Genomic DNA, 114,791 nt, shown 5'->3' with positions numbered 1-114,791 from the left:
AAGCGCATAACGCCCCCGTTGCAAATCGCTTGCAGATCGATCTGCGGACGACGCTCGCGCTCGTCGCGACGATCTGTTGGCTGGAAAGCGCACGACACTTTTGCCGTCCAATCCATGTGGTTGAAGACGCAAGCTCGTCCGCGCATTCCTGATCCGACCATACAACTCGCATCACCTCCCCTTTCCGGAGTTCACCATGAACATCAAACAACTGACGATGTCCCTCGTGCTGGTATCGATCACTGGTTTTGCCGGCGTAGCCATGGCCGCTGGTGGAGCACGCGGCGGAGCGTATCCGAACGCGTCTGTTGCCACACAAGGTACCGCTCAGGCGACAGGATCCGCTGCGAATGGCCAGATGAGCATGGCCGCCTGTCCGATGATGACCAACGGCACTTGCCCGATGATGAGCCCACATCCCGGCAGCAAAAGCTAACGCCTAACCTCGCTAATCCATGTTTCACTGATGCCACGGGATCGCTGTGATCCTGTGGCTGGAGCCTGCCATGAAATGCAACATGAAATTCCTGCTGAAGATCGCCGGCGCGCTAGCGGCAGTTGTCGCGCTCGCATACTGGGCGCTGCCTGGATATCACGCGGAGATCCTGGCTTTGATGCCGCTCTCCGTGGTGGTGTTGTGTCCGCTGTCGATGATGATGATGATGTGGGCCATGCAGCGCCACGATGAGTCGGCGAATCCTGCGCTGCCACCGCCCGCTGCCAGCCCGACGTTGGCCCAGGAGCCAGGCCGGACAAACCAGCGGTAAGCAACCGGAACGGCGTGGACCCTGTTATGAGTTCACCCAGGACCTCGTCCACGTCGTTTCATCCAGTGCAAATGCAGTCAAATCCGTTTCAAATAGCTACGCTATACTTCGTGCGATGAAATTCCTGCGGACACTTCTCGTTTTGCTGCTCTGCGCGGTGCTGCCCTTAAGCGGGCTGGCAGCGAGCGGCACGATTGGTGCGTGTCCAATGGAATCCACGATGTCTACCGACACCGCCGCCATGTCCAGCGACATGCCCGGTTGCGATTCGATGAGTCCCGCAACGAGCGAACACGACAAGTCGAAAGTATCGCTGTGCAAGGTCAGTGCGCAGTGTCAGATGGGCAGCCTCTATCACCCCGTTTCTTCTCCCACTGTGACGAGGCCCGCCGGGTCGTTTGTCCCTGTCAGCTTCCACTACACCCAGTCGCTCTCCATCCGCGAGCCGGATGGCCTCTGGCGTCCACCGCAGTCTCTCTAACTCCATCGTTCTGGTTTGCCGCTCTCGCGCGGTGATGTCGTCCTGTTTCGGGACATGAGTTCGTGTGTCCGCTCGCGCGGCCCACGCAGCTCGACCATTCGAGGTTAGAACATGCTTTTCAACATCGGCTCGCCGGCATCGCGGCGCGCCTGGGCTCGCTCATGTGTGCTCCTGGTTGCGCTTGGCCTGTTGTCCGGCCGCGCGGCCTACGCTCAGGACGTCGGCTTGACGCTCGACGAAGCACTGCAAATTGCCACCAGCCGCTCGTCTTCGATCCAGGCTGCACAGGCGTCGGTTCGCGGCAGTTCGGACGTAGTCGTCAAGGCTGGAGAACTACCCAATCCCACTCTGAACCTCAGCGTGCAGGACTTGCCGGTCAATGGGCCTAATGCCTTGACCATCGGGCAAGACAACTTCACGATGCGCGGCATCGGCATTCAGCAGGAATGGGTCTCGCCCGCCAAGCGCCGGCTACAGACATCGCTAGCCAATCGGGTTGTCGAGCGCGACCAGTCGACGTACCTCGAGAAAGTCGCCGAGGTGCGTCAGCAAGCCGCCATGGCCTGGCTCAACGCCATCTATGCGAAGCAGGCCGTCGCGCTCAATCAGGCGCTGGTCGACCATCTGGGCCAGGAGCTCGCGGCAAGGCAGGCGTCGTACCGCGGCGCGAAAGGGACGGCCGTCGACGTCGCCCAGGCCAACCTGACGCTCGGCAATGCGCGTGACGAACTGATCAATGCGCAGCAAGACGCGAAGACTGCATTGATCGTGCTGTCGCGCTGGACCGGCGCTGGCAACGTACTTCAAGTTTCCGGTACGCCACCGGAATTCGAGTCACAGGTACCCAGTTTCAGCGCCGATCACCTTGCTCAGGTTCAGCCTTCGTTGATCGCAGCGCGCGCCGCCATCTCGCTCGCCGATGCCGATACGGACGTGGCCCGCAGCAACCGGAATCCGAACTGGACCTGGGGGCTGACCTACTTCAAGAGTGGCGGGAAGTATCCGGACTACGTGTCGGTTGGCGTAACCATTCCTTTGCCGATCCATCGCAGCAATGTCGAAGACCGCGATGTCGCGCAGAAGTCCGAGATGGGTACGCAGGCGCGACTCACCTATGAAGACACCGAACGCCAGGTCGTTGCGGATATCCAGAGTCTGACGGCAAAGCTTGCCGGCGGTCGCGAACGTCTCGCCAACGCGAAGCAGACCGTTCTTCCCGCCGCCGAACAAAAAGTGCAGCTCGCCAATGCCGCCTATCGATCCGGTGCCGGCACGCTCGCGGACGCACTGGATGCACGGCACACGCAACTCGAAGCGGACCTTCAGGTGCTGAACCTCGAACGCGAAGTTTCCCTCGTCTGGGCACAGCTGGAATACCAGGTTTTGCCAACCGACCTGACCGCCAGCCAGTAAGGAAAAAACATGAACCAGAAACTGATCGTACGTGCCGTTGCCGCAGTGTTCACCGTGGCCGTGCTGCTTGGCGCCGGTTATGTGGCCGGCTCACGTCGGACTGCAACAGATACGCCCATCGCACTGGCCATGGCCGCGAGCCCATCTGCGGGCAGCGACAAGGTCGACACGAAGACAGGACGCAAAGTGCTTTACTGGCACGACCCGATGGTGCCGAACCAGCACTTCGATAAACCTGGCAAGTCGCCGTTCATGAACATGGAGTTGCAACCGGTCTTTGCGGACGAAGGCGGTTCAAGCGGTGTCAAGGTCGACTCCACGCTGCAACAGAATCTTGGCATCCGGTACGCGACAGTGGTCAGGCAGGACACCGCCGAAGGATTCAGCGCAATCGGTACCACGCAGTTCGATGAATCGATGGCAGACGTGGTGCAGTCGCGTGTGACCGGCTATATCGACCACCTGTATGCCAGCGCCCCGATGCAACGGGTCGCGCAGGGTGCGCCGATCGCATCGCTTTTCGTTCCCGACTGGCTCGCGCCTCAGGAAGAATATCTGGCGCTCAAGCGTAGCGGCATGGACGCGAGCCTGCTTGCCGCCGCGCGTGCGCGCATGCAGGCACTGTCGATTCCCGATGGGCTCATTGCGAGCCTCGATAGAACCGGCAAAGCGCAAACCCACGTCACGCTGTTCGCGCAGCGAGCCGGCGTGGTGACAGAACTCAATGTGCGCGATGGCGCCATGGTGTCGCCAGGACAGACGCTTGCCAAGATTGCCGGTCTATCGAAGCTGTGGTTGATCGTTGAGATACCCGAGTCGCTTGCGTTGCAGGTGCAGCCCGGCATGACCGTCGAAGCGACGTTTGCCGGCGACGCTTCGCAACGCTTTAGCGGTCATATCCGCGAAATCCTGCCGGGCATCAGTGGGGACAGCAGGACGCTGCAGGCTCGCCTCGAAATCGATAACGCCGGCCTCAAGCTGACACCGGGGATGCTGATGCGTGCCCGTGTCAGCGGAGCGAAAACGGTATCGCGGCTGCTGGTGCCGTCCGAAGCGGTCATCACGACCGGCAAGCGCTCGATCGTCATCGTGAGGAATAGCGACGGCCGGTTGCAACCTGTTCAGATCGCGGTTGGCAGCGATAGCGGGGACAACACCGAAGTGACGAGCGGGTTGACCGAAGGTCAGCAGGTCGTCGCATCGGGGCAGTTCCTGATCGACTCGGAAGCGAGCCTGACCTCCGTGCTGCCGAAGCTTGAAGGAAGCGTGGCACCTGAAGCCTCGCCAGTTGCGCCGTCAGCTGCTTCTGCTTCCGCTTCCGCGCCCGCCGCGCAGACCTACGAAACCACCGGCAAGGTTGAAAAAGTCACCTCCAGCGACATCACGTTCTCGCATCAACCCGTACCGGCACTGGGCTGGAGTGCGATGACCATGACCTTCGGCAAACCGTCTCCAACCTCATTCCCCGACGTCAAGGTAGGCGAGTCTGTGCATTTCGTCTTCAAGCCCTCCGACGACGGCTACGAACTGACGCAAGTCGAACCGGTGGGGAGCACGAAATGATTGCGCGCATCATTCGCTGGTCGATTTACAACCGCTTCCTCGTGCTGCTCGCGACGGTGCTCGTCACCGCATGGGGCGTCTATTCGCTGACCCAGACGCCGCTCGACGCGCTGCCGGATCTGTCCGACACACAGGTCATCATCAAGGCGTCGTATCCCGGCAAAGCGCCGCAAGTCGTCGAAGACCAGGTGACCTATCCGCTGACGACGACGCTGCTCGGCGTACCAGGTGCTACGACCATCCGCGCTTATTCGTCGTTTGGAGACGCGTTTGTCTACGTGCTATTCGACGACAAGACGGACCAGTACTGGGCCCGCTCGCGTGTGCTCGAATACCTGAACCAGGTGCAGAGCCGCCTGCCGCCCGGCGCGACTGTGTCGCTCGGTCCCGACGCTACGGGCGTGGGTTGGGTCTACGAATACGCTCTGGTCGATCGCACGGCCACGCACGATCTCGGCCAGCTGCGCGCATTGAACGACTGGTTCCTGAAGTTCGAGTTGAAGTCGGTACCGGACGTTTCGGAAGTGGCCAGCATCGGCGGTATGGTGCGGCAATATCAGGTCGTGCTCGATCCGGACAAGTTGCGCGCTTACGGCATCACGCAGGCGGCAGTCGCGGATGCCATCGGCAAGGCGAACCAGGAATCGGGCGGCTCGGTGGTTGAACTTGCCGAATCCGAGTACATGGTCAGATCGTCGGGCTATCTGCATTCGCTCGATGACTTCCGCCATATCGTGCTGCGCACGAACGACGCAGGCACTCCTGTCCTGCTTGGCGATGTCGCACGCATCCAGATCGGACCTGAAATGCGTCGCGGCATTGCCGAGCTGAATGGCGAAGGCGAAGTCGCGGGCGGTGTGATCGTCATGCGCTCGGGAAAGAACGCGCTGACCACCATCGAAGCCGTCAAGGCAAAGCTCGCCGACTTGAAGCGATCGCTGCCGCCGGGCGTCGAGGTCGTGACGACCTATGATCGCTCGCAGCTCATCGAGCGTGCCGTCGACAATCTGAAGGACAAGCTCGTCGAAGAGTTCATCATCGTGGGCCTGGTTTGCGCGGTGTTTCTCTTCCATCTGCGCAGCGCGTTCGTCGCAATCCTGTCGTTACCGCTTGGCGTGCTGGCCGCATTTATCGTGATGCGCTATCAGGGTGTCAACGCGAACCTGATGTCGCTGGGCGGGATTGCGATTGCGATCGGCGCAATGATCGATGCGGCCATCGTGATGATCGAGAACGCGCACAAGCATCTGGAAGCGTACGACCACGCGCATCCCGATACGCCGATCACGACTGCGCAGCGGTGGGAGTTGATCGCGCAGTCCGCCGCCGAAGTCGGCCCGGCGCTGTTCTTTTCGCTGCTGATCATCACGCTGTCGTTTATCCCGGTGTTCTCGCTCGAAGGCCAGGAAGGGAAACTGTTCGCCCCGCTGGCGTTTACCAAGACCTACACCATTGCGGCTGCGGCAGGTTTATCCGTAACGCTTGTGCCGGTGCTGATGGGCTATCTGATTCGCGGCCGGATTCCGCATGAGAATGCGAATCCGCTCAACCGTGTTCTGATCAGACTGTACCGGCCGTTGCTTGAAGCAACATTGCGCCGCCCGTGGGTTGCAATCGGGTTGGCCGTGGTCGCGCTTGCTGTCACGTTGATCCCGGTGTCGCGGCTTGGTGGCGAATTCATGCCGCCGCTCGACGAAGGCGATCTGCTTTACATGCCGACCGCGTTGCCCGGCATATCGGCAGATAAAGCCGCCGAACTGCTGCAGCAAACAGATCGCCTCATCAAGACGGTGCCCGAAGTGAAGACCGTGTTCGGCAAATCGGGCCGTGCCGATACTGCAACCGATCCCGCGCCGTTCGAGATGTTCGAGACCACCATCCAGTTCAAACCGCGCAGCGAATGGCGCCCAGGTATGACGCCGGAAAAGCTCATCGATGAACTCGATGCGCGCGTCAAGATTCCGGGGCTGTCGAACGTCTGGGTACCACCGATTCGCAATCGTCTCGACATGCTGTCGACGGGTATCAAGACGCCTGTCGGGGTGAAGATTTCGGGCGCGGATCTTGGTCAGATCGACAGGATTGCGACGCAGGTCGAATCTGTCCTGAAGAACGTTCCAGGCGTCACGTCGGCGCTCGCCGAACGACTGAACGGCGGTCACTACATCGACGTCGATATCGACCGGCTGGCGGCCGCGCGCTATGGACTGTCGGTGACGGACATCCAGTCCGTCGTGTCGACTGCGGTGGGGGGCGATAACGTCGGCGAAGTGATCGCAGGTCGCGAACGTTTTCCGATCAACATTCGCTATCCGCGCGAGATCAGGGACTCTGTCGACAATCTGCGTCAGTTGCCGGTCGTCACGGATCGCGGCGCACAGATCACGTTAGGCGACGTCGCCACGATCAGGATATCCGACGGCCCACCGATGATCCGCAGCGAGAACGCCCGCTTGTCAGGCTACGTCTACGTGGACATTCGCAACACCGACCTGCAGTCGGCCGTGAAAGCGATGCAGAGCGCGGTTGCACAGCATGTCGTGCTGCCGCCTGGTTATTCGATTGCCTGGTCGGGTCAGTTCGAGTATCTGGAGCGTGCCGCCGCGAAGTTGCGCACGGTGATCCCCGTGACGCTCGTCGTCATCTTCGTGCTGCTGTTCCTGACGTTCAACTCGGCGGCCGATGCGCTCTTGCTGATGTCGACGGTGCCGTTCGCGCTGGTCGGCGGATTCTGGTTGATCTGGATACTCGGGCACGCGGTGTCCGTCGCGACTGCGGTGGGATTCATCGCGTTGTCGGGCGTGGCGGCTGAGTTCGGTGTCGTGATGCTGCTGTATCTGAAGGGCGCACTCAATCGTCGGCTCGACGAGGGCGCGCCGCTTACCGAAGCAACGCTTGTCGATGCGATCCGCGAAGGCGCGGTTTTGCGCGTAAGACCCAAGGCCATGACGGTCGCAGTCGTGCTGGCCGGTTTGATCCCGATCATGCTGGGTCACGGCTCCGGTTCCGAAGTCATGCAGCGCATCGCCGCGCCGATGGTCGGCGGCATGGTGACCGCGCCGCTTCTGTCCATGCTCATCATTCCGGCCGCCTGGCTGTTGCTGCAACGTCGCCGCGTGGCGCGCGCGAATGCAAAGACGCAGGAAGCGCTGCAACCTCATGTAGCACCCCATGGCACGTTCGTGCCGCAAATCCACTCTGGAGAAAATCAATGAAGAAGTTGCTCACTCTGACGGCTGTGCTCTGCACGGGCCTCACACTTGCCGGCGCAGCCATGGCGGCAGACAACATGGCCGGCATGAAAATGAGCGGCGGCGCAATGGATGCCGGCGCGTCGAACAGCACCGCGCTCACCGACGCCGTCGTCAAGAAAGTCGATCCGTCGACGGGCATGGTGACGCTTCAGCACGGCGAGCTGAAGAACATCGGCATGGCCGCGATGACGATGGCCTACAAGGCTGGAGATGAAACGATGGTCAAGCAGGCTAAAGCGGGCGAGAAGGTCAAGGTTCGCGTTGAGGACGTGAACGGTACGTTGACCATCGTGAAGCTGATGAAACAGTAACGGTTTTCTGTGGTTGCACAGCGATGCGTTGGCACGTTGTTTCGTCGCTAACGCATCGCTGTATCGACGTCCGAAGCGCTATATCTTGCCCCACTGATAACCCGCTTCAAGGTAGTACCCCCACCCAGTCGATCGATTCTGAAAGAAGCCGTTGCCGAAGTTCAGCATCGAGCTATTCCACTGGCCGCCATTGTGGAAGTAGCGTGCCACGGCCACGAGGCGAAGATGCTTGTACGAGTAGACCAGCGCGTTGGTCGAGTCGAACTCCGTGTCGCTAAAGGTATTGCCGCCCGTTTCTTCGCGCAGCTTTGATCCGAAATCGTAGTTGAAGAAACCGGCGTAGCTGAAGTCGCCGCCCAGGTAATGACCTAGTGGATAGAAATAATTCATCTGGAAGCGGTAGCCGTCCCAGGAAAACTCGTTCGCGTTGCCATAGTTCTGCCATTCCCGGTTCAGATACAGATTCGCCGACAACGCTAGCGGCGTGTGCGTATCGATGTCGGTGCCGAGGCCCGCGTAGAGCGTGTTCTGTTCGGATGACCGGCTACCGCCCTGGTTGTAAATCCAGTCGGCGGCAAGATAGATGTGCTTGAACGGTCCTAGCTGGAAGTTTTTCCCGGCAAGCGTGTCGAGTGCGACGCGCGGTTCCTGTTCGCTGAATATCGGTGCGCCGTGATCCCAGACGCCCGATGTGTTCTGCGAGCCGGCACCGAGTATCTTGAGCGCATCGACATAGCCGTACAGATTGAATGGTCCGTTGGTTCCGTAGTATTCGTATTCCAGATAGGCGTTGCCGGTCCGGTACGGCCCGAAACGCGTCAGGCTGCTGTTGATCAGGCTTAATGTCTGGTGCAGCCAGGGTTGGTCTGTGGCAGCGGGGGTGACGGTTGTGGTGAGCGGCGGATTGGCCGGCGCTGGTGTAACGGTATCGACGTCGCCGGCACATGCGGTTACCGACCAGATCGCAAAGAGCGTAATTGAAAGCAGAGAAACTACGAGCCGCGGCGGATTATTCCTGGACACTACTTGCGCTCCAATCGTTATAAAAATAGCTGCGCCAACTTGATCAATAGTCTCTCAACATTATTGGAGTGCTCTCGGGGTTCTGGATATTAGCATTCGGGAATGCGTGACCAAATTAGTCGTTTCGCATAACCTTTCGTGCAATGGCTGACTGCTGCTAAAGGCGTGTTTTGCGGTTCAAACGCTGGAGGAGCTGATATCCCTCTGCCCAGTCGTCCAGGTGACTGGCGGCGTTCAGGTGCCCCCGTGCCCCGACATCGAGGAATTCGCTGCCCCAGGAGTTCGCACAAGACCGCGCATAACCGATTGCCGCGTAGGGATCGTTACCACTTGCGACCACGATGCTCGGGAATGGAAGCCTTGCCGACGGTACGGGAGAAAATCCGATGCTATCGGCGCGAGGAAAGGCCGGCGCCGACGGATCTGGAACGGCCACGAGAAGTGCCCCTCCTATGGCGACTGTGTTTCGCGCGGCCCAATGCACAACTGCGAGGCAGCCAAGACTATGAGCGACGACGATCGTATCCGGGCCGAGAGCCTCCACATCGCGAGCAATGGCTGCCACCCACTCGTCGCAGACGGCGTGATCCCAATCCTCGATCTTCACGCGGCACCAAAATCCAGGCTTCGAAGCTTCCCAGATACTTTGCCAGTGCGTTGCCCCCGAATTGCCATGACCAGGCACGATCAGCACACGTCGACTCATGTGTAGGTTCCTCCAGATATGAATGCTCAGTGTAGGAGCCAACGGCTTCTGCCAGAATAGCCAAACCGATGAAATCGTCGTGGTACGGATTGAAACTGGCGGAATTTAGAGGTGTATACGAATGAAACCTAAGCACGTGGAACTGGATCGGCTCGACTGGCGCATTATTGAGGCGCTGCAAGTTCATGCGCGTGTGACCAACACCGAGCTAGGCAAGCAGATTGGACTGTCGCAGCCAGCCGTCAGCGCCCGCATCAAGCGGCTGGAAGAGCACGGTGTGATCGAGGGTTACTCGGCAAGGGTCAATGCGGGACTCCTGGGCCGTGATATATCCGCGCTCATTCGAATACAGACGACTCACGCGCAGATCATAAAATGCCTGAAAACCTTCGCAACGATGCCGGAGATCGTCGAAGCGCATCGCATCACGGGCGATGACTGCTTCGTCGTCCGTGTGGTGGTTCAAAAAATGAGCCAACTAGAGAAAGCCATTGACGCGCTGGCCAGATTCGGACCGGTGACCACCTCGATCGTCCTTGCGAGCTATCCACCAAAGGCGATTGCTGAGATTAAGTAAGGCGTGGATAACGGACCGCTTACGTTCAAACGTTGCGCAGCGCTTGCAGGGACCGCTGCAGATTTACTCTCGCTTTGGCCTCGAATTGCTCGCGACCCCACGCGGACATATACAGGTGATCCCTGCTCAGGAAGCGCTCGAGTATCGCGGCTCGCCCCTCACGAAACGCAGCCTCATCGACGTGCCGATATTCATGTCTGATACCTGCTTCGTAGTCGTCGAACGCCTTTGCATTACTGCCCAGAATCGACAGATCCATATCGAGGAAGATGCGGCAGTCTTCGGCCTCTTCCTTTGACATGTTTTCCGCGACGAGATGACGCTCGGTTGCTTCGATTAATTGCACCGCTCGCCTTGCGGTATCGTCGGGCACTACACCGCTGATCAATTCCTTCGCAAGCGCGGCACTTCTCTTTTCGTTGTCGTTTCTCGTCGGTTCATAGATGACGTCGTGCAGCACGATTGCACATTCGACGGCAAGCGGATCGTTCAGTCGATCTCGAACCCCAGGGAGCAGCTTGAGCAACGCCTGGATATGACTCCAGTTGTGATATCTCCGCGCGGGATCGTCGTGCATCGATCGAAGCTGCTCTATGAGAGCGGGTGGCAGTGCGGTCATTTTTGCGTTCGTCATGGTGTCGTGATCAAGACAGAGATTCCTGGTCGCCTCTGACTGCCCGTGGCAACGCGTCGCTAAAGCGTATCCTGCTTCTTTGTCGAAAGATCGGCGATCGCTCGTCACGTGCCATGTTTTTTCCGAAAGCACCTGCACCACCGATGGTGGATTATAAGGATCCGGTCATCTCTTTCCGGGTTAAGGGAACGCTTCTCGCCCAGGCCGAGCTCAAGCAACTCCAGCGGGTGTTGTGTATGACCTGCTTCGACCCGGAGACGGCGCCCGCCGAACCCACCGAATTCACCCTGCTGGATTTCGGCGACCGGTTCTGGCTTGTTACCGACGGGAGCGCGGACCGGTGGATCTTTCGCGACTGGGCGCGCGACCTCGGCGAACGGGGTGCAGTCTTCGAGGGTCATGCAGGCGCATTGCCGTTCTCGTGGAGACGCCGCTTCCTGCTCTTCGCGCGCCATCTCTACTTTCCCAAGGCTTGTGTCGTCCCGGCTCAGCCGACGCCTTTTCTCGCACTCTCCGGGCCCTACGATCCTCGCGATAAGGGCGAGAGGAATCGGCGGGAAGATGAAGAGCGCTTCGGTAGAGGTTCGTGAGCCTCTTACCGTCTATCGGTTGCCATTTAAGTCGAGCGCGAAATGGGGGAAATTTCCAGGAAATACGAGCGAAATCGTGAAGGTGCCGCGACGGGCTGCGATTGGCCAACCGTAGCCTGGCAAGGTGTCTTGATCCAGGCATCTGGAAGCCCGCTTTCGGGAAATGTGATCATCCTGGAGGGTCGACTACGATAGTTCGTTGGGAGACCGGGTGCGGCCAGAAACGGCCGTTGGACGCCGTCGCGTGAATCGTCGACAATCGACACACTACTAAGCGAGCAATACTGCGCCATGGCAAAACTCGAAGAACAGATTTCCCGCACGTTGTCGCGGGGGATGTCGCTGCCTGATGCCTTCAGCCGACTTTTTGTCTGGATCGAAGAGAACCATCTTTACGTTGATACAAAGAATGGCCGTATCGGATTTCTTTACCCTGAACATGAGATAAAGTCCGGTTGGACGAAGTATGGGCGCCCAGGAGGCACAAACATTGAATTTGCCGCGGAAGGAAATGCGAACCTTAAGTATTGGTTTGGACACGAGCGCACGGAAGTTATGGAGCGCCTCTGTGTATTTGCCAAAACCGGAGCCGAGGGATCAATGGCCGCCTTCTGGCTAGACCCCAACGGACAACAGAAGATCGTACATCTGGGTTCAGGATCAGGCTCGACAACAGTGTGCGTTCTAGCACTAGACGCGGTTGATTTTCTCCGCCTGCTGGCAATTGGCTATGACGAAATATGCTGGGGTGATCAGTTTTCCGCACCGCCAAATGCAGGAAGCGAGCCGTTATTTTCTGTCGCACCGAATGAAAAATTTCAGGAATGGTTGAGGGCTACGTTCAATGTCACCGTGCCATCGATCGGACTGGACATCGTGCCTCACCCGGATGATATGCACAACGCATCCTCGAAAGATGCGTTCAACAGGTGGGTTGCTGCAAACGTCGCATAAATTAATCGAAGGTCCATTTTTGACCAACTAGAGTGCCCGCTTAAGGTCGCCCCGAGACAGCCGCCGCCGGGCTCCGTGCGGCCACAAGCAGACGTTCGACACCGAGGCTCAGTTCGTCGACAATCGAGCCACAGCCTGCGTTCGCAGACCACCGACGCGTACCTCGATGCCGATCACAGAAATGCTGCATCCGTCATACGGGACCATCGTCGTGCTCAACGGCCCGAGCAGCGCCGGCAAAAGTACGCTGTCCAGGTATTTGTGCGAGAACTTGATTGAGCATCATTTGCAGATCGAGCTGGATGCGTTCCGAAACATGGAACCTGCAAACTACTGGGATGTCGAGAAACAGGTGATACAGGTTCGCGTGGCCGCGCTATGCAGAGCAATAAACGCTACTGCCGTGACCTTTTCGAGGCATGGTCAGGCAGTGATCGTTGATCATGTCCTGTCACCCGACGCGTGGCACTACATGCTGGAAGATTTGGTCGGTCTCCCGGTCTTCATAGTCGGCGTCTTTTGTTCGCTCGAAATTTTGATCGAGCGTGAGCTTGCCCGTGGCGACCGTAAGATTGGATTGGCCAAGTCTCAATTCGACTCGATTCATGCTAACCGGCACTACGATTACGTTCTGGACACGTCGTCTTCGAGCCCACTCGATTGTGGCCAGTCTGTGCTGGAATGGTTACGAAGCGGACCAAACCCTACTGCATTCTCGAAGATGCATCGGCAATTCTTCGGTAGCGTAAATTAAGCAGATGTCAGCCACTCGACGCTGTCGCGTAGATCGCTAACAATGGCTGGTTTCTTCCACGGAAACTCCTAAGACGGGGGCTCTATGAAATTTGACTGGCACCGAGACCCGATTAACCGGGCCACGAAAATTGACGAGACTTATAAGAACACGCAGAGCGTTCGTCGGTTTCTGACGAGTGAGTGTGGTGAGACGTTCAGGTTCGATCGATCCTTCATGGCCTGGATTAAAAGCGGGATACCCAAGAACATGGGTGAGGTCGCAGACGAATGGATCAGGTTGCGCAAGGTCTTGCTAGTTGAGCGACCGTCACACACTACCTCTACCATGGATTCCAGCATCATGACCCCAACCCGCCGTGCCTATCTGATCGAACAACTGGCAGAGATGCCGCGCTTCCTCACTGAGGTCTTTCTGGCGATGCCTCGAGAGCAACTTGCCCGCGCGCCGGAAGAAGACAACCTGTCTCTGATCGAGCATCTCTGGCATATCAACGACTGCGAAAGTGATGTCTATTACCCGCGAATCGTACAGGCTCTCGATCATGACAAGCCGGCGCTGTTGCCAATGCCGGACATCGGCAGTTGGCCCCTAGCACGCGCTTATGCACAGCGCGACGGCGACGACGCGATTCGTGAGTTTGTGACGCTACGGCAGGAGTTGGTCGAGCGCCTGCAAGATCTGGAGCCGAACCAGTTTGAACGGGTCAGTATCCGGCAGAACGGCACGACCTTTGATGTGTACGACCTGCTTGAGCATCTAGCGGATCATGACCGTGACCACCGAAGGCGCATGGCTGTCCTACTGCGGCGTGGCGTGCTCGCCTGACGTCGTGTTACACCCTCGTCACGCCTCGATCCGTTTGGCCGGTTCTCCAGCCATGCCGATATCAGCGAATCTGTTCACTGGCACGCGAATATTTTCCCGAGGAAATGTAGCCCGGCGTAACCGTTACACAGCACATGTCCCGGATTAAGCGCTGCGCCAACTCTCGTCCTTGTTCGGAAAGCGGGCTTCCGGTGTCGACCATGAACGGTCGGTCGACATCGACTCTGAGATCATAGACAATCGTCCGACAAACCTGAGAATACCCAATGTGATCGTCCCAAAAGAAAAGCCTGATGAAATTCTCTATAACAATGTGATTGGGGGTAAGTGATGACATGGTTTGACAGAGTAGTTTCAAGAGAAACGGCGGGAACTGATCTGTTGCGTGTAGTCGTATGTGCAATCCTCTTCACCCACGGTGCCTACCGTATTTACCTGGGTGAAGTCTCCGGCTTTGGCGCCCTTTTGCAAGATTCAGGAGTGCCCGCAGGCTTGCTCGTCGCCTGGCTGGTATGTATTGCTGAAACCGTTGGTACGGTGCTACTAGCCTTGCGCATCCTGGTATTCCCAATTTCCCTCATTTTGTCGACCATTTATTTCGTCGGCGTCGCGATGTTTAACTGGCAACGCGGGTTTTTTGTCGTTGGCGGACATGCGAATGGGGGATGGGAATATAACGCATTGCTCATCACCTGTTTATTGGTGACGACTTGGGCTAACTGGGAGAGGAAGTGGTTCTAACTACTGTAAGTGCCGACCCATATTTGATTCCACCGGTAGAGCCCGAGGCCGCCGAAGTTATTGCAGGACGGCGCCGCGCAACTGCTTGACTTCGTGAAGCTTCGCTAGCGGACTGGTCACGGAAAAGTCTTGTAAGACGGCACGAATGGAATAGACTCCGTTGCTGGGAATTCGCAAAGCATAAGCCACGCCGCGGTGATAGCGCTGCGCCGGGAAAACAAGAAGAGTAGCCACACACGAGGTGAGTTGCGGTTGCCGCCGATCGGGCGCAGCCGGCTTTCGGGTATCCGCCGGAATCTATACGGCGGCATGCCCGTTCCTTTTGTGGGTGCCGATAAAAATGTCGAGATATCCGGTTCTTGCAGTCGTTGCGGCCTTCTGTCTGGGTGTTGCCGCGTGCCACGGCGGAGGCGATGTGACGAGCACGCCGACAAGTCCGCCACCGCCAGTGCAGACTTATCTCGTCGCGGGCAATATCACCGGCCTGAATGCAGGCGGCGCACCGATCACGCTAGTCAACAACGGGAAAGACACCCTCACGGTCAACGCGAACGGCGGCTTTCAGTTTCCAACTGCACTGGCCAGCGGAGCGACGTATTCCATTACCGTGGCTACCCAGCCGACGGGCGAGACGTGTACGGTCACCAACGGCAGCGGAACAGTTAGCGCCGCTAATGTCACGTCGATCTCGGTGAGTTGCAGCGCGGTGCCGGCAAAAACATATACGGTCGGCGGCAATGTCACCGGCCTGAGCGCCGGCGCATCGGTGACACTGAAGAACAACGGTTCGGACACGGTCAGCGTGTCGGCGAATGGCCCCTTCGTTTTTCCAGTTTCCCTCGTCGACGCCGCGGCTTACAACGTGACAGTTGGCACGCAGCCCGCGGGCGAAACCTGTACCGCGAGCAACGCGATTGGCACCGTGGACGGCGCCAACGTCGGGAACGTCAATGTGGTGTGTATCGCTAATGCACCGAAGACCTACACGGTCGGTGGGGCCGTGTCGGGCCTGAGCACCGGCGCGTCGGTCACACTGCTCGACAACGGCGCGGATGCGACGACTGTTTCGAGCAACGGCACCTTTACGTTCCCCACCGCGCTGCAAGGCGGTGCCTCCTGGGCCGTGACGGTAGGAACCCAGCCCGCCGGAGAGACATGTTCGGTGAGCAACGCGAATGGCACGAAAATCGGCGCGAACGTGACGGCCGTAACGGTGGCGTGCAGTCCGAATCCGACGTACTCGATTGGCGGGAGCGTATCGGGTCTGCGCCCTGGGACATCGGTGGCACTCGAAAATAATGGCTCGAACCCGCTGACGGTGGCGGCCAACGGGACGTTTGTTTTTGGCACCCAACTCGTGAGCGGTGCGACTTATAACGTAACCGTCGCTACCCAGCCGGCGGCCGGAAACTGCACGGTGACGAACGGCAGTGGCACCGTAAGTGCGGCCAACGTGACGTCGGTGAACGTGACCTGTGTGGCCGCCCAGTTCGTCTACTCGGTCGATGGGAACAACAGCATCTACGAGTTCGCAGTCAATGCGACGACGGGAGCCTTGACGCCCCTCGCGGGAAGCCCTGTTACAGCGGGTGGCGAATCCAACGGCATCGCGCTCAACCCAACGGGCACGGTTGCGTACGTGATCCTCGGCGACAAGTCCACAGTGGCTGCGTTTACCGTCAATGTCGTCACAGGCGCACTGACTCCAGTGGCTGGCGGCCCGGTTGCCACAGGTCAAGATCCATCCGGAATCGTAGTTGCTCCGTCGGGGAAATTTGCCTACGTGGCCAGTCTCGATGGCAACAATGTGTCTGCTTATTCAATCGACTCCGCAACCGGAGCGCTCACTCCCGTTGCCGGCAGTCCGTTCGCGGCAGGGAAAGGCTCCATCGCCATCACGATTGATCCTGCCGGCAGGTTCGCGTACGTCGCGAACTACAATGGCTCGAGTGTCTCGGCTTACACGATCGACGCGACCACGGGGGCGCTAACCCCTGTGGCGGGCAGCCCTTTCACATCGTTGGATCATCCTTATGCATTGGCGGTCAATCCCGCCGGCACATTTGTCTATGTCGCAAGCGCCGATAACGGTATCGAGGCCTTCTCGATTAACCAGACGACGGGGGTGCTTACCGCAGCCGGTTCGTTCGCAAACGGCCTCGGTTTGAACGCCATCGCGCTTAATGCTGCTGGAACCGTGATGTACGCCGCTGAGGCAAACTCGATCGATGCCTATACCGTCGATGCAATTACAGGTGCACTTACGGCCTTTCCAGGCAATCCAGTCGTTGCGGGGTCTAGCGCGGATAATCTGGTGATCTCTACATCGGGAACGTTAATGTACGGTTCGGAGGGTACCGCTGGCCTATTGGGCGAGACCATCAATAAGAGCACTGGCGCCTTCACGGCTGTGCCCGGGAGTCCTTTCACGGCGGGGGCGCAGGTCGTGGGCGTAGTGATTACGCCGTGAGGCGTAGCCGCATGATTGCTAGTTGGTCTTCGGCGAAATCTCTTGGTGTCTACCTGTGGAAATCGGCCGGCCACGTGGAGTGGTGACATCAATCATTGACTGCGCATTCGCAGTCAGTTGTATGTCTGTTGTCGAAAAGTCCGACCGCCCGTTCCGGGTTGGACTGAGCCGGTCGTCGTCGGGCGGTAGTCGGCCATGAACAGCCGTTCAAGAGTAAAGGATGGACCGTTGGCAATTGATTGCACCCAGCAAAGCTAACTGAGCTTAATCGCCCTTTAAAGGCGGATCGGGACTACGGTGCTGCGGCGAAGGTCGAGAGATCGCGCAATTCCTTGAAGGCTTGTTCGACATAGGCACCGAGATCCGTCGAGCCACTTTCGAACCACTCTCCGACAGCGTGACCGATCGCTGCCATCCCGACTTGTGCTGCAAGGCCGGCTGCCCGGTCGGGCACTCCCCGCTGACGGAAAGCCGACTCCAGGGCTGACATAACGGCTCGAGTCTTGGTCTGCGCCCGCTCTTGCAAGGCAGGGTGGCCGGCGATGATGCGTTGGCGCGGCGCGGTGAACGGGCGGTTCTTGACGAAGAGAGGTTCTACCGACGGGAACGCATGAAATAGCGCTTCCAGAGGCCCGAGACCCTGCGGAACGTTCATAACAGCGCTCTGGAGAGCTTCAATGAACTCATCCTCACCGCTGAAGAGCACTTCCCGCTTATCCGGGAAATGCCGGAAGAAGGTGCGTTGCGTGACACCGGCCTCCGCCGCAATGTCCGCGGCTGTAGTCTCGTCGTAACCACGAGTCTCAAAGAGCTTGAGCGCCGCCTCCTGAAGGCGACGCCGCACTTTTTCGGCATCTCTAGGCATTTTTCACCAATCGTATTGTCACAAACTGACTTTACGCGTATTGTCAGTATATGACGATACGCTATCGTTGTTTCCCTACTTCCGCAAGCGGTGGAGCAACCGTGCGTTTCGCATTCGACCACTAACCGCCGTGGAGAATCGTTATGCCGAATACCGATCCAGCGCATATGAAAGCCCTTAGGGTTCAGCGCTATGGTGATCCTGCCGATGTATTGCATCTGGACGACGTTCCCGTCCCAAGGCCGCGCGACGGACAAGTGCGCATTCGTGTTCATGCCTGCGCCTTCAATCCAGCCGATTGGGTCGTGTGCCAGGGGTTCATTCCGCTACCACCTCCGCGCGGTATCGGCTTCGACGTTTCCGGGACAGTTGATGCGCTTGGTGAAGGTGTTAGCGACGTGAGCATCGGCGACCTCGTCTTTGGTGTCCCGGATTACATTGGCTACCCCACGGCGGGCGCGGCGGAGTTCGCTGTGCTGAAGGTCTGGTGCGCCGTTCCGAACGGTCTGAGCCTTGAGCATGCAGCGTGTCTTCCCATGGCAGTCGAGACGGCCACCCGGAGCATCGATCTCCTTGGGCTGTCGAGAGGCCAGACCATTATGGTCAACGGCGGAGGGACGATGACCGGTTTCGCAGCCGTCCAGATTGCCCTGTTGCGAGGGGCACAGGTGATAGCAAGCGCAGGCGAAACGTTCGCAGATCGCTTGCGCGCACTAGGCGCGAGCGTGACGCCTTACGGCGACGGGATGGTGGAGCGGGTTCGCGAGATCGCGGGCGGAGCGCCCGATTTCGCCTTGCACACCGCGCGGGTCAAAGGCGCGCTGCCCGATCTCATCAAGATTGTGGACGGGGACCCCCACCGGGTAATGAGCTTCAGCGATTTCGACGAGGACGGTCTGGGCGTCCGAACGACGGGACGCGAAAAGGGTGTGGTTCATCGGTACGATGTCCTCGGAGACTATGCCCAGTTGGCCGCCGCAGGGAGCTTCACCATCCCGATTGCCCGCACGTTTACGTGGGACGACTGGAAAGACGCTGTCGAAATCAGCATAGCCGGACGAGCGCACGGCAAACTCGTGCTAATGGTGAATAACGACGCGCCAGCAAAGCTTTAACTGGCCTACTAAATGATACACCGGTCCCCATCTCGCCCACATCGTAGTTTCGGATGCCCGATCGATGATCCGGACCGCTTGCGATGACCGGTCGTTCGACAAACCCGCGGACGACCGCTTCGGGTCGCGAACTGCACTTGTATCATCGCGTCGAAGCCAGCCGCAGCACCCTCGTCATCTGCGTCACATAGCGACAGATAGCGCTGGAACTGACCAACTACAAGCTGCATATGCCAGTGGGCAACTATCCTGTCGCAATCAGCATGAATGAGTATTCAGTTACGACTACGGGTCAGGTAAGCCCAGTGTCACCTTGGACCAGCATTGCCGTGACGTTGAACAAGAGTGCGTTCACCGCGGCGCTTCAGAACACAACGTGGATATCTTTCGACCTGGACGGTCGTCTGCACACGCAGAACGTCGATGGAAGTAGCCTTCTCAAAGCGCTCGTGGCCTGTGAAACGACTCCAGACCCACACTTCTGATCCGGGCGCTACAGGCGGCCTAAATAGGCGAACATCTACCTGCACGTTGCCTGTGACTCGTTGAGGCATCAGCTAGATACATCCGATGACGAGACTCTAGGAAGAAAATGACCGAAGACGATTACCGCATTTCAGGGTGCCGGGCGCTTGCATGCCACTGCCATTGACCGCTCGCTCGTCTGCGCCCCGAACATGCCGCCACGGTTACCGGAGTAGCTGCCCCCGACAGTAGACGAAGGCTCATCGCTCCGATCCAGCACATCGAAGCCCGCTTCTTTACATATATCGCCCGCTGCCTGGAAGCATTTATCCCAGCCACGCGCGAGTCCACTGCAATTCAGGTTATACGAGACGCGTCCATCGGGCGCATAACTCTGGTGAACCGTCGCACAGCCACCGAACAAAGCGCTCGTGCAAATGATCAATGTTCTCAATTTCATAGATCCCCCCGATTCCGTTTCGACGGCTTTGATGGATTGTCGTCCCTTCCGCGCATGTATGGAAAGGACGATAATCCCTCATACGCGCGTAGCCCAAACGCCCGCTGCATCACAATCATACCGTTCGTAATTCGCCGTTCAGGTAAGGTATTCCCCGAGCCCGTAGCTTGCGCATGGGCTTGGGATTCGCCGGGCCGCAAGCCTGCGAGCAGGGAATGACCATTCAAATAGCCGCTTATACCTTTGTGATCATGTTGATTACCCTCGCGGTCTTCATGATCATCTATGTGGTCGGCAGCACCGTGTTCGTATTTCTGGCTCGCCTGACGTTCCTTGGCCTTGATGGTATAGATCACTATCGATGGTTATACCCGCTGTTCCCACAACTGCGCGCGAGGAGAGAGGTCCGTGAGATTGCGATTCGGACTTGCCAGAAACACTCCCCCGACGAACGGGTATTGGGTACATCGATTTGTGCCAATGAACCAGATCGGTATGTCGTGATGGTGCGCCTTGGTCCATCCTCTATCCCGCTCGAGTTTCGCGGCTTTAAGATCAATTGGCGGCCTGGCCTCCTGATTGTCGCAGTCCAGAAAGATACGTATGTCGATGAAGTAATCGTCGCGAACGAGAGACAGAAATACCTCCCGAGAGTCCGGTAGTACACGATAGTTTCGAGGTTCAATTGGGACTGGCAATGCCGATTGGCGACCGCTTCCTCAGGGTCAACCACGCCGGAGAGAACGGCGCTGTGCATATTTACACGGGCCAGATCCTTCTGGCCCGCTTGACTGCTCGCAAGTTGGTCCCTGAACTGATCGAGTTCAGGTTGCATGAGCGAAATCATCGAGCAATATTCGCTGAGGCACTGCGAGCCCGTGGAGCGCGACGCTGCCGAAGCTACTTGCTGTGTGGAGCTGGAGGCTTCGCACTAGGTGTCGTTACCGGTCTGCTGGGGCCACGAGCGATATCGGCGACGACAGCAGCGGTAGAGCGAGTCGTGCTAGACCATTTGATGGATCAGATCGCTGAATTAGCAGGGAAAGATGCGACCGCTATTGCTGCAATTTCCAGCATCGTTGACGACGAGAGTCGGCACCATGATGCATCCGCGGCTCGTGCCGTCACTGGTGGTCTATGGGAACGTTGGCTCACGCCAATCGTCGCAGCATCGACCTCGGCTGTCATCTGGATGGGAATGAGGCTGTAACTCTCTGACACAAGGATCATCCGATCTCAAATGAAAATCCGCTCGACTCCAATGGCAACCGGCACCATCGCAGCGGCAGCAGATTAACCTTGAACATCCCCCAAACACTGTATATATTAACTACTGTACATTTATACAGGTTTCGTGTCATGGAACATCTGCTTCGCGTCATCAATGAAAGCGATCGCCAGACCTTGGCCTGGCTGCGTACGCATGTGGGCGATGCGCGTGTGGCGGCCGCCGCGCGTCATCTCGCCAGCCGCGCGGACACCGGCAATACTGGTAATGCCGGTAATGCAAACTCCCCGCGCAAGCCTTATGTGTCGGCGGTTTGCCGTTATCTCGGCGTGTGGCCACCGGCGCCGGACACGCCCAGGCTGGCTGACGACGATCACGCCACCGGTGACCGTTATCTCGCGCAGATCCGCGAGTTGCTCAAACGCCGTGGCGGTACGGATATGCAGGCGGGCTGAGACCGATGTGGACGGTCGCCCTCACCTGCTTCGCCCGTAGTTAAGATCAAGACACCAACCGCGTCTTGAACGCCTCAACCAGATAATCCACAAACGAAGCAATTCTCGAAGAGATAGCCGTATTGCGGTAATAGACAGCGTGAATCGGCTGCCGGACATCCTGAGTCTGACGGTTCAGAATCTGCACGAGCCGTCCCGATTCGCGATCCTGTCCGGTCATGAAGTCCGACAGACACGCGATGCCGACGCCCTCCAGTGCCATTTGCCTGAGCGTCTCACCGCTCGACGACCAGACCGTCGGCTCGATGCGATACGGTTCGCCGTCCGTGCCAAGCACGGGCCAGGTGTTCAGCGATTCCGGCTGGTTGAACCCAAGCAGCGCATGCTTGCCGAGATCCTCGACCCTGCGCGGCAGGCCGTGTGTTTCGATAAAACCAGGACTCGCCAGTATGCGCAGCCGGCTATTGCCGACAAGCCGGCTGTGCAGCGTCGAATCCTTCAACCGGCCAATCCGGATCGCCACATCGGTGCGCCGTTCCAGCAGATCGATAATCCCTTCGTTGCTGTTCAACTCCAGCTCGACGTGCGGATAGCGCTCCCGGTAGCCGCGCACGAGCGGCACGATCGCGTGCAGCATGAACGGCGTCGCGGCGTCGATCCGCAACCGCCCGGACGGCTTGTCGCGTCGCGCCACCATCTGTTCTTCCGCACTCTCCACCTGTTCGATGATCGCCCGCGCGTTCTGCAGAAACGCCCGCCCTTCTTCGGTCAGCTCCAGCCGGCGCGTAGTCCGGCGCAGCAACGTCGTCTTCAGCTTCTCCTCGAGTCTGGCGAGCGTCCGGCTCGCCGCCGAAACCGTCTGGTCGAGCTGCTCAGCGGCGGCTGTGATCGAACCCATGTCGACCACGGTCGCGAAGGTTTGCAGTTCATCGAGTGTGGTTTTCATTGTTGACTTTAAATCAAAACAATTTCGTCTATATACCAGTTTTTCCGCAAAAGTAAAACGATCACACTTGCTCCCGTTGAACTTTCATCTATGCATTCAGGAGCATGAAGCATGATCCCGACTACTTCTTCCCAACCCGCCGCGCGCGGTAACTCGACGCTCCCGCTGCTGGCGCTCGCTGTCGGCGCGTTCGGTATCGGTACGACCGAGTTCTCGCCGATGGGGCTGCTGCCCGCCATCGCTGGCAGTCTTCACGTATCGATTCCGAGCGCCGGCATGCTGATCAGCGCCTACGCGATCGGCGTCATGGTCGGCGCGCCGCTCATGACACTCGCGCTTGCGCGCTGGCCGAAACGTTCCGCGCTGATCCTGCTGATGAGCATCTTCACGCTCGGCAATCTGCTCTCGGCGATGGCGCCCAATTACACGACGCTGCTGCTCGCACGGCTCGTCACCAGCCTGAATCACGGTGCGTTCTTCGGACTTGGCTCGGTTGTAGCGGCGAGTCTCGTGCCGCGCGAACGCCAGGCTAGCGCGATTGCGACCATGTTCATGGGGCTCACGATCGCGAATGTCGGCGGCGTGCCGGTCGCGACGTGGCTGGGCGACGTAATCGGTTGGCGCATGTCGTTTGCAGCGACAGCCGGGCTCGGTTTGATCGCGATGGCCGGGTTGCTGGCGGCATTACCGAAGGGCGAAGCGGGTCGCCTGCCAAATCTGCGCAACGAACTCGCCGTCCTCACGCGCCCTGCGGTGCTGGCCGCACTGGCCACGACCGTGCTCGGCGCAGGCGCGATGTTCACGCTGTACACCTACATCTCGCCGACGTTGATGCATATCACCGGCGCATCGCCGCTCTTCATCACCGCGATGCTTGCGCTGATCGGTGTCGGTTTCTCGATCGGTAACGTATTGGGCGGCCGGCTTGCCGATCGCTCGCTCGATGGCAGCCTGATCGGCTTCCTCGCGCTGCTGATCGTGGTCATGCTCGCCTTCCCGCTGATGGCGGCAAGCCACACCGGCGCTGCGATTGGTCTACTCGTGTGGGGCGTTGCAACCTTCGCGGTCGTGCCGCCGCTGCAGATGCGCGTCATGCGTGCCGCGGCCGAAGCGCCAGGGCTTGCGTCATCGGTCAACGTGGGCGCGTTCAATCTCGGCAATGCGTTGGGTGCGGCGGCAGGCGGTGCAGCGATTTCGGCAGGGTTCGGCTACCCGGCGGTGCCGATTGCCGGTGCGCTGATCGCTGCGGCAGGTCTCGCACTCGTGTTGATTCAGATCATGCGACAACGTCAACGCCGCACAGCACGCGGCCTGACTATCACGGCCAGCGAATGCTGATGCGAAGTCAAAAATCATCCCTGTTTCAAGCGGTTTTTAGCAGGTGTCGAAACCGGCAGAATTCGCTTCACTGGGCGCCGGTTTCGTCCGCTTCACTCCCTTCGAGGTTCAAAACATCATGAGCAATATCCCTTCCTTCGGTCTCGGTACGTTCCGTCTTCAAGGTCAGGTCGTCGTCGATTCGGTGCGCAACGGCCTGGAACTGGGCTACCGGTGCGTCGACACCGCGCAGATTTACGGCAACGAAGCTGAAGTCGGCCAGGGCATCGCCGAATCCGGCGTAGCGCGCGACGAGCTGTTTCTCACCACCAAGATCTGGGTCGACAATTACGCACGAGCAAAGCTGATTCCGAGTCTCAAGGACAGCCTCGCGAAGTTGCGCACCGACCATGTCGACCTGACCTTGATCCATTGGCCGGCGCCGGACAACGGCGTCGCGCTCGACGAATTCGTGACCGCACTGGCCGAAGCCAAAGCAGCGGGCCTGACGCGCCAGATCGGCATCTCCAACTTCAATATCGAACTGACGCAGCGGGCTATCTCGGCTGTCGGCAAGAGCGAGATCGCTACGAACCAGATCGAATTGAGTCCGTACCTGCAAAACCGCAAGCTGGTCGAGTTCCTGCAAGGCCAGGACATTCACGTCACGTCGTACATGACACTCGCGTACGGCAAGGTGCTCAAGGACCCGGTGATCGGCGCGATCGCGAACCGTCATCACGCGACACCCGCCCAGGTAGCGCTCGCCTGGGCGCTGCAACTGGGCTATTCGGTGATTCCGTCGTCGACGAAGCGTGAAAACCTTTGCAGCAACCTGCTCGCACAGTCGTTGCAACTGACGGACGAAGACATGACGCAGATCGCTGCCCTGGAACGTAATGGCCGCGAAGTCAGCCCTGCGGGCCTCGCGCCGGTCTGGGATTGAGTACGGGAGAAACAATCATGCGAATCACTATTCCATCGCGCCTCGGTTTCGGCACTGCGCCGCTCGGCAACATGTATCGCGACATCCCTGAAGCCGAGGCACTGGCAACAGTCGATGCAGCCTGGAACAGCGGCATCCGCTATTTCGACGCTGCGCCGCTGTATGGCGCTGGGCTTGCCGAACTGCGGCTCGGAAAAGCACTGGCCGGTCGCCCAAGAGACGAATACGTGCTGGGCACCAAGGTCGGTCGACTGATCCTCGACGAACACGAATCGACTACGAGCCGCGATCTCGGCGAGAAAGGCGGCTTGTTCGAACACGGACTGCCGAACAAGATCGTCTACGACTACACGGCAGACGGCACGTTGCGCTCTATCGAAGACAGCCTGAAGCGGCTGCAAACCGATCGACTGGACTATGTGTGGATCCACGACCCAGCTGTCGATTTCCACGGCGAAAACTGGCGCGCTGTCTTCGACGTGGCGATGTCCGGTGCGGCGAAAGCGCTATCCCGTCTGCGTGACGAAGGCGTCATCAAAGGCTGGGGGCTTGGTGTGAATCGTGTCGAGCCGTGCGAGCTCGCGCTCGAGCAAGCCGATCCGGATGGCTTTCTGATCGCCGGTCGCTATACGTTGCTCGATCACGAAGCCGCGCTGAACAAGCTGATGCCGGCGTGCGAAGCAAGAGGGCTTGGCATCGTCGTGGGCGGCCCGTACAACTCCGGGCTGCTCGCGGGAGGCACGCACTTCGAATATCAGCTGGCGTCGCAAACGATGATCGATCGTGTTGCGCGGATCAAGCAGGTTTGCGCTAAGTTTGGCGTCGATATCCGCGCGGTGGCTCTGCAATTTTCTCTCGCGCATCCGGCTGTTGCAGGTGTCATCCCCGGTGCAAGCCAGCCGTCGCGGATCGAAGAGAATCGTGCACTGATGGCAATGCCGATTCCGGATGCGCTGTGGGACGCGTTGAAATCGGAGCGCCTGATCGCAGCTCACGCGCCAACCCCTTCGCTTATTCGCTAGTAGCGTCGACCGGGGTTCGCCTCGGTCGACGAATCGCGCGCAACTTCCCGCTCTTTCCGCCACCGCAGAAGAACTGGTCACCACCGTCCGATTCAAGTCCCGACACATGGACCCCAGACGGCATCTCGAGACTTTCGATAATCTCTCCTGTGTGAGGATCGATTTGCCTTAGCTCGCTCGCGTCGTCCTCCCAGGTGGCATGCCACAACTGCCCATCAACCCAGGTCACCCCGGTGACAAAACGATTCGACTCGATAGTGCGAAGAATCGCGCCCGTTTGCGGATCGATTTGATGGATCTTCCGGTCGCGATACTGTCCGACCCACAGCGTTCCCTCGGCCCACGCGAGCCCCGAATGGTTGCCACCGGCTGGTGCGGGAATCGTAGCGAGTACATCGCCGGTCTGCGCATCGAGCTTCTGGATGGTGCCGCCGGCAAGCTGGAAGAGGTGCTGGCCATCGAACGCGGACCCCGCATGCGCGGCGACGTCGATCGAGCGCAGCATTTTTCCGCTCGCTGGGTCGAGCGCGTTCAGTTTGTCTCCGGATGCGAACCAGACATGCCGGCCGTCATACGTGACACCGTGCACGCTGTCGACACCCTCGAAGGGGCCATATTCGCGAAGGACTTCGGCGGTTGATCGGTTCATGCTGCCATCCTAATCGTTCGATAGTGACGCGGGGAGTAACAAGGGCGTCGTGAATCCGGGCATTGGCGGCATCAGCCAGCGACGCGATCGCCCGCGCCCCACCGGCTCTACCTTACCGTCTTCCGCAAGCGAATCGAGTGCACGCTGCAAGGTACGCTGACTGACTCCCAGCGCAAGCGCGAGCGCCGAGCTCGACCATGATTCGCCGTCAGCAAGCAAGGCGAGCACCGCCGCGTGTCGTTCGTCGTCGTGTCGTGCCAGAACGGCAACCTCGCGCGCGCGATACGGTGTCAGCACAAATCCATGCCTGGTTGCGGTCACATCAGCCAGCGTTTGCAGCAGGATACGCAGCCGGCCGATTTCAACGCGCAGACGCGCCCGATACGATTCGTCGGCGCGCGTTGCCCGAAATACCCGCGCCACCAGCGCATCTCTCGATACATCCGACGGCCACGCCTCGCCGAGCGCACGCACGAGCTCAAACAATACAGGCCGCCTTGCTAGCGCAATGACCGTATGCGCGTCGCGCACGACGTGACGGCACGCGTCCACGACAAAGGTCTGCGATGACAGCAGCACTTCGACCTCGTCGAGCGACAGGAGCCGCTCGTCACCACGGGCAATCAGGCGAGCAGCCGGTGTGTTCAGGACCCGGGACGCGCTTTCGACCTCAGCGGCTAGTGCGGGAATACCTGCGCGAGACGCGGCGCGACCGGCACGCACTAGTGCAGCTCGCGCTATCTTCGGTTGCAGACGGCGCAACGCGATGCCCGCGACAACCAGCTCATGCGCCACCCGCAGCGCAGGCGGAAACAACCCAGGATCGAGCGCGCCAAGCGCATGCTCGGCGGCGTCGAGGCGCCCCACCAGAAGCAGTCGCCGCACGTCGAGATACTGCGCATGCGCTGCGTTTACCCGGTCGCCGTGCGCTTCGAGCGTCGCTCGCGCGGCATCGAGCGTCTTTGCAGACCAACCCAGGTCGCGTGAGGCAAGCGCGATTTCAACCTCGGCGACCACACATCGCGCGCGGGCCACGGCCTCTTCGGGACCGAAGGCGCGCGCGGCACGGCGCATCAACGCCTTCGCTCGAACCAGATCGCCGAGCTGCGCCATCGCGATGCCTCGAAGCGCGAGCGCCGGCGCATCGTCGCGCAAAGCGACCCAGTTCAGGGCGCCGAGCGGATCACCCGCCGCGAGTGCACGCGCAGCCGCCGTAACGAGCGCATCAGTGTTCATGCCAATCCCGCCACACTTGTCACTCCCACCGTTCGATAGCGGGTCTTAATCTATCACGACCCCCAACCCGTCAGTCGTATCGGTCACGAGACGAACGACGCAGAACATCGAAGGAGATAACGATGACGACACACCACACCGGAACGCGCGAAGCGTGGCTGGCCGCGCGGCTCGACCTGCTCGCAGCGGAGAAGGCGCTGACCCGGCGCAGCGACGAGCTGGCGCAGCAACGCCAGGCGCTGCCGTGGGTTCGCGTCGACAAGGCGTACCGATTCGACACCGACGAAGGAAGTGCCTCGCTGGCGGATCTCTTCAAAGGGCGTTCGCAACTGCTCGTCTACCACTTCATGTTTGGCCCCGACTACAAGGCCGGATGTCCGTCGTGCTCGGCAATCGCGGACGGGTTTAACGGCTTCGCGCTCCATCTGGCGCATCACGATGTCACGCTTGCGGCCGTATCGCGTGCGCCGCTCGCAAAACTGCAGACATACAAACAGCGGATGGGGTGGACATTTCCCTGGGCATCCGCACCGGGAAACGCGGCGAGTCCGGATATCACTTCGAGCGTTGCGGCCGACTTCAACGCCGACTTCAGCGTATGGTTCACCGACGAGCAGCAACGCAGCGGCACCGTCGACTACAACTACCGGCGCGAGCCGCCCCTAAAGTCGAGCGCGAGTCAGGACGATGAGAACGCAGGGGCCGTGGCCACGTTCGCGGCCATGTGCGGCACCGATGTGCCCACCTACATCCGCGACCGCCCCGGTTTAAGTGCGTTCGTACTCGAGGATGGCATCGTCTACCACACCTACTCCACCTACTCGCGCGGACTGGATGGCCTCTGGGGCATGTTTCAATGGCTCGACCGCGCTCCGCGAGGGCGCAACGAGATCGGTGTCTGGTGGCATCGACACGACGAATACGACCGACGCTGAGGCAACGCGTGAGTCGAGTCGATGCAATCGGGACACGGAAAACCTGCCGATGCGGTGTTCCCGGTGCCACTTTCTTTAGCGTCGCGGCGCTCGTCTTCACGTTCAGCGCGGCGCTGACGATCACCCGTTGCGCGTCGATGTCGGCACTGAGCGATGTGCCGATGCCAGGCGGCTGGATGCTGTCGATGATGTGGATACGGATGTGCGGTCAGACATGGCGAGAGGTCGCAACGTCAACCCTCGGCATGTGGATCGCGATGAGCATCGCGATGATGCTGCCGTCCGTCACGCCGACGTTGTGGCGCTACCACCGCGAGCTTGCCTCCAGGACCTGCGTCACACGCCCCGGCACGCTGACCATGCTGGTGGGCGTGGGGTACTTCCTGGTATGGACGCTATACGGCATGGTCGTCTTGCCGCCAGGCATCGCACTGGCGGCACTCGAGATGCGCGTGCCGTTGCTGGCGCGCGCCGTTCCGTTCGTTTCCACTGTAGTTGTGCTGAGCGCCGGTGTGCTCCAGTTCACCGCATGGAAAGCCCGGCACCTTGCCTGCTGCCGACGAGCGCCGGCGGGTGAGCGCGCATTGTCACTCATCAATGCCACCACGGCCTGGCGACAGGGCGTGCGCCTAGGCGTTCACTGCAGCTATAGCTGCGCCGGTCTGACCGCGATCCTTCTGGTCTCAGGCACCATGGACCTGCGCGCGATGGTTGCAGTAACAACGGCCATCGCCGCCGAACGTCTGGCACCCGATGGCGAACGCGTCGCGCGTGCTATCGGAGTCGTTGTCATTGGAGCCGGGTTGTTTCTACTTGCGCGTGCCATTCGGACCGGGTGACCCCCACTCAATACACCCCAGCCACTCCCACCGGACGATGCTTGAACCTCCGGTGCACCCAGTAATACTGCTCTGGAAACCTGAGGATCTGCGTTTCCAGAAACTCGTTCATCCGACGTGCGTCGACGGTCTCGCTGCTGGACGGGTAATCGCTGAGCGGTTTGAAAATAGTTAGCTTGTAGCCGCGAAAATCCGGCAGCACTTCGGTCACGAACGGCACGACCCGCGCACGGCCGAGTTTCGCGAGACGCGAAATCGATGTCAGCGTGCACGCCTCTACACCGAAGAACGGCACGAAGACCGAGTTGTCGATACCCTGGTCCATATCGGCGGCGAGCATGACGGGCGTGCCTGAACGCAGCAAACCGACAACCTTCCGCGCACTCGTCGCGCGCTCGATCATCTCCGCGCCAAACCTGCCGCGTTGCCGCCGGGCCAGATCGCACATCGGCGCATTCGACATGCGCGTATAGAGCGATGCGACCGGCAGGTGTGTCGAATAACGCATGCACCCCACTTCGATACCGACGAAGTGAAAACCCATGAAGATGGTTGGCGGTGCGTTCTTGTCGTCGAGGTCGATTTCGCTTTCGATCTGCACGATCTTGTCGATCGACTTCGCACTACCGAACCACTGTATGCCGCGTTCGAGATAGCTGCGCACCACATGCTGGAAATGCGCCCGGCCCAGTTGTTCGTGCTCAAGCGCGCTCTTCGCCGGAAAGCACAGGCGCAGGTTCACCAGCACGATGTGTTTGCGGCGACTGGGAAGCCTGTACAACGTCGTACCCAGTGCGCTTCCAAAGCGTGCGACAAACGAATAAGGCAATACGGAGAGCACGCGCAACAGCGCGACGATGAGAAACAGACCGAATTTGTCCAAAGGGCATCCTGCTTGTAAAGGGCCGAACAACATCAGGGCGAAGCAGGCTACGCGATGCCCGATCGGCCGATACTCCCGCAGGAACATTGCCGCTCGAAAAATCAGGTGTGAAGACTATCGCATCGAGGTACGCGTCGGGTTACGGGTGTCTTGTTGACGTTACGGAATCCTACCCGGCGTAACGCGCGGTAAGAATCTACGTAATACGGCGTCGCGCGCGCGATCTGCAGTCTATCTGTGCAACACATCCTTACGATGTCCGCGAAGGATACTCCTGATGGACCGGGCAAAACCAGAAAGGTCGGGCCGGGGGATACCCGGACGGGCATCGGGGGGATGCTTTCGGCGCGCCGCATTTCCCTGCACACTGGGCGCAAACCGTTATACGGCGGCCTTCGACGCGAACCTCGCGAGGTCGGGGGACGCGTCGCGCTGTCAATGACAGATTCAGCAGAAATCCTGAATTTTTTCCGGTCTTGCCTCGAAAACGCGCCAATGCGAAGCTTTGAACGGTCCCCATCTCCGCTTTTTCACTTCTTTCTATGGAGCACAACATGATATCGAGCCGCGACGAAGTCACCCGGATGATCGTTTCCGCGAAAGTAGCCAGGGGGCTGAAATGGAGCGACGTCGCCGAGCGGATCGGCCAGAGCAAGGAGTGGACGACGGCCGCGTGTCTGGGCCAGATGACCTTTACCCGCAGCCAGGCCGAAACCGCCGGCGACATCTTCGGCCTGTCGGACGAAGCCGTCGCGTGGTTGCAGATCGTTCCGTACAAGGGTTCGTTGCGGGAGGCCGTGCCAACCGATCCGCTGATCTATCGCTGGTACGAGATCGTCAACGTCTACGGCACGACCATCAAGGAACTGATTCACGAGGAATTCGGCGACGGCATCATGAGCGCGATCGATTTCTCGATGGACATTCAACGCGAAGCCGATCCCAAAGGCGATCGCGTCAAGGTGGTGCTGTCCGGCAAATTCCTGCCGTACAAGACCTACTGATCAGCCGCCGTACACGTCGAAGTCGAAATACTTGTCCGCGATGCGCTTGTACGTGCCGTCCTTGATCATCGCGGCAATCGCTGCATCGAGTTTCTCCTTCAGGTCGGTATCTTCCTTGCGCAGACCGATACCGGTGCCCGGACCGAAAATCGCGCTGTCATCGAGCACCGGTCCAGCAAACGCATAAGGCGCGCCGCGCGGCGTATCGAGAAAACCGCGCTCGGCCTGTACCGCGTTCTGCAACGACGCATCGAGCCGCCCCGCCAGCAGGTCCACATACACCTGATCCTGATCCGCATACGACACAACGTTGACGCCATGCGCGCCCCAGTGTGTCTTCGCGTAAGTCTCCTGCATCGAGCCCTGCTCGACACCGACCGATTTACCCGCGAGCGACGCGGCAGTCGGCTCGATGGTCGAACCTTTCTTCGCGACGAGACGCGTGGGCACATGGAAGATCTTCGATGAGAACGCGATCTGCTTGACGCGTGCGGGTGTCATCGAGAGGGTAGACAGCACGCCGTCGAACTTGCGTGCCTTCAGGCCCGGAATCATGCCGTCGAAGGCATTCTCGACCCACACGCATTTCGCGTTCAGACGCCGGCACAGTTCGTTGCCGACATCGATGTCGAAACCGACCAGCTTGCCGTCGGCGGCCTTCGATTCGAACGGCGGATAACTGGCATCGACGCCGAAACGTATCGTCGACCAGTCTTTCGCATATGCGCCACTCGAAACGACCAGCAGCACACCCAGCAATACCATCCCTATTCTTTTCATCTAATGCTCGCAAATGTTCAGTGACAGACTATTGAAACACCGTGTGCGACCCCGCGCGCGACGATGCCGATGCATTATCGGCGATGCGCGCGCGGCGCCAATAAACCTTCTGCGTGAAGTTTCTGCTCCCCGCTGCGCAGCGTGAGCAACATGAGCAACGTAAGCAACGTGAGCGGCGCAACTCGCAGTTGACCATTTTTCGCCCCGGTGGTCTGATGGCAAGCGCCGAGCGTCTCTGTCGGCCTGGACAACACAACGACGCTAACAAAATGCCCACAACCCCAACCATTCCCATGCGCCATCGCGCGCATGCGCTGCTGCTGGCCGCTCTGTTGATCGTCGCACCGGCATGCTTCGCGGGCCCGGCCGAGCTCGATCCACCCGCCACCGATCTGCACGAAACCATCGTCCAGGTGCCGATGACAGAGCACGGCCTCCTCGGCGACACGCAGCGCGAACTGGTCGCCACGACCTACATGCCCGACGGCCCCGGCCCGTTTCCGCTGATCGTGCTGAGCCACGGCAATCCGCCCAACGCAATCGATCGCGTGAAGGTCGGTCGCTATCGTAAGCTCGCGCAGATTCGCGCTTTCGTCGGACTCGGCTTCGCCGTCATCGTGCCGATCCGGCGCGGCTACGGCGCGACGGGCGGATCGTTTGCCGAAGACACGGGGCACTCATGCGACCACGCCGATTTCGACACTGCCGCTAAGGAAGCCGCGCAAGACCTGCTGGCGACCATCGCTTACGCCGACACGCTGCCGCAGGTCGATCGCAATCACATCGTGCTGGTGGGACAGTCGGCGGGCGGATTCGCTTCGCTTGCCGCAGCGAGCGAAGCCCCGAAAGGTCTCGTCGCCGTGGTCAATTTTTCGGGTGGACGCGGCGGCCGGCCGTCCACGCATCCAGGCGCTCCGTGTGCGCCGGAGCGGATGGCCGAGACGATGGGACACTTCGGCTCCACCATTCAGATACCGGTGCTGTGGCACTACGTCGAGAACGATCAGTACTTCGCGCCCGACGTTGTGAAGACCTGGTTCAGCGCGTTCCAGGCGGCCGGCGGCAAAGGCGAACTCGTGTTCGAAGCGCCGTTCGGTCGCGACGGCCACGGTATGTTCGCAGTCGATCGCGCGTTACCGATCTGGTGGCCGCATTTCGAGCAGTTCATCGCGACGGTCGTGCCGTTGAGCCATACCGCGGCGTCCACCCCCTCTTCGTGATACGAGCGGTCCTGGATTGCCACCTCGCATCAGATCAGATTAGCTCCCCCGAACAGAAACAACTGCGCATGAACGACCTCGATTTCGACTGCACGATGTGCGGCAAATGCTGTCACGGGCTGCGGCTCGCGCTGACCGTCGACGAAGCCCGCGCCTGGCTACGACGCGGCGGCCGCGTCGAACTGATGTGCGAAGCGATACCGTGGCCCGTCGAACCCGTTGCGGAAAATCGCGAGGCGCAGTACCGGCACGCCCGCTCGTTTCCCGCCGCGAGCGGCACACTGCCGGTGCGGATCGCCGTGTTGCTGGTCGCTACGTTCGAAGGCGCCTGCCCGAACCTCGGCGCCGACATGCGCTGCGGCATCTATCACGAGCGGCCGCTCGTGTGCCGCATCTATCCCGCTGAAATCAATCCGTTCGTCGTACTCGCGCCCGCCAGCAAGGGATGCCCTCCCGACGCATGGCAAGGCACGCCGATGATCCGGCATGGACAGCTTATCGACAGCGAGGTCCAGGCATCGATCGATCAGGCCCGCACCGCCAGTGCCCGCGATGTGCCCGCCAAGGCACAACTGTGCGCGACGCTCGGCCTCGCGCATGCAGCGCTTGCGAACGAAGGCTTCGTCACGTACGCACCCGAATCTCATGCGCTGCTTGCCGCACTCGATGCCCTCTCCGACGTAACGCCCGGCAGTCGCGATGCACGCGCCACACCATGGAACTTCGTATCGAACCGCCACGAAACTGTCGAAACGCTGACATCGATCGGTGCGCTAGCGGCCGCGCCGGCCCCCACGCATGCATACGGATACCTCGGTTTCTTCGCGGCAACGCCCGCGGGTTAGTCCCGACCACGCCGCCCGCCCATCGGCACGCTCACGAATTGCACCCACCCGCACGCTTCGGCTAGGATCACAATCGGGGTAGCAGGGGGCAGCACCGCATGGATGACAACGGTCCAGGCGAGACGATCGAGGGGACATGTCCGTACTCAAACCGGTTTTCCCATTGAACCAGCGTCTGCGCAAGAGAACGCTCGCGTGGGAGGCCGCGCTTGCGCGGGCGGTCGGCAATCATCCGTTCGTCGCGGGCATCGCCGGTACGGCCGTCGCCGCGGCGATGGCCGGTCTGACCTTTGTGTCGCTGTACGCGGGACGTGCCGATGCGTTGACGCATGCGCATGAAACGTCGCAAAGTCTCGTTTCGATTATCGGCAGCGACCTCGAAAGAAACATCGAAATCTACAATCTCTCGCTGCGCGCGATGGTCGACGGTGCGCAGCGTCCGCTGACCTGGCAGCTCTCGCCGGGCTTGCGGCAATCGGTTCTGTTCGATCGCGCAACGGATGCCGAGTACCTCGGCGGTGCCTACATTCTCGGCACCGACGGCAAGGTCAGGGCCGAGCAAAGCGGTGAGATCAACCCTTTGATCGGACTCGGCGATCGCGATTACTTCCTGGCCCATCAGCGCAATCCATCGGTTGGCTTATTCATTTCGCATCCGTTTCGTTCGCGGCTGCGCGATCACAAGCTGTCGATCGGCCTGACGCGACGCATCGACACGCCCGACGGCCAGTTTTCCGGCGTCGCGCTGCTCGCTATCCGCATCGAGTACTTCCAGCATCTGCTCGACAAGATCAATACAGGCCCATCGGGTTCGGTGTTCATTTCGCTCGACGACGGCACGCTGCTCGCCCGCAAGCCGCTCACGACCAGCGAAATCGGGACCAGTGTGGTGCGCTCGCCGGTATTCGCGTACATCGCGGGGCACTCGTCGGGGTCGTTTGTGACGGTCTCCGCGCTCGACGGCGTGACGCGCATGTACACCTATGCACGCGTACCCGGCACCCCACTGCTCGCCGTCGTTGCGCCGGCCGTCGACGACGTACTCGCGAGCTGGCGCAAGCGCAGCGTGATCGCCGCAGTACTGACGTTCGCGCTGGGCGTGGTCGTCATCGCCGTGTCGTGGTTGCTCGCGTTCGCGGTGCGCGACAAGATACTTGCCGAAACCGAATTGCTACGGCTCGCCGCCACCGATCCACTCACGGGTCTCGCGAACCGTCGCACGCTCGACCAGCGGCTCGACGACGCATGGCTGCATTCGCGCCGCAACGGCGAGCCGCTGTCAGCGCTTTTCATCGATATCGATTACTTCAAGCGGTTCAACGATGCACACGGCCACGCGGCCGGCGACGAGGTCATCGCGGCCGTTGCGGATTGCGTCGCGTCCACCGTACGCCGTTCGATCGATGTAGTGGCACGCTATGGCGGCGAGGAATTCGCCGTGATACTGCCCGGCACGCCGGCCGCGGGAGCGACCAAACTGGCCGAGAAAATCCGCCGGAAAGTGGAGTCGTTGCGTTTCACGTATGCAGCCGACACACAGGAAGCGGTGACGGTTAGCATCGGCAGCGCGAGCTGTGTGCCGTCGAACGGCGGCACGGCACTCGAATTGCTCGCCGCTGCCGACGAACAGCTCTATGCAGCGAAGGCCGCGGGACGCAACCAGGTGATGTCGTTCATTCGTCCGGAAAACGAAACGACGCACGGGGCGTCGTCCTGAAACGCGGTTTGATGGCTGCTTTATCTGTTTTTCGAAGGCATATTACGTGCCTTGTCAGAACGGCCCACGGCTTTTCAGCTGTGCGTACTGCGCCTTCAGCACATTGATACGCGAGCGGTACATCGTCGCCAGACACGACCGCGACGCCCCGCAGCGGGACCGGTTTTGCAACCAGTCATGCTGCGCTTCCTGCATGTCGCCGCGGGTCCCCATCGCGACGAGCCCGGTAAGCATCTCGTAGCGAACCGCCATTTCTACATCCATTTCGCTCAACTGACGGGATGCGCATATCGCGCGCTCGTCGGGCTGCTGTGCCTGCGTGCAATCGAAGCTTGCGGCCTGCGCGATGCCGGCTGACGCCGCGAAACAGGCGAAACACGCGATATAGACGGCACGACGGTATCGACGAAATGAACGCATAAGACCTCGCTATTAGAAAACGGAGGAAAGCTGCCACACGGATTTAACCCGCACTCCGCACTTGGAACGCGCATTGCTACGGAATAGCCAGCCTTAGGACAATCATGACAACGATACTGCTGGTCGAAGACGATCTCAATCTGCTGCGCGCACTGGAAACACTGTTGAAAGGGCACGGATACCGTGTGCGGACGGCGGCGGACGGCCTACTCGCCATCCGCTCGGCGCGGGCCGAGCGTCCCGATATCGTTGTTTCGGACTGGATGATGCCGGGCATGGACGGCATTGCGCTCATCGACGCACTCAAATCCGTGCCGCAACTTGCCGATGTACCCGTCGTGCTGACGTCGGCGGTAGGACCGCCGCCGGCGATTCCGATCAGCGGGTTTCTGCGCAAACCGTTTCCCGCTGCGACGCTGCTCGACATGCTGCGCCGTATCGTCAAGTCGTAAACCCTGGCGCACAGCGGTACTTCATACCTGCGTGCCTGCCTTAGTCGCAAACACGCTCACGGCACAAGTGGCGCCACCGACGAACTATCCAGCATACGTGCCGCCAGCCAGACTTCCTGTCGCAGCCAGTCACGAAACAGCGTGAGTTGCGGTAAGTCGCCCTGCTCGGGGCGCGTGACGAACCAGTACGACTGATGGCCGTCCACGTGCACGTTCAACACGGGCACGAGCTGGCCGCTCGCCAGTTCGCGCGCGATCATGTGGCGGTCCGCGATCGTGATGCCCAAGCCGTCGATGGCCGCGCGAATCGCCAGATCGAGCAGATCGAATTCGTAGCCGCCCGTCGTATCGACGCCCGCGATTCCCGCGGCGTTCAGCCAGTGCTGCCAGGTCTGGTAGCGCTGGTCGTCGCTGGCGAGAACGTGCAGCAGCGTGAACTGGTTCAGATCGATCGGCTGTTGCGCGGGCTGCCGTGCCAGCAGCGCGGGCGCACACACGGCCACGTGCCGCTCGTTCATTAGCAACTGCTGGTCCAGCCCTTCCCATTCGCCGTTGCCGAAGCGGATCGCGCAATCGAGCACGGCCGATTCCGCGAGGTTGTCCTCCACGCGCGTCGACAGGCTCAGTTCCAGCTCGGGATGCTCGTCGCGCAGACGACCGAGCCGCGGCATCAGCCAGCGGCTCGCGAAAGTGGGCGGCGCATTGATACGCAGGCGGTTGAGGTGCGTCTTCTCCTGAATACTGCGCACCGTCAGCTCGATCTTGTCGAACGATTGCTGCAACGCCTGCAACAGCACGCGGCCCGCTGCCGTCAGTTCGAGCCGGTGATGATGCCGCTGCAGCAGCGCTTCGCCGAGCTGATCCTCCAGTTGCCGCACCTGCCGGCTGACTGCGCTCTGCGTGACATTGAGCTGTTCGGCGGCGCGCGTGAAGCTGCCGGTGTGTCCGGCCACCTCGAAGGCTTTGAGCGCGTTCAGCGCGGGCATCTTTCGTTTCAAGGGCGTCTCTGCAAGCAGGCAGCAAGGGGGATTGCGGGGTTGCGGGTTCCCGGGAGCGTCGGCCGGCCCCATTTTACGCGCGCCGGACTTCGGCTTGCGCGGCTCGCCCTGGGGCAAATCCGGAGGTGTGCGGGCAACCGCGCCCGCCAAGCGTCAGCAACCTTACGCCCATATAAGGGGCATACCCGACACCGATTTGTCATCTTCACGACACACGCCCCCACCAGGATCGTAGGTCTCCACGCCCCCATTCACCCCTCACGAGACACAGGCCATGCCGGAACTTTCGTATCCGCAGTCGAACGCCCCTGCCGGCCGTCGCAACATCGGCCTTTTTATCTTTCTGCTGGCCATCGCCGCCGGCGCCGCTTACTGCGCGACGCATCTGCTCGATGACCTCGCGCCGGTGCGCCAGTCGTCGCTGCTGCCGTACCTGCTGCTCGGCTTCGCACTCGTGATCGCGCTCGGCTTCGAGTTCGTCAACGGCTTTCATGACACCGCGAACGCTGTCGCCACGGTCATCTATACGCATTCATTGACGCCGAACCTCGCAGTCGTCTGGTCCGGTGCGTGGAATTTTCTCGGCGTGCTGACCTCGACCGGTGCGGTCGCGTTCGGCATCCTGCAGTTGCTGCCCGTCGAACTGATCCTGCAGGTCGGCAACGGCGCCGGCTTCTCGATGGTGTTCGCGCTGCTGATCGCCGCGATCATCTGGAATCTCGGCACCTGGTACTTCGGTTTGCCGTCGTCGAGCTCGCACACGTTGATCGGCTCGATCATCGGCGTCGGGCTGATGAACTCGATGCTGCACGGCGCATCGGGCACGAGCGGCGTCGACTGGAACCAGGCGCTTGGCGTCGGCAAGTCGCTGGTGTTCTCGCCGATCGTCGGCTTCCTGCTCGCTGCGTTGCTGCTGCTCATTCTCAAGGCGGTCGTGCGCGTACCAGCGCTGTATGCCGAGCCGACCGGCAACGAGCCGCCGCCGTTCTGGATTCGCGCGCTGCTGATCCTCACCTGCACGGGCGTGTCGTTCGCGCATGGTTCGAACGACGGTCAGAAGGGCATGGGTCTCATCATGCTGATCCTGATCGGCACCGTACCGACCGCGTATGCACTGAACAAGGCCGTCACCCCCGCCGAATCGCAGACCTTCGTCGCCGTCGCTGAACAGGCTTCGACATCGTTTTCCCGATACACGAACGGCGCGCCGCCTTCGACCAACCCGCGACGCGATGTCGAAGACTACGTGCGCACACGTCAACTGACGCCGGCCACGGTGCCCGCGCTGCAGCAACTGACCGCGCAGATCGGCAAGCAGGTCGGAGAGTCGGGTTCGATGGCGAACGTTCCGCAGGATATCGTCGATAACGTGCGCAACAATATGTACGTCGCGTCCGAAGCGATCCGCCTCATCGACAAGGCGAAACAGCCGGTGTTCGCGCCCAACGACGCGAAAGCCATCGACAACTTCAAGAAGCAAACCGATCACGCGACCAAGTTCATTCCGACATGGGTCAAGGTCGCGGTTGCGATCGCGCTGGGTCTAGGCACGATGGTCGGCTGGAAGCGCATCGTCGTGACGGTCGGCGAGAAGATTGGCAAGCAGCATCTGACCTACGGCCAGGGTGCATCGGCCGAACTCGTCGCGATGGTGACCATCGGTGCCGCGGACGTGTACGGCCTGCCGGTATCGACGACACACGTGCTGTCGTCCGGGGTAGCGGGCGCGATGGCGGCGAACGGCTCGGGGCTGCAATGGAACACCGTGCGTAGCCTCGTGCTCGCGTGGGTGCTGACGTTGCCGGCATCGATTGCGCTGTCGGCGATGCTCTACTGGTTGTTCCGCCAGGTGTTCTGAACGACGCATGGCGCGGTAGCCGGTGCACACGCTCCGGCTACCGCAGATGAAGGATGAAAGATTAAAGGTGCTTCAGCGATTGGGCAGCGCGGTTCTCCGCGCTGCTTTTTTTTGTGCGGTCCACCGGCGGGCGCCGGTGGACTGATACGCGTGACGCGTACTCAGTAGATCTCGGGCACGATGAGCTCCGCCGGCACCGGCTGGCGGATGTACTCGGCGTGGTGCACACGCTCGGGCAGCGAGACGCTCGGATGATCGATCTCGTGATACGGCACCTGGCTCAGCAGATGGTGGATGCAGTTGAGCCGTGCGCGCTTCTTGTCGACGGCCTGCACGACCCACCACGGCGCCTCGGGAATGTGCGAACGCTGCAACATCACTTCTTTCGCGTGCGTGTACGCTTCCCAACGGCGCCGGCTTTCCAGATCCATCGGGCTCAGCTTCCATTGCTTCAACGGGTCTTGAATACGCGCCTGGAAGCGGATTTCCTGCTCTTCGTCGGTGATCGAAAACCAGTACTTCAGGATCTGCACACCGCTGCGTACCAGCATCTTTTCGAACTCGGGCACCGAGCGGAAAAATTCTTCGTATTCGTCGTCGCTGCAAAAACCCATCACGCGTTCGACGCCCGCGCGGTTGTACCAGCTACGGTCGAACAGCACCATTTCGCCGCCGGCCGGCAGATGCGTCGCGTAACGCTGGAAATACCATTGCGTGCGCTCGCGATTGCTCGGCGCCGGCAGGGCGACGACGCGGCACACGCGCGGATTGAGCCGCTGCGTGATGCGCTTGATCGCACCGCCCTTGCCCGCCGCGTCGCGGCCTTCGAAGATCACGACCATCCGGTGACCGGTCTTGACGATCCAGTCCTGCAGCTTCACGAGTTCACCTTGCAGGCGGAACAGTTCGCGGAAGTACATCTTGCGCGCGTCGCGGGCTTCGGGCGTCATGCCCGCCGCGCCGTCGAGCAGGCGGTCGTCGACTTCCATTTCGAGTTCCTCGTCGTACGCGTCGACCAGGTCTTCCTCGAAGCGACGTTGCCGCTCCGCCAGCAGTGCTTCGGGTCTCTGATCCTGCTCGTTCATCGCGATTCTCCTTGCGGCGGAAATAAGAGGGTAAGCAGTACGCCCGTGCAACGCGGCGTCAACCGGCGATTATCGGCTGAAGCGATGTCAGCCGTATTACTTTGCTGGATGGATCGGTGAGCGATCGTTGAGAAGCGGAACGGCTCGTGACGCGGCGAATACCGCTATTTTGCGCTTTCCGTGGCCTTCTTTACACGCCGGATATACGCGTACTGACAGAATCGCTGGATCGATCAGCGAGGCTTCACCATGTCCAGCCTGAATATTCGCCGCGGTACAGGGGCACCACGCGTTGCCGGTATGACCGGCCGGCAGAGCCGCCGGCGTTATCGGTTTGCGCTTACCGGGGCAGCAACCGTTGCGGCGGCGATGGCGATCGCTGTGGGACAACCGGTGGTTGGAATCGCGATCTATGGGGCACTTACGCTCTCGTTCGTGTTTTTCTCTTGAGCAGCCGACGGATAGTGGCTAGTGAAGCATCGTCACCGGTGTAGTCGTGTGTCTCCACAGGTTGGCGAGCACGATCAGTCTGCGGAAAAAGCCGAAGTGGCTGGCATCGATCACCACGACGTCCGATTGAGTCGTGGCCGCGTAGGCGGCAATCGCCTTCGTGCCGCGCCCGAACACCCGCTTCCATTTATAGGGAACACCTGCATCTTCGAGAATCGAACGTGCCTCGATCAGCGGAGCGAGCATGGCGTGTTTCTCTTTTCGAAGCAGTGAGCTGCGCGAGTGAAACGCTGCCGTGCGTCCCTGATCGATCGGCTCCAGCACCTCGAGCAATTTGACTTCGGACACGCAGTGCTCAAGGAACATGAACGCCGCATAACGCGCAGCCTGTACCGCACCACCGTGATCCACCACCGGGATCAGCATCTTTAACATCGAGCGCTCCGATTCGCTTGAAGAAGCGGGGATGACCTTTTCATTGCAGCATGCGTTGCGTCAAGGTGCTGAAAAACGCGCGGGGAAAAGTATAAAGATTTCGTTAACGGTGCTTTTAAGCGCCAACCGCCGCAGGGTTCAGTTCGATATGCAGGATGACGAGCCAGCGCTTCGGACAATCCACTGCAATTTCCAGCGCATTGCCGGTGTCGCCTGGCGTTTTGATAAAGCCTTTCTCACGCGCGAAAGCAAACGCGCGGCGCGCATCGGCCTGGAGCCACATCGTCACGAGACCACAGGTGACGCAGCTAAACACCATGATTGTCTGATGCGTGAGGTTGGTGTCCACCTGTTGCGCAACATACGTAAACGCAGTGGTCAGGATCTGGTTGGCCACGAAGGCGACTACCATGACCTTGGCAAATCCTCTAAAGATCGAGGCGGTTCTGGAGTGGGCCATCGGTGTAGCAGGTCCTTCTGAAGCGTGGGAAATGGTTCTTTAGCGATGCACCGGATCACGCGACGCGAGCGAGCACGTGATGCGGAAGTTCGAGACGGTGCGACCACGCAGCAAGCGTGCGGGCAGCCACCGGCGGCTTGTGCAGGATCGCGCTGTCGTAGCGCTTGCCATCGAATCTCATGAAGTCGCCGATCCGGAAACCTTGCCGGCGATAGAACGCGATCAGATGCGCGGCGGGCTGCGGTGTATCGAGCGCCAGTTCCGCGTAGCCGCGTGTCGCGGCCCAATGTTCTGCAAAGGCCAGCATGAACGCGCCGATACCACGCGATTGCCACTCAGGTTCGACGCCGATCTGCCGCACGCTGGCTACATCGTTCTGACGATAAAACTCGCAAGGCGAATCGCGATCGGGCGCGTAGAGCGTCATCGTGCCGACGATACGTCCATCACATACGGCGACATGACAGTCGCCGCTCAGCGCACGCGCCTGTGTGACAGAAACCGGTTGATCGACACACGTGCAGTTGAGTCCCATCGCACCGAGTCGCGCGAACGCACGATGCAGCATCGCAGTCAGCTCGTCGAACGAATCTCGCGTCGGGTCGAAGCGCCGCAGCTCGATATTGCCCATGCCGCGATGGACATAGGTGATCGGTACAGGGTGCTTCATCGCTACACGTTGCTGCAACATGACAACCTCGTTTTCGCATCACGTTGCACGAAGTGTAGGTTTGGCCTGTTGCGGCGCGCAAGAAAAAATCCCGTAAAGAATTGAGTGGGCGACCAGGCGCGGTCGCCCTGCAATGACGAGCGTTTACGTGTTTTTTATGGCTTATCGTGCGAACTTGACACCGAGTAGATACGCAATGCCTAGGTCAGCATCGGCGTCATGTCTGGATCGCCTTTTTTCATCGCCCGTCGATACGCATCGCGGGCACCGATGCGCTGAAGATACGCGAGGATATTCGGGTAAGGCGAGAGATCGAAAGGCATAAAAATCCGCATCGTCGTGAACGAGAATACCGTCACGATATCCGCTGCGGTGAATGCATTTCCTGCCAGATAGTCGGTTTCGCCCAAGCGGGTTTCGACAAGATTCAATACGAGGTCGAGCCGCGCGCTCGACCACTTCAAGGTCGGATTGTCGGCAGGCAGCTCGACACGGCCCAGAAGCATGCTGCGCCCAAGATTGGGTTGAAGCGAACCGTTTGCGAAGTGAAACCAGAACAGATAGTCGGGGAACGTGGCGTCGGTGGCAGCCGGCACGAGGCCGCCGCTGCCGTGCTTCGCGATGATGTACTCCATGATCGCGGTGGATTCGGCCAGCACGATGTCGCCGTCCGAAATGATCGGTGCGGTGCCGAGCGGATGCAACGCCTTGTACTCGGGCGGCCCAAGCCGGGTAACGGGGTCGCGATTGTAGATCTTCAATTCGTAGGGAATCGCGAGTTCTTCGCACAACCACACGATGCGCTCGGACTGCGATTTGCCGAGGTGATGAACGGTCAGCATGCTGGTTTCCAGGTTGTCGATAAAGACTGCACGAATAGACGGACCACGTTACGTGGCCCGTCCGTCACTGCACTATTGCTTCGGTTGAAATCCCGCCTCACCCATCTGCCACAGCGCGAACGACCATTCGTCGGCGAGCTGGTTGGCACGCTGCGACACGCTCGAGCCAATACCGTGGCCCGCATCGTAGTCGATGCGCAACAGCACGGGCCGACCGCTGCTCGTCGCAGCCTGGGTTCGTGCAGCCATCTTCAGCATATGCCACGGCGCGACGCGCGGATCGTTCGCGCCGGTCGTGAACATGACAGCAGGATAAGGCGTGCCGTCATGAATATGCGCATAGGCACTCATCGCATAGAGGCCGTGAAAACCCGCCTCGTTCGAACTCGAACCCATCTCGGGCACATTGGGCGGCCCGTTCGGTTCGGTCTCGAAGCGCAAGGCATCGGACAGGCCAACGTCGTCGAGAATGACGCGGAACAGACCTGGGTTGATCTCCATGGCACCGCCCATGACGATACCGCCCGCGCTTGCCGAGTTTGCAGCGAGGTATTTCGACTGCGTGTAGCGCTCGTCGATCATGTGCTGCGCAGTCGCGATGAAATCCATCATCGTGTTGATCTTCGTGAGCTTCTGCCCCGCGCGATGCCACGCGTCGCCGTATTCGCCGCCGCCGCGCATGTGCGCCACCGCGATGATGCCGCCACGGTCGATCCAGCCCTGCCACGCCGGGCGATACGACGGGTCCATCGATATGCCGTAACTGCCGTAGCCATAGACGATCGTCGGATTCGTTCCGTCGCGCGTCACACCTTTCTTCGCGATGATCGATACGGGGATGCGGGTACCGTCGTAGCTGGTGGCAAACTCGTCGTGCGCTTCGATATCGTCGGATTCGGTCTTCGAGGGTGGCACCAGGCCGGTATCGGTTGCCGCGCTGGCACCAGGCGTATAGCTCAGTTCGCGCGGAGCCTTAACCCAGCCCTGCAGGCTGAACAGCAGGCCGGGCGAACGCGGATCGCTGACGAGATCGCCCACCGTGCCGGCAAACGGCAGGCCGATGGGCTGGTTGTCCTTGCCGTCGTACGACACGTGCCGCAACTCGAAGGTCGCGCCGGCGCGCTCGCCGAGATACATCCCGTCGCTGGCAACTTCGAAGGCATCGAGCACGTTCTCGCTTTCAGGCACGACCACGTTCGCATGCGCGATGTCGGGATGGGCCAGCGGCGTCGAGAGAATCTGGAAGCGCGGTGCGCCTTTGTCCGACAGGACATACAGACGATCGCCGCGCAGACGCACGTCGGTTACGCCGTCCTCGGGTGTGGCGATTTTCTTCCACGGCGTCTGTGCGCCGTGAATCTGATCGAGTCGCGCAACGTAGAAGGTGTTCGGATTGTTGTCCACGTTGTGATTCGCGACGGCTACCGCATACGGCGAATCGGGTGCCAGCAGGACATAGGTGGCCTGCCCTTCGGGCACATCGACCGAAGCGGACACGCCGCGTCCGAACACCGCTTCGTCGCCTTCGCCGTCGGTATGCTGACCCAGCACGTGCAGGAAAGTCACCGCGTTGTACTCGCTCAGCGAGGGTGGCGTATCCGGTCCGGCTTTCGGGTAGCGCAGGTAGAAGAACGATTTATTGTCGTTGCGCCAGGAAACGAAACAGTCGCTCGTGCGGTCGATGGTCTCCTGGAGCTGGCTACCGGTCTGCAAGTCGATGACGTGCAGCACGCTCTTTTCCGAACCGCCTTCGGAGACGCCATAGGCGACATAGCGCCCGTCCCACGACGGCGAGTACCAGTCGAGCGCGAAGTGATGCGCGCTGTCGGTAGAGAGCTTCGCCGGGTCTACGAGCACATGTTCTTCGCCTTTCACACCATCGCGATACGCGAGCTTGGGCAGATTGGTACCGGGCTCCAGCATATGGTAGAAGAGCCGATCGCCGCGGCGGGTGAAGTCATAGCGTTTCAGGTCGCCGGCCATCAACTCCTGAATGTGCGTCGCCAAAGAGGCGCGGTCGGGAATGCTGTCGATTACCTTGCGGGTATAGGCGGCCTGCGCCTTCATCCAGCTCTGCACCTCCGGATCGCTGAGGTTCTCCATGTAGCGATAGCGATCGACGACCGGTGTGCCGAAGTACGTGGTGGTCACCGGGCGCACGGGCGCCACCGGTTGACTCTCCGCCGACCAGGACAGGCCCGGCGTGGCGACGAACGTCAGCGCGAGCGTCGCGGCGAGTAGACTTTTTGTTGGCTTCATGTGGACTCTTTGAGTGACGAGGCGCCGCAAGATTAGCGCGACTAAGGTGTTCGCCACAATAGAGTGCAGCCTGATCTGGCGCAGATGTATGCCAAAACGTAGAGCGCGGGGGCGATGAAGGTTGTTACGCCGACGCTACGCCATCCACATGCTGGGAGATCGAGAGCACGTTGCCGTCCGGGTCGGCAAACCACGCAATCCGGGCTCCCGACGGCGAAGTCCAGATGCCGGCGTCGCTCTGCTCCAATGGCGGATAGCGCTTGAAGACGACACCTTTAGCACTTAGTGTGCGCACTTCCTGCTCGATGTCTTTCACACGCCAGCCAAGTATCGTGTACGGTGCCGGCGTAAATTCATGCAGCTTGGCTATCCGTATCTCCGTTCCCTGCGATGCCACTACCAGCGCAAACGGATCGTCGCTGACAAAGCGCAGCCCCAGAACATCTTCGTAGAATCGACGCGCTTTTGCGGAATCGACTGTTGGAATGAAGCCCATTACCTCGCCGTCAGCGACCATACCCGTCTCCCTCTAGTGGCTTGTTCAGGTCAATTTCTTTTCGAACCAGTGGTGTGCGTAAGGCTCCGCGCTAAACGCTTCGACTTCTACGTATCCGCAGCGCCGATAGAGATTGATCGCTTCGGACAAGGTTCGGTTTGTCTCCAGGCGGATCGCGCGCGCGCCGCTCTTGCGCGCCTGTTTTTCGGCTTCATCGAGTAAACCCCGCCCTACGCCGAGCGCCCGCACCGACGAGCTGACCCACATCCGCTTGAGTTCGGCCGCCGATTTCTTGTGAAACTTGAGCGCGACGCAGCCCACCGGATTGCCGCGCAACCGCGCGACGATCAGTACGCCATGCGGCGCCGTCAGTTCATGCGTGTCGGCCGGCAGGCTGGACGACGGATCGAATCCCGCTTCGAAGCGTGCGTTGAGTTCGGTGAAGTATTGCTCGAAACACCAGCGCGCATCGTCGCTAGCCGGATCTTCGATCTCGAAGCGTATCAACGACGGTTGCAGCAGACGCTCCACTTCGGCCATCGCGGTGAGCAGCGCCACGCGCTGGCTTTCGCTCAACGGATCGAGCACACGGACTGCTACCGTGTCCGACAACCGGTCGAGTTCAGCTCGTTCCTTGAGCCCCGATCGGGTAAGCAGAATGCGGCGTACCCGGCGATCATCGGGGTGCGCCTCGATCGCAACGAGCCCTTGCCGCTCAAGCGAACCAAGTATGCGACTCAGATAACCCGAGTCGAGATCGAGGCGTTCGCGAAGTGCGCGCAGATCGGCGCCATCGGGACCGATTTCCCAGAGCAGACGCGACTCGCCCATGGGGCGGCCGCGGCCGAGAAAGCTGTCGTCGATTGCACCGATGCCCTCGGCCACGATGCGGTTGAAGCTGCGAACCTGCTGGATGTCGAGCGTTTTCATGATATCTGACTCTAGTCAGATATCATGATGCCGTCAACCACGGGCCCCTTATTGCGGCACTTTCACCTTCATCTCGTCGAGCAGATTGTCCGCGTGGTCGAGGTGGTGCATCACCCACAGCATGTAACGCACATCGACTTGAATCGAGCGGGTTTCCGCGGGATTGAAGAGCCAGCCCGAACTCGTGCCTTCCCAGACACCGTCGAACGCAAGACCCACCAGTTGACCGTTGCGATCCATCGCCGGCGATCCGGAATTGCCGCCGGTAATGTCGAGGTCCGCGAGAAAAGCGACGGGCAGCGAGCTTCCCGCCGGTGCAAGACCGTCGAACGCTTTCGCGCGAATCGCTGCCAGTTCCGCAGGCGGCGTGTTGAACGGCTCTACGCCGGTGGTTTTCTGCACGATGCCGTCGACGGTCGTGAACGGCGTGTATTCGACCGCGTCGCGCGGCTTGTAGCCCTGGACGGTACCGAACGTGACGCGCAGCGAACCGTTTGCATCGTGATAGACCGGCAGTCCACGCGACGCGTTAAAGGCAATCAGCGCCGCCATATAGCCCGGACGGACCGTCGTTTCGTCGCCGGCAAACGTCTTGTTCTGGCGCTCCACGGCGAGCAGGTCGGGCATCAGCTCACGCATCAGCTTGATCCACGTATCGTTGCTGGCGTCGATCTGCGCAGGGGTTGCGGAAAGCAGCGCGACGCGCGTTTTGGTATCGGTCAGCGAGGTACCGGCATACAGCGCCGCGACCTTCTTCGCGATGCCGGCTTCGTCCGTCACACCGCCAAGCCACCGATCAAGCGCAGGCAGATGCTCCGCAGCCGGGAGCTTCACGTAGTGCTGCAACTGGTAGGCCAGCAGTTGCTGATCCATCGCCGGATCGAATTCCTGGTCCAGACCTTGCTCAGCACCGAGCAGGCGAATTTCGTCACGCTTCTGGAAGCCCTCTTCCCGCTCGAGATCGGGTTTCTGCTTTTCCTGCGCAAGGCGCACGATCTGATAGGACGCGTCGAACAGCCCGCCGCGCTGGATCATCGCCAGCACGAAATTGCGTTCGCGCAGTTTCAGGTGTGCGTCGACAAGCTTGCGCAGATTGACGACATCGGCCTGCAGCGCGGCGCCGTCAAGCGCACCGCCAGGCTTTTGCTGGGCAAGCCATTGATCGAGCGCAGCTTCCTGCGCGCGTTTGGTGGCCAACGCATTGCTACGCGCGAGCCCCTCGAGATTGCCTTGAAACAGCTTCATGGCGTTGTTGAGCTCCGCGACGAGGGTCGCGTACTTGACGCCGACTTCCGGGTTCTTTTTGCTCGCGGCATCGACGAGAGCAAGCATATCCCTAGACATGCCGATTTTTGTCGGATATTCCCAGTCGATCGCGCTTTGCAGTTCATCGGCTAGCCGATAGCGATCCGTGTTGTACGGATAGCCGGCCACCATGACGAAATCGCCGGCCTTGACGCCCTTCGGATTGAGCGTCAGCCAATGCGTGGGACGATAGGGAACGTTGTCCTTCGAATACGATGCCGAGCTACCGTCCTTACCGACATAGGCGCGCAGATAGCTGAAGTCGCCCGTGTGGCGCGGCCACATCCAGTTGTCGATATCGCCACCGAACTTGCCGATCGACAGCGGCGGCGCATAGACGAGCCGGATATCGCGCAGTTCTTTCTGGCGAATCAGCTGATAGTCGTAGCCGTTGCTGAACGTGTAGACGTCGCATCGATAGCCCGGTGTTTCGCAGCCTGCCACGATGCGTTTCTTCGCCTCGTCGATGGCAACAAAACGTGCATAGCCGTCCATGTCCGGCTTCAGTGCGGCGTTCACCTGACTCGTGACGTCGCTGATCTGCTCGGTCACGTAGACCCGCTGGGTCGGATCGGCAGGCAGTTCTTCCTGCTTCGTATGCGCGAGAAAACCATCGTTGATCAGGTTCTTCTGCGGCGTGGAGTTAACCTGCAACGCGCCAAATCCGCAGTGGTGATTGGTGACGATCAAGCCGTCGGGCGAAACGAATGACGCAGTGCAAAAACCCAGACTGACGACGGCGTCTAGCGGCCACGATGTCAGAGTTGAGAGTTGTTTAGGATCGAGCGCCAGGCCGCGTTGTTGTAACTGGCCTGCGAGAGCGGGAAGTTGCGACGGCTGCCACATCCCTTCGTCGGCGTATGCGTTGTGATGAATCACCAGTGCAGATGCGATAAGCGTCACACCTGTTGCGAGCCAATTCCTTGTGAGCATTGTGTCCTCAAGTGTTTTTCGTTTTGTCGTGACGTCGTTCGCCACCCTGGTTGGGGACTTGCAACGTACGCAGCGACCATGACGGGCCTGGTTGGCACAGCAAAGGATCTGCGCGGTCGCCGTAGGCGCAAAGGCTAACGCAGGCGTTTCGCCGTCGCAATCGTTGTTTGAGGGGGTGAATGCAAAAAGAAAGCTACCGCACCAGAATGGTTTCGCGAAACGACAAGGTCAACGCGGCCTGGTCAAACCGAGTGGACCAGGCCGATCAAGGTTGAGACGCTGCATCCGGCTTGACGATCACAGCAACCGGTTGCCCCGATCCAAATGCCTGCTGAAACTTCGGCCAGAACTCCTCGCCCCAGCTTTGTAGCTTCGCGAGATAAGCAACCTTCGCAGAAAATCTAGGAGCGTTCGTTGCATGCCAGTCCGATTCGCGGGCGGAAAGCGCCGTGTTGGAACTGATCCCTTCGACTTCGGGATCGAACATGTATGAAACCTCGAGCAGACCCCAGGTTTCCGCGCGCGTGAATCGGACATTGACCATGTCTTGCGGGTAGGTCACGCCCTTTGCCGCAAGATCGCCCGCTGCGGCGCGGTCAAGGGAAGAGATTTTGATCGCGCGATCCGCCCACTGCTGCAACGGCGGGGTGAAATAGTGATTGATTAGCCAGCATCCCTGATGGTCGAACGCCGTCACTGAGTCCAGATATAGATAATTCAAATCCGGGTTGCCAGTCGTGCAGGCATTCGCGGCAGGAAAACCCGCGCCTGGCTGATCGTTGCTGTGCAATGCAAACAATCTGATCGCACCGACAAGCCGCTTGTGCTCGATTCGCCCGAGAAAATAGGCCATTCCCGATGCACCGCGTGTGCGAGCCGTGCTGTTCGCAAGCACGGCCCACTGTCCCGGAGGTAGCGGGACATTGAACCCCTCGACCGGGATCACCTGCCGATAAGTCCGGCCAAGCAGCGCACCATCGAGACCGGAGATATCCGGCTTGGCTGCTGCACCCGGGACTGCCATTGAAATCGCGGCCGTTGCCGGTGATTTCGTTGCGAGATCGGCTACTGCAACCGCTTTTTGAGGGGCTACCGGCTTCGTCCTCGTAGTAGCGCTTGCGAGCGCTTCTGGCGTGGTGACTGCGGGTCTGGTCTGAGCAACGACCGGCGTCGGCGTCGAGACGGGTGCCCCCACCGCCGGCTCCGGCGAATGGTAGGTCACTGCCTCGGGCACGGGAGGAGCGGGCATCACATCGAGTGCGCGCCATTTTGGGGGAAAGCACACCACAACCACAGTCGACAACGCCGCTGCCGAAACGCATAAGCGCCACACGGGCGCGCGTGCCCACAACGATTTGCCTGGAGTGCCCGACAGGTTGGATACGTTTGGACTCGTCATTGCGGCTTGGCGATCACGCCTCCCTCCACCGACACGAGCGCGACCTTGGTATGGCCGTGCTCTTTTGCATCGATGAGTGTGTCCGCCAGCGACTCTTCGACCGCACGGACGAGATCGCGCGACGACGCACCCGTACCTAGCCGGCTCTGACGTCGCATCATGTTGATCAGAATATCCGGATCGATGCCTTCATCGGCCACATCGAGGCCGTAGCTCTTGATCATCGCTTCGATTTCAAGCGCTGCAACGCGGGCGATATCCAGACCAGTGAGCGATTTAAAAACGAAAATACGATCAATGCGATTGAGCACCTCGGGGGCAAAACCCGCCTCACCGAGCGCATTTGTAGAGGCGCGTCTCAGTTCATCCGCATCGTCTGCGAATCGCTCGCTCAACGCATGAAGCGCGTCGGTGGCGGCATTCGTGGTTAGCATGAAGATCGCGCGGGTCGTCGAAATCTGCTTTCCGTCCGATGCCTCGGTTACGAAACCATCGTTCCACGCCGTCAGGAAATTCTTGTGAACCTCAGGGTGAGCCTTTTCGATTTCATCGAGCAATACGACCGCATCGGGTGTGTCGCGCAAAGCAGCCGTAAGTTTGCCGTAGGAATTCGAACCAACGTATCCCTTCGATGCACCGAACAATTGCGTCGCACCGTGTGCGCCGCTCGAGAACTGCGTCATATCGAAGTGCAACAGCGCACGACCGAGTTCCGCCGCCAGACTTTTCGCCAGATAGGTTTTCCCGGTTCCTGGCGGCCCTGCCAGCATAAATACACCGATCGGCTTGTTGCGCTGCCGGAGTGCGAGACGGCGACGAATTTGCGCCGCGATATCGTCGCAGACAGCGTCCTGACCGATCACCTTGCTTTTTAGCGCGCTCGCGAGTTTCTCCGCATCGAGAATCTGCGGCTCGGGTTCCTGGGCAATCTTCTGCTCCAGGGCACGTCGATTCGTAAGCCTGTCCAGTGCGTCCATTAACCACCCGCCTTGTTTGACATCGCCGTATTGAGTTCGATGTCGATCGTGAAAATAGCCTGCAAAGACGATTAACCAGAACACTACTGCAACTGCAAATCCGATCCACGCGTGTTCATGCAAAAACCTCGCGGTTTCATGCGCATGCTGTTCGAGATCCGATCGCGCAGGCCCGTGTTGAGACAGGAACTGTCCCAACGCTACGCACGCCATCACAAGAAAAGCGAGGGGCGCGTAACGCGTTGCAAAGGAGTTGAGCCAACGCATCAGTTTGTCCTGACGTTCAAGGTAAGTACCTGCCCGACGCTCATGATCGGCAGGATTGCTTGTGCAGATCCAGAACCGAGGCCGACGGTAATGCCACCGCCATCGCCATCTCTGATTCCGGTAATACGAATCTGCCCACTCGCAGACACGGGAACCGCGAACGTGATGCCACGGTTGGTCAGCGAGACTGTTCGCGAATAGCCCGCACTATCGATTCGAACAACATCGCCGTCTTCGACATCGCTATCCCAGAGGCGCACCCACACGAGGACCGGTTGCGCAGCCTGAGTGGCTGGAGCGGCCAGAGGCTGCGCGGCCTGCGCCGGTGCAGTTGTAGCAGGAGCTGGCGCTGGAGCGACATCGGTATGCGCGGCGGCCGTACCTGCGTTGTCGCCTGAGCTCTTCGTCGACGACACATCAGCAGGAGTCGCGTGTGTCGACGAAGTCGTCGGACTCTGCGCAAGTTGCAGACGCAACCTTGATTGTTCGTCGGACGTTAAATGCATGGAATCGAAAGCAGTCGGGAATTCCGCAGCAGTAACGTTCGATACCGGAAGATATTTAATTGCCTCAAAAGCCTCGGTGCGTAATTTTTGATCCGACGCGCTAACGTCGTCACCTGATTCTCCACCGAACCATGAGGTTCCCGATGTATAGAAAACGCCAGACGCAATGACGCCAGCAACGACCACCGCTGCAAGCGCGGTCTTTGCCAGAATAGAAAGATTTTTGTAATGCCTGTCAGTCTGTGAAGCAGGTTGTAAGTTTTGTCGTTCCAAGCTCATTGGAAGCATCCCCTGGGATCTTCTTCTATACGAATGCAGTACCTTCGCTTCAGGATCTCTTACGAATTGGGCAGAGGATATCCTGAACGCGATGTATAGGGAATGCCAGCGGAGGAACCTTACATATGGGAAAGCAAACTCGAATCGTTCAAGCGCATTTCTCAGTAACGGAAACGCCCCTTGTATATCCGAAGGGGCGCCGCCTACGCACGATGCACCGCAAACCCAACCTGCCCCGGCGCAATATCGTCCTTCAGCGTGAGCTGCGGAATATCGTAGGCACCGGCATTCTGCGACCGGAATGCTAACGGTGGCGTTGTCCAGAGATTATCGAGTCGCTGCCCGAGCGCATCGCAGATCGTCGAGAATCTCGTCTCGTCGATCCGGCTGGTCCGATGGATCACGAACGGCGGCAGCACATCGAAGCCCGGGTAATACAGCACACCGTGCTGGATCGGAAACAGCACATCGTCAATCGGGCCATTGATCCCTCTCGCGCTGTAGTGTGACTCCCATCCGCCCGTGGAGACAATCAGCATCGCGCGCTTGCCTGCCATCGCCCCTTCCCCGTAGCGATCTCCCCAGTGCGTATCGGAGTGCTCCCCCACACCGTAGGCAAAGCCATACGCATAGACACGCTCCACCCAACCCTTCAGGATTGCCGGCATCGAAAACCACCACAACGGAAACTGCAGGATGACCGCATCCGCCCACTTCAGCTTCTGCTGTTCGAGCGCGATGTCTTCGCTCTGCAGGCCATTCTCGAACGCGTGCTTCGAGTCAAGCGCGGGATCGAAACGCGCATCGGGTTGTCTGTCGATGCTGTCATCTGCATCGAGCGAGGCCTTCCAGTGCATCGCGTACAGATCCGATACCTGAACGACGTGCCCGGCTTCTTCAAGACGCTTGACTGCAAAGCGCCGGAGCGAGCCGTTCAACGACCGCGGTTCGGGGTGAGCATAGACAAGCAGAACATTCACGATTGGACCTCCATGACGAGAAGAACGCAGAATAGGTTCTCGTCAGGTATATTGGAAATGAATATCCAATATTGCAGGTATAGCGATGAATAATCTCCGACGCCTGGACCTCAACCTGTTAGTCACGCTCGATGTCCTGCTCGCAGAACACAACGTGACGCGCGCAGCGGAGCGTCTGAGTTTCTCGCAACCATCGGTTAGCGTTCATCTTGCAAAGCTCAGAGACATTTTCGATGACCCGTTGTTACTGCCGGGACCGCGCGGCATGCGGCCGACCGCGCGAGCGGAGGCGTTACGCGAACCCTTGCGACAAGCGCTCGATGCACTCGAGCGCACCGTGGCACCCGCCGCCCCCTTCGATCCCGCCGAAGCCACCCATACATGGCGCGTAGCCGCAACCGACTACGGCGAGTCGACCGTCGTGCTGCCTGCTTTGAGCGGATTGCGTTCGGCCGCGCCGCATACCCGACTGGCGCTTGTCGAACTGGCTCCGCCGCGCATCGCGAAGCAGGCGGAACAGGGGGAAATCGATCTTGCTTTTCACATCAGCGAAGACGCGCCGCCAGGTATGCGGCAGCGCGTGCTCTTTGCGGAACGCTATGTGCTGGCCGGTCGCGCGGGGCATCCACGGTTGAAGAGAAAACCGACGCGCGCGCAATTTTGCGCACTCGAGCACGTCATCGTGTCGCCAGATGGAGGCGGGTTTAGCGGCGTCACCGATGAAGCGTTAGCGGAGTCGGGTCTGAAACGACGGGTGGTGCTGTCGGTTCCGCATTTTCTGTTCGTATTGTCCGTGGTGGCGAACACCGATCTGGTCGCGATGGTGCCCGCGCGGCTTGTTCGCGATACCCGTGCGCTGCAGGTTGTCGAATCGCCGGTTGAAGTCGCTGGCTACGAAATGACCATGCTGTGGGACGAGCGCTCTCATCGCGACCCGGCGCATCAATGGTTGCGGGAGCATATTGCCGGTTCGGTGTGAGCGGTTTAGAGGCTACGAGGTCAACACGACACGTACCGCATTCAGCAGAACCTCTTTCTCTTTCGCCGAATTCACGGGAAAGCGCTTGAACTCATCCGCGATACGCAAATCCGCGTAAAGCTCGGTTGAGTCTTCATGGAAATGCAGAAACGGCTTCGATTTTCTATAGAACACACCCGTCGATCGTTCCCGCAAATCCGGCAGCGCGCGCAGATCGCGAAGCAGCTTCTCGAGACGGTTAAAAGCATCGATACCCGCGTGTTTCATGGCAGTCCGTCGTGGTGAATATCAGTCGATATTGAATTCCGTCGGGCACGCGTTCAGACGCCCCGGCGCCCTACGAAACGACCGGTTGATAATTTACTCGATTGCTAGCTAGCATAGTAGCTTTCATGGGTGATGAAGACGACTGAAGGCTTCGTCTCTCTAGCGAAGATGAGCCAACCCGGATCCATCCGAAAGGAAACCGCACATCATGCAAGACGACAAGCAGACAACGGCCGCCGACACTACGGCGGTACGCGTTGCGCTATGGCGCGCTTTGCACGTCCAGGCCGATGCGCCGCCGCACGTGATCGAAGACGAACTCGGCCTGCAACTGGCGGCCCCTGGAGATGACTGGCGTCAGCGCCCCGACATGGACCCGGACGGCACGCGTGGCTTCCGCGCGGGAATCGTGGCGCGCGCACGCTTCGTCGAAGATCTGGTCGCCGAACAGGTCGATCGCGGCATCCCTCAGTACGTGATACTCGGCGCCGGCCTCGACACCTTCGCGCAACGCCGGCCGGAGATCGCATCGCGTCTGCAGATATTCGAGGTCGATAAGCCCAGCGCAGAGGCGTGGAAACGTGAGCGCCTGATCGAACTCGGTTTCGGCATCCCCGAGTGGCTGCACCTCGTACCGGTCGACTTCGAAGCAGGTGCATCGTGGTGGGAGCGGCTGGCCGCCGAAGGCTTCGATGCGAGCCGGCCTGCGTTGGTTGCGTCGACGGGCGTCACGATGTACCTCACGAAGGACGCGATCGCGGCCACCCTGCGGCAGGTCGCAATGCTCGCACCAGGCTCCACGCTTGCGATGACATTCCTGCAGCCCCCCGATCTCGCCGCCCCTGATGAGCGCACGACGTATAAAGCAGTCGAGAAATCCGCACGCGCGTCCGGCACACCGTTTCTCAGCTTTTTCAGTCCGCCCGAGATGCTGGCACTCGCCCGCGAAGCGGGTTTCCGCGAGGCACGCTGCGTATCGGCACCCGACCTCATCGAGCGCTACTTCGCTGGCAGAACCGATGGGTTCAGACCGCCTGCGAACGGAGAAGCGTTTCTGATTGCGACGACCTGAAGTACAAGCGATGAGCGAATCAACCGTGATCGCCGCAGCAGATGCCTTTACGAACTGGGCGCAACCTTGGGCATTCTACGAATCGACGATCGCCCAGCCGGACCTCACCGCGAGCGATCGCGCCACGATCCGCGATATCTGGTCGGAGGCGTGCAACTCGCGTTACTGGCAAGATGCCTCTTTGCAGGAATGCAGCGCGTGTGTCGAGCGCGCGCTGCATGTCGTATTCCCCTGGCTGCCCGCTCAGACACGTGCGCAGTTCGTGCGCGCGGCTTCATATCAATGGCGATGACAGAGATTCGTGCCGCCCGGTTTCCCGAGCATCTCGAAGCCGTTCGCGCGATTTTTCGCGAGTACGCGGCGAGCCTTCCCGTCGATCTCGACTTTCAGAATTTCGCCGCGGAACTGGCCGATCTTCCGGGCAAATATGCGGAGCCTGAAGGCCGCGTGTTGCTTGCGTGGAGCGGTCGTGAAGTGCTGGGTAGCGTGGCCATGCGGCCGCTGGAAAACGATATCTGCGAAATGAAACGCCTCTATGTGCGCCCGGCGGGCAGAGGACAGTCGCTTGGAAGGCAACTCGCGATGCGTATCGTTCAGGTGGCGAAAGAAACGGGCTACCGGAAAATCCGCCTCGATACGCTGCCGGACATGGCCGCGGCGCAGCAACTGTATGCATCGCTGGGATTTCAGGCTATTGCGGCCTATGTATACAACCCCGTGGCAGGAACGCAGTTTCTGGAACTGGATCTGGCTTGAGGCGCCGTAGCCTCACCCTTGAAAACCCACCAACCACCCTGCATCTGCGATCCCGTTTATCCGGAGCTTCGCCATGGGAAGCCGTCCCCGTTTTATCGACGATCTGTCGGGTGCCGCAGGCGCCGCACCGGATGCCGCGACGCCGCATCTGCTCGATGACACCGCCCTGCTCGATCACTATTCCCGCACGGTCATCGGCGCGCTCGAGCGCGTGCGCCAGGCCGTCGTCTACATCTCCGTCGAGCGGCACACGCCCGGCGATTCACACGGCCGCGGCACGCGCGGCGGCACCGGTTCGGGTTTCCTGTTCACGCCGGACGGTTATCTGCTCACCAATAGCCATGTCGTGCACGGCGCCACGCACATCCGCGTAACGCTCGCCGAAGGCGCCACCTACGACGCGGATCTAGTCGGCGACGACCCAAGCAGCGATCTCGCGGTGTTGCGCATCGGTTCCGCCGAACCATTGCCGCACGTCGATCTCGGCGAATCAAGCAAGCTGCAGGTCGGCCAGATCGCGATCGCGGTCGGCAATCCGCTCGGCCTCGCGCAGACGGTGACGACCGGTGTCATCTCCGCGCTCGGCCGCTCGCTGCGCTCGAATTCCGGCCGCATGATCTACGACGTGATCCAGACCGACGCAGCGTTAAATCCGGGCAACTCCGGCGGCCCGTTGATCAACTCGGCGGGCCAGGTGATCGGCGTGAATACGGCGATCATCCCCGGCGCGCAGGCCATCTGCTTCGCGACCGCGATCGACACTGCGAAGTGGGTGATCATGCAGATCTTCACGCACGGCCGCGTGCGGCGCGCGTACATCGGCGTGGCCGGCACGACGACACCAATCTCGCGCCGCGTGCAGCGCTACTTCAGTCTCGCATTGGTGAGCGGCGTGCATGTGATGGAAGTGGTCAAAGGCAGCCCCGCTGAGCTGGGCGGATTGCATACCGGCGACCGTATCGTGGCGATCGATGAGCAGCCGGTTGGCGACGTCGACAGTCTGCAGCGCACGCTCGACGCATCACGGATCGACCGGCCGGTGAAGGTCACTATCCTGCGCGGCGCGCAACGGCTCGATCTTACGGTGACGCCGAGCGAACAGGCAGGCTGATACGACGACGACAACGACAGCTGCGCACCAAACAAAAGCGGCGTCCCGCATCACTGCGGAACGCCGTTGTCTATTGAACGCTCAGACGCGCGTTATAGACGTTACGGAATCAACCGCGTCACGCCACGACCACGCGGGTCAGCCGCTGCATCCGGCGTATCGCCATTGATCTTGATCGCCTGAATATCGCCGCTGAAGTCCTGGCCTTTCAGGTTGTAGCCCTTCGCTTCAATCTGCTGCGCGAGCTCGCCGTCGATCGGCTTGTACGGCTCCCAGAAAATCGTGTTCGGCGGCAACAACTGGTGGTGGAAACGCATCGCAGCGACGGCTTCCTTCAGCGGCATGTTGAAGTCGTACACGTTGTTGATCACCTGGAAGATCGACGTGAAGATGCGTGAGCCGCCCGGCGTACCGATCACGAGCGACACCTTGCCGTCCTTCGTCATGATGGTCGGTGTCATCGACGACAGCGGACGCTTCTTCGGTTCGATCGAGTTCGCATCGCTGCCCACCACGCCGAACATGTTCGCCACACCCGGCTTCGCGGAGAAGTCGTCCATCTCGTCGTTCAGCACGATACCCGTGCCTTCAGCGACAACGCCCGAACCAAACCAGCCGTTGAGCGTGTACGTGTTCGACACCGCATTGCCCCACTTGTCGACCACCGAGAAGTGCGTGGTCTCCGCTTTCTCCGGCATCGACGTGCCGAGGCCAGGCTGGACGCTCTTCGTATCGGACGGCTGATTCGGATTCACTTCGGCCGCACGCTTCGCGATGTACGCAGGATCGGTGAGTTGCGCAACCGGCACCTTGTAGAAGTCCGGATCGCCGAGATACTGCGCGCGATCGGCAAACACGCGCTTCTCGATTTCCGCGATCAGGTGCACGTATTGTGGTGAATTCAGTGCGACGTCCTTGAAGTCCGGCGCGAGGTCGGCCTTCATCTGCAGCAGTTGCAGCAGACCGATACCGCCGGAGCTCGGAGGCGGCGCGGTGATCACGTCATAGCCGTTCCATGTGCCCAGCACCGGCTGACGCCACACGGCCTTGTACTGCTGCAAATCCTGCTTCGTGATGAGGCCATGACCGCGCATCGATGCGGCGATCAGGTCAGCCGTCTTGCCCTGGTAGAAATCTTTCGCACCCTGGTTCGCGATACGTGTCAGCACGGCGGCGAGATCGGGCTGCTTGAACGTCGTGCCCGCCTTCATCGCGCCGAAGTACGTGTCGAAGTTCGTCTTGCCTGCGAAGTCCTTCGCCGCTTCCTCGCGGCGACTTGCCAGCGCTTCGTCGACTACGAAGCCATCGCGCGCGTACTTGATTGCGGGCGCGAGAACCTGCTTCCAGGTCAGCTTGCCGAAGCGGTGCTGTACTTCCGACATGCCGGCCACGGTACCCGGTACGCCGACCGCGTAATAGCCGAACAGACTCTTGCCCTTGATGACGTTGCCCTGATCGTCGAGGTACATGTTCTTCGTCGCGGCGAGCGGCGCACGTTCGCGATAGTCCATGAAGTACGGTTTGCCGTCGACATACAGCGTCATGAAACCGCCACCGCCGATGTTGCCCGCTTCGGGGTATGTCACCGCGAGCGAGAATGCGATTGCGACGGCGGCATCGACGGCGTTACCGCCTTCGTTGAAAATCTGTTCGGCCGCATCGGCAGCGTACTTGTCCGAGACCGCGACGGCCGACGCATTGAGAATGGCGGGTTGCGGCTTCGAAGGCGCCCTGGCATAAGCCGGCGCGGTTTCGACGAAACCAGCGGAAACGGTAACGAGTGTGACAGTGGCGAGCGCGGCTGCAGACAGTCTGGCTCTTGCAAATAATTTCATTGGGTGTCCCCCATGACAGTTCCTCTGTTGGCATGAAAAGTCTGTCTTGGGCTTATAACATGCCAATTGCCTGTTTGCGAAGCCGCTGGAAGCCCTGAGTGCGTGCGGCAATTCCGCACGCAGCGTGTCGTGATCTTGCCGTCCGCAGATACATCAACTCGTCAACGGCGGTATCGCCGTGCGCGTCTGGAAGCTCGGCTCGCGACGCCACTGCGTCGCCTGCTCGAATGCGTAGCCGAGCGCGAGCAGTCGTGCTTCGCTCCACGCGGGACCGACAAACGACAGACCAATCGGCAAACCGCGCACTAGACCTGCAGGTACGGTCAGATGCGGATAGCCGGCAACGGCAGCCGGCGTCGAAAATCCATCGCTGCCGCTGTCGCCGTTAATAAAATCGGTCAGCCACGCTGTCCCACCGGTTGGCGCGACAATCGCATCGAGCTTGTGTTCACGTAACACACGATCCATTCCGTCATCGCGCGCGGCCTTGCGGCATGTGGCGAGCGCTTTCAGGTAGACATCGCTATCGAGCCCGCCGAGCGCCTGAGCCTGCGTCAGCTGCTCCTGGCCGAAGTACGGCATTTCCTGCTTGCGATGTGCGTCGTTGAATGCAATCAGGTCGGCGAGGTTACGTATCGGCGCATGTGGCGCAAACGTCTTGAGCCATAACGGCAGATCGTGCTTGAACTCATGCAGCAGCACCGCCTGCTCGGCATCGCCGTAGCTCACCTTGGGCAGATCGACCGGATCGACAAGAACGGCTCCGAGTGCAACGAGTTTCGCGAGCGCACGTTCGATCTGCTGGTCGATTTCGTCATGGCCCGTGAAGAAATTGCGGGCGACGCCGATACGCGCGCCGCGTAGTGCGTGCGGATCGAGTGCAGCCAGATAGTTATCGGGAGCCGGTGCATGCTGTGTGGCGGGATCGAGCGGATCGGTACCGGCCATCGCGGCAAGCAGTCGCGCAACATCGGTGACGGTGCGCGCAATCGGCCCTGCTGTGTCCTGTGTGTGCGAGATCGGTATGATGCCGTCGCGGCTCACGCGGCCGACGGTCGGTTTGAGCCCGACCACACCATTGATCGATGAAGGCGACACGATCGAGCCATCGGTCTCAGTGCCGACCGCCATGTCGGCAAGACCGGCGGCAACAGCCACCGCCGAACCCGAACTCGAGCCGCTCGTATTGCGATCGAGCGCATACGGGTTACGCGTGAGGCCACCGCGTGCGCTCCATCCACTTGTGGAGCGCGTCGAGCGCAGGTTCGCCCATTCACTCAGGTTCGTCTTGCCCGCAATTACGACGCCCGCTTCGCGCAGACGGCCAATCAACGAGGCGTCGCGCGTGGCGCGCACGCCGTCTAGCGCGAGCGAACCGGCGCTTGTCGACATGCGATCGCCCGTGGCGATGTTGTCCTTCACGACGACGATGCTGCCGTGCAGCGGCCCACGTACGTGTCCCGCGCGACGTTGCGCATCGAGCGTACGGGCAATCGTCGCTGCATCGGGATTGAGTTCGATGATGCTGCGCAATTGCGGGCCACCGCGATCGAGTTCGGCGATTCGCGCCAGGTAATGCCGCAGTGCAACGGCCGCTGTCGCGCTCGAACCCTGCGCACGCGGCGCAGCACCGGCCGGCAGGTTTCCTGTCGATACAGCCGCGGCGAGAAGACCCAGCGAAGCGGAGAAACGGCGTCGTTGCATGAACACTCCTGGTTTCAGATGGGACGCAATTATCGGCTGTCAAAATCCATCCGGTGATCGAGGATGCAAAGACACGTTCGATCGCCCTCAGGCCGTGCTTCGTACGTCGTAAGCTAAGATATGTCGAGATTGCCGGCATCTACAAGAAAAACCGAAGCAGAGAAACCGAAGCGCCATCCGGCTTCATGATGGCTTTCACCTGCCTTGCTCGAGTCCTGGGGTGAAACCTTGCGTCGTTCGCCAAAGCCGCTCCATCTTGCGTTGTTCGCTGTGTCGTTTCTCGGCGCGCATGCGCTATGCGTCGTCGTGTTTCCAGCGTCGGCGATGCAGGTCAGCTACCCTTTTCTGATTCTTGCGCCGGCGCTGGCGCTGGCCGCCTGCGGCTGGCGCGCCCGCATCGAGCCGCGCAAGTCGCGCACACCGTGGGTATTGCTTGGCGCAGGCCTGTTGCTGTGGACGTGCGGCGTGACACTCAACGCGTGGGAAGATCTGGTCCAGCAGACGCCGCAGACCGTCGCGTGGTTCTCCGATTTCAGTTTCTTCATCTATGGCGTCCCCGTACTCCTCGCCATTTCATTCGTTTCGAACGAACAGCAGCTCCCATTGCTTGTGTGGATGGACACCATCCAGGCGGTGTTGACCGGTTATCTCGCCTATATCGCGATCTTTTCCGTCGCACCGTTTTCGGATCATGTGCTCGACCCGATCTCGGTGCCGACCCTCGTACTCACCTACAACATCGAGAACGTCGTTCTCGCCACGGCAGCGACCTTGCGTCTTCTCGCCCAGCCGCGCGGCCACGACCGCAGGTTCTACGCGATCCTGTGCGGCTATCTTTGGGTCTACGCGCTCACCGCGGGCGTGTACAACTATTGGGCTGCCATTTCCAGCATCCACGTCGTGCTCGACGTCATCGTCGATGTGCCGTTTCTTCTGCTCGGTATTGCATGCGTGATCGATCCTGGGCCGCGCATCGAAGCCGACGTCGCGGCGGCGAAACGCCCGCTTGCCGTCGTCATCGAAAACGGCAGCCCGATTTTCTATACGCTTGCGCTGCTTGCGTTAAGCATCCTGCTGATACGCGATCATTACCTTGTCGGCGCAATCGGCATTCTCACCGCGCTGATCGTCTACACGATACGAACGACGTCCCTGCAAAGCCGGCTCATCCTGACCCAGCAGGAGTTGCGGGATGCCACGGACCGCCTCGAAGAGATGGTGCTCACCGACGCGTTGACGCATACCGCGAACCGTCGATGCTTCGATCAAACGCTAACGCTCGAATGGAGCCGCGCTGCGCGCACCCAACTGCCGCTCGGCCTGCTCCTGATCGATATCGATCACTTCAAGAAGCTCAACGATCGCTACGGTCATCCGGCGGGCGACCGCTGCCTCGTCGCGGTGGCAAGCGCGTTGCAAGCGGCGCTGCCGCGCAGCGGCGACCTGCTCGCGCGCTATGGCGGCGAAGAGTTCGCGGCGATCCTGCCGGCCACCGACGAGAACGGTGCACGCATCGTGGCCGAGCACATGCTGGCCGACGTCAGGGCGATCCGCATTCCGAACGAACCGTCGTTTGGCGATTTCGTGACGATCAGCGTCGGTATCGCGGTGTTTCGCTCGACAGGCACGGGCACCGCGCATCAACTCGTCGAAGCAGCGGACCAGGCGCTCTATCGTGCGAAGGAACGCGGACGCAACCGGATCGAATCGATTGCGCAGGATGATTTTCTCGGGATGGGATCGGTGTAGCGTCGCCTGCGGCTGTGTCCGGATCGGCCGCCCCGTCCTGCGGACACGCTACCACTAATGCGCTGTACTGCTGCTACCGCGGCTACCGCGCGCGATCTCGTCGCCGGCACCGAGCGGCAGCTTCGCGGTGACTGGAATCGATGCGAGCGAGAACAGACTGACCACAAGGAACGCCGGCCAGAAGTCGGACCATGCAACCGTCGTATGCCCCTGCAGATCGCGCGACAGTTGCAGCACGAGCCCGGCGATCGTCACGCCGAGCCCCAGCGAAATCTGCTGGACGACACTTGCAACGCTCGTCGCGCGTCCGACGTCGGCGCCCGGAATATCCGCATACGCCAGCGTGTTAAGGCTCGTGAACTGCAGCGACGGAAAGAAGCCGCCCAGCAGCACCACAATCCAGATCACCCAGTGCGGCGTGCCGGGAAAGAACAGCCCGTACACGGCAATCGCAGCACCTGCGAACACCGCGTTGTACATCAGCACTGTTCGAAAGCCGTAGCGGCGCAACACGCGCGAAGCGACCGTCTTCATGAACATCGAACCGAACGCCGACGCGCAGGTAATCGAACCCGACTTGAACGCGCTCATCCCGAGTCCTTCCTGCAACGCGAGCGGCAGCAGAAACGGCACCGCGCCGAGGCCGATACGAAACAGCGAACCGCCGAGCACACTCGCGTTGAAACTCGGAATGCGCAACAGGCTCAGATCGAGCACCGGTCGCACGGCATGCTGCGCGTACCACCAGTACGCGACGAGCAACACACCGCCGGCCACGCACATCGCGATCGAACGCGAATTCGACACCAGTTCGCCGCCTACCAGCGACAACCCCAGCATGAACAGCGACGCCCCCCCCGCGGACAACACAAAGCCAAACCAGTCGAGTCGCCCAGGATGCGCTTCGCGCACGTTCGCGATGTGCCGGTTCGCGAGCCAGATGCCGAGCACGCCGATCGGAATGTTGATGAAGAAAATCAGTCGCCAGTGCAGATAGGTGGTGATGAAACCACCGAGCGGCGGCCCGATCACCGGACCGAGCAACGCAGGTATCGTCAGATAGTTGACCGCACGAAGGAAATCCGACTTCGGCACGGAGCGGAAGATGATGATGCGCCCGACCGGCACCATCATCGCGCCGCCGATACCCTGCACAAAGCGCGCAAAGATGAACATGCCGAGCGAGGTCGACGCAGCGCACAGCAGCGAGCCGGCGATAAAAATACCGATCGCGGTACGAAACACCGTACGCGAACCAAAACGGTCGGCCACCCAGCCGCACACCGGAATGAACACACCGAGTCCAATCACGTAGGCCGTGATCGCGAGCTTCATCGTAATCGGATCGTGGCCGAGAGATCGCGCGAGCGCCGGCAGCGACGTGACCAGCACCGTGGAGTCGACACTCTCCATGAACATCGCGCACGCGACGATCAGCGGAACAATGAAGGCGCCTAAGGCAAGCGGCATCGAAAGAGAGGAACAGCTGCGGGCGAAACGGGAAACGCGGGTGTCACCCGGACCGAGCCGGGCGACGCGAAGGAGCAGTTACGTGTGAACGGACAACGCCTCAGCGCGGTGCGCTGACGAGCGGTTGAAGCTGCGGAAGAATTTCGCGCGTGGCGCGTTCGACGTCGTTCGGGAAGTCGATCTCGATCCACGGTGCGCCGGTTACATCGGCGGTATCGAACACCTGGCTGCGTTCGAGCAACAGGTCGCGCACCGCTTCTTCGTGCGGCATGTTCGCACGGCCGCTGTCGACATAACCCGCGACGATCTGCGCAAAACGGCGCGCGGTTTCTTCGCGGAAGCGGAAAAAGCCCACCGATTCACCGATCGTGTCGTACTCGAGATTCACCGCGAGTTGCTTGCGCAGTTCGACCGGCACGCTGTCTTTCAGGCACAGCTTGACGGGTTCGTCGCCGGTTTCGAAATCGCGGTCGATCAGCAGACGGTTGACCGTTTCGCCCGCCACCAGCGCGCTCAGGATGCGTTCGTCGTACAGCACGTCGGCGTCCATCAGCAGCACGTCGCCGCCGCGCGTCAGCGCATCGGCAACGGTGTGCACGGTCAGCACGCTACCGAGGTCGTAGCGCGGATTCAGCACGATCTCGACGTCGCGCGGCCAGCCGATGCGCTTCAATTCCGTTCTGACGGTTTCGGGCTGGAAGCCGAGTGCGAGCACGACGTCTTCGACGCCAGCGGCTTCGAGCATCTGTAGATGACGTTCGAGCAGCGTCATGCCGTCGAACTGCAGCAGACACTTGGGAAACTGTTCGCCCGCCGGCTGCTGAAGACGCAGGCCGAGACCCGCTGCAAGAATGATGGCGCGCATGGGCGGTCCTTTGAAAAAGAGTTAGTCGACAGCCGGCACGCTCGTCGAGCGGCGCCGCTGCCAGCTTCGTTCGCTGAAATGCAGAAACAGCAGGCCCGGCAAACCGAGCAGTAATTCGCGGGCGCGCTTCGCAAGCGACAGTGCGAGCGCGGCATCGGGCGGCAAACCGACGAGCGGTGCGAGCAGCAGATAACCGCCCTCCTGCACGCCGAGCGAGCCCGGAATCGCGAAACCTGCGCCACGGATGGCTTGCCCCACGCTTTCGAGCAGCAACGCATCGATCCAGTCGACCGGATGACCGAGAAAGTGCAACGCGAGCCACACTTCCGCGGTACCGACAATCCAGCCCACCAGGCTCAAGGCGAAGCTCGCGGCAACGCGCCTGCGGTTGCGATAAAGCTCGTGTACGGCGGCATCGACGGCATCGGCGCGGGTCATCAGCGACGACCAGTCGCGCTTGCCGAACACCTTCGACACAACGCGCAGCATGCGGCCGAACAGACCACGGCGCTGCGCAATGTAGAACATCACGATCATCGCGCCGAGTACGCCGGTCGCAACGATCGTCGCGGTGCGCAGGTCCTGCAGCGCACCGTGCGCGGCATAGATGCCAAAGAGGCCAAGGCCGAGCAGCGCGAAGACGATCTGCGCGAGCGCCTGCAATGTCGTACTGACCGTGATCGCCGCAGCCGCATCGCGCATGCGCATGCCGCGCTGCGCGAGCTGGCGCACCATCACCACCGGACCGCCGATCTGTCCCGCGGGCAGCAAGCTGTTCACCGACTCGCCGATCCAGCGCGCGTACAACGTGTCGCGTTCGGTCACACCATCGCGGCGCCGGTCGACCAGCACGGAGATCGCGGCCGCGTCGAGTACGAGCGGCACGACGTGGAACGCAGCGACGAGCGCGAGCCCCCAACCTGCGGCGAGCAGCGTCGACGTCACCGAGCCGAGCCCCTGCCACGCGAGCAGCGCAACGAACAGCGCTGCCCCGATCGACAGCAGGATCATGGCGGCGCGGGTCACGCGGTGTCCCCGCTGCGCTTCATCAATTGACGGAAGACCTGGCGGAAACCGAAATACGCAATCGCGTCCTTCATGTTCGAAATGAAACGCCGCCACGGACGCATATTCGGATTGGTCACATATTCGAACGTCAGCGACACGCGCATTTCGTTCTCGCCGGCCGGCGAGATGCGATGGCGCAGCTTGTCGCCATCGAAGAACACCAGACCGCCCGGCGGAATCTGCACCGAACCGGGCTGATCGGCGATGTCGGGGTTGCGCGTATGCAGCTCGTAATCGAGACGGCACGACGACTCGTCGATCACACCGAGCAGCACCGTATAGCGACGGCCGTCGTAATACGACGTGTCGTAATGCCAGCCGATGTGGTCGCCCGGGCGCGTGTAGTAGTACAGCGCGTAGGCATGCGGGTCGTCGGCCGGCGACACCTGCAGACGATCGCCGCTCATCTGTTCGAGCCAGCCGATCAGTTCCTTCGAGCGATACAGCTGCGCGATAAACGGCGCGAGCCGGTCGATCGTATGGCGGCTCACGCTGCCGCCCTGCTTGTGGCCCGGCAGGTAGTTGCGATTCACCTCGACGAGCAGATCGCGCGCGCTCTGCGCGAGCTGCGCGGTGACCTCGGGGGCGAGAAAATCGTCCAGATACAGAAACGCGCCCTGATCGGCGAAATCCTGGCGCAGCCTGGCGTTATCGAACTGGCGCGTCCGCGCGGCGACCGCGCGGTCCGGATCGGGTGCGGGGGAAGCTGGGCGCGGCGGCTGGCTGGTACCGGCTGAGGCCGGCAGCGCAGAAGTGGCCTCGACGAACACGTCGTCCTGAATCGGCGTGCTCATCGGTTAACCCACGTTCAGACGGGTGTGCGCGGCTCCTTGCGGACGACGCATGACCCGGCGGTAGTCGATTACGACCCAGACAGCGAACAGCGGCGCGCCAATCGCGGCGGCGACGAGGAACGGCGTAATCGAGCCGGTCACGGTCACGATCGGCAGCAGATACAGCACGTCTTCGGTCTCGAATCCGCCCATAGACGCCTGCTTCGTTCCCGCCTTGCCTTCCTTGTCCTCGATACGCATGCGCAGGAAGAAAATCAGCGCGACGGCGATGCCCGCTACGGCGCCCATCAGCACCGGCGAGACGACGAACGCGGTCGCCGTTGCGCCATGGGCCGCAGCGGCCGCAGCTGCAAAACCGAAACCGAGAAACAACAGCACAGTAACCAACGCGTCGGCTGCGAGATCGTAAAAATGACCGATCCGGCTCGTTTTGCCGCTGATCCGTGCCAGTTCGCCATCGGTATGGTCGACGAAATTCGACAGAACGATCAGCAGCGCGCCCGCATTGGTCGAGGCGAAGCCGCCGCGCGCAAGGCACAGCGCGCCTGCGAGGCCGATCAGCAGGCGCAGGGTGGTCAGATGGTTCGGCGTGATCCAGGTGTCGACCAGCGGCGTAACCAGCCGGCGGGCGAGGCGCGCGTCCCATGTCCTGGGCGCGGGAACGTTATTTGGAGTTTGTGGTCGCGATTTCATAACCCGGAAATATATACGGGATCGCAAAAACTTGCTCTTTTACGCGCGTCTTTTTTTGTGAAAACTGCGTTGCGCAAGCATGCCCAATACCGGCAGAAAGCGTAAATTACCGAACCTGGTTTAAAGTGCCGCATCCCGTTCTGCGGCCCGTTCCCTAGCCCGTTGCGCCGCCTTATGCCGTCCGTGGGCGGCGCAACCGTCGCGCCGACACATGCCGGCGCATGGCGAACGTGTCATCCTACCGTCATGAAACGCGCCTTTTTATCGCTTTTCGCGGCCCTGCTCACCGCCGCCCCGCTACTCGCCCACGCCGTCGCACTCGATGCGCCGCTCGCGTGCAACGAGTCCGCCCATCGCTTTATCGCGGATCTCGCCGATCAGCAGCTAATCGACCCGAAACCGAACCGCGTCGAAAGCAATTCGATCAACGCATTCAGCCCCGCGCACGGGGTCGATCTGACTGCGTATGGTTTTCGCGTCGTCGCAATTGTCGGATTCGAGAAGGACGATCCGATGTTCCGTAACGGCGACGGCGAGCCGCTTGCGAAGTCGGCGTATGGCGCGGTGGTGTTCGGCGGAACGGACAAGGTCCGGGCCGCGGTCACGCAGGCCGGCAGCAGCGCCATCGTGCATCACGTCGCGCCGTTCATCACGGCGATTTTCTGCAAGCTGAGCTGATCGGAAGGGAGCCCCGCGCGGAACAGCGCGGGCAAAAAAATACCCCTCCGAGGGAGGGGTCGACGGCACACTTCACGGCCGGCCTGCTTCGCATCGCAGGCCCGCGCAACAGGGGCGAAGTGCCGTCAAAAGGCTTCACGCGATTGAGGCAATCCGATGCGTTGGCGCAAACCATGCGCGGCGCATGACACGCCGCGCGCTCCGCATCACAACTTGATAGCTGCCGGCGTGGCGGTCAGATAACCGACCGAGGCACCGAACCGGTCCTTGTAGTTCGCCCGCACCAACGGATCAAGCGTCGGTTTGACCTTGTCGTGCAGCGGGCTTTCCCAGTCGCCGACGTGCTGGAAATTGCTCATCACGTAGGTCCAGCCGTTGATCTCGTCGACCGCGTGCAAGCCGGTAGATTCCGCCCCCGCCGGACACGACAGCACACGCGCGAGCGTCTTCGTATCGACGTGGTACGCCCACAGGAAGTTGTTCACGTGCATGCCGCTGTCTTCGCCGATAAAGAGCGTACGCAGCTTCTCCGAATACTTCAGGTTGTCGGGGTTCGCGATCTTGTCCGCGTTGGCCGTATTGCCGAGCGCGTCGGCGGTTGCCAGGTCCTCGCCGACTAGCGCGGCCGGCGCGCTCATGTCGACCGGCACCCAGTCGCTGTCGATCGTCACGCCCATCCGGTCACGCTGGCCGCCCGTCAGGTTCAGCGCGTACACCGCGCCGGCGCTGATGGTCCGGTCGACTGCAACATCGGTCGATGCCGCATTACCGCGCACCATCGATTTCTCGATGCGCGACATCGCCGAGTACAGCACCTTGTCCTTCGCGTTGACGGTCGTGCCTTCGAGCTTCGTGAAGCCCATGCTGGCGCCCGCGAGCGCCGCATAGCGGTGCGTCTCGAGAAACGCAGCGGCCTTCGACATGCCCGGCTTGATGCGAATCCAGTTGAAGGTGCCGTTGAAGTTGATCTTCGTGAAGCTCGTATCCGCGGGGTCTTTGGTTTTGACGTCCATGATGTCGGTCGCGGTGAGCTGGTTCGCGAGCGCTTCGATCTCGGCGCTCGTCGCGTGACCGAGGTTGATCCACGACAGCGTCGCCGAACCCGCACCCGCCGATGACGTCTGCGCCCACTTCGCTACATACAGCGTCCCCGCCGACAGATCCGCGGCCTTGTCGGCGATGAACATGAAGAGACCGCCATTGGTCGCGTCGTCGCCCATGAGCACGGTGCGTCGATCGGGCATGACCTGCACCAGTTCGTGCGAAATACGCCCGAGGCAATAGTGCTTGCGGGCCGTGCCCGTGCCGTCCGGATTCACGGTTATTTCCGGCAGATGGCCGTAGTGGTACGGATTCGCTTTCGTTTCGTCGCCGTACAGGTTGCGGCTGAAGCTCTTGAACTGGCTATTGGTCGAAATCGTCGCTGCGTCCGGCTCGTATTCCTCGCTGGACAGATGCGTATTCCACGGCGACAGGCTCGCGCCGCAGGTAATCCACAGCCCGTGTGCAGCCGATGTATCGACATTCGAATAGCTGACCAGCGTCAGCTTGCCGGTGGCCGGGTCCTGATCGAGCGTGAGCACGGCGATCGGCGAAGGCAGTTGGCCATACATCGACACAAGGCTCTGATCGCGCGTCGCGTACTCGAACTGCACGACGGCGAACACCGTATTGCCCTTCACACCCTTCGCGACCGGCTTGTCGAGACGGATCAGCGAACTGCCGTCCGGGCAATCGGAGAAGAACTGGCGCTCCTTGCCCGCCACCGAACGATCGATGATCGGCTGGCCGCCGATATCGAAGTAACCGCCGGCGAGAATCGTGCCGCCTTTCGTGTCGGCAACCGTATCGCCGGTCGTGAAGAACGGCTGATACGCGAGCGTGTAGGCGCGGCGGCTGCCGTCGCTGAACTGCGCGGTCAGCGTCGAGCCCACCGAGGTCTTCGCCATCGCGGCCGGGTCCGCAAGCATCGGCGCAGCCATGGCGCTAAACGATGCCGCGGTGAAGTTCGCGACCGGCTTCGGCGCAGGCGTCGCGGCGAGATCGTTGCCGCCGCATCCCGCCAGCAGCGCCGACGACGCGATGCCGCCGCCGAGCGGCAGCATCGGTGCGCCGACGAGAAGTTTCAGAGCCTTGCGGCGGGAAAGGTCGAGCTGCTCTGCCATGGCGTGTTGGTCCAGGATTGTAGGTAGCGTGGGGCGATGCATAGTCGGCCCGGGCCTGGAACAGCATGGCTGTCGCTCGCGCCGCTATGGTGCGAGGACTGTACGAAATGAATATGAAAGTATATTGACAGTATTTATTAATGTTTCGGGAAGCTTTCCGCCAGCATGACCTGCACGGCCGGCGCGGCTGACGCAATCAGCGCGGGCGCCCGAAGCCGCCTTCGACCCACGCGGCCGCATTCTCTTTAGCGAGCTTGAAACCCGGCGCGACACGCGCCTGCGCGAGCCGTTCGCCGAACGGGTCGAACGCGGTCAATAGTGCGTAAGGGTCGTCCTCGTCGGGGACGATGTCGAGCGTAACGAGGATCTCGCCCTCCGCCGATTCCACCGTGACCCGCTTGTGCAACTGCGCGTGCCGTTGCTGCTCATGCCGGCGCAGGACTTCGGAAGCGGTCTTCACGAGCGTGTTGAACGCCGAGGTATCGAGCGGTTTCGGGTTTTTCTTGTCGCGGCCCATCGTCCACGGTCCGACGAGTGCCGGTTCCGCTTCGCCGTCCTTGATCATTTCGACAGCCCAGCCGTCGTCGTCTTCGTTCTTCACCACGCGGGCGGTCCAGCCGCCGTTGCGCCACAGGCGGGCGTCGAACTGCGTATCAGGGGTGTCGGGAGCGTCGGGTGCATCAGTCGTGTCAGGTGCGTCGGTCATTCGGGCTCACTCATTTCGTCGGGCTGGGCTCAGCGCGAACGCGCAATTCTACCCGCCCCGCGGCCGCGAACCGCCCCCTATGCCCACTGGATAAGCCCCCGCATTCTATTCATTTTGTGAAAAAATCTATTTCACTTTTTTCTGGAACCTATTCGTGATTTAATTATCGCAGACGAAAAAAAGCGCGGCTGGAAGCCGCGCAATAAAGATGAAAAAGACTACCCTTGGTCAAGGGGCAAGACGAATTCTAGGCTCTTAAATCGCTATCGGCGAGCGCATAAAGTGGAACAGTTCATTTCTTAAATTCACATTAATCGCAGTAACGGTATGTAAGTTTTCAGCCTTACTGGACAAGGGCTCCGACCCTTTCGTAGCACTCGCGCAACAACTAATCGATTGACATGCCGTGGTGCAATCCACTGCAATTCAGAAAAATTCTTTATTCACACGCACTTACGTGGATTAAATCCGCTATTCCTGATACTGGAATGCATTGTTGCTTAACTCGCGATTAAAGAACCTCCTGTTGAGAATACACTTCGCTGCGAATCGTCAGGCAACCTGCGCCATCAGCGGTGTGCGCTGAAGTGCGATTCCCTATGCACTGTTCTCGGAGTTGAAATATGAAAAAAACCCTTATCGTCGCGGGCATCCTGGGCTCACTCACGGCCGCCGCCGCGCATGCACAGAGCAGCGTCACGCTGTACGGCACGCTGGACGCCGGCCTCGTCTACTCGAACAACTCGCAAGGCCATAGCAACTGGCAACAAGGCAGCGGCGCGTTGTCCGATACGTACTTCGGGCTGCGCGGCAGCGAAGATCTCGGTGGCGGTCTGCACGCGATCTTCACGTTGGAAAGCGGCTTCAACCTGAACAACGGCCGTTACTCGCAGAATGGCACGACGTTCAACCGTCAGGCGTTTGTCGGTCTGCAAAGCGACCAGTACGGTTCGGTGACGCTCGGCCGTCAATACGACTCCGTCGTCGACTATCTGGCGCCGCTGTCGGCTGCGGGCGCGGGCTACGGCAACAACCTCGCCGGCCACCCGTTCGACAACGATAACCTCGACAACTCGTTCTCGATCAGCAACTCGGTCAAGTACACGAGCGCGAACTACTCGGGTCTGCGTTTCGGCGGCTTGTACGGCTTCAGCAACGATGCCGGCCAGTTCTCGAACAACCGCGCATGGAGCGCCGGCGCGTCGTACGACAACGGCCCGTTGAGCGTTGCCGCAGGTTACTTGCAGCTGAACAACTCGGGCAGCACCAACACCAACGGTGCGGTGAATACCGGTAGCGGCAGCGCGAACATCGCGGCCACCCTGCAACGTACGTACGGTATCGGTGCCAACTATGTATACGGCCCGGCAACGGTTGGCCTCGTGTACACGCACACGCAGCTGGACGGCATGCAAGGCATCAGCTCGGGCGGCACGACGTTCCTCGGTGGCCTGTCGGGTGCGAACCTGCACATGGACAACTACGAAATCAACGGCAAGTATGCTTTGACGCCTGCCTTGAGCCTCGCGGCAGCGTATACGTTCACGAACGGCAAGTTCTCCGGCGACGGTTCGGGCGATCCGAAGTGGCATACGGTTTCGCTGACGGGCGATTACTCGCTCAGCAAGCGGACCGACGTGTACGTCGAAGGCGTGTACCAGCACGCTTCGGGTGAACTCGGCAACTTCGGCTCGAACATCGCAGCGATCAACACGCTGTCGCCGTCGTCGACTGCTAACCAGACGGCTGTTGCTGTCGGCCTGCGTCACCGCTTCTAAGGAAGACTGCGGGCTGGGTCTGGACTTGGCCCGTTGTATCGACGTAGCGTTGCGTCGACAAAGCGCGCGCATGACTTCAATGTCATGCGCGCGCTTTTTTTGTTGCTAAAGTTTTCTGTGCCCGCGGGTGGCAGATCGCGCGGGTATACTGCCTCGCAACAGTTTTCGCCGCCGCGCATGTGCGAGACGAAGCATTGCGAGTGCACTTACTTATGGGTCCTTCGTCACGCGACGGCCTGCTAGATGCATGCAACGCATATGCTGCATCTAGCTGAACTGAACCGAACTGCATGCCGACGGTCTACCAGGACCATCGCATCGCCACCGACGCCCTGCTCATGAAACGATTCCTCCTGCTTGCTCCTGCCGCTGTCCTGCTCGCGTCCTGCGGGTCCGCTCCGATCGCCCCGCCGCCGCAACTCGCGTCGCAACCGCCGATGCTCTACGTGTCGTCGCAGCGCGCACCCGAGGACATCGCGAGCTGTCTCGACGGCCGTCTGTCGCGTGTGCGGAAGTCGACCGAGGGCGGCGTCACGATGCTCTCCATCGGCTCGCACTCGAAGAGCGCGTACTACGTCTGGCTGACACCGTCGGCCCAGGGCACCACGGTCAAGGTCATGCACCCGGAAGGCGACTCGGACGATCCGCCTGAAACCGATGTGCGTTTTGCGATCGCGCGCTGCGTCGCGTGAAAGCGCTTGAGCTTGCAGTAGTAGACCTGCGCTGAATCCGCATCCGTCTCCGTGGCATCGAATCACGCGCATCACGCGACCGGCTGGGCCGCCGGTGTCATCGCTTCCGCGCTCATCGTGCAGGCCGGCGCAAGCGGCCCGTGGCATCTGTGGGCGCTGCTGGCGTTCGCGGCCGCCATCGCGGGCGGCACCGCACCCGACTGGCTCGAAGTGGCCTGGTGGTCGCGTTCGCGCCGACTGTGGATCACGCATCGCACCGTCACGCACTGGGGCATCGGCTGGGTGGCGCTGCTTGTGGTCTCGTGGAAATTCGCCAGCTTTCATCATCCGCTCGCGGCGGCCGCATTCGGCTTTGCGTGCGGCGGACTGATGCACCTGCTCGCGGACTGGCCCAACCCGCTAGGCGTTCCGTGGATCGCCGGACGCCATTCGTTGAACTGGTGGAACAGCGGGCGCTGCGATCTGTTGATCGTCGGGGCGTCGTGGGGTGCGGCGTGGTTTGTCGCGGCGCATGTGTGGCTGCATCGGCCGTATGGTTTGCCGCTGCCCGCGCACTGGCGGATGGGTTAGCGGGTTATCAACAGAAAATGTGCGCAAGGCTGTGGATATCCTCTACGGGTTCGCGGCAAGTCATTGATGCAATGGAGCATCGTGGTGTTGCTGCGAATTAGCGATGCGCGCAGGTTTTGCGTCAGGGTGCGGTGCTCGCTGCTGCGGCGCTCGCGGGTTGGGCCGCTTGTATGGCGCGTTCGATGGGGTCGGGGGCGGTGGGCGTGTTGAGCGCGTCGGGCGCCGTGGCTGCTGCAGGCTTCGCAGGTAGCGCGGATGCGATCGGCACTGCGGGAACGACCGGCATCGCGGGCTTCGGCGGTGCCAGTGGTGCAAGCGATGGAAGCGGCGTGAGCGGTGCAGGCGAAGTCACGGGCGCACCCGGCGTACCCGAGGTTGCCGGCACAGACGGCATCACCGGCGCGAGCGGCACACCCGGCAAATCGCCGCCCGGCAGCGGACGCGCATCGATACGCTCGCTCGACACCGGCGCCGCGTGCACGACGGTCTCCACGTAGTGGCCGACCAGCGCAAAAAAGCGGTCATAGAACTGACCGGACGGAATCGTCTCGCTCGACACCTTGACCATCTCGTCGTTGTTCGAGCGAATCGGCAGCGACACCGAGCCGAGTATGCTCAGCCCGACACTTGCAGACGTATCGCTCTTCTTCAGTGCGTAGCCATTCTGCACCGCGTTCACATAGACCACGCTCGTATTACCGGCTTCCACGCCCGCCGTACACACCACGTGAAATTCCACAACGATGTGTGAATCGCCATTCGGCTGGAAATTCTTCGTGCCGTCGACGGTATCGGTGCGCGTCATCGTCGTCATGTAGCCCTGGCTCAGCAACGCGCGGCGCGCGCCTTCGCAGGTATCCGCGGTGCTCGCGTTGAAATTGTGCGTGTACGGGCTCGAGCCGGTATCGAACAGCTCCTGCTGGAACTTCGGTTGCGGGGTCGTACTGCAGGCAGCTAGCGCGGTCAGTGCGGTGAGCGCCGGCAGGACGCGCGTGGCGGCGAAACGGGAGAACGAGACGGGCATGATTGAGACAAACGGGTAACAGGTGCGTGACGTCGGAGTGCGTGCATTGTAGTGCGGTTGGCATGAGGTGCGCGGAACACGGCAAAAACGTGGGTGGAACCGTCGCGGGTTGTCGACAGAACATGTTGCTCTGGTTGGGCTTCCTGCCGCGCGCACCTGGTCGCCCCTAATTTTCCGTCCTTCAACTTCGCCAAACCACTATCTAACAGCCGATGAATATCTGCCCTTCGCATATGATATTTGTTAAATCCTGTCGCGAAACTGCCTTGAATATAATCAGCCTGCTAGAATCAGATCATTCCGTGTTTCCGGTCTCCCTGTCGTCTCGCCGCTTCGTTCCAAGCAGTTTGTAATTAACTCGTGAAGATGGACACGTAAAAAATAAATGGGGCAGAAATGAATGCGCAGGATATTGTGAGGGCCATTCAAGGGGGGCTGATACAGCAGGATCGTCTGCTCAAACTGGATACGCCATTAGGGGATAATGTCCTGCTGCCGCAACGGACGGTGGGTTGGTCCCGGATTGGGCGGCATTTTGAGTTCACGCTCGACGCCCTGTCGACGAACGGCAATATCAAGCTTAAACAACTGACTGGCCAGCCAGTAACCCTGTGGTTTCAGCAGGCAGATAAATCCTATCTGCCTCATCACGGGTATGTTTATTCGGTCCGGCGCCTCGGATCTGAAGGCGGATTAACGAGTTACCAGCTCCGGTTTTCGTCATGGATGAATTTTCTTAAATTCCGCCGCGATCAGCGCATCTGGCAGGACAAACCGGCCGATGAAATCCTGACCGATGTGTTCAATGCTCATACGCAGGCGAAAGGTCAGTTCAAATTCGCGCTGTCGAAGCCGCTCGAACCCCGATCGTATTGCACTCAGTACGAGGACGACTGGACGTTCGTTCACCGGTTGATGGAAGCCGAAGGTCTGTTCGGCATCTGGAAGCAGGGCGAAGACGGCAAGTCGCACACGCTGACGATCACGGACCGCCTCGATACGTGCGAGCCGCTCGCGCCGCAGACGGCGCAGTTTTCCCGGTACGGCACGAACAGCGAGGTGAATGCACTCGTTCACTGGTCCAGCGAACGCAACCTGCACAGTGCGTTGCTGACGACCAGAACGTTTGACTACAAGAGCCCATCGTCGCTCGTCAATCCGAAGGGCACCAGCGTGCCGACGGTCTCGCAGGAGCTGCCCGAGCAGCTCGAAGTCTACGAGTACACCGGACCCTATACCTTCCTCAAAAGTGAACGTGGCGACCACCTGTCGAGAGTTCGCATGGAAGAGTGGGAATCGCGCGCCAAGCGGTTCTACGGCACTGGCGGCCTGCGTGATGCCGATGCAGGTCGATGGTTCGAGCTGACCGGACATCCAGAGCACGATCGGGACGCCGAAGACAGACGCCAGTTCGCGATCATCGAAGCGACGTGGCTGATCGAGAACAACATTCCGGGCTCCAGTCACCACGCGAATTTTCCACATAGCCTGCAGGGCCAGGTGGCCGAAGCAATGGAGACTCACGGGAGCAGCGCAGCCAGCGTGGCGCATCCGGATGGATCAACGGGTGTGTTCCTGGTCCACGTCGAAACGCAGCGCAAATCGGTCCCGTTCCGCAGCCCCTTCGAACATCACAAACCGGTCATGCAGTTACAGACGGTAACGGTGGTGGGGCCGGGCGGCCAGGAAGTCTATACGGACACGATGGGTCGGGTGAAGGTGCAGTTCCACTGGGACCGCATCGGCCAGCGCAACGAGCGGAGCTCGTGCTGGATGCGCGTCGCGCAGCCGTGGGCGAGCGGCGGCTTCGGCGGCGTTCAGTTGCCGAGAGTCGGTGATGAAGCCGTCGTATCGTTTCTCGACGGCGATCCGGACAGGCCGCTGATAACGGCGCGAGTGGGCAACGGTACGAACACGCCGCAGTGGAATCTTCCCGATCAGCACATGCTGTCGGGATTCGTGAGCAAGGAAATTGGTGGTGCGCAGAACAACGTCTGGCTAAAGGATGACACGCAGGGTCAGGTACAGACGCAGATCCGCAGCGACCACCTCGAATCGGGTTTGCATGCAGGCTACATCACACGCGTGAGTGAACCGACGGGGCGTGGCGAGAAGCGCGGCGAAGGTGTGGAACTGCGTACGGACGGAAACGCTGCGGTGCGCGGCGCACGCGGGCTGTTGCTGACGACCCATCCGCGCCCCGGCGCGAGCGGCGACGCGTTCAGCGTCGATGAGGTGAACCTGCAGCTCGCGAACGCACAGGATACGGCAGCGAGTCTTGCGCAATCTGCACAGTCGGCGGGCGCGCAAGATGGGGAGCAGAAGACTGTCGCCACGTCCCTTAAGGCGCAGGCTAAGGACATTCAGGGAGGCGGTGCACTTAAGCAGTTCAAGCAGCCGCATGTGGTCCTGGCGAGCCCCGCTGGCGTAGCTACGAGTACGCCAGAGATGATTCATGTCAGTAGCGGCAAAACCACGTCACTGACATCCGGTGAGCACGTATCGGTGAGCACGGGCGGAGGGTTCTTCGCCAGCGCGCGAAACGCGTTACGCCTGTTCGTCGCAGAGGCTGGAATGCGGCTCATTGCTGCGGCAGGCGACATCGATGTAAAGGCACTGAAGGACAACATCAACTTGCTCGCGAAGCTGAACATCACGGTCACTGCCACAAAGATCACGATCAGTGCCCAGCAGGAAGTTGAGATCAATGGCGGCGGCAGTTATACGCGATGGACCTCTGGCCAGATCAAGAGCGGTACATCGGGCGGCTTCGAGGTTCACTCGGCAAGTCGCACGTTCGTTGGACCTGACAGCGTAAGCACGCCGAACATTCCGGCGTTGCCCCCCGAGAAGGAACAGTTGCACTTCGCGTTAAGCGCTCTTCCCGGGGGCGCAGCACATCAATACGTGAGCGAGCCGTACGAACTGTATAAGGGCGGCGCAAAAATCGGTGAGGGAGTTACCGATGAATTCGGCCGGTTGGTCATCAAGGATCATCAGCCCGGTACACCCGCCTATCAGGTCAAGCTTGCTAACGGTGGCAAGTTCGATCTGAAGGTGAAAGACATGCTTCAGGGAGATCCCGATCATGCGGACCAGCGAACCAATCGCGGCGAACGGCTGATCTGATCCGGACATCGACGCAACTCAAACAACCAGGGGCAAACAAAGTGGCACAGTTACCGCTCGACAGTCATAACGCGATGGACGTTGCCATTGCCGAAGCCGGTCAGAACGCACAGGGGTCCGTTCAGTGGTTGCTGGAAACGGAGGTCGACAAGGACGCCAAGCCGACCATGGGAAATGATCTCCAGTTCTTCGTCTGCGGCGAAGAAGGGTTCCAGCAGATAGCCGAAGATCTCATGGGCGCGCAGGGGACAGTTGATATCTGTTGCTGGGGCTTTGATCCCGGCATGGAGATCTGGCGCGGTCCCAAAGCACCAGCCGGTGTTGGAGAGCCGTACCCGAAGCAGGCGATAATTGATCTCGACAAAGCAATTTTCGGAGACAAGGGAATACTTGGGTCACTCGCCTCTCCTGTGCCTGTACAAGCTCCCAAACTTCCTCCAATACCCCAGAAGCAGCCAGTCACGTGGCCACGTGGCGTCGTCTACGGCGCGCTGCTCGAGCAGATCACCCAACGTGCGAAAAATCCTGTCACCGTCCGATTGCTGATCTGGTTCGACCCGCGGGCATCGCGCAAGCAGAACAGTATGCCAGGCCTCACTGACCTCCCGGTTTCCTGGGATAGCTGGATTCAAAATAATCTGCTTCAAGCCCCTCCCTATGCAAATGAGGCTCGCACTCAATGGTGTATTGACTGGTGGAAGCGCAATTTGCCAGATGGCGAGAGCAAGCTAAGCGGCATCCTGACGAAGAACCAGAAGCTGCAGATTGTTCTGCGGAGTATCTCAAGCAAGGATGTCAAGTCGTTGATGGCGCACAAACTGAAGGAAGAGGATGCCCCAAGCACACACAGCGATAAAGGCGACAAGGGTTATGTGGATGAAGAAAATCTTCTCGAAGACTACGCAACGCACCATCAAAAACCCATTCTGATCGATTACGCGTACTCCGGCGATGCCAAGAAGGCAAAGGGATATAACGCAAAGGGATACGTGATGGGGTTGAATTCGATCACGGACTATTGGGACAGAACCGCTCACGATATCGACGATCCCCTTCGAGAGGAATGGGCCCAGTCGTATGTCGATGATGAACACAAGCACGAGCAGGAAACACAGGACCCGGCTGGCTCTCCAGGCACTGCACCGTATAAACATGTCAATCCGTATCAGGACTACGCTTGCCGGATAGTCGGGAAGGCGCTGAAGCGGTTGCACCAGAATTTCGAGCGCGGCTGGAACCTGTTTGCCCCGGATGCATGGAAAACGACAGAACTACCGGAACTGCCGCCAGGAGTACCCAGTAAGGAGGATGATCCCTCGCACCAGGTGCAGATCGTGCGCACCCAGCCACACGAGCACGAGAAAACGATCAAGAGTCTCTACTTCCAGTCGGCGAGTTTCGCGCGCAACTATATCTACATGGAGAACCAGTATTTCTTCTACCCGGAGTTCGCGCGGCACCTGAAGCAGGAACGAAAGAATTTTCACGATAAGTGGGCGCAACTGGCAAACAAGCCGCAGCAGGATGCGCCCATGCTGTACCTGTATGTCGTCACGCCACACCCCCAGGACCCCGGTATGGTCCCTCGCACCTACGATACGATGGCCGAGCTTGGTCACGGCGACGCCTGGCAAGATCAGGCAAAACTGTCACAGGCGGGCAAGACGAAGCAAAAATATGTAGACGCCAAGGGTAACAATACTTTCGATCCCGAGAAGCTGGCGACGCTGCAAAGCGCGATCGGTCTGACAGTAAGCATTGCACGGTTACGCACCAGTGGAGTGGTGGGTAGGTAGTCCCCCGCGAATTAACGGGTGTTCAAGGTAGAATTTTCTAGCAGCAGATTGACAGGGAATTTTGCATGAAGACGTCCAGATTCACGGAAAGCCAGATCATTGGGATCTTGAAGCAGGCCGAAGCCGGAACACCCGTTCCGGAGTTGTGTCGCGAGCACGGGATGAGCAGCGCGAGCTTCTACAAATGGCGCTCGAAGTACGGCGGCATGGACGCGGCACTGATGACCCGGATGAAGGAGCTTGAGGCGGAGAACGCGAGACTCAAAAAGATGTACGCTGAAGAGCGACTCAAGGCCGAGGTGGTGCGCGAGGCGCTTGAAAAAAAGTGGTGAGGCCATCTCGTCGCCGCGAGATGGCCATGCGTGCAGTCAGAGAACGGGCAATGAGCGTACGGGCGGCCTGTGAGGCGTTCGGCGTAAGCGAGACCTGCTACCGTTACCGGGCAAAGCGTTGCGCGGAAAACAGCGTGATCGCCGAGTGGCTTGTGAGACTCACGCACAACCAGCGCAACTGGGGCTTCGGCCTGTGTTTCTTGTACCTGCGCAATGTCAAGGGCTTTACCTGGAATCACAAACGTGTTTATCGCATCTATCGCGAACTGGAGCTGAATCTGCGGATCAGGCCACGCAAACGGCTGGTGCGTGAGCAGCCGGAACCGCTGGCCGTGCCGCAAGCACTGAACGAGTGCTGGTCAATGGATTTCATGCACGATCAGCTTGCTGATGGCCGTAGCATCCGGCTGTTCAACGTGATCGACGACTTCAACCGGGAAGGCCTGTGTATCGAGGTGGACTTCTCGTTGCCTGCGCTACGCGTTATCCGGTCGCTGGATCAGGTGATCGAATGGCGCGGCAAGCCGCTGAAGATCCGTTGCGACAACGGGCCGGAATATGTCAGCGATGCGCTCAGGGACTGGGCCATGAGACGCGGCATCGTTCTGCAGTTTATCCAGCCCGGCAAGCCGCAACAGAACGCGTACATCGAGCGTTACAACAAAACGGTTCGATACGACTGGCTCGCCCACTACCTCTTCGAGACGGTGGCCGATGTTCAGGAGTATGCGACCAGGTGGCTATGGTCATACAATCACGAGCGGCCGAACACGGCTATCGGCGGCGTACCGCCGAAACAGAAGTTGCCCATCGCGGCATGACCTCTACTTCTGAACTCCGTTAAATGCGGGGGGACTACCGGTAACCAGATGGCGTATCGCGAAATCTACATTCATTCGAAGCTGATGATCATAGATGATGTGTTCATCACGCTCGGTAGCGCAAACATGAATCAGCGCAGTATGTCCGTCGACAGTGAAATCAACTTTGGTGCCACAGGTTCGGACTGGGCATCGAAACTTCGGGAGCGGGTTTTCACGCTGCTTTCGGGATCTGCAACCCCAGGTAGCGGGAACCGGGATGAGGCGCTAGCCGTGTACAACCTTTGGGACGGACGGATGAGAGACAATCGAACAATCCAGAAAGCTGGAACGGATCCGATGCAGGGCTTCATTCTCCCGTTTATGGACCGCAGGGCAAACACCATACTTCATGCACAACTCGATTTGCCGCCATCATCCGACATACCCAGAACCGTCTGAACGGAGTCGCTCGAATGCCGATATCGGCCGTCTGCAGAATTTTTCTTATTGTCTTGAGCCTATACGCCGCGAATACCCCGGCGCAGCTGCTACCAACATCGACTATCGAGCATACCGCTGCCATGTCTGATCTTCCGCGCTACGAAAAACTGCCGCTGTTCGACCCGCATCGCAAAACGTTCACCTGCGTCTATCAGGACCAGCATGTCCCGCCGGTCGATCCACAGGCAGAGTTATGGTTCCAGCAGGCGCTCGCACTGGACAACCCGGACATCTACTATGAGAAGCGCGACTACCCGAAGATTTATCAGTTATACGTTCAGGCTGCGGAGCGCGGCAGCTGGAAGGCCATGCTCAATCTCGCGTCGCTGATTCTGAGTGACTATCAGGGTGTGCCGCAACACGATCCGGAGATCGCGATTCAATGGGTCGAGAAGGCAATGCGACTGGGCGTACCGGACGCCTTCGACATGATGGGTACTTACCATCTACAAGGAATGATCAAGGGAGGTGATGCAACCAGCGCCTACTCATTCTTTCAGCGAGCCGCGGACATGGGAAGTCCGTCTGCATTGACATTCCTCGGTGAGAAACTTGACGCCGCATATGATGACCCCGCTGAAGGATTCTGGGGCAACCTCCCGGTCGCAACGCAGATGCTCGAATGTGCATTGGCACAGGGTTATGGCGATGCGGCCGAAGAACTCGGCTTCGTCTATGCCGGGCCGAAAACTGCAGATGCCAAGCTTCGCGCGCTGAAGGTTCTTCAAGAAGGAGTGAAGTTAGGAAGTGCGAAGTGTGCGGCCAAGTTATCAATCGAGTTTGATGGTTTCAACCTGACTAACGGTCGCAACCTCCCTGGCAGCATTGACAAGGCGAGAGCAGAGAGGTACCGGACAATCGGTGCATCACTGACACACTATCAAGGACGGCTCAAACTACCCAACCTGGACAAGGTACTCCCACTCCCCCCAGCCGCTTTGCCCAAGTGGGACGGCAACGCGCAGACGCTGATTGACGGCGCAAAAGCCGTTACGCCACCACCGAAAGGGCAACAGGGTGCCGCCCTGCAAGGGCGCGAATTCATTCCGCACGGGTACGGTGTTCCAACACTTGAGCAGAGCAGCATGGTAGTTGCCGGCAATCAGACTGCCACTCGCGACGGCTACTGGCTTGCGCTTTACGGTCCTTCAACGGCCGAGAAATCGCAACTGATAGCTGCCCGACGAAACAATCCGGAGCGCTATCAGGTGGGCGAGCGTTTCGAAGCGTCGTCCCATGCATGGCTCACCGCTGACCAGGTGCAATGGCACTACCTCGGCGAGGCGTATGTCTTGCCCCCACAGCGGGAAGATTTTTTGAGGGACATGATCGCTGCCCGATTGCTGCGCGAAGTCCCCGAACCGCGCACGCCGATGCGGTGCGACGGGCAGCAAACATGTCCGCAAGACGGCATATGGGAGGGCCGTGTTGTGCGCGAGCATCCGCTGGCTATGCTGTACAACCGATGGAACCAGCAGGCCTTTATCCAGAAGGGCCACGCTTTCCCTCGCCCTGGTGAGCGTTTCGTCGACATCGCGGTCAACGATGTGCAATGGACATATCTTGGAAGTCCGAATGCGGAAACCGGTATGTCCGGCGTGCGCGCGATCGAATTGTAGGCAGCATGAAAACACGCATCACGTGAGACGCCCATGATCGGCAAGTTAGCAGTTCTCGTTCTCCCGTTTGCTGGCCTGTTCATTGCGATCTGGTACTTTCGCAATCGCATCCCGCGCGTGATCAGCATACCTGTCACGGTTGTCGCAGCAATAGGCTGTGCGTGGTTGATATATATGGCAATCGCTTTGTCTTCAGTCCAATGTTTAGGATCATGCGGTTGATGAAAGTGTTTCCACGGTGTGTCAGGTACGGTGACGCCATCGTTCAGTTGAGTTTCCTGGAGTTAACAGATGGTTCGTCAGGTCATAGTTGTTGGTGATACGCTGGCCCCACACGGTGGCACCGTCACGGCGGGATCGAGCACGGACGTCGTGAACGGCAAGCCGATCGCCCGCGAGGGTGACGCGGTCGAATGCAAGGAACACGGCAACCAGACTATCTCCGAAGGCGACGGAAACAGTATGGTCAACGGCAGTCCTGTGGCATTGCACGGGCACCATACAACTTGCGGCTGCACCTTGGTGAGTCGCTCAGCCACACTGTCTCTTCCGTGATCGAGACACCGCTAACTGGCGGCCGACAATACTGTATCCAGATCCGCGCCTGGGCATCCCTCAGCCTGGAATTCTGAACGCTTTCTGGATCAATTCTGGATAACGGCCGCCGGCATTTTTCGACAGGCATCAGCCGCCAGGGTTATCAACAGAAAATGTGCGCAAGGCTGTGGATATCTTGCGCACGATGTCGGCAAGTATCTGATCCTGCGAGGATTCGTCGCAGTGCCCGTCGCACGGCAGCACAGAGGCACAACCGGGTCAGACGACAGGTCCTTCAAGATCGTGGCGGCGCACAGTTACGACGCTCGAACTACCAACGATCAGGGCAGAGCGTCACGCCCACTACTTCCCACACATCCCCCGCACCGCCTCCCACTGCTGCGCCGTCAACGCACTCTCCCCCAGCGCCGACCCGTGATTCTTCGCCTCACGCTCGGCGGTACCCGGATGATCGGAAAAGAACGTGGCCGCACGCTCATCGTGATCGCCCTTGCCGAGCATCGCAAAAAACGCGGCGAGCCCGTCGCTGCGCAAACCGCTCGCCTGCAGATAAGCAACACCATCGTGATCGGCAGCGCTCTCCATCTCGCGGCTGAACGACAACCGTACCAGTTGCCCCGCAAACGACGACATATCCATAAAACCGATATTCACGCCGACCGCGACGCTGATCAGCCGGATGCCCGTGCTACGCACGAGCGCGCGGATCGGATCGCGATGCGCGATATGCGCAGTCTCATGCGCCATCACACCCGCCAGTTGATCTGCGCTGCCGACTCGCTCGATCAGCCCACGCATGACGATCATCCGCGTACCGGGCAGCGTCAGCGCATTGACCCGCGCATCGTCGACCACGACGAGCCGCACCGGTTGCCCGATGCCCGCGGCATGCGCAAGACGTGCTTCGAGCTGTTCGAGCGCCTGCTGCCCCGCAGCGCCCGTGCACACCCGATGTCGACGCACGACCGAAGCCTCTACCGTGTCGCCGAGGCGGTTTTCAAACCGCGCCGGAATCAACGCTGCGGCGAACGCGGGTACGCGCACGATCACTAGAAACGCGACCACCAGCGCAGCGAGTCCGACGCCGAACCATGCGAGCCAGCCGAACGCGGGCGCGCGACGACGTTCCATCGAAGCCGGCAGCGCCGCGGCATCGACCAGCACCCGCGCCGCTTCGCCTTTGCACGACAGTATGACAACGCCGTCCGGATCGACCTCGCCGACGACGACATCCGTCAGCAGCCAGCGCGCGAGTTCGCCGTCCGTGCCGACGATCGACAGGTGCGTCGCGCCCCACGCAAGCGTCGCGGCATGCGCCGCGGCGCTGCGGCCGTCGTAGTAGCGCGTCGGGCGATCGGTGCTCAGAAGCCGCCGCCGTGGTCGAGAAGATTCAGCGCGCCCTCACCGGTGCGCGGCGCCGCGACGTTACTCTGGCCAAGCGACTGCGGATCGACCTTGCCCTCCACCAGCAGCGTATCGGCGATGAAATGCATCACTCGGTTCAACGCAATCGGGAAGCCAAGACCCAGCGTGAACACGACGATTGCCAGGTTGCTGATCACGATGACGAGCAAACGCCGCCCGGTGATGCTCGTCCCGAAGCGCAGCTGTGTACCCAGCGTCGTGTTGCCGACAATGTGCTGGCTCACTTTTGCAATGTAGTAGCAGCGCATCAACAGCGCGCCGACGATAAACAGCACGTAGAACGAGAAAAAGGCAACGAATACCTTGGTCGGCACGTGGTGCTCCCCGCCGAGTTGCGCGAAGAAGAGCGATATCGCGGGCCCGAGAAAAAGAATACCAACTACGACACCCCACACGACGATGCCGAGGAAGCTCAGCAGAAACGCCTTGTAGAGCGGACCCGCCTGCCCCTGGAAGCGAAACGGTTCGCTGCCGAAGCTGCTCGCGTTGATGCGACGTTCCGCGAGCCGCACGGTCACCCACGGCACCGCCTGAAACAACGTCACGATGCACAACAGGCCGTAGAGCAGCGCCTGCACACCGTAGCGCATCATCGAGCCGGTCATGCCGCCGCGAATGCCGCACCACACCGTACGGCTGAGGCGATAGCGCTGCGCGCTGAAATACGCACCGGCCGCGAAGACGCCGATCGCCGCATACAGCACGATTATCGGCAACATTCCTAGTGCCGCGCTCCCGGTTAGCTTGCTAAGGATCGCAGAGAGCCCAAACGCGACGATCATCGAACCGATCAGTATCCCCATCGCGAGCAAAAAGCCCTTGAACAGCTCGCCGCCCGTCCCGGTGTATTCGAAGCGTTCATCCTGAAAGCGCATCCGCGACCACACGTAGCGTCGCAGCGCCGTGGTCGCCCAGAAGCGATAGATGCCGACCGTGACGATCGTCAGCAGCAGGTTCTTGATGAAGATGCCGTACAGCTCACCGATATTGCCGTCGTAAGTGAGTAACGGTCGTTGCCCCGCGTTCTGGTCCATCGTGTTTCCCCTGTTCGATTACTGGTTTTTTCACTCAAGGTATGACGAACTTCTTCGCGAGCGTCAGCTCGCCCGCTTTGCGCATCGGTACAACAACCGTTTCGCTCTTTTCGTTCGGGGTGTTTTCGTCGGTGATGATCGTGATCTGCGCGACCGTCATGTCGGCGCCGCTCTCGCCCTGCCCGTAGTAGTTCACATAGACGAGATAGGCGCCGTGCAGCGGCGCGGGCGTGGAATAGATCTCGGGACCGTAACCGGTCGTCACGTCGACGTCGAGCGCGCCGCCGTTCGGCGCGACGCGGTCGCCGTAGAACGTGTGCACGCCATCCGGCGATACGACGTGCAGATCCAGATCGGTGCCATCGGTGTCCCACGCGAGCACGATACGCAACCGCGGCCGCGTCTTGTTCGAATACGCGTCGTAGAACTGGATGCGTTTGCTCGTGCCATCCGCGGTGCGCAACTCGACACTGTTGCTGCCGCCCGCAAACGCCCACGGGCGCGAGAAGCTGCCGTCTTCTTCGATGCGTTGCGGCAGCACCGTGCCGTTGACGATCATCGTCGCCACCGACGTTTTCTTCCCGTTCTTCGCCGCCGCCCCCCCGCCATTGGTCCTTTTCGGCGTCGCACGAATCTGCCCGGCGATCATCGCAAACGCCGACTGACCTTCGGGCGTCGTGACGGCGACCGCCGGATAGTGCACATCCTGCGTATAGCGCGAGGTATCGCCGGCGGTATTGCGCCAGCCATTCACCGGCGTGCTGAACTCCACGTCATCTGCCTGCGCGGCGCAAGCGCCGGCAAGCAGCAGCACGGCGGCTATCCATCCTATGCATCGCGAGGCGCGGGCATCCATCATTGCTGTTCCATGTCGCAGTTAAAGTCGCTCGCTCTTGACGAGTTGCAGGTCGCCGATCTTGCGCAGCGGCACGACCATCGTTTCACGGCGCTCGTTCGGCGTATTTTCGTTGAACACCAGCGTGAGACGCGCGGTGATGACGTCGCGGTCGTGCGCGGCAGCATCGAAGTTATAGCCGGTCGAATCGAAGTTGCCCCAGTAGTTGAGGAAGAAGAGCCACGTACCGTGCTCGGGCGCCGCCGACGAGAAAATGCCCGGCCCCGCGCCATCCACCGAATCCACATCGAAGCCGCTGCCGTCGGACAAGGTCGGGTTCGCAAAGAACGCGTGCAGACCGTCGGGTGTGATGACGTGCAGATCGACCTGCGCATGCGGATCGTCCCACGTGACGATCGCGCGCAATTTCGCCTGCGGCTTGCTGGTGTCCGCTTCGTAGAACTGCATGCGCTGATGCGTTTTACCGTCGGCGGAGATGATCTCGAGGCTGTTCGATCCTGCGCCGAAGGCCCACGGGCGCGCGAAATTGCCTTCGTCGTCGGCGTAGAGTGGTGTCGGCGTACCGTTGACGACGAGCGTCGGCGGCTTGCGTGCTTTTTTGTCGAAGTGTTTCAGCCGTCCTTCGATTAGCGTGCGAAAGCGCTGCTCGCCGCGATCGACCGGTGGTCGCGGATACGCGGCGACGAAGCGCTCTCCTTCGTTGGTCAACCCGCTGTGTCGCCAGCCGTTGAACGCGTCGGTGAGATCGGCGAGCGCGCCGCCTTCCGTCGCGGGCGCGGCATTTTGCGCTTTCTGTGCATCCTGGGCGAACGCCGCCGGTATCAGCAACATAGCGGCAAGCAGCGCACCCACCCAGGTGCGGCGGCGCAACGATCGCATCGTGGAGCGGAGTACAGGTTTCATTGGACCGTCGCCTCCGAGCGGATCAACGCGCGCGCCGTACGCTCGACGAATCCTTCATCGAGTCCACGCGGATGATGCTGGAACGCCAGGTGAATATATTCGTGCGCAAGCGCGATGCGATCGTCCTCGCTGCGCAGACGGTGGATGTACACGCGGTTGCGCTGCGCATCGGCATACGGCCGGCCGTCGGTCACTGCGCAGACCGCGGGCAGATCGGGCGTCTCGTAGCCAGGTTCGTCGTTAAGCCGCCGCGCCCACAGCGATGCGTTGCGCTGCAGCCATTCGCGCGCGCCGGCCACCGGCTGGCAATCGCCAGCCAGCGGACTTTCGAACGACGTCAGCGTGGCCTGCGGCCAGGTGCGCGCAAGAATCGCATCGAACGTGAGGCCGCGTTGCGCGGCAGCCTTCGCGTCGAGCCAGCTCATCTGGCCGGCCGCGGCCTTGTCGTGGTGATACTGGACCGGGACCCCGGTCAGCACGAGCGCATCGGTGAGATCGGCGGCGCGACGGGCGCCTGCGCTCGCCGGATGAGCCAGCACGCGCTGCGTGCTGCTGCTGTCGTCGATGCGGAAACAGCCGCGCTCACGCGTGCCGTGCTGGACCACATAGCTGCGCGCGGCAACCGCCAGTGCTTTCGCGGCCTCTTCGTCGCGCGCATCGCCTTCGCGCTCGACGACCCGCGCGATGTAATCGTTCATTCCGAAGCGACCGATGATACGCGGCGCCACACCAGGATCGCTCTGCAGCAACAGCTCGCCGCGGCTCTCGATGCGCAGCCAGTTGCCGTTCGCAAAACCGACTCGATAGGCGCCGGTCAGCGGACCGTCGGGCACAGCAGCGCTACCTTGCACGGGCAGCACTTCACGCACCGGGTAACGCGTGAAGAAATCGACGACGACGCAGGCCGCATCGTCCGGCACGATGGTCTGCGCGAGCAATGGCGCAATACGCGGCGCCGCGGCGGCCAGCACGCGCGCACTACCGCCCGGACCGCCGAGCCAGACAGGACTGCCATCGGCAAGCCAGCCCGCCGCGCCGCCAATCGAAGCGCCGGGTCTCGCCGGGTCCGGCATCGTCCAGGTTTTTGCGCGCAGCAGGCTGCCGTACAGCGCAACAGTGCCCTCGCCTCGTCCGCTAGTGAGCACCGAGATCAGCGTGCTCGAAGCGGCCTCGCGTGGCCGTGCTGGCATCGCCTGCAGCGCCGCCAGCAGATCGGCAACGGCCACCCGCTGCGCAGGCTGCAACGCGCGCAGATCGCGCAACCATGCCGGCGCGCCGGCGGCGCTCCAGTATTTGCGCCAGTCGGCGGCGTCGATATGCAGACGCGCCGGTTCGAAGAAGAGTCCGCACGACTGCACCAGCGCGCGCTCGCGATCGATATGACCACCCGTCATGCAGCAATAGACCTCTTCGGGATCGCCGCCCGTGCAGTTGTAATCGGGCGTCGCGATACCGCGATCCACGAGGTAGCCATAGACAAACAGTTTCCACACGCTGCCGAGTGGTGTTTCGACGGTAGCGGGTAGCGGTTGCGCGGCCTGTGTCGAGAGTTGATCGCCGACGGTACCGCGGCTGTCGATGCGCCAGTACTGCGCGCGCCCGTCGCGCAGCCACGCGAACTGTAGCGGTTCTGCGGATGGTTTCGAACCACTGAGCGACATACGGTTCGTTGCGGGCAGGCTGGCCTGAATGGTTGTGTCGCTTGCATCCGCCAAACCCGGTGCCGGATCAACAGGAGCAACAGCAGCAACGCGAGGCGTGTGCGCGACGCCACTCGCCTCAGCATGTGCCGCTGCACTGGCGAACACATCGGCCGGATGCAGCCCCCCGGCACCCAGCACCAGCGTCGACACCCACGCCAGCGCGCACGCCCTGACCGGCCGCATCGTGCCGGCCAGCAGGGAACGCGTGTCGCGCAGGACCGATGTCATCGCTGGCTCACTCAACCGATCTTCATCGTGATCAGACGATCGCTCTTGCCGCCTTCGAACGCCTTCGCATCCGGCTGATACATGCGGAAGTAGCGCGCGGGCGGCACGACGAACGTGCCCGGCAAACCGAAGCGCACGAGCTGACGCAACGCGACGCGGCGGTCGAGCAGCGGCACCGGTTGATGGTAGTTCAGCTCGCCCATCTCATAGGTAACCGCGCGCTGGAACGGCTGCGGACCGCTGCCGCCCTCGCTGGCGGGACCCGGCAAGCCATCGATGCTGATGCCCCAGCTCGTCGCCTCGACTTCGCCCCCCGGCGGCAGCGGTACTTCGAGCAGGCCGTACTGGTAGGCCGTGTTCGCCGGAGGCGTGAGCGTCACTTCGTCGACATAGAGCGCGTTGCTGTCGAGCGCGTCGCCGGGCTTCACGGCTTCGGCCGTGAAGGTGAAGCGTGCGGCGGCGTCAGCGTCGCTCGTGTCGCTCTTCTTGGCGTCCTTCTTGTCGGTGGCGGCCGGCGTGGACGGTACGAGCTTGTATAGATGCCGCTCGACGGTCACCGGCAGGCGGCTCGTATCGGCCGCGCGGCTGCGGTACGACACGAGCGCCGTCACGTCGGGCCGGACTGCGCCGATATCGACGGACTGCGGCAAACCGGTGCCGGTCCACTTCCACACCGCTGCGCCGGTCGGCGTCGTGTTGCGCTGCCATCCGGCGCCTTGCAGCTCCGGTAGCGGCGTGCTGTCGGCGTCGCCGCCCAATGCCTTGCGCAACCACAGTAGCGTCAACGCGCGGTCGAAGGTCGGATACGAGGCGCTGCTTTTTGCGAGCAGCGCGACCGCGTCGACCGGTGCCGCGCCGTCGGCGCCCGAACCACCGGTTGCGCCCGTCATCACGAGCAGGCTTTGCACGAGCGGCGCGGAATCGGTTGCAAGTGCGCCGCGTGCCGCCGACACCGCTCCGTCAAAACCATCGGGCAATTGCACGCCGGCAGCGCTACGCGCCATGTAAGCGGTCAACACGAGCGCGAGCTGCGTGCCGCGCGCGCTGTCCGGGTTGGCGAACACGATGCTGTCTTCAGGGCCGAAGCCAGGACCGCTAGCAGTCGCCGTATCTTTCGACGTCTGTGCCTGCATCAACTGCTGCGCGACACCCGAGAGCGGAGTTGTAACCGGCAGACCCATCTGCTGCATGAACCACAGCGCGAGCGCGCGATGCAGCAGCGGCTCCTTCGCCCCAGCATCGCGGTAGACGTCCATCGCGTGCTGCCAGTTGTCCGCGGGCAGCGAGATCGCGAGGCTGCGACTGGCGAGCCAGTCCGCGTAGTACGCATAGGCGGTGATCAGCGAGCTACCGCCGGTCGTATCGCCCCACCAGCCGAATGTACCGCCGACGCCCGCAAGCAGCGCGAGCCGCTGGCGCTGATTGCGCAGCTGCGCTTCGACACCTTGCGTCGCGCTCGTACTTGCACTGCCGCCGCGACTCAACGCATCGTGCGCGAGGGCGAGCGGAATCAGCCGGCTCGAAGTTTGTTCGGCGCAGCCGTACGGATATGCGATCAGGTCGTCGGCCACGCGCGCAAACTGGCTCGCGCCGCTCGACATCAACCGCACGCTGACATCCTGAGCATCGGCGGCGAGATTCAGCGGCTTGCCTGAGGCATCGAGCGCGACCGGCGTCTGATGCAGATCGAGCCAGCCGGTTGCATCGAGTGCAATCGATGTCTGCAAACGGTCGACATCCTTGCCACCCTGCCGCAAGGTCGCATCCACGACACCGGGTTTCATCGCCGCGACCGGCAGCTTCAGATAGTTCGCACCAGGCTTCAGCGTGACCTTCTGGTTCACCGACAAGCCGCCGCCTTCGACGATCCAGTCCGCCTGAACATCGGTATTGGCCTGGTTGAAAGCCAGCATGTCGATGGACGGCTTGTCGTTCGCGCGGAAATGCGCCGGACCGCTCCACTTCAGATACAGCGCCTTGTCCGAACGCACATACGCCGTGCGCTGGCCGACCATACCGTCGGCCGAAGCCGCGCGCACCGTGATGCGCCAGCGCGCGAGCGCATCGGGCATCTTGAAGGTCATCTTCACGTGACCGCTTGCGTCGGTCTTCAGATCGGGCTCCCACGCGGCCGTGTCCTGATCGTCGCGGCGCGGACGCTCGAGTACCTTCACGCCGCGCTCGTTATAGCGCTCGCGCTGCGGTCCACCTGGCGCGCCGCGCAGCGACGACAGCGCTAGATCGTAGGTGATGAACGACAGGCTCGACGACGTGCGCACATTGTTACGCCGCGGGTGATAGAAGAAATCGACAATGCTTGGCGCGATTTCCGGCTGCAACACGTAGACCATTTCGTCGACGACGCTCACCGTCAGATCGGCGGGCAGCGGTTTGCCGTTCATCGCGCTGGTCAGGTCGAGCGTCACAGTGTCGCCTGGGCCGTACACCGGCTTGTCGCTCTTCACGTCGAGATCGATGGTCGGTTGCACGACGACGATGCCGGCGTTCTGGAACACGTACTCGCCTGCGTGCACATACAGCACCGAGAACGTCATGTTCGGCGCGAAGTTCGTATCGACCTTGATGCGCGCCTTCCATTGCGACGGCGCGACGCGTTGCAGACTCAACCAGTCCGCTCCCGACGTGAGCAGCGCGCGATGTTCGACCTTGTCGCGCTCGAGTGTGAGCAACGCGTCGTCGACGGGTTGTGGGAACGTGATCAGCGCTTCAGCCGTATCGCCGATCTTGTAACGATCGCGATCGAACACGATCTCGACGCTGCCCGGTATCGCTTTCACGCCGTCGCCGGCCACCCAGTGGCTCGTTGCACCTAGCAGGTTGCCCGTGTCGTCCTTCACCGACAGCATGTAAGAGCCCGGCTCGTCGAACTGCACGGGAATGGTCACCGTACCGCCGGCCTTCGCGTTGCCGATCGTGCCCTCGCTGTGCGTCTGCGATTCGAGCCGCACCCATTCCCATTTCGCCGGCGCGTGCGCGGACGGATCGACTGCGCCGAGCGCCTGCAGCGTGAAATCGACGCGCTCCTTCGGCTGCGAGAACGATTTCGCCGCGGCGAGGCGATACGGCGTCACCCCGCGCGCAATCAGCACTTCGCGCGTGACACGTACTCGATAGGCAGCGCCGTCACGCGCGAACAATGTCAGCGCGTAGCGGCTCGGCTCTTTTGCGGCCGGCAGCGTGAGACTCGCGTTGCCGTCGCTATCGGTCTCCAGTTCCTGCTGTTCGAGTTTCACCGGAAAGAGACCCGCATAACGCAGCTCGCCATCGACGATCGTCACCTGTTGCGCGCGCAACGTCACCGAAATCTTGCTGTCCTTCACCGGCTTGCCATCCGGATAACGCAGCTGGATCTTGCCGTGCAGCGCCTCGCCAGTCGCGTAGTCGGGCTTGTCCATCGACAGGTTGACGTCGAAATGCGGCTTCACGTATTCGGCCACGCGAAACGCGCTGCCATAGATATCACCGTTGTAATCGAAGCGCAGCGTGTAGCCGCCGGCGGTGGCATCGGCGGGAATGGTGAACGTGGCCTGCGCGCCGGTATCCGACGCGAAATGCGTGGTCGAGGTCGAGATCGGCGAGCCGCTCGGATCAAGCACGTCGAGCTTGATGTCGGCCTCGGCGGGAGCGGACGACTGCGTCGCGTTCTGGAACGTACGGCCGATGAACTTCACGTACACGCGGTCACCGGGGCGGTACATCGGACGATCGGTAACCGCGTAGATCTTGGTGTTGTAGATCTCGCTGTCGTAGTAGAAATTCTCCGACACGAACACGCCGCCCGCCGGATCGCTGCCGATCACATAGCTGCGCTCGGGGCTCACGTGGTCGAGTGCGAGTGCGCCGTCGTTGCCGGTGCTGCCGCTTTGCAGAACGCCGACGCCGTCGGTCCAGCTCACCGCCGTATTGGGCACGGGCTTGCCGTTGTCGCGCCGCGCGGTCCACACGAGCATGCCGCTCGACGCCGCCTTGACAACCGCGACCGTGTCGGACACGAACAGCAGCGTATGCGCGCGATAGTTGCCGATGATCGCTTCGACGATATACAGGCCAGGCGGCAGCTTGCCGACCGGAATCATCACGTTGCCCGAACTCGCTTCGATGAAGTTGCTGCTGCTACCGGCCAGTTCGACACCCTTGGGCGGCTGGATCGTCTTCGCATCCCAGATCGGATAGCGAAAGCGCCCGACGAGGTCGTAGCCCTTCAGCGGCGCGAACTGCATGTTCTGCGCGAAGTGGCTCGGTTGCGCCAACTGATCGCCGAGCTTGAGCTGCGGCTCGGACTCGGTGGCCTTGCTGCGCGTCGCGAACGACAGCACGCGCTGCCACGCGCGCCGCGCTTCGGTAATCCAGCGGTCCCACAGGTAGGCGAGCGTATTCGCGAGGCCCTCGCCCTGATAGTTCGGGGCGATGTTCAGACGATGCAGGTTCTTTTGCGCTTTCAGGAATTCGATCGGCTTCGGCACGCGGTAGACCACGATGTCCGCACCGCCATAACCCGCCAGCTGATCCTTGAATTCGCGGCCCGGTGCTTCGAGGCGGACCTGCGCGAGCTGGTCGCTGCCGAAGCTCGCATCGGAGAGCAGAAAGAACGGCTGACCGTCGATCTTCTGCGTTTCGAAGCCGCTCGGCGCCGCGGGCTGCAGCGTCGGATTCTGCGCGATGTTGGTGTCGTCGGCGGAAGCGGCGGTGTCGTCGGCGCGGGCGGGCGCGGCGTTGCCTAGCGCCAGCGTCAGACCCAGTACGAGACTGAGCGTGAGGCTAAGCGCAAGCGCACGGGCTGCGCCCAAGCGTGAACGCGGGCGACGGGAAGCGAAATCGACAGGAGCGTAATGGCAGGTCATGGTGTCAGAAAGGCCAGACGAAACACACCCACGAAGTTCGGATTGCCGTCGAGCGGCTGCCAGCGGGAGTCTTTCCATTGCATCAGGTCGGAAACGGCGACCGCGCGCAGACCGGTATCGGTCGGCGTGACGGTGCCTGTGTGATAGGCGATGTAGCGGTCCAGCCAGATCATCAGATGCTGGTCGTCGCCCTGGTCGAAGAACAGCAGGTCGCCGGGCAGCGCCTGGTTCACATCCTTCGAGACAAAACGGCTGTTCAGTTGAATCAGTGCGATCGCCGACGCGTAGGCGCCGGTGCTGCCGTCGATACGCGTCCAGCGGTTGGTGAGCGAGCGTTGCGTGGGCGTCAGTTGCAGTTCGGGCGGCAGGCTGCTTGCGTCGGTTGCACCGCTCATGCCGTTGGCACGCAGCCAGCGTGTGTCGTGCGGCTTCAGTGCCTCGCCGGCGGCGAAACGTACGAGGCCCGCGCAGTCGCGCTGGGTCCAGCGCGGCGTTGGGCCACGGCGCATCTGCTGGTCGACGATGCGGGCGAACCACGCGCGGAATGCGTTCGATTGTGCCGCCGACAGTGCGTCGGGTTCCGGTGCGACTGTCGTTGCGGATAGCGCGAAGACGTGCGGCGCGAACCACGCGGTGAGTAGCGCCGTAGCTGTGCCGGTGAGCCACGTACGCCTGCTGTGGCGATGCGTGCGGTTGCTTGCCTGGCCGCCTGGGTGAGCGCTTCCGTGAGCAGCCAGGCAACCGTCGACGCGATCGCCCGCGCAGTCATGCGGCGAGGGGCTGCGCGAAGCACAACGCGCGCGCACGTCAGTCGCCCCCGACGCCGGGTTGATCCCATGCCGCGCGTGCCGCCGCGGTACCGTCTGCCGCAGCAGCAGCCGCGCCACCGCTGCGATCGAACCACCACTCGACCGGCACCCACCCCGACGACGACGGCAACGTCTGCGGCAAGCTCAACGATACGGGCGGATAGTGCGCGAGCGCCTGCAGCTTCGGCACGAGATGCGTGCGTGCGGCATTACGGAAAATCGCTTCCTGATCGGCGGGCAACGCGGAAGCGGCTTCCCGCTCGATCAGCGACGCGGCGGCCGCCGGCGTCAGCGTGAGCACCGTACGCGAGACGCGCTGTGGCGCGAGCGTATCGGCGAGCGCCGGATAGCGCTTGTCGAGCACGGCGAGCGTGTCGTCGACGAGCCGCGCATCCGGCGAAAAGATCAGATAGCCGTGCGCCATCGCGAGCGTGACCGGGAAATAACGTTGTGCGGACAACTGCGCGGCGAACGGCGCTTTCGATGCCAGCGCGGTACCCGAGCGCGCGCTGACCGGCCGCTGCCAGAGCGTCACGGCATCGCCCTGGCTACGTGTCGTAACCGGCAACCGGCGATAGCCGTCGCTGCCGTCGGTCTTCGCGGCATGCGCTTCGTACGCGCCAATCACTTCGCCGAACGACTTGCCGAGCACGGTTTTGAGCGCGGCGTTCGCGTTCGCATCGGTGCTCTTCAGATGAGCCACGAATACCGGCGCGACGAGCGTCGACTTCGCGTACCAGCACACGGCAGCCGGTCCGGCCAGCGCGTCGCCGATCTGCGCGGCGCCGTCCGCGCCGGCCGACACCACCTTGCCGAGCAGATCGGAGGCGCCCTTCCAGTCGGCGGGCAGGCTCGCGCAGGCTGCGGGACCGGCGGGCAGCGCGTGCCACAGGTCCGCGCCGTTCCATTGTTGCGGCAAGCGGTCCGGATCGATCAGCGCCGCGGTCTGCCAGCTGGCCGGCGCCCCGCCCGACGACGCGAGATCGAAGCGCAGCGCCTCGATGCCGGAGAAAAACGTCTGGTAGCCGAACGACAGATAGTTGGCGGACACGACGATCCGGTGTCCCTTGGGTTGATCGGATGCGGCGTCGAGCCGGAACGCGTGAGCGGCGTCGTCGCGCCCCGACGACAGCAGGTCGTCGACCACATCGGCGCGTTCGCTCAACAACGCGCCATCGGTGCCGAGCAGCACGCCCGGGGCGGACAGCACGACAAGCCGGTCGTCCTTCGTGGCGAACAGCAGCGTGCGCCCGACCGCGAGCTTCAAGGCGTAGACCGGCACGTCGCCAGACAGTTTGGCGACCTGGCTCAACTGCGTATCGCTGGCCGCGACATTGCCGAGGCCCTGCAGCAGTTTCGCGAGCCCGTTGCGGCGCATCGACATGATCCAGTAGCCGAGCCGGCCGTCCGGCGAACGCCACAGCAGCACGTGCGCCGGTTCGTCGAAAACACGCCGGATCAGCTGGTCGCCAAAATCGAGCTGATGTTCGAAGGCGAGACGGCGCAATGCGCCGTCGGCGGAAAGACGGGTATCGGTGGATTCGTAATAATCGACGAAATCCTGAGTGAGCACGTCGTGCAGCAATGGCACGCGCAGCATGTCGGCGGGTAGCCGGGATAATGCCTCGCTATCGATCAGCGCATCGGGATGGTGAATGTCGAGAACGATCTCGCTGGTATTGACTTTGCCGTGCTTGCCGAACGGCCGCCATACCGCCTGAATGACGATACCGGCGACGATCAGAAGCCCCAGAAGACCCACGCCCAGAAAGGCGATTTTCTTTCGCGACATCTTCATCTGATTTTGGCGGTTGATTTTTCTGCGCTGCGCGTATTGCTCACTTATTGCCTGCTTATTGGCCAGTGCGTGAGCTGCGTTTTTTGCTGCGTCTTCTTTTTACTGCGTCCTTGCCTTGCTACGTCCCGACGACACCCCCGTTCGTAGCACCTGTCAATATCGGCCCGGCAAGCAACTCCCTGTCGCAGCGATGATACTCGATATTGTTTTCGGTCAACCAGCGCCACAATGTATTTAACGGTGTGCAGCGTGCAAACGACGTTTCCCCGGTGTTCAACCGTAAAACGAGCGTCGGTCACATAAATTGAATAATTGTTGCATTCGATTCAAACCTGTTTCTGGAGTGACTGAAACAGGGAATCAAACCCGTGCCTGGCTGCGGATATACGGGTTTCAAATGGCAATGAGATGGAGCGCGGTGTCCAGCGGTGCCGATTACGCACCGCCGGTCGGCAAAATCGATTAACGCTGTTCGAGTGTGCGCAGCGCGAGGCCAATCCGGCTCACGCCGGTTTCGATATCCGCGACACCAGGCGCCGCAAACGAAAGCCGCAGCGACGCCACGTCGTGACGATCGTGATAGAACGCGATGCCGGGGACAAACATCACGTTCTCGGCGATGCACGCCTGCAAGTACGCCGACGCATCCTGTGTGCGCGTGAGCCGGGCCCAGACGAACATGCCGCCGTCGGGCCGATGAAACGCGATGTCGTCGGGCAGTTGCGCCGCAAGCGCATCGCACAGCGCGGCGCATTTGCGTGCGTAGGCGGCGACGATGTGCGGCAGATGCCGTTCGAGCGCGCCGTCGGCGAGGTAAGCGGCGGCGATGGCTTGTGTCCACGGCGAGCTGCAGAGATCGACCGTCTGCTTCGCGACGACGCAGCGACGCACGATCTCCGCCGGCGCAATGGTCCAGCCGACCCGCAGACCCGGAGCGACGATCTTCGACAGGCTGGAAAAGTGCACGAGCCAGTCGCGGGCGCCGGGCACCTCGCTGGTCAATGCGAGCAGCGAAGGCAGCGCGGTTCCGGCAAACCGCAAGTCTCCATATGGATCGTCCTCGACGACGAGGAAGCGGTAGCGCACGGCGAGCCGCAGCAACGCGACACGCCGCTCGCGCGTAAGCGTCGCGCCGGTCGGATTGGCAAACGTGGGCACCGTATAGAGCAGCTTCGGCGGCTGCGGCAACGCACTCGATGCCAGCAGCGCATCGAGCGCTTCGACGTCGAGGCCATCGCGATCGACCGGCAACGTGACGATGTTCGCCTGCTGCAAGCGGAGCGCCTGCAGTGTCGCCGGATACGCGGGCTGTTCGACCAGCACCGTGTCTCCGGGAGCGACCAGCACGCGCAACAGCAGATCGAAGCCCTGCTGCGAACCGGTCGTCACCAGCAGGTCCTGCGGCGAGCACGGTGTGCCGCGCCGGGCCATCAGTTTGGCCAGCTCCTCTTTCAGCGTCGCGAGACCGTCGGTCGGGCCGTATTGCAGGCACAGCGCCGGTTGCTGCGCGGCGCGCGCCGCGGCTGCTTCCAGACCCGCCACGTCGAACAGATCGCTTGCCGGATAACCGCCCGCAAACGAGATCATGCCAGGCTGCGCGAGGTACTTGAACAACTCGCGGATCGGCGAGCCGGTCGGCGCTTCGAAGGGAGCGGTGAAGGCGTACATGATGTGGATTGGACCAGTATGAAGAGGTGCGGTGTCGATTGTGGGTGGCGAGTAGAGGCGCGGCTATCGATATCTACTCACTATGTATTGAGTTTTTGGAATCATCGGTGCGCGGGTCGGTGCTGACCGATGTCGATGAAAAAACCCGGCACGCAGCCGGGTTTCAGGTAACTCATTCTTCACGGTCGCGTAGACGCTCACACCACGTTCTTCTCGACAAACGGCCGCTTCTCCAGCACGCGCGCAAAGTTCAGCGCGGACAGATCGAGTGTCGTATAGCGACCGTGCAGGATCAGTTCGCTCACCCCGCGTCCGGTCGCCGGACCCTGCTGCAAACCGTGGCCGCTAAAACCATTCGCAAAAATGCAGTTATCGACCTCAGGATGCCGACCGATGATCGCGTTCTGGTCGAACACGTTGTACTCGTAGTAGCCGGACCAGCAGTTCTGCACGCGCAGCGCTTCGAACTGCGGCACGCGGTTCGCGAGCGTCGGCCAGATCACATCGTCGAACAGCGCGTGATCGACTTCGTCGAGCGGCAGATCGTCGGGATCGTTATCCGCGGCAGGCGACGTACCGCAGATAAACGACTTGCCTTCCGGACGGAAGTACACGCCGGTCGGATCGATCAGCAACGGACAGTGTTCGAGCTGCGCCGGCGAACTGACGTTGAAGATACTGCGACGACGTGCGTATACCGGCAAATCGATATCGAGCATCTGCGCCACGCGGCGCGACCACGCGCCCGCTGCATTGACGACGACATCGCAGACGTAGCGTTCACCGCTCGCGGTGACGACCTCGGTCACGCGGCTGCCGTCGCGCTGCAATGCGGCGACATCGTCGGCGACATAACGCGCGCCCAGTGCCTGTGCCTTCTTGCGCAGCGCCTGCACCAGCCCATAGCCGTCGAACCAACCCTCACCGCTTTCACCGAATGCGCCGGCGGCCAGATCATCGGTATTGAGCCACGGGAAGCGCGCCTGCAATGCTGCGGTGTCGAGCAGGCTAATGTCGGCGCCAAGCCGCTGTTGCAGCGCGTGATTCTCGCGCAGCGTACCGGCACCGGCGGAGGTGGCAAGAAACAGGTAGCCGCCTTCGTGCAGATCGATCGACGGCTGTGTACCGTCTACAGCTAGCCGCTCACCGATCGAGCGCAGAAACTCGATACCGAACAGCGACATCTGGACCGACAGCGGCGTCGAGAATTGCTGGCGGATCGACGCGGCCGACAGCGCCGACGACGAACGCGCATAAGTCGGATCGCGTTCGATCACGGTTACGCTGACCGTCGGGTCCGACAGGCGCAGGAAATACGCGATCGAACTGCCGATCACCCCACCGCCGACGATGACAACTCTCGAACTCACGTCTCACTCCACGAATGACTCACGCTGGACACGCGCACTCATCACGGCACGCATGTTGCGCACCGCTGCGGCACTGCCGCGCTTCGCTCCACTCCACGCCACAGCAGCACACAGAAACGCGGCCCGCCACGTTCAACCGATATTGAAATCGATACCCTGCGCGAGCGGCAGCGCCGACGAATAGTTGACCGTATTCGTCGCCCGGCGCATATACGCCTTCCACGAGTCGGAGCCGGATTCGCGACCGCCGCCGGTTTCCTTCTCGCCGCCGAACGCACCGCCGATCTCCGCGCCGCTCGGCCCGATGTTGACGTTGGCGATGCCGCAATCGCTGCCCGCTGCCGACAGGAAGCGTTCGGCTTCGCGCAGGTCGGTTGTGAACACGCACGACGACAGCCCATGATGCGCAGCGTTATTCGCTTCGACCGCTTCGGCGAAATCGCTGTAGCGCAGCACGTAGAGAATCGGTGCGAAGGTTTCTTTCAGGACCACGGCGGTTTGCGACGGCATTTCGACGAGCGCCGGACGCACGTAATAACCGCCTTCGTAGCCCTTCACTTCGATGCGATCGCCGCCGGTCACTTTGCCGCCTTCGGCCTGCGCCTGCTGCAACGCTTCCTGCATGCGCGCAAACGACTGCTTGTCGATCAGCGGTCCCATCAGCGTGCCTTTTTCCAGCGGATTGCCGATCGGCACCTTGCTGTACAGCTGCTTCAGACGTTCGACGGTTGCGTCGTACACGCTGTCGTGTACGAACAGGCGACGCAGCGTCGTGCAGCGCTGGCCAGCCGTGCCGACCGCCGAGAACAGAATGCCGCGCAGCGCGAGTTCGCGATCGGCAGTAGGCGCAACGATGCCCGCATTGTTGCCGCCGAGTTCGAGCAGCGAGCGGCCAAAGCGCTTCGCCACTTCGACACCGACCGTGCGGCCCATTTCAGTACTACCGGTCGCGCTGACGATCGACGCGCGCGGATCGGCAACCAGCTTCGCGCCCACATCGCGACCACCGTTAATCAACGCAGTCAGCCCGGCCGGCGCATCGCCGAAGGCTTGCAGCGCTTCCTTGAGAATCTGATTGACCGCGAGCGCGGTGAGCGGCGTCTTTTCGGACGGCTTCCAGATCACCGCGTTGCCGCAGACCAGTGCGAGCGCCGCGTTCCACGACCAGACGGCCGCGGGGAAATTGAATGCCGAGATGACGACGCAGGTGCCGAGCGGATGCCACGATTCGGCCATCCGGTGGCCGGGGCGTTCCGAGGCGATGGTCAGGCCGTACAGCTGGCGCGACAGACCGACCGCGAAATCGCAGATATCGATCATTTCCTGCACCTCGCCGAGTCCTTCCTGAAGGATCTTGCCGGTTTCGAGCGTGATGATGCTGCCAAGCGCCTGCTTCTTCTCGCGCAGACGTTCGCCGAGCAGTCGCACCAGTTCGCCGCGGCGCGGCGCGGGGACGTTGCGCCAGACGTTGAACGCCTCTTTCGCGGCGGCAAGCGCTGCATCGACGTCAGCAGCTGTATTGCTGGCCACGCGGCCAACGAGGTCGCCCGTGATCGGCGAATGAACGGCGATATCGCCTGCTTCCGCCGCATGGGTGATGCCGAGATCGGCAAGGATAGTCGAAGCGTTCATGAGGGTATTCCTTTAATTTCCGATACGAAACAAGGCCAGTTCGCAGACTATACACGCGGCGTCGGACAGCTACAAGCGGCCGTTATAAATGAGGCTTTTACTGCAATGAAGCGGTTTGGCACACTGATGTCACCCTGTTTCTCATTGGAAAACATGGGTCTCAACAGTGCTATGATCGGCCACATTGCGTGCCGGGAGGGCACGGCCCCAGGGCCACACCATGAATACCCCCACCATCAAACCCAACGAGCCGTCCACCGCCGATCTGGGCCGCCGCGTCCGCGCCGCGCGGCTCGCCCACGACCTCACGCTCGAGAACGCGAGCCAGTTGTGCGGCGTGTCGCGCTCGACGCTATCGAAGGTGGAAAACGGCCTGATGTCGCCGACCTTCGACGTCCTGCAAAAAATCGTCCTCGGTTTGAAGATCGAAATCGGCGAGCTGTTCGGTTCGTCGCCGAAAGCAAGCGCCGGCGGGCGCCGCGCGCTGACCCGTAAAGACGCCGGCCAGCGCCACGCGTATCGCGGCTATCAGATGGAACTGCTCGCCACCGATCTCGCGCACAAGGCGATGCTGCCGTTTCGCATCCGCATTTCGGCTCACACGCTCGACGCGTTCGACGACTGGGGCCGTCACGAAGGCGAAGAATTCCTGTACGTGATCAGCGGCAGCGTGTGCCTGTATTCGGAGCTGTACGCGCCGACCCATCTGAACGCCGGCGATAGCCTGTATTTCGACAGCCGCACCGGGCACGCGGCCGTGTCCACCAGTGACGAAGATGCCGAAGTGCTGTGGATGGCGACCAGTGCGGATATTCCGCAGGTTGCGGCTGCTCAGGTCGCCGAGTCCGCGAAGAAATAGCGCAGCAGCGTCGGCAGCGTTACGCTCACGCCGCCTGGCTCGCAGTCATCTTGAAGATCCCTTGCGCGTTACCCGCGTCGAAACGCAGATCGGTTTCCCAGCGTCGCGTGTCCTGATCGAACGTGCGCTTGCGCGTGATGAATTCATAGAACGAACCGGGCACGTCGCGCGTTACGATCGAACCGTCCTGCAAGCGAAACTCGCGGCGCACGATATCGGCGCGATACGCGGTCTGGAACACGCGGCCTGAACGCGAACGCTCCACTTCCGGCTTCATCGGGCGGCCCTTCGCCTTCTCTTCATCGGACAGGGCGAACACGTCGGCGACGCGATCGGTGGCGTGATTGAACGCGTTGCCCTCGGTTGCGATCCACGCCATCTCCGCGGATTCGGTCAGCAGCACCGCGTAATCCGCTTCGTTCGGAACGTCGTGCTGGCGCGCGAATGCACCGACTATTACGGGCAGCAAGCCGTGCGCCGCGTCGATCGGCAACACGCCGTCGCGCTCCAGTTCCCACAGATGCGTCACCGCTGTGGGCGTCAACGGATCGCGCGATGTTCCGATCACGTTCGTCACCGCCTGCTGGAAGTCGGCCGAGAAACGCTCCGGATGCAACTCACTGACGAAGAACTGCGCGATCTCGTCGGGTGCGTCGTCGTGAGCCCATGCGCGGCCTGTCATGCCGAGCCGGTCGAGTGGATAACGACCGTTGATGCGAAAACCGAGCGGCCGCAGGATGCGCGCGAACGCCGCCTCGCCGGGCGGCAACGCGCCGCTATGCGGCCAGCGCACGGTGCGCAGCGCACCGTGATCGAAGTACACGCCGCCGCCCGCGGCGAGCACGTCCTGCGTATACGCCCGGCCGTTCGGCGAGCGCTCCAGTAGATCTTCGAATAGCGCCATGTTCAGCGCCTGCGCGAGTTCCGCGCGCGTGACGACACCGTCCTCCCATTCGTTCAGTACCGCGGGATGATTAAGCGTCGCAAGGAGCGCCGCGGTCCGGTGCGCGCCGATCAACGGCTGTAGCAGCCGCTCGACATTCGCGTTTCTTGGGGATTGCATCGATATTCCAGGTAGCCAGGTAGCGGACAACGCTTGCGGTAGTGACCGGATGTGATGAGGGCAACTCATCCGGCATCGTTCGGCCTCGATTATTCAAAGCCACGGCAACGCCGTAAAGCGAGATAAAATCCAGACTTGATGCGTTTTTGGAATCAACATGCGCAAATTCAAGATCCCCAACATGGGCGCGCTGCTAGCGTTCGAAGCAGCGGCGCGACATCAGAGCTTCACGCTGGCGGCACGCGAGCTGTTTCTGACCGAGAGCGCCGTATCGCGGCAGATCAATACGCTGGAGAGCAATCTCGGTGTGCGGCTTTTCGTGCGGGTGAAACAGCGTGTCGTGCTGACGAAGGCGGGCAAGGTGTATGGCGTGCAGGTGCGCCGCGCGCTCGAAAGTCTCGACCGCGACACGCTGTCGATCATTGCGCACGGTAGCGGCGGCGGTTATCTGGAGCTGGCAGTGCTGCCTACGTTCGCCTCGCAATGGCTGATCCCGCGTTTCGCCGATTTCAATGCGCGTTATCCGGACGTGCGCGTGAACATGGGTGTGCGCACCGATACGTTCGCCTTCACCGACACGCATTTCGAAGCTGCGATTCACTATGGCAAACCGACGTGGCCCGGCACGTCGTCCGACTTTCTGTTTCGCGAGGAAGTCGTGCCGATATGCGCGGCCAGCCTGCTGAAGCGTCGCGTGAAAACACCCGCCGATCTGCTCGCCTATCCGCTGCTGCACTCGACCACGCGGCCCGATGGCTGGGCGACGTGGTTCGCGAATCTCGGCATCGAAGACAACCGCACCATGCAGGGCGTGCGCTACGAATTGCACACGATGCTGATCAGTGCGGCGGCGGCTGGCCTCGGTATTGCGCTGGTGCCGCGCTTCTTCGTGGATACGCAGCTCGAGCAGCTCGGGCTCGTCATAGCGTTCAATGCGCCGGCCATCGCCGAAGCGGCGTATTACCTCGTCTATCCAACCGAGCTGAGCCACGGCAAGCCGCTGGAGAGCTTTCGCGAATGGCTGCTAGACGAAGCTGCCGCCTACGCCGCGGCCAACCCGCAGCTTGCCGAAAGCAGCGACGGCGACTAGCCAGGGAGCGTCTACAGGTCGGCCACCTTGTCCCGCATGGTCACGAATTCTTCCGCCGAGCTCGGATGAATGCCGACGGTTTGATCGAACTGCTTCTTGGTCGCGCCGCATTTCAGCGCGATAGCGATGCCTTGCATGATCTCGGCTGAATCGGCGCCGACCATATGACAGCCGAGCACCCGGTCGCTCTCCCGATCGACCACCAGCTTCATGAGCACCTTTTCCTGACGCCCGCTCAGCGTGTGCTTCATTGGACGGAAGCGGGTTCGGTAGATGTCGACGGGGCGACCCAGCGCGCGAGCGGCTGCTTCCGTCAGGCCAACCGTAGCGACAGGTGGCTGGCAAAATACGGCCGTGGGTATGCCTTCCCGATCGAACGTCGTCGGATTGTTGTTGAACAGGGTTTCGGCCAACGCGCGCGCTTCGGCGATCGCCACCGGTGTCAGGCTGATACGATCGGTGACGTCGCCCACGGCGTAGATGTTCGCAACGTTGCTGCGCGACCATTCGTCCACGATGACGGCACCGAGTAACCCGGTTTCGATACCGAGTCCTTTCAGACCCAGGTCGCCGGTGTTGGGAATGCGGCCAATGGCGTAGAGGATCTGATCGCAGGGAATCACTACGTCACTCTGATGGAGATGCGCCTCAAGACCGTGTGCCGTCTTCTCGATTCGCTCCACCCGCGACTGCGACACGAAACGGATGCCGCGTCGTGTCATCTCTTCAACCACGTGAGTGCGAACATCCTCGTCGAAACCCTTCAGCGGGAGATCGCCACGGATGATCATCGTTACTTCCGCGCCCAGCGCGTTGAAGATGCCCGCGAACTCGACGGCAATATAGCCGCTGCCCACCACAGCGATCCGCCTGGGCAATTCAGGTAGTTCGAGTGCCTCGTTCGAGGTGATGGCGCGCTCGATGCCAGGTGTCGGCGGCAGGTGCGGCCGACTACCCGTTGCAATCAGAATGCGCTCTGCAGTGACGATGCGTTCGCCGACCTGAACGGTGTGAGCGTCGATCAGTTTGCCGCGCCCGTGGACTATTTCGACGCCGGCATCCTCCAGCATCTTGATGTAGATGCCGTTGAGCCGGTCGACTTCCTTGTTCTTGGCTTCGATCAGGCGAGCCCAGTCGAAGTGGGCTTCAGGGATGGTCCAGCCATAGCCTTTTGCATCGTCGATCTCGTCGGCGATATGGGAGCCATAGACCAGCAGCTTCTTCGGCACACAACCGCGGATGACGCAAGTACCGCCGATACGGCTGTCCTCGCAGATACCCACTCGCGCACCATAGGACGCCGCGCGGCGCGAGCCGGCGACGCCGCCGGAGCCTGCGCCCAGGGTGAATAGATCGAAGTCGTACTTGGCGGTCATCGCTCCGTCCCGTTTCTGGATGTGTGCTTTCGTCGCGTTGAAATGCAGGGAACCGAGTGGATTCGAACCGTCAGACTGTGGGTTGCGGTTGCCTGCTTACTGGGAATTAGGCACTCGGTCGTCGGGCTAGTATAAGTCGGGCGTTATGAATCGCGCTGGCGACACGGCAGCGTAGTTGAACTGCTGAGGAAACTTCTGCTCTCTGTCTACTTTATGCGCGAACCAACCGCCGGCGAACGATCAGCGCGATCAACGCAGCCACCGCGGCCGCCAGATATACACCCAGAAAAATCCAGCCGAGCAATAACAGGAGATCTACGCCACTGTCGCTGCTACCCCCACCAGCACCTGGACCACTGGTTTTAGCTGCGCCGTCGAGCATGGCATAGGCGCCAGCAGCTGCAATCAGGAGCGGCGCTGAAACAACATACAACATCGTCGTTAGCAGGAGTCGCCGGCGCGACAGGATGGACCAGATGTCCCGAGACCGATGCCTCATGATCCAGATCCTGACCGGAAGATATACGAGCGTCGCCAAGGCATACAGCCATACACCCAGAACGCACAGTGCGGCAGCGATACAGACGAATTTCAAATCGCGCTCCCTCAAGAATCAACAGATTCAAGTGTGCTGTATCTCTCAACCCCGTTCCGGATCTGCCGTCCTTCCTGAATCATGCGGGCTCAGCGTGTCGCTTGATCTCTTCGAGCTTCTCAGCACCGATTTTTTCTTTCGCAATCTCGGTGTCGTAGTGCGTTTGCAGATTCATCCAGCTTTGTGGATCGGTGCCAAAGAAGGCGCCGAGCCGCACGGCCGTATCTGCCGTGATAGAGCGTTCGCCCTTCACGATTTCGTTGATACGCCGCGCAGGTACTTCGATCGCCTTTGCGAGCGCGTACTGCGAGATGCCCATGGGTTCAAGCCAATCGAGCGCAAGGATTTCTCCCGGCGTCGCCAGTTGAATATCGCGTGCCATTGCTGCTCCTATCTGTCCTTTTTTCAAACGTTACTATAAGTTGCGCTGTTGCGGGTTGGTACAACTGGCGGCACACCAGGCTCACAACCTATCCACAACAGCGCAAAGCTTACGCGCGGGCATACAACGAGCATCAGTTCGGCACCGATCCGACTACGCAGAAACAGCATCTGGCTTCAACCCACCCGATCCCGCTCCGGCACCTCAAGACTCAACAAAGCCGAGCTAAGCGATTTGCCGTGCGCATCGAGCGCAAGCGAACGCGTGACACCTCCACCTAACGCGTGCCCAAGCACGAAATTCAACGCGCCGATGCCCGGCATCTCAAACCGCGTCACCGTGCCACGCACGGTATCGCGCAGATGCGCCTGTACGCGTTCAGCAGTGACATGCGCGCACAGATGATCGTAGTCGCGCGCATCGTGGCAGATCACCGACACATTGAGCGTATCGCCCTTGTCGCCGGTTCTGGAGTGAGCCAGTTCGCGCAATTCCATGTCACACCTCCACGAGTTCAAACGATGCGTGCACGCAGTCGCGCGGCAGCAGCACCGATTGCACCGCGATAACTTCTCGCGCCGATTTCGTCGCCCCGCCGCCGCCGGCCGGTCCGTTCGTATACAACGTTTCGACTTCGTTACCGATCTGTACGGCCTCCGCAAGCGAAGCAGTGCGCCCAGCCACACGTACGCGCACCTCGTAGGGCTCACCACCACGCCCGCCAAGCGTCTCGCCATGCAGCGCATCGACGCCGATCAGATCGAAGCGCAGTTCTTGCGCCGCTACACCAGTGATCCGCAGTCGCTCACGCACGATCTCGAGCGCAAGCCGCGCACGCGCCACAGCGCCCGGCCCTGCGTACGACATTTGCCCTTCGCCGATAAAACCGTCTACATACGCAACTGACGTCTTCAACGTCGCCGTGCGCGGCGTGCCGCGCCCACCACTTACGCTCACACGGTCTTTCGCCAACTGCTCGACACGTACCCCCGTGAAATCGGCCACGACATCCGGCTGCAGATAACGACTGCAATCGTGCACTTCATACAGCAGTTGTTCCTTGCAGGTCGCCTCGGTCACGCAGCCACCCGCATGCGGCACCTTCGTAATGACGACGGTGCCATCGGCGGCGACCTCACCGATCGGAAACCCAAGACGCGCGAGATCCGGCACATCCTTGAACCCAGGGTCCGCAAAATAGCCGCCCGTCACCTGACCCGCGCATTCGAGCAGATGGCCAACCACGGTCGCCTGCCCCAGCGTGTTCCAGTCGTCCATTGCCCAGCCATATTCGTGAATCAGCGGCGCGGTGAACAACGATGGATCGGCAACACGCCCGGTCAGCACCACGTCGGCTCCAGCCGCGAGCGCATCGACAATCGGTGCAGCACCAAGATATGCATTCGCCGACACGATGCGCGCGTCGAAATCGGCAACACGTTCGCCGGATTCCTCGAAGCGGTAGTCGCCCTGGCGCACCGCATCGAGTACATCGTCGCCCGTTACCGCGGCGATCTTCAGGCCCGAGAGCCCAAGCGAATGCGCGAGTTCAGCAGTCCGGCGCGCAGCAGCCAGCGGATTCGCCGCGCCCATGTTCGACACAATCCGCACGCGGTTGCGCATTGCAACCGGTAGTACCGCACGCATCCTCGCATCGAGCAGCGGGTCGTAGCCGAGCGACGGGTCGCCGCGGCGCGCCTGTTGCGCGATCGCGATCGTGCGTTCGGCGAGGCATTCGAACACGAGATAGTCGAGCGCGCCGTGTTCGGCCAGCTCGACGGCCGGTTCAATGCGGTCGCCCGAGTAACCCGCGCCCGTACCGAGGCGAACGGGACCTGTACGTCTCGTCGATGTCATGTCGTCTCGCCGGTGCCGGCGCTCACAGAGGAAAAATACCGAATACGACGCACGCAATCGTCATCACGATCGATGCGCCAAACAGCAATGGGAACGTGAACTTCTGATGGTCCGCGAGTTCGATCCCGGTCAATCCGACGACGAGAAACGTCGCCGGTGTGAGCGGGCTGACGGGAAAACCGGTCGTCATCTGTCCGAGCAACGCGGCCTGCCCGACGTGCACAGCCGGTACGCCGAGCTGGCCCGCCACTTCGGCAATGACCGGCAATACGCCGAAGTAGAACGAATCGGGATCGAACAGCATGCTGAGCGGCATCGAGAGAATGCCGAGCGCGACCGGAATATGCCCAGCCATTCCTGGCGGTACGAGACCAACCGCGGCCTGGGCCATCGCCTTCAGCATGCCGCTGCCCTGCATCACTCCCGTGAACACACCCGCCGCGAGCAGAATGCCGGCCATCATCAGCGCGGCGCGTGCATGCGCATCGATGCGCTGCCGCTGCATGTTCACGTCCGGATAGTTGACCAGCAACGCGATGCAGAAACCGACCATGAACATGACAGCTGGCGGAATCTTCTCGCCCATCACGACCATCGTGCCGAGCACGATCACCGTCAGCACGATGTTGAACCAGAAGTTGCGTGGCCGGCGTAGTGCCTGCTGCTCGTCGGTGAGTTCGCGCCGCGGTAGTTCGATCGTGCCGGACGCCGAGATCAGCCCGAGGCGTTTTTCTTCGCGGCGGCCGAGCCACCACGCCATGCTGAACACGAAGACGAGGCCGACGATTTGCACGGGAATCAACGGATTGAAGAGCGCCGACACCGGTAAGCCGAGCGAAGCGGAGGCGCGGATCATCGGTCCGGTCCACGGCAGGAAGTTGATGCCCGCTGCCATCGATGCAGCCGCCGCGAGCACCCGCCGGTCCATGTTCAGACGATCGTAGAGCGGCAGCATCGCGGGGATCGTCACGAGAAAGCACACGGCCCCCGATCCGTCGAGGTGGATCAGCAGTGCGAGCAGCGTCGTACCCATCACGATGCGCGTCGGTTTCGTGCCGACCGCGCGCAGGATGCGGTCGATGATCGGATCGAGCGTGCCCGCATCGGTGATCGTGCCGAAATAAAGAATCGCGAACACGAACATGCCAACGACCGGCGCAAGACTGCGCAACCCGTCGAGCACGAACTTGCTTGTCTGCAACCCGAAACCGCCGATCAGCGATGCCGCGATCGGCACGACGATCAACGCGACGAGCGGCGACATCCGCTTCGAGAGGATTGCCGCCAGCAATACGGCAATCGTGGCCAAACCCAGCAGTGGCAGCACGTGCTTGTCTCCGGTCTTGTTTTTTGGATCAACGAAGCGTAATTTCCGGACAGCAATAGAACAATTGAAATGATTTGATCGCAGCCATCAAGGTTCGTAATGGATTTGAGTCTTCGCGATATCCGCGCCTTTGTTGCCGTGGCGCAGACGGGCAGCTTCACGCGTGCTGCAACCCAGTTGCATCTGTCGCAGCCCGCGCTGACCGTGCAGATCCGCCGGCTCGAAGAGACGGTCGGCACGCGGCTCTTCGACCGCAACAGCCGCAATGTCTCACTGACGCCGGTCGGGCGCGAGTTGCTGCCAACCCTGCAGAAGTCGCTGCACGACATGGAACACGTGCTCGCCGACGCGCGCTCGTTGAGCGACGGTACCTCGGGGACGGTGCGCATCGCCTGCCTGCCATCGTTTGCCGCGAGCCTGCTGCCCGATCTGATCCGCGCTTTCCGCCAGAAACTGCCCGACGTGTCGTTCCAGATTCGCGACGTGGTCGCAGACGTCGTCAACGCACTGGTGCGCAACGAAGACGTCGACATCGGGCTGACCGGTGGCGAAACGACCGATCCATCGCTCGACGTGCTGTATGCGGGCGAAGATCGCCTGGTCGCAGTCTGTCCGAAAGGCCATCCGCTCGCGAAGCGTCGCTCGATCGGTCTCGCCGACCTGTTGCGCACGCCGCTCGTTCTGACTGCGCGCGGCACCAGTGTGCGCGCTGTCGTCGATGCCGCGCTGGCAGACGCTACAACGCCGCCGACGTTAGCCTGCGAACCCACCTACATGATGACGGCCGTCGCCATGGTGCGCGGCGGTCTCGGCGTCACGATCCTGCCCGGCTCGGCGCGCGAGATTCGCGCGGAACCCGATCTCATTGCACGTCCTATCGACGATCCGCGCTTCGTGCGTCCCGTCGCGCTCGTCAAGAAACGCGGCCGGACCCTGCCGCCCGCTACCGATGCATTCGTTGAAACCCTGATACAGCGAATGGGCACGCAAGCCTAGCCGTCACCGAAGCCCGCCGTTTATGCATTCACGTCTCATATTGCCAACCACTGTTTCCAGTCCTATCTTTGACGCCACATCACATTAAGGCCGCGCTTAAAACCCGCTCGATTCGTTCGGGAATGGCGACAAGAGCCGATAACATCAGCACCCCAAACGGAGACCCAACATGAGCAGCACGATTCAACCACCGCGCACCAGCGGTTCGCCGCCATTCTTTTCGAAGCAGGCCACCGTTGCCGGTCCAGGCTTCTCACGCTGGATGGTGCCGCCCGCCGCGCTCGCCGTGCATCTGTGTATCGGCCAGGCCTACGCGTTCTCGGTATTCAACGGTCCGCTCACGAAAGTGATCGGCATCACGCAGTCCGCTCCCGACGACTGGTCGCTCACCACACTCGGCTGGATCTTCTCGCTCGCAATCGTTTGCCTTGGGTTATCGGCGGCATTTGCGGGCAAGTGGCTCGAACACGTTGGCCCGCGTCGCACGATGTTTACCGCGGCATGCTGCTTCGGCGGCGGCTTCCTCGTTTCGGCGCTCGGTGTCTGGCTGCATCAGATCGTGCTGCTGTATCTCGGCTACGGTGTGCTCGGCGGCATCGGGCTGGGGCTTGGTTATGTGTCGCCAGTGTCGACGCTGATACGCTGGTTCCCCGATCGTCGCGGGATGGCGACCGGCATGGCGATCATGGGCTTCGGCGGCGGTGCGATGATTGCGGCGCCGCTATCGGTGGCGTTGATGAATCACTTCAAGAGCGCGACCAGTATCGGCGTCGCCGAAACCTTCATCGTGCTCGGCATCGCGTACTTCATCTCGATGTCGATCGGCGCGCTCGCGATCCGCGTGCCGCCCGCCGACTGGAAACCGGCCGGCTGGACCCCGTCCACCGCGACGAACAAGATGATCACGCGCAACCACGTGCATATCGATGAAGCGCTCAAGACACCGCAGTTCTACCTGATCTGGCTCGTGCTGTTCCTGAACGTGACCGCGGGCATCGGCATTCTCGGCCAGGCGTCGGTAATGATCCAGGAGAGCTTCAAGGAAACCGTCACGGCCGCGGCGGCCGCCGGCTTCGTGGGGCTGCTGTCGCTGTTCAACATGGGCGGTCGCTTCGTGTGGGCCTCGGCATCCGACTGGGTCGGTCGCAAGAACACCTACTTCATCTTCTTTGCGCTGGGCGCTGTGTTGTACTTCCTCGTGCCGACCTTTGCGGCATCGGGCAACATCGCCCTCTTCGTGCTCGCCTATTGCGTGATCCTGTCGATGTACGGCGGCGGCTTCGCCACGGTGCCCGCGTATCTCGCGGACATGTTCGGCACGGCGTTCGTCGGCGGCATTCATGGACGGCTGCTCACTGCATGGGCCGCGGCAGGTGTTGCAGGTCCGGTGCTGGTGAACTACATCCGTGCGTATGAAGTTGCGCACGGCGTCGCCAAAGCCGATGCGTACACGATGACAGTTCACATCATGGCGGTGTTGCTGGTAGTCGGCTTCGTCTGCAACCTGCTGGTCAAACGCGTGGACGACAAACATCACATGAGCGACGCGCAACTCGCGTCCGGCAATTGAGGGAGACCGACATGATCGATCAGAACGCAGTTCATCCGACCAACAAGGGCTTGCTGCTTGTCTTCTGGGCCTATGTGCTGATTCCGCTTGCGTGGGGTGTCGTCAATACGTTGACTCAGGCGATGAAGCTGTTTCACTGAGCTGTTACAGCGCTACATCGCGTTGCACGAAAAGCCGGGTAGGTACCCGGCTTTTCTGTTTTAGCGCGGCGCGAGTGCGGAAATTATCTGCCGTCGGTTGCACGCATTTTCTCCGCCACTGCCTTGTAGTCGTAGGTTGGGTAAAACTCGGTGCGATAGCCGCCCCATGCGGTCGTTTCGATGGCGCGGTTGACTTCGCGCAGCCGGCTCGCCGGTACACGCAGCGTGACGACCTGGCCGATGCCCATCATCACGTACCACGACACGACCTCGATGCCGGGCGGCGGAAAGGTTTTGAAATATCCTTGCGCGCGCAACTCATCGTTGATCTTCGGCAGTGGCTTCGATTCGTCGTGCCGCAGAAAGATGGTGAGCAGGAAGGTGTCGTCACCGGCCGGCACGAGGCCGGGCTGGGGCGAGGCTGCGGTCGCTGGGGGCTGCGTGATTTGCGCGGTTTGCATTTGAGCGGCGGCGCTGCGAATCACGAAGGGATTGCCCACGACAGCGACCACAAGCGCAGCGCATACGACACTGCGGCGT

106 protein-coding genes and 2 pseudogenes (2 of these 108 cut by a window edge) are annotated in these 114,791 nt (G+C 61.1%); 53 read left to right on the top strand and 55 right to left on the bottom strand.

Annotation, left to right across the window (positions count from 1 at the left end):
• From FNZ07_RS07320 to FNZ07_RS07285, 8 genes are all read left to right on the top strand, one after another.
• A protein-coding gene (locus FNZ07_RS07320) for a hypothetical protein (protein ID WP_091014982.1) crosses the window boundary here: on the top strand, positions 1–10 show its end. The gene continues 359 nt to the left of window position 1, outside the view; 10 of the gene's 369 nt are visible here — the last part of the coding sequence; its start codon lies off the left edge, out of view; it ends in the stop codon at positions 8–10.
• Positions 11–196: 186 nt separating this feature from the next.
• Positions 197–436 carry a hypothetical protein gene (locus FNZ07_RS07315; RefSeq protein WP_091014980.1) on the top strand — a complete coding sequence of 80 codons (240 nt, stop codon included), beginning with the start codon at positions 197–199 and terminating at the stop codon, positions 434–436.
• Between the two features lie 70 nt (positions 437–506).
• Complete coding sequence (locus FNZ07_RS07310; RefSeq protein WP_091014978.1) at positions 507–767, top strand: DUF2933 domain-containing protein; 261 nt, start codon at positions 507–509, stop codon at positions 765–767.
• A 115-nt stretch (positions 768–882) separates the two neighbouring features.
• Positions 883–1,248 carry a hypothetical protein gene (locus tag FNZ07_RS07305; RefSeq protein WP_091014976.1) on the top strand — a complete coding sequence of 122 codons (366 nt, stop codon included), beginning with the start codon at positions 883–885 and terminating at the stop codon, positions 1,246–1,248.
• A 111-nt stretch (positions 1,249–1,359) separates the two neighbouring features.
• The gene (locus FNZ07_RS07300; RefSeq protein WP_091014972.1) at positions 1,360–2,661 is read left to right on the top strand and encodes a TolC family protein; all 1,302 of its coding nucleotides are present in this window, start codon (positions 1,360–1,362) and stop codon (positions 2,659–2,661) included.
• A gap of 9 nt (positions 2,662–2,670) precedes the next feature.
• Positions 2,671–4,224: an efflux RND transporter periplasmic adaptor subunit gene (locus FNZ07_RS07295; RefSeq protein WP_091014971.1), complete on the top strand. Its 1,554-nt coding sequence runs from the start codon at positions 2,671–2,673 to the stop codon at positions 4,222–4,224.
• Positions 4,221–7,439, top strand: coding sequence for an efflux RND transporter permease subunit (locus FNZ07_RS07290; RefSeq protein WP_091014970.1), 3,219 nt, complete (start codon positions 4,221–4,223; stop codon positions 7,437–7,439). Before FNZ07_RS07295 ends, FNZ07_RS07290 begins: the two co-directional genes overlap by 4 nt.
• Positions 7,436–7,789 (top strand): copper-binding protein, encoded by a 354-nt coding sequence (locus FNZ07_RS07285; RefSeq protein ID WP_091014969.1) that lies wholly within the window; start codon positions 7,436–7,438, stop codon positions 7,787–7,789. Before FNZ07_RS07290 ends, FNZ07_RS07285 begins: the two co-directional genes overlap by 4 nt.
• Positions 7,790–7,867: 78 nt before the next feature.
• Here FNZ07_RS07285 and tsx read toward each other — a convergent pair whose 3' ends face one another.
• On the bottom strand, positions 7,868–8,812 hold the full coding sequence (tsx, locus tag FNZ07_RS07280) for a nucleoside-specific channel-forming protein Tsx (protein ID WP_245811567.1): 945 nt from the start codon (positions 8,810–8,812) through the stop codon (positions 7,868–7,870).
• 157 nt (positions 8,813–8,969) lie between these two features.
• Positions 8,970–9,518, bottom strand: a complete 549-nt coding sequence (locus FNZ07_RS07275; RefSeq protein ID WP_091014967.1) for an RBBP9/YdeN family alpha/beta hydrolase — start codon at positions 9,516–9,518, stop codon at positions 8,970–8,972.
• Positions 9,519–9,639: 121 nt separating this feature from the next.
• Between FNZ07_RS07275 and FNZ07_RS07270 the strand changes: the two genes are divergently transcribed.
• Positions 9,640–10,095 carry an Lrp/AsnC family transcriptional regulator gene (locus tag FNZ07_RS07270; RefSeq protein ID WP_091014966.1) on the top strand — a complete coding sequence of 152 codons (456 nt, stop codon included), beginning with the start codon at positions 9,640–9,642 and terminating at the stop codon, positions 10,093–10,095.
• A gap of 25 nt (positions 10,096–10,120) precedes the next feature.
• On the opposite strand, the gene FNZ07_RS07265 is transcribed toward FNZ07_RS07270, so the two are convergent.
• Positions 10,121–10,837, bottom strand: coding sequence for an HD domain-containing protein (locus tag FNZ07_RS07265; RefSeq protein WP_143098109.1), 717 nt, complete (start codon positions 10,835–10,837; stop codon positions 10,121–10,123).
• 5 nt (positions 10,838–10,842) lie between these two features.
• Between FNZ07_RS07265 and FNZ07_RS07260 the strand changes: the two genes are divergently transcribed.
• The 7 genes and pseudogenes from FNZ07_RS07260 to FNZ07_RS07235 all read left to right on the top strand — a co-directional run bounded on the left by FNZ07_RS07260 (position 10,843) and on the right by FNZ07_RS07235 (position 17,066).
• Positions 10,843–11,319 carry a hypothetical protein gene (locus FNZ07_RS07260; protein ID WP_143098108.1) on the top strand — a complete coding sequence of 159 codons (477 nt, stop codon included), beginning with the start codon at positions 10,843–10,845 and terminating at the stop codon, positions 11,317–11,319.
• Between the two features lie 291 nt (positions 11,320–11,610).
• Positions 11,611–12,273: a hypothetical protein gene (locus tag FNZ07_RS07255; RefSeq protein ID WP_211367803.1), complete on the top strand. Its 663-nt coding sequence runs from the start codon at positions 11,611–11,613 to the stop codon at positions 12,271–12,273.
• A gap of 166 nt (positions 12,274–12,439) precedes the next feature.
• A complete protein-coding gene (locus tag FNZ07_RS07250; protein WP_091014963.1) occupies positions 12,440–13,027 on the top strand; it encodes a chloramphenicol phosphotransferase CPT family protein in 588 nt (195 codons plus the stop codon).
• An 84-nt stretch (positions 13,028–13,111) separates the two neighbouring features.
• A pseudogene (locus FNZ07_RS33980) lies at positions 13,112–13,246 on the top strand (DUF6434 domain-containing protein); the annotation flags it as partial.
• 123 nt (positions 13,247–13,369) lie between these two features.
• Positions 13,370–13,855, top strand: a complete 486-nt coding sequence (locus FNZ07_RS07245; RefSeq protein ID WP_170275681.1) for a DinB family protein — start codon at positions 13,370–13,372, stop codon at positions 13,853–13,855.
• Between the two features lie 330 nt (positions 13,856–14,185).
• Complete coding sequence (locus FNZ07_RS07240) at positions 14,186–14,596, top strand: DoxX family protein (RefSeq protein ID WP_143098107.1); 411 nt, start codon at positions 14,186–14,188, stop codon at positions 14,594–14,596.
• A gap of 415 nt (positions 14,597–15,011) precedes the next feature.
• Positions 15,012–17,066, top strand: a complete 2,055-nt coding sequence (locus FNZ07_RS07235) for a beta-propeller fold lactonase family protein (RefSeq protein ID WP_170275680.1) — start codon at positions 15,012–15,014, stop codon at positions 17,064–17,066.
• A 292-nt stretch (positions 17,067–17,358) separates the two neighbouring features.
• On the opposite strand, the gene FNZ07_RS07230 is transcribed toward FNZ07_RS07235, so the two are convergent.
• Positions 17,359–17,931, bottom strand: a complete 573-nt coding sequence (locus tag FNZ07_RS07230; RefSeq protein ID WP_170275679.1) for a TetR/AcrR family transcriptional regulator — start codon at positions 17,929–17,931, stop codon at positions 17,359–17,361.
• A gap of 143 nt (positions 17,932–18,074) precedes the next feature.
• Here FNZ07_RS07230 and FNZ07_RS07225 point away from each other — a divergent pair, with 143 nt between their 5' ends.
• From FNZ07_RS07225 to FNZ07_RS07210, 4 genes are all read left to right on the top strand, one after another.
• Positions 18,075–19,046 (top strand): NADP-dependent oxidoreductase, encoded by a 972-nt coding sequence (locus FNZ07_RS07225; RefSeq protein WP_245811566.1) that lies wholly within the window; start codon positions 18,075–18,077, stop codon positions 19,044–19,046.
• 1,140 nt (positions 19,047–20,186) lie between these two features.
• Positions 20,187–20,633, top strand: a complete 447-nt coding sequence (locus tag FNZ07_RS07220) for a hypothetical protein (RefSeq protein ID WP_143098106.1) — start codon at positions 20,187–20,189, stop codon at positions 20,631–20,633.
• Positions 20,634–20,668: 35 nt separating this feature from the next.
• The gene (locus FNZ07_RS07215; protein WP_091014946.1) at positions 20,669–21,181 is read left to right on the top strand and encodes a demethoxyubiquinone hydroxylase family protein; all 513 of its coding nucleotides are present in this window, start codon (positions 20,669–20,671) and stop codon (positions 21,179–21,181) included.
• Positions 21,182–21,330: 149 nt separating this feature from the next.
• Positions 21,331–21,654, top strand: coding sequence for a hypothetical protein (locus FNZ07_RS07210; RefSeq protein ID WP_091014943.1), 324 nt, complete (start codon positions 21,331–21,333; stop codon positions 21,652–21,654).
• A gap of 46 nt (positions 21,655–21,700) precedes the next feature.
• Here the strand turns inward: FNZ07_RS07210 and FNZ07_RS07205 are convergent, their stop codons facing one another.
• Entirely contained in the window at positions 21,701–22,600 is a 900-nt protein-coding gene (locus tag FNZ07_RS07205) for a LysR substrate-binding domain-containing protein (protein ID WP_091014941.1), read from the bottom strand.
• A gap of 111 nt (positions 22,601–22,711) precedes the next feature.
• Between FNZ07_RS07205 and FNZ07_RS07200 the strand changes: the two genes are divergently transcribed.
• From FNZ07_RS07200 to FNZ07_RS07190, 3 genes are all read left to right on the top strand, one after another.
• Positions 22,712–23,938, top strand: a complete 1,227-nt coding sequence (locus tag FNZ07_RS07200; RefSeq protein ID WP_091014938.1) for an MFS transporter — start codon at positions 22,712–22,714, stop codon at positions 23,936–23,938.
• 118 nt (positions 23,939–24,056) lie between these two features.
• Complete coding sequence (gene dkgB / locus FNZ07_RS07195; protein ID WP_091014934.1) at positions 24,057–24,863, top strand: 2,5-didehydrogluconate reductase DkgB; 807 nt, start codon at positions 24,057–24,059, stop codon at positions 24,861–24,863.
• A gap of 17 nt (positions 24,864–24,880) precedes the next feature.
• Positions 24,881–25,885 carry an aldo/keto reductase gene (locus FNZ07_RS07190; RefSeq protein ID WP_091014932.1) on the top strand — a complete coding sequence of 335 codons (1,005 nt, stop codon included), beginning with the start codon at positions 24,881–24,883 and terminating at the stop codon, positions 25,883–25,885.
• Here FNZ07_RS07190 and FNZ07_RS07185 read toward each other — a convergent pair.
• Together FNZ07_RS07185 and FNZ07_RS07180 are read right to left on the bottom strand one after the other, a co-directional pair.
• Positions 25,875–26,534, bottom strand: a complete 660-nt coding sequence (locus tag FNZ07_RS07185; protein ID WP_091014930.1) for a Vgb family protein — start codon at positions 26,532–26,534, stop codon at positions 25,875–25,877. The two genes, FNZ07_RS07190 and FNZ07_RS07185, sit on opposite strands and share 11 nt — an antisense overlap.
• A gap of 9 nt (positions 26,535–26,543) precedes the next feature.
• A complete protein-coding gene (locus tag FNZ07_RS07180) occupies positions 26,544–27,770 on the bottom strand; it encodes an HTH domain-containing protein (protein ID WP_091014928.1) in 1,227 nt (408 codons plus the stop codon).
• Between the two features lie 122 nt (positions 27,771–27,892).
• Here FNZ07_RS07180 and FNZ07_RS07175 point away from each other — a divergent pair, with 122 nt between their 5' ends.
• Both FNZ07_RS07175 and FNZ07_RS07170 read left to right on the top strand, forming a co-directional pair.
• Complete coding sequence (locus FNZ07_RS07175; RefSeq protein WP_091014926.1) at positions 27,893–28,705, top strand: DUF899 domain-containing protein; 813 nt, start codon at positions 27,893–27,895, stop codon at positions 28,703–28,705.
• Positions 28,706–28,842: 137 nt separating this feature from the next.
• Positions 28,843–29,544 carry a DUF2182 domain-containing protein gene (locus tag FNZ07_RS07170; RefSeq protein WP_245811565.1) on the top strand — a complete coding sequence of 234 codons (702 nt, stop codon included), beginning with the start codon at positions 28,843–28,845 and terminating at the stop codon, positions 29,542–29,544.
• 7 nt (positions 29,545–29,551) lie between these two features.
• Here the strand turns inward: FNZ07_RS07170 and FNZ07_RS07165 are convergent, their stop codons facing one another.
• The gene (locus FNZ07_RS07165; RefSeq protein ID WP_091015841.1) at positions 29,552–30,460 is read right to left on the bottom strand and encodes a lipid A biosynthesis lauroyl acyltransferase; all 909 of its coding nucleotides are present in this window, start codon (positions 30,458–30,460) and stop codon (positions 29,552–29,554) included.
• 521 nt (positions 30,461–30,981) lie between these two features.
• Between FNZ07_RS07165 and cynS the strand changes: the two genes are divergently transcribed.
• The gene (cynS, locus tag FNZ07_RS07160; protein WP_091014921.1) at positions 30,982–31,431 is read left to right on the top strand and encodes a cyanase; all 450 of its coding nucleotides are present in this window, start codon (positions 30,982–30,984) and stop codon (positions 31,429–31,431) included.
• On the opposite strand, the gene FNZ07_RS07155 is transcribed toward cynS, so the two are convergent.
• Entirely contained in the window at positions 31,432–32,211 is a 780-nt protein-coding gene (locus FNZ07_RS07155; protein WP_091014919.1) for an ABC transporter substrate-binding protein, read from the bottom strand.
• 269 nt (positions 32,212–32,480) lie between these two features.
• On the opposite strand from FNZ07_RS07155, the gene FNZ07_RS07150 reads away from it, so the two are divergent.
• From FNZ07_RS07150 to FNZ07_RS07140, 3 genes are all read left to right on the top strand, one after another.
• A complete protein-coding gene (locus tag FNZ07_RS07150) occupies positions 32,481–33,431 on the top strand; it encodes an alpha/beta hydrolase family protein (RefSeq protein WP_170275678.1) in 951 nt (316 codons plus the stop codon).
• A gap of 68 nt (positions 33,432–33,499) precedes the next feature.
• A complete protein-coding gene (locus FNZ07_RS07145; RefSeq protein ID WP_091014914.1) occupies positions 33,500–34,276 on the top strand; it encodes a YkgJ family cysteine cluster protein in 777 nt (258 codons plus the stop codon).
• Positions 34,277–34,412: 136 nt separating this feature from the next.
• Positions 34,413–35,993 carry a sensor domain-containing diguanylate cyclase gene (locus FNZ07_RS07140; RefSeq protein WP_091014912.1) on the top strand — a complete coding sequence of 527 codons (1,581 nt, stop codon included), beginning with the start codon at positions 34,413–34,415 and terminating at the stop codon, positions 35,991–35,993.
• Between the two features lie 54 nt (positions 35,994–36,047).
• Here the strand turns inward: FNZ07_RS07140 and FNZ07_RS07135 are convergent, their stop codons facing one another.
• A complete protein-coding gene (locus FNZ07_RS07135) occupies positions 36,048–36,413 on the bottom strand; it encodes a lysozyme inhibitor LprI family protein (protein ID WP_091014909.1) in 366 nt (121 codons plus the stop codon).
• A 104-nt stretch (positions 36,414–36,517) separates the two neighbouring features.
• Between FNZ07_RS07135 and FNZ07_RS07130 the strand changes: the two genes are divergently transcribed.
• Positions 36,518–36,865: a response regulator gene (locus tag FNZ07_RS07130; RefSeq protein ID WP_091014906.1), complete on the top strand. Its 348-nt coding sequence runs from the start codon at positions 36,518–36,520 to the stop codon at positions 36,863–36,865.
• 56 nt (positions 36,866–36,921) lie between these two features.
• Here the strand turns inward: FNZ07_RS07130 and FNZ07_RS07125 are convergent, their stop codons facing one another.
• Complete coding sequence (locus FNZ07_RS07125; protein ID WP_091014904.1) at positions 36,922–37,851, bottom strand: LysR substrate-binding domain-containing protein; 930 nt, start codon at positions 37,849–37,851, stop codon at positions 36,922–36,924.
• 286 nt (positions 37,852–38,137) lie between these two features.
• On the opposite strand from FNZ07_RS07125, the gene FNZ07_RS07120 reads away from it, so the two are divergent.
• Positions 38,138–39,721: an inorganic phosphate transporter gene (locus FNZ07_RS07120; protein WP_091014901.1), complete on the top strand. Its 1,584-nt coding sequence runs from the start codon at positions 38,138–38,140 to the stop codon at positions 39,719–39,721.
• Between the two features lie 161 nt (positions 39,722–39,882).
• Here FNZ07_RS07120 and ppk2 read toward each other — a convergent pair whose 3' ends face one another.
• Positions 39,883–40,806, bottom strand: coding sequence for a polyphosphate kinase 2 (gene ppk2, locus FNZ07_RS07115; protein ID WP_091014899.1), 924 nt, complete (start codon positions 40,804–40,806; stop codon positions 39,883–39,885).
• Positions 40,807–41,055: 249 nt separating this feature from the next.
• Between ppk2 and FNZ07_RS07110 the strand changes: the two genes are divergently transcribed.
• Positions 41,056–41,256, top strand: a complete 201-nt coding sequence (locus FNZ07_RS07110; RefSeq protein ID WP_143098104.1) for a hypothetical protein — start codon at positions 41,056–41,058, stop codon at positions 41,254–41,256.
• Between the two features lie 18 nt (positions 41,257–41,274).
• Here the strand turns inward: FNZ07_RS07110 and FNZ07_RS07105 are convergent, their stop codons facing one another.
• From FNZ07_RS07105 to FNZ07_RS07050, 12 genes are all read right to left on the bottom strand, one after another.
• Positions 41,275–41,691 (bottom strand): universal stress protein, encoded by a 417-nt coding sequence (locus FNZ07_RS07105; protein WP_091014896.1) that lies wholly within the window; start codon positions 41,689–41,691, stop codon positions 41,275–41,277.
• Between the two features lie 115 nt (positions 41,692–41,806).
• On the bottom strand, positions 41,807–42,103 hold the full coding sequence (locus FNZ07_RS07100; protein ID WP_245811563.1) for a hypothetical protein: 297 nt from the start codon (positions 42,101–42,103) through the stop codon (positions 41,807–41,809).
• Between the two features lie 103 nt (positions 42,104–42,206).
• Positions 42,207–42,842, bottom strand: a complete 636-nt coding sequence (locus FNZ07_RS07095) for a GNAT family N-acetyltransferase (protein ID WP_091014892.1) — start codon at positions 42,840–42,842, stop codon at positions 42,207–42,209.
• A 179-nt stretch (positions 42,843–43,021) separates the two neighbouring features.
• Entirely contained in the window at positions 43,022–43,663 is a 642-nt protein-coding gene (locus tag FNZ07_RS07090) for a glutathione S-transferase family protein (RefSeq protein ID WP_091014890.1), read from the bottom strand.
• 72 nt (positions 43,664–43,735) lie between these two features.
• Positions 43,736–45,922, bottom strand: coding sequence for a prolyl oligopeptidase family serine peptidase (locus FNZ07_RS07085; RefSeq protein WP_091014888.1), 2,187 nt, complete (start codon positions 45,920–45,922; stop codon positions 43,736–43,738).
• Between the two features lie 124 nt (positions 45,923–46,046).
• Positions 46,047–46,439 carry a VOC family protein gene (locus FNZ07_RS07080; protein ID WP_091014886.1) on the bottom strand — a complete coding sequence of 131 codons (393 nt, stop codon included), beginning with the start codon at positions 46,437–46,439 and terminating at the stop codon, positions 46,047–46,049.
• A 24-nt stretch (positions 46,440–46,463) separates the two neighbouring features.
• Positions 46,464–47,348, bottom strand: a complete 885-nt coding sequence (locus FNZ07_RS07075; protein WP_091014883.1) for a bifunctional helix-turn-helix transcriptional regulator/GNAT family N-acetyltransferase — start codon at positions 47,346–47,348, stop codon at positions 46,464–46,466.
• Positions 47,349–47,396: 48 nt separating this feature from the next.
• Positions 47,397–49,586 carry a S46 family peptidase gene (locus FNZ07_RS07070; protein ID WP_245811561.1) on the bottom strand — a complete coding sequence of 730 codons (2,190 nt, stop codon included), beginning with the start codon at positions 49,584–49,586 and terminating at the stop codon, positions 47,397–47,399.
• A 265-nt stretch (positions 49,587–49,851) separates the two neighbouring features.
• Entirely contained in the window at positions 49,852–50,439 is a 588-nt protein-coding gene (locus FNZ07_RS07065) for a hypothetical protein (RefSeq protein ID WP_143098103.1), read from the bottom strand.
• A 542-nt stretch (positions 50,440–50,981) separates the two neighbouring features.
• Positions 50,982–51,962 (bottom strand): AAA family ATPase, encoded by a 981-nt coding sequence (locus FNZ07_RS07060; RefSeq protein WP_211367801.1) that lies wholly within the window; start codon positions 51,960–51,962, stop codon positions 50,982–50,984.
• A 266-nt stretch (positions 51,963–52,228) separates the two neighbouring features.
• Positions 52,229–53,014, bottom strand: a complete 786-nt coding sequence (locus tag FNZ07_RS07055) for a hypothetical protein (RefSeq protein ID WP_143098102.1) — start codon at positions 53,012–53,014, stop codon at positions 52,229–52,231.
• A 203-nt stretch (positions 53,015–53,217) separates the two neighbouring features.
• Positions 53,218–53,994, bottom strand: coding sequence for an NAD(P)H-dependent oxidoreductase (locus FNZ07_RS07050; protein ID WP_091014873.1), 777 nt, complete (start codon positions 53,992–53,994; stop codon positions 53,218–53,220).
• Between the two features lie 85 nt (positions 53,995–54,079).
• On the opposite strand from FNZ07_RS07050, the gene FNZ07_RS07045 reads away from it, so the two are divergent.
• Positions 54,080–54,973 carry a LysR family transcriptional regulator gene (locus FNZ07_RS07045; protein WP_091014871.1) on the top strand — a complete coding sequence of 298 codons (894 nt, stop codon included), beginning with the start codon at positions 54,080–54,082 and terminating at the stop codon, positions 54,971–54,973.
• A 12-nt stretch (positions 54,974–54,985) separates the two neighbouring features.
• On the opposite strand, the gene FNZ07_RS07040 is transcribed toward FNZ07_RS07045, so the two are convergent.
• The gene (locus tag FNZ07_RS07040; RefSeq protein WP_091014869.1) at positions 54,986–55,240 is read right to left on the bottom strand and encodes a hypothetical protein; all 255 of its coding nucleotides are present in this window, start codon (positions 55,238–55,240) and stop codon (positions 54,986–54,988) included.
• Between the two features lie 208 nt (positions 55,241–55,448).
• On the opposite strand from FNZ07_RS07040, the gene FNZ07_RS07035 reads away from it, so the two are divergent.
• From FNZ07_RS07035 to FNZ07_RS07020, 4 genes are all read left to right on the top strand, one after another.
• Positions 55,449–56,312, top strand: a complete 864-nt coding sequence (locus FNZ07_RS07035; RefSeq protein WP_091014867.1) for a class I SAM-dependent methyltransferase — start codon at positions 55,449–55,451, stop codon at positions 56,310–56,312.
• 10 nt (positions 56,313–56,322) lie between these two features.
• Positions 56,323–56,604 (top strand): hypothetical protein, encoded by a 282-nt coding sequence (locus FNZ07_RS07030; RefSeq protein ID WP_091014865.1) that lies wholly within the window; start codon positions 56,323–56,325, stop codon positions 56,602–56,604.
• Positions 56,601–57,068 carry a GNAT family N-acetyltransferase gene (locus FNZ07_RS07025; RefSeq protein ID WP_091015836.1) on the top strand — a complete coding sequence of 156 codons (468 nt, stop codon included), beginning with the start codon at positions 56,601–56,603 and terminating at the stop codon, positions 57,066–57,068. The genes FNZ07_RS07030 and FNZ07_RS07025 overlap by 4 nt, the downstream gene beginning before the upstream one ends.
• Before the next feature lie 73 nt (positions 57,069–57,141).
• On the top strand, positions 57,142–58,179 hold the full coding sequence (locus FNZ07_RS07020) for a S1C family serine protease (RefSeq protein WP_091014863.1): 1,038 nt from the start codon (positions 57,142–57,144) through the stop codon (positions 58,177–58,179).
• A 101-nt stretch (positions 58,180–58,280) separates the two neighbouring features.
• Here the strand turns inward: FNZ07_RS07020 and ggt are convergent, their stop codons facing one another.
• A complete protein-coding gene (gene ggt, locus FNZ07_RS07015; RefSeq protein ID WP_091014860.1) occupies positions 58,281–60,014 on the bottom strand; it encodes a gamma-glutamyltransferase in 1,734 nt (577 codons plus the stop codon).
• A gap of 153 nt (positions 60,015–60,167) precedes the next feature.
• The gene (locus FNZ07_RS07010) at positions 60,168–61,718 is read right to left on the bottom strand and encodes an amidase (RefSeq protein ID WP_091014858.1); all 1,551 of its coding nucleotides are present in this window, start codon (positions 61,716–61,718) and stop codon (positions 60,168–60,170) included.
• Positions 61,719–61,946: 228 nt separating this feature from the next.
• On the opposite strand from FNZ07_RS07010, the gene FNZ07_RS07005 reads away from it, so the two are divergent.
• The gene (locus tag FNZ07_RS07005; protein ID WP_091014856.1) at positions 61,947–63,467 is read left to right on the top strand and encodes a GGDEF domain-containing protein; all 1,521 of its coding nucleotides are present in this window, start codon (positions 61,947–61,949) and stop codon (positions 63,465–63,467) included.
• A 54-nt stretch (positions 63,468–63,521) separates the two neighbouring features.
• Here the strand turns inward: FNZ07_RS07005 and FNZ07_RS07000 are convergent, their stop codons facing one another.
• From FNZ07_RS07000 to FNZ07_RS06980, 5 genes are all read right to left on the bottom strand, one after another.
• Entirely contained in the window at positions 63,522–64,937 is a 1,416-nt protein-coding gene (locus tag FNZ07_RS07000) for an MFS transporter (RefSeq protein ID WP_091014853.1), read from the bottom strand.
• 100 nt (positions 64,938–65,037) lie between these two features.
• The gene (locus FNZ07_RS06995) at positions 65,038–65,802 is read right to left on the bottom strand and encodes a phosphocholine cytidylyltransferase family protein (protein WP_091014851.1); all 765 of its coding nucleotides are present in this window, start codon (positions 65,800–65,802) and stop codon (positions 65,038–65,040) included.
• Between the two features lie 21 nt (positions 65,803–65,823).
• Positions 65,824–66,828, bottom strand: a complete 1,005-nt coding sequence (locus FNZ07_RS06990) for a flippase-like domain-containing protein (protein ID WP_091014849.1) — start codon at positions 66,826–66,828, stop codon at positions 65,824–65,826.
• The gene (locus FNZ07_RS06985; RefSeq protein ID WP_091014846.1) at positions 66,825–67,664 is read right to left on the bottom strand and encodes a HalD/BesD family halogenase; all 840 of its coding nucleotides are present in this window, start codon (positions 67,662–67,664) and stop codon (positions 66,825–66,827) included. Before FNZ07_RS06985 ends, FNZ07_RS06990 begins: the two co-directional genes overlap by 4 nt.
• 3 nt (positions 67,665–67,667) lie before the next feature.
• Complete coding sequence (locus tag FNZ07_RS06980; protein ID WP_091014843.1) at positions 67,668–68,357, bottom strand: CDP-alcohol phosphatidyltransferase family protein; 690 nt, start codon at positions 68,355–68,357, stop codon at positions 67,668–67,670.
• 246 nt (positions 68,358–68,603) lie between these two features.
• Between FNZ07_RS06980 and FNZ07_RS06975 the strand changes: the two genes are divergently transcribed.
• Positions 68,604–69,035, top strand: coding sequence for a hypothetical protein (locus FNZ07_RS06975; protein WP_091015834.1), 432 nt, complete (start codon positions 68,604–68,606; stop codon positions 69,033–69,035).
• A 206-nt stretch (positions 69,036–69,241) separates the two neighbouring features.
• On the opposite strand, the gene FNZ07_RS06970 is transcribed toward FNZ07_RS06975, so the two are convergent.
• Together FNZ07_RS06970 and FNZ07_RS06965 are read right to left on the bottom strand one after the other, a co-directional pair.
• Positions 69,242–71,200, bottom strand: coding sequence for a PhoX family protein (locus FNZ07_RS06970; protein WP_091014841.1), 1,959 nt, complete (start codon positions 71,198–71,200; stop codon positions 69,242–69,244).
• 196 nt (positions 71,201–71,396) lie between these two features.
• Entirely contained in the window at positions 71,397–71,906 is a 510-nt protein-coding gene (locus FNZ07_RS06965; protein ID WP_091014839.1) for a hypothetical protein, read from the bottom strand.
• A 623-nt stretch (positions 71,907–72,529) separates the two neighbouring features.
• On the opposite strand from FNZ07_RS06965, the gene FNZ07_RS06960 reads away from it, so the two are divergent.
• From FNZ07_RS06960 to FNZ07_RS06950, 3 genes are all read left to right on the top strand, one after another.
• Positions 72,530–73,684, top strand: a complete 1,155-nt coding sequence (locus FNZ07_RS06960; protein ID WP_091014837.1) for a porin — start codon at positions 72,530–72,532, stop codon at positions 73,682–73,684.
• A 338-nt stretch (positions 73,685–74,022) separates the two neighbouring features.
• Positions 74,023–74,376, top strand: a complete 354-nt coding sequence (locus FNZ07_RS06955; RefSeq protein WP_091015832.1) for a hypothetical protein — start codon at positions 74,023–74,025, stop codon at positions 74,374–74,376.
• 51 nt (positions 74,377–74,427) lie between these two features.
• Positions 74,428–74,946 carry a metal-dependent hydrolase gene (locus FNZ07_RS06950; RefSeq protein ID WP_091014834.1) on the top strand — a complete coding sequence of 173 codons (519 nt, stop codon included), beginning with the start codon at positions 74,428–74,430 and terminating at the stop codon, positions 74,944–74,946.
• 121 nt (positions 74,947–75,067) lie between these two features.
• Here the strand turns inward: FNZ07_RS06950 and FNZ07_RS06945 are convergent, their stop codons facing one another.
• On the bottom strand, positions 75,068–75,970 hold the full coding sequence (locus tag FNZ07_RS06945; RefSeq protein WP_091014831.1) for a DUF2242 domain-containing protein: 903 nt from the start codon (positions 75,968–75,970) through the stop codon (positions 75,068–75,070).
• 396 nt (positions 75,971–76,366) lie between these two features.
• Between FNZ07_RS06945 and FNZ07_RS06940 the strand changes: the two genes are divergently transcribed.
• From FNZ07_RS06940 to FNZ07_RS06915, 6 genes are all read left to right on the top strand, one after another.
• Positions 76,367–79,099: a type VI secretion system Vgr family protein gene (locus tag FNZ07_RS06940; RefSeq protein WP_091014829.1), complete on the top strand. Its 2,733-nt coding sequence runs from the start codon at positions 76,367–76,369 to the stop codon at positions 79,097–79,099.
• 41 nt (positions 79,100–79,140) lie between these two features.
• Positions 79,141–80,895 (top strand): phospholipase D-like domain-containing protein, encoded by a 1,755-nt coding sequence (locus FNZ07_RS06935; RefSeq protein ID WP_245811559.1) that lies wholly within the window; start codon positions 79,141–79,143, stop codon positions 80,893–80,895.
• Between the two features lie 65 nt (positions 80,896–80,960).
• Positions 80,961–82,048, top strand: a protein-coding gene (locus tag FNZ07_RS06930; RefSeq protein WP_091020698.1) for an IS3 family transposase whose coding sequence is annotated in 2 segments (ribosomal slippage) — positions 80,961–81,213 and positions 81,213–82,048 — 1,089 coding nt in all. Because the reading frame shifts where the segments join, the coding sequence is not laid out codon by codon here.
• A 48-nt stretch (positions 82,049–82,096) separates the two neighbouring features.
• Positions 82,097–82,489 (top strand): phospholipase D-like domain-containing protein, encoded by a 393-nt coding sequence (locus FNZ07_RS06925; protein ID WP_143098197.1) that lies wholly within the window; start codon positions 82,097–82,099, stop codon positions 82,487–82,489.
• A gap of 14 nt (positions 82,490–82,503) precedes the next feature.
• The gene (locus FNZ07_RS06920; RefSeq protein ID WP_245811758.1) at positions 82,504–84,150 is read left to right on the top strand and encodes an SEL1-like repeat protein; all 1,647 of its coding nucleotides are present in this window, start codon (positions 82,504–82,506) and stop codon (positions 84,148–84,150) included.
• 291 nt (positions 84,151–84,441) lie between these two features.
• Positions 84,442–84,705 (top strand): PAAR domain-containing protein, encoded by a 264-nt coding sequence (locus FNZ07_RS06915; RefSeq protein WP_091020591.1) that lies wholly within the window; start codon positions 84,442–84,444, stop codon positions 84,703–84,705.
• Positions 84,706–85,050: 345 nt separating this feature from the next.
• On the opposite strand, the gene FNZ07_RS06910 is transcribed toward FNZ07_RS06915, so the two are convergent.
• From FNZ07_RS06910 to amaB, 12 genes and pseudogenes are all read right to left on the bottom strand, one after another.
• Positions 85,051–85,872 carry a M48 family metallopeptidase gene (locus FNZ07_RS06910; RefSeq protein WP_091020594.1) on the bottom strand — a complete coding sequence of 274 codons (822 nt, stop codon included), beginning with the start codon at positions 85,870–85,872 and terminating at the stop codon, positions 85,051–85,053.
• A 36-nt stretch (positions 85,873–85,908) separates the two neighbouring features.
• Positions 85,909–86,073: pseudogene (locus FNZ07_RS34620) on the bottom strand (DUF7092 domain-containing protein); the annotation flags it as partial.
• Entirely contained in the window at positions 86,070–87,167 is a 1,098-nt protein-coding gene (locus FNZ07_RS06905) for a YjgN family protein (RefSeq protein ID WP_091020597.1), read from the bottom strand. The gene FNZ07_RS06905 and the pseudogene FNZ07_RS34620, both read right to left, overlap by 4 nt.
• Before the next feature lie 34 nt (positions 87,168–87,201).
• On the bottom strand, positions 87,202–88,026 hold the full coding sequence (locus FNZ07_RS06900; RefSeq protein ID WP_091020599.1) for a YfaP family protein: 825 nt from the start codon (positions 88,024–88,026) through the stop codon (positions 87,202–87,204).
• An 18-nt stretch (positions 88,027–88,044) separates the two neighbouring features.
• Positions 88,045–88,902, bottom strand: a complete 858-nt coding sequence (locus FNZ07_RS06895; protein WP_091020602.1) for a YfaP family protein — start codon at positions 88,900–88,902, stop codon at positions 88,045–88,047.
• A 20-nt stretch (positions 88,903–88,922) separates the two neighbouring features.
• Positions 88,923–90,587, bottom strand: coding sequence for a DUF2300 domain-containing protein (locus FNZ07_RS06890; protein ID WP_245811763.1), 1,665 nt, complete (start codon positions 90,585–90,587; stop codon positions 88,923–88,925).
• 281 nt (positions 90,588–90,868) lie between these two features.
• The gene (locus FNZ07_RS06885) at positions 90,869–95,719 is read right to left on the bottom strand and encodes an alpha-2-macroglobulin family protein (RefSeq protein ID WP_407670736.1); all 4,851 of its coding nucleotides are present in this window, start codon (positions 95,717–95,719) and stop codon (positions 90,869–90,871) included.
• Positions 95,716–96,456 carry a DUF1175 domain-containing protein gene (locus FNZ07_RS06880; protein ID WP_091020656.1) on the bottom strand — a complete coding sequence of 247 codons (741 nt, stop codon included), beginning with the start codon at positions 96,454–96,456 and terminating at the stop codon, positions 95,716–95,718. The genes FNZ07_RS06885 and FNZ07_RS06880 overlap by 4 nt, the downstream gene beginning before the upstream one ends.
• Positions 96,457–96,526: 70 nt before the next feature.
• The gene (locus FNZ07_RS06875; RefSeq protein WP_091020605.1) at positions 96,527–98,326 is read right to left on the bottom strand and encodes a DUF2138 domain-containing protein; all 1,800 of its coding nucleotides are present in this window, start codon (positions 98,324–98,326) and stop codon (positions 96,527–96,529) included.
• 462 nt (positions 98,327–98,788) lie between these two features.
• Positions 98,789–99,994 carry an aminotransferase-like domain-containing protein gene (locus FNZ07_RS06870; protein ID WP_091020606.1) on the bottom strand — a complete coding sequence of 402 codons (1,206 nt, stop codon included), beginning with the start codon at positions 99,992–99,994 and terminating at the stop codon, positions 98,789–98,791.
• A 197-nt stretch (positions 99,995–100,191) separates the two neighbouring features.
• Entirely contained in the window at positions 100,192–101,364 is a 1,173-nt protein-coding gene (locus FNZ07_RS06865; protein ID WP_091020608.1) for an NAD(P)/FAD-dependent oxidoreductase, read from the bottom strand.
• A 132-nt stretch (positions 101,365–101,496) separates the two neighbouring features.
• Complete coding sequence (gene amaB / locus FNZ07_RS06860) at positions 101,497–102,996, bottom strand: L-piperidine-6-carboxylate dehydrogenase (RefSeq protein ID WP_091020610.1); 1,500 nt, start codon at positions 102,994–102,996, stop codon at positions 101,497–101,499.
• A gap of 220 nt (positions 102,997–103,216) precedes the next feature.
• Between amaB and FNZ07_RS06855 the strand changes: the two genes are divergently transcribed.
• Positions 103,217–103,855 carry a helix-turn-helix domain-containing protein gene (locus FNZ07_RS06855; RefSeq protein ID WP_091020612.1) on the top strand — a complete coding sequence of 213 codons (639 nt, stop codon included), beginning with the start codon at positions 103,217–103,219 and terminating at the stop codon, positions 103,853–103,855.
• Positions 103,856–103,880: 25 nt separating this feature from the next.
• Here FNZ07_RS06855 and FNZ07_RS06850 read toward each other — a convergent pair whose 3' ends face one another.
• Complete coding sequence (locus FNZ07_RS06850; protein WP_091020614.1) at positions 103,881–104,918, bottom strand: DUF1338 domain-containing protein; 1,038 nt, start codon at positions 104,916–104,918, stop codon at positions 103,881–103,883.
• A 157-nt stretch (positions 104,919–105,075) separates the two neighbouring features.
• On the opposite strand from FNZ07_RS06850, the gene FNZ07_RS06845 reads away from it, so the two are divergent.
• A complete protein-coding gene (locus FNZ07_RS06845) occupies positions 105,076–106,008 on the top strand; it encodes a LysR substrate-binding domain-containing protein (protein ID WP_091020616.1) in 933 nt (310 codons plus the stop codon).
• Positions 106,009–106,019: 11 nt separating this feature from the next.
• Here the strand turns inward: FNZ07_RS06845 and gor are convergent, their stop codons facing one another.
• The 6 genes from gor to FNZ07_RS06815 all read right to left on the bottom strand — a co-directional run bounded on the left by gor (position 106,020) and on the right by FNZ07_RS06815 (position 111,545).
• Complete coding sequence (gene gor, locus FNZ07_RS06840) at positions 106,020–107,384, bottom strand: glutathione-disulfide reductase (protein WP_091020618.1); 1,365 nt, start codon at positions 107,382–107,384, stop codon at positions 106,020–106,022.
• 211 nt (positions 107,385–107,595) lie between these two features.
• Positions 107,596–107,979, bottom strand: a complete 384-nt coding sequence (locus FNZ07_RS06835; protein ID WP_091020620.1) for a hypothetical protein — start codon at positions 107,977–107,979, stop codon at positions 107,596–107,598.
• Between the two features lie 79 nt (positions 107,980–108,058).
• The gene (locus FNZ07_RS06830) at positions 108,059–108,361 is read right to left on the bottom strand and encodes a HigA family addiction module antitoxin (RefSeq protein WP_091020622.1); all 303 of its coding nucleotides are present in this window, start codon (positions 108,359–108,361) and stop codon (positions 108,059–108,061) included.
• A 176-nt stretch (positions 108,362–108,537) separates the two neighbouring features.
• Positions 108,538–108,858, bottom strand: coding sequence for an AtuA-related protein (locus FNZ07_RS06825; RefSeq protein ID WP_091020625.1), 321 nt, complete (start codon positions 108,856–108,858; stop codon positions 108,538–108,540).
• Position 108,859: 1 nt separating this feature from the next.
• On the bottom strand, positions 108,860–110,218 hold the full coding sequence (locus FNZ07_RS06820) for an acyclic terpene utilization AtuA family protein (protein WP_091020627.1): 1,359 nt from the start codon (positions 110,216–110,218) through the stop codon (positions 108,860–108,862).
• A 22-nt stretch (positions 110,219–110,240) separates the two neighbouring features.
• Complete coding sequence (locus tag FNZ07_RS06815; RefSeq protein WP_091020629.1) at positions 110,241–111,545, bottom strand: CitMHS family transporter; 1,305 nt, start codon at positions 111,543–111,545, stop codon at positions 110,241–110,243.
• Between the two features lie 99 nt (positions 111,546–111,644).
• On the opposite strand from FNZ07_RS06815, the gene FNZ07_RS06810 reads away from it, so the two are divergent.
• From FNZ07_RS06810 to FNZ07_RS06800, 3 genes are all read left to right on the top strand, one after another.
• On the top strand, positions 111,645–112,541 hold the full coding sequence (locus FNZ07_RS06810) for a LysR family transcriptional regulator (protein WP_091020631.1): 897 nt from the start codon (positions 111,645–111,647) through the stop codon (positions 112,539–112,541).
• A 169-nt stretch (positions 112,542–112,710) separates the two neighbouring features.
• Positions 112,711–114,111 (top strand): L-lactate MFS transporter, encoded by a 1,401-nt coding sequence (locus FNZ07_RS06805; protein WP_091020634.1) that lies wholly within the window; start codon positions 112,711–112,713, stop codon positions 114,109–114,111.
• Positions 114,112–114,122: 11 nt separating this feature from the next.
• Positions 114,123–114,251: an MFS transporter small subunit gene (locus FNZ07_RS06800; RefSeq protein WP_091020637.1), complete on the top strand. Its 129-nt coding sequence runs from the start codon at positions 114,123–114,125 to the stop codon at positions 114,249–114,251.
• Positions 114,252–114,334: 83 nt separating this feature from the next.
• Here the strand turns inward: FNZ07_RS06800 and FNZ07_RS06795 are convergent, their stop codons facing one another.
• Positions 114,335–114,791 carry the 3' portion of a hypothetical protein gene (locus FNZ07_RS06795; RefSeq protein WP_170275677.1) on the bottom strand. It continues 17 nt past the right edge of the window, so the window shows 457 of its 474 coding nt (coding positions 18–474); its start codon lies off the right edge, out of view; its stop codon occupies positions 114,335–114,337.

Origin of the sequence: Paraburkholderia megapolitana, assembly GCF_007556815.1 — a bacterium.
GTDB lineage: Bacteria > Pseudomonadota > Gammaproteobacteria > Burkholderiales > Burkholderiaceae > Paraburkholderia > Paraburkholderia megapolitana.
Note: the sequence above shows the minus strand (reverse complement) of the source record. Positions and strands in the feature narration are given on the sequence as shown.

Bases quoted from the DNA above. Each gene is read 5' to 3' on its own strand.
- FNZ07_RS06890 (WP_245811763.1), bottom strand. From the start codon at position 90,587: ATGTCGCTCAGTGGTTCGAAACCATCCGCAGAACCGCTACAGTTCGCG.
- FNZ07_RS07240 (WP_143098107.1), top strand. From the start codon at position 14,186: ATGACATGGTTTGACAGAGTAGTTTCAAGAGAAACGGCGGGAACTGAT.
- FNZ07_RS06870 (WP_091020606.1), bottom strand. From the start codon at position 99,994: ATGTACGCCTTCACCGCTCCCTTCGAAGCGCCGACCGGCTCGCCGATC.
- FNZ07_RS07070 (WP_245811561.1), bottom strand. From the start codon at position 49,586: ATGCTCACAAGGAATTGGCTCGCAACAGGTGTGACGCTTATCGCATCT.
- FNZ07_RS07095 (WP_091014892.1), bottom strand. From the start codon at position 42,842: ATGTTGCAGCAACGTGTAGCGATGAAGCACCCTGTACCGATCACCTAT.
- FNZ07_RS07215 (WP_091014946.1), top strand. From the start codon at position 20,669: ATGCCGATTGGCGACCGCTTCCTCAGGGTCAACCACGCCGGAGAGAAC.
- FNZ07_RS06915 (WP_091020591.1), top strand. From the start codon at position 84,442: ATGGTTCGTCAGGTCATAGTTGTTGGTGATACGCTGGCCCCACACGGT.
- FNZ07_RS07210 (WP_091014943.1), top strand. From the start codon at position 21,331: ATGGAACATCTGCTTCGCGTCATCAATGAAAGCGATCGCCAGACCTTG.
- FNZ07_RS06955 (WP_091015832.1), top strand. From the start codon at position 74,023: ATGAAACGATTCCTCCTGCTTGCTCCTGCCGCTGTCCTGCTCGCGTCC.
- ppk2 (WP_091014899.1), bottom strand. From the start codon at position 40,806: ATGAACGAGCAGGATCAGAGACCCGAAGCACTGCTGGCGGAGCGGCAA.
- FNZ07_RS07290 (WP_091014970.1), top strand. From the start codon at position 4,221: ATGATTGCGCGCATCATTCGCTGGTCGATTTACAACCGCTTCCTCGTG.
- FNZ07_RS06995 (WP_091014851.1), bottom strand. From the start codon at position 65,802: ATGCGCGCCATCATTCTTGCAGCGGGTCTCGGCCTGCGTCTTCAGCAG.
- FNZ07_RS06905 (WP_091020597.1), bottom strand. From the start codon at position 87,167: ATGGACCAGAACGCGGGGCAACGACCGTTACTCACTTACGACGGCAAT.
- FNZ07_RS07205 (WP_091014941.1), bottom strand. From the start codon at position 22,600: ATGAAAACCACACTCGATGAACTGCAAACCTTCGCGACCGTGGTCGAC.
- FNZ07_RS06855 (WP_091020612.1), top strand. From the start codon at position 103,217: ATGAATACCCCCACCATCAAACCCAACGAGCCGTCCACCGCCGATCTG.
- FNZ07_RS07260 (WP_143098108.1), top strand. From the start codon at position 10,843: ATGTTTTTTCCGAAAGCACCTGCACCACCGATGGTGGATTATAAGGAT.
- gor (WP_091020618.1), bottom strand. From the start codon at position 107,384: ATGACCGCCAAGTACGACTTCGATCTATTCACCCTGGGCGCAGGCTCC.
- FNZ07_RS07080 (WP_091014886.1), bottom strand. From the start codon at position 46,439: ATGGTCGCTGACGGCGAGGTAATGGGCTTCATTCCAACAGTCGATTCC.
- FNZ07_RS06800 (WP_091020637.1), top strand. From the start codon at position 114,123: ATGATCGATCAGAACGCAGTTCATCCGACCAACAAGGGCTTGCTGCTT.
- FNZ07_RS07230 (WP_170275679.1), bottom strand. From the start codon at position 17,931: ATGCCTAGAGATGCCGAAAAAGTGCGGCGTCGCCTTCAGGAGGCGGCG.
- FNZ07_RS07170 (WP_245811565.1), top strand. From the start codon at position 28,843: ATGTCGGCACTGAGCGATGTGCCGATGCCAGGCGGCTGGATGCTGTCG.
- FNZ07_RS06900 (WP_091020599.1), bottom strand. From the start codon at position 88,026: ATGATGGATGCCCGCGCCTCGCGATGCATAGGATGGATAGCCGCCGTG.
- FNZ07_RS06830 (WP_091020622.1), bottom strand. From the start codon at position 108,361: ATGGCACGCGATATTCAACTGGCGACGCCGGGAGAAATCCTTGCGCTC.
- FNZ07_RS07025 (WP_091015836.1), top strand. From the start codon at position 56,601: ATGACAGAGATTCGTGCCGCCCGGTTTCCCGAGCATCTCGAAGCCGTT.
- FNZ07_RS07075 (WP_091014883.1), bottom strand. From the start codon at position 47,348: ATGAAAACGCTCGACATCCAGCAGGTTCGCAGCTTCAACCGCATCGTG.
- FNZ07_RS07310 (WP_091014978.1), top strand. From the start codon at position 507: ATGAAATGCAACATGAAATTCCTGCTGAAGATCGCCGGCGCGCTAGCG.
- FNZ07_RS07295 (WP_091014971.1), top strand. From the start codon at position 2,671: ATGAACCAGAAACTGATCGTACGTGCCGTTGCCGCAGTGTTCACCGTG.
- FNZ07_RS07165 (WP_091015841.1), bottom strand. From the start codon at position 30,460: ATGTTGTTCGGCCCTTTACAAGCAGGATGCCCTTTGGACAAATTCGGT.
- FNZ07_RS07250 (WP_091014963.1), top strand. From the start codon at position 12,440: ATGCCGATCACAGAAATGCTGCATCCGTCATACGGGACCATCGTCGTG.
- FNZ07_RS07175 (WP_091014926.1), top strand. From the start codon at position 27,893: ATGACGACACACCACACCGGAACGCGCGAAGCGTGGCTGGCCGCGCGG.
- dkgB (WP_091014934.1), top strand. From the start codon at position 24,057: ATGAGCAATATCCCTTCCTTCGGTCTCGGTACGTTCCGTCTTCAAGGT.
- ggt (WP_091014860.1), bottom strand. From the start codon at position 60,014: ATGAAATTATTTGCAAGAGCCAGACTGTCTGCAGCCGCGCTCGCCACT.
- FNZ07_RS06940 (WP_091014829.1), top strand. From the start codon at position 76,367: ATGAATGCGCAGGATATTGTGAGGGCCATTCAAGGGGGGCTGATACAG.
- FNZ07_RS07105 (WP_091014896.1), bottom strand. From the start codon at position 41,691: ATGTTAAAGATGCTGATCCCGGTGGTGGATCACGGTGGTGCGGTACAG.
- FNZ07_RS06985 (WP_091014846.1), bottom strand. From the start codon at position 67,664: ATGAGCACGCCGATTCAGGACGACGTGTTCGTCGAGGCCACTTCTGCG.
- FNZ07_RS07315 (WP_091014980.1), top strand. From the start codon at position 197: ATGAACATCAAACAACTGACGATGTCCCTCGTGCTGGTATCGATCACT.
- FNZ07_RS07135 (WP_091014909.1), bottom strand. From the start codon at position 36,413: ATGCGTTCATTTCGTCGATACCGTCGTGCCGTCTATATCGCGTGTTTC.
- FNZ07_RS07145 (WP_091014914.1), top strand. From the start codon at position 33,500: ATGAACGACCTCGATTTCGACTGCACGATGTGCGGCAAATGCTGTCAC.
- FNZ07_RS07045 (WP_091014871.1), top strand. From the start codon at position 54,080: ATGAATAATCTCCGACGCCTGGACCTCAACCTGTTAGTCACGCTCGAT.
- FNZ07_RS07140 (WP_091014912.1), top strand. From the start codon at position 34,413: ATGTCCGTACTCAAACCGGTTTTCCCATTGAACCAGCGTCTGCGCAAG.
- FNZ07_RS07285 (WP_091014969.1), top strand. From the start codon at position 7,436: ATGAAGAAGTTGCTCACTCTGACGGCTGTGCTCTGCACGGGCCTCACA.
- FNZ07_RS07300 (WP_091014972.1), top strand. From the start codon at position 1,360: ATGCTTTTCAACATCGGCTCGCCGGCATCGCGGCGCGCCTGGGCTCGC.
- FNZ07_RS07255 (WP_211367803.1), top strand. From the start codon at position 11,611: ATGGCAAAACTCGAAGAACAGATTTCCCGCACGTTGTCGCGGGGGATG.
- FNZ07_RS07090 (WP_091014890.1), bottom strand. From the start codon at position 43,663: ATGCTGACCGTTCATCACCTCGGCAAATCGCAGTCCGAGCGCATCGTG.
- FNZ07_RS06895 (WP_091020602.1), bottom strand. From the start codon at position 88,902: ATGCGATCGTTGCGCCGCCGCACCTGGGTGGGTGCGCTGCTTGCCGCT.
- FNZ07_RS07270 (WP_091014966.1), top strand. From the start codon at position 9,640: ATGAAACCTAAGCACGTGGAACTGGATCGGCTCGACTGGCGCATTATT.
- FNZ07_RS07190 (WP_091014932.1), top strand. From the start codon at position 24,881: ATGCGAATCACTATTCCATCGCGCCTCGGTTTCGGCACTGCGCCGCTC.
- FNZ07_RS07220 (WP_143098106.1), top strand. From the start codon at position 20,187: ATGACCATTCAAATAGCCGCTTATACCTTTGTGATCATGTTGATTACC.
- FNZ07_RS06965 (WP_091014839.1), bottom strand. From the start codon at position 71,906: ATGACCGACGCACCTGACACGACTGATGCACCCGACGCTCCCGACACC.
- FNZ07_RS06980 (WP_091014843.1), bottom strand. From the start codon at position 68,357: ATGAAATCGCGACCACAAACTCCAAATAACGTTCCCGCGCCCAGGACA.
- FNZ07_RS07120 (WP_091014901.1), top strand. From the start codon at position 38,138: ATGCCGGAACTTTCGTATCCGCAGTCGAACGCCCCTGCCGGCCGTCGC.
- FNZ07_RS06960 (WP_091014837.1), top strand. From the start codon at position 72,530: ATGAAAAAAACCCTTATCGTCGCGGGCATCCTGGGCTCACTCACGGCC.
- FNZ07_RS06975 (WP_091015834.1), top strand. From the start codon at position 68,604: ATGAAACGCGCCTTTTTATCGCTTTTCGCGGCCCTGCTCACCGCCGCC.
- FNZ07_RS06805 (WP_091020634.1), top strand. From the start codon at position 112,711: ATGAGCAGCACGATTCAACCACCGCGCACCAGCGGTTCGCCGCCATTC.
- FNZ07_RS07305 (WP_091014976.1), top strand. From the start codon at position 883: ATGAAATTCCTGCGGACACTTCTCGTTTTGCTGCTCTGCGCGGTGCTG.
- FNZ07_RS07020 (WP_091014863.1), top strand. From the start codon at position 57,142: ATGGGAAGCCGTCCCCGTTTTATCGACGATCTGTCGGGTGCCGCAGGC.
- FNZ07_RS07040 (WP_091014869.1), bottom strand. From the start codon at position 55,240: ATGAAACACGCGGGTATCGATGCTTTTAACCGTCTCGAGAAGCTGCTT.
- FNZ07_RS07010 (WP_091014858.1), bottom strand. From the start codon at position 61,718: ATGCAACGACGCCGTTTCTCCGCTTCGCTGGGTCTTCTCGCCGCGGCT.
- FNZ07_RS07200 (WP_091014938.1), top strand. From the start codon at position 22,712: ATGATCCCGACTACTTCTTCCCAACCCGCCGCGCGCGGTAACTCGACG.
- FNZ07_RS07085 (WP_091014888.1), bottom strand. From the start codon at position 45,922: ATGAAGCCAACAAAAAGTCTACTCGCCGCGACGCTCGCGCTGACGTTC.
- FNZ07_RS06925 (WP_143098197.1), top strand. From the start codon at position 82,097: ATGGCGTATCGCGAAATCTACATTCATTCGAAGCTGATGATCATAGAT.
- FNZ07_RS06850 (WP_091020614.1), bottom strand. From the start codon at position 104,918: ATGCAATCCCCAAGAAACGCGAATGTCGAGCGGCTGCTACAGCCGTTG.
- FNZ07_RS07155 (WP_091014919.1), bottom strand. From the start codon at position 32,211: ATGAAAAGAATAGGGATGGTATTGCTGGGTGTGCTGCTGGTCGTTTCG.
- FNZ07_RS06820 (WP_091020627.1), bottom strand. From the start codon at position 110,218: ATGACATCGACGAGACGTACAGGTCCCGTTCGCCTCGGTACGGGCGCG.
- FNZ07_RS07060 (WP_211367801.1), bottom strand. From the start codon at position 51,962: ATGGACGCACTGGACAGGCTTACGAATCGACGTGCCCTGGAGCAGAAG.
- FNZ07_RS06875 (WP_091020605.1), bottom strand. From the start codon at position 98,326: ATGAAGATGTCGCGAAAGAAAATCGCCTTTCTGGGCGTGGGTCTTCTG.
- FNZ07_RS07245 (WP_170275681.1), top strand. From the start codon at position 13,370: ATGACCCCAACCCGCCGTGCCTATCTGATCGAACAACTGGCAGAGATG.
- FNZ07_RS07225 (WP_245811566.1), top strand. From the start codon at position 18,075: ATGCCGAATACCGATCCAGCGCATATGAAAGCCCTTAGGGTTCAGCGC.
- FNZ07_RS07110 (WP_143098104.1), top strand. From the start codon at position 41,056: ATGTCCAGCCTGAATATTCGCCGCGGTACAGGGGCACCACGCGTTGCC.
- FNZ07_RS06885 (WP_407670736.1), bottom strand. From the start codon at position 95,719: ATGACCTGCCATTACGCTCCTGTCGATTTCGCTTCCCGTCGCCCGCGT.
- FNZ07_RS07000 (WP_091014853.1), bottom strand. From the start codon at position 64,937: ATGCCGCTTGCCTTAGGCGCCTTCATTGTTCCGCTGATCGTCGCGTGC.
- FNZ07_RS07035 (WP_091014867.1), top strand. From the start codon at position 55,449: ATGCAAGACGACAAGCAGACAACGGCCGCCGACACTACGGCGGTACGC.
- amaB (WP_091020610.1), bottom strand. From the start codon at position 102,996: ATGAACGCTTCGACTATCCTTGCCGATCTCGGCATCACCCATGCGGCG.
- FNZ07_RS07055 (WP_143098102.1), bottom strand. From the start codon at position 53,014: ATGAGCTTGGAACGACAAAACTTACAACCTGCTTCACAGACTGACAGG.
- FNZ07_RS07125 (WP_091014904.1), bottom strand. From the start codon at position 37,851: ATGCCCGCGCTGAACGCGCTCAAAGCCTTCGAGGTGGCCGGACACACC.
- FNZ07_RS06845 (WP_091020616.1), top strand. From the start codon at position 105,076: ATGCGCAAATTCAAGATCCCCAACATGGGCGCGCTGCTAGCGTTCGAA.
- FNZ07_RS06825 (WP_091020625.1), bottom strand. From the start codon at position 108,858: ATGGAATTGCGCGAACTGGCTCACTCCAGAACCGGCGACAAGGGCGAT.
- FNZ07_RS07065 (WP_143098103.1), bottom strand. From the start codon at position 50,439: ATGGCCTATTTTCTCGGGCGAATCGAGCACAAGCGGCTTGTCGGTGCG.
- FNZ07_RS07030 (WP_091014865.1), top strand. From the start codon at position 56,323: ATGAGCGAATCAACCGTGATCGCCGCAGCAGATGCCTTTACGAACTGG.
- FNZ07_RS06920 (WP_245811758.1), top strand. From the start codon at position 82,504: ATGCCGATATCGGCCGTCTGCAGAATTTTTCTTATTGTCTTGAGCCTA.
- FNZ07_RS06810 (WP_091020631.1), top strand. From the start codon at position 111,645: ATGGATTTGAGTCTTCGCGATATCCGCGCCTTTGTTGCCGTGGCGCAG.
- cynS (WP_091014921.1), top strand. From the start codon at position 30,982: ATGATATCGAGCCGCGACGAAGTCACCCGGATGATCGTTTCCGCGAAA.
- FNZ07_RS06970 (WP_091014841.1), bottom strand. From the start codon at position 71,200: ATGGCAGAGCAGCTCGACCTTTCCCGCCGCAAGGCTCTGAAACTTCTC.
- FNZ07_RS07100 (WP_245811563.1), bottom strand. From the start codon at position 42,103: ATGGTAGTCGCCTTCGTGGCCAACCAGATCCTGACCACTGCGTTTACG.
- FNZ07_RS07130 (WP_091014906.1), top strand. From the start codon at position 36,518: ATGACAACGATACTGCTGGTCGAAGACGATCTCAATCTGCTGCGCGCA.
- FNZ07_RS06945 (WP_091014831.1), bottom strand. From the start codon at position 75,970: ATGCCCGTCTCGTTCTCCCGTTTCGCCGCCACGCGCGTCCTGCCGGCG.
- FNZ07_RS07150 (WP_170275678.1), top strand. From the start codon at position 32,481: ATGCCCACAACCCCAACCATTCCCATGCGCCATCGCGCGCATGCGCTG.
- FNZ07_RS07180 (WP_091014928.1), bottom strand. From the start codon at position 27,770: ATGAACACTGATGCGCTCGTTACGGCGGCTGCGCGTGCACTCGCGGCG.
- FNZ07_RS07275 (WP_091014967.1), bottom strand. From the start codon at position 9,518: ATGAGTCGACGTGTGCTGATCGTGCCTGGTCATGGCAATTCGGGGGCA.
- FNZ07_RS07185 (WP_091014930.1), bottom strand. From the start codon at position 26,534: ATGAACCGATCAACCGCCGAAGTCCTTCGCGAATATGGCCCCTTCGAG.